General features: G+C 64.5%; 108 protein-coding genes, 1 tRNA gene and 1 pseudogene (2 of these 110 running past the window's edge). 25 read left to right on the forward strand and 85 right to left on the reverse strand.

Annotated features, from left to right (window positions below; all coding sequences use genetic code 11):
• From KW832_RS10705 to KW832_RS10805, 21 genes are all read right to left on the reverse strand, one after another.
• Positions 1-6,310, reverse strand: the 5' portion of a protein-coding gene (locus tag KW832_RS10705; RefSeq protein ID WP_218300375.1) for a GH36-type glycosyl hydrolase domain-containing protein. The gene continues 2,336 nt to the left of window position 1, outside the view; the window shows 6,310 of its 8,646 coding nt (coding positions 1-6,310); its start codon is at positions 6,308-6,310; its stop codon lies off the left edge, out of view.
• 59 nt (positions 6,311-6,369) lie between these two features.
• The gene (locus KW832_RS10710) at positions 6,370-6,612 is read right to left on the reverse strand and encodes a hypothetical protein (RefSeq protein WP_176886181.1); all 243 of its coding nucleotides are present in this window, start codon (positions 6,610-6,612) and stop codon (positions 6,370-6,372) included.
• Between the two features lie 154 nt (positions 6,613-6,766).
• Entirely contained in the window at positions 6,767-7,327 is a 561-nt protein-coding gene (locus KW832_RS10715) for a methylated-DNA--[protein]-cysteine S-methyltransferase (RefSeq protein ID WP_218299887.1), read from the reverse strand.
• Between the two features lie 124 nt (positions 7,328-7,451).
• On the reverse strand, positions 7,452-8,357 hold the full coding sequence (locus KW832_RS10720; protein ID WP_218299888.1) for an SDR family oxidoreductase: 906 nt from the start codon (positions 8,355-8,357) through the stop codon (positions 7,452-7,454).
• 152 nt (positions 8,358-8,509) lie between these two features.
• A complete protein-coding gene (locus KW832_RS10725; RefSeq protein WP_218299889.1) occupies positions 8,510-9,442 on the reverse strand; it encodes a glutathione S-transferase family protein in 933 nt (310 codons plus the stop codon).
• 30 nt (positions 9,443-9,472) lie between these two features.
• Positions 9,473-11,143, reverse strand: coding sequence for an isovaleryl-CoA dehydrogenase (locus tag KW832_RS10730; RefSeq protein WP_218299890.1), 1,671 nt, complete (start codon positions 11,141-11,143; stop codon positions 9,473-9,475).
• Positions 11,144-11,152: 9 nt separating this feature from the next.
• Positions 11,153-11,611, reverse strand: coding sequence for a GNAT family N-acetyltransferase (locus KW832_RS10735; protein ID WP_218299891.1), 459 nt, complete (start codon positions 11,609-11,611; stop codon positions 11,153-11,155).
• A 268-nt stretch (positions 11,612-11,879) separates the two neighbouring features.
• Complete coding sequence (locus tag KW832_RS10740; protein WP_218299892.1) at positions 11,880-12,896, reverse strand: NADP-dependent oxidoreductase; 1,017 nt, start codon at positions 12,894-12,896, stop codon at positions 11,880-11,882.
• 95 nt (positions 12,897-12,991) lie between these two features.
• Positions 12,992-13,423 (reverse strand): PaaI family thioesterase, encoded by a 432-nt coding sequence (locus tag KW832_RS10745; RefSeq protein ID WP_121420368.1) that lies wholly within the window; start codon positions 13,421-13,423, stop codon positions 12,992-12,994.
• Between the two features lie 146 nt (positions 13,424-13,569).
• Positions 13,570-14,361 (reverse strand): SDR family oxidoreductase, encoded by a 792-nt coding sequence (locus KW832_RS10750; RefSeq protein ID WP_055394014.1) that lies wholly within the window; start codon positions 14,359-14,361, stop codon positions 13,570-13,572.
• A gap of 387 nt (positions 14,362-14,748) precedes the next feature.
• Positions 14,749-14,958 carry a hypothetical protein gene (locus tag KW832_RS10755; RefSeq protein ID WP_218299893.1) on the reverse strand — a complete coding sequence of 70 codons (210 nt, stop codon included), beginning with the start codon at positions 14,956-14,958 and terminating at the stop codon, positions 14,749-14,751.
• Positions 14,958-16,811, reverse strand: coding sequence for an acyl-CoA dehydrogenase (locus tag KW832_RS10760; RefSeq protein ID WP_121506150.1), 1,854 nt, complete (start codon positions 16,809-16,811; stop codon positions 14,958-14,960). The genes KW832_RS10755 and KW832_RS10760 overlap by 1 nt, the downstream gene beginning before the upstream one ends.
• A 55-nt stretch (positions 16,812-16,866) precedes the next feature.
• Positions 16,867-17,349 carry a hypothetical protein gene (locus KW832_RS10765; RefSeq protein ID WP_218299894.1) on the reverse strand — a complete coding sequence of 161 codons (483 nt, stop codon included), beginning with the start codon at positions 17,347-17,349 and terminating at the stop codon, positions 16,867-16,869.
• Between the two features lie 354 nt (positions 17,350-17,703).
• Entirely contained in the window at positions 17,704-18,879 is a 1,176-nt protein-coding gene (locus KW832_RS10770; RefSeq protein ID WP_055394022.1) for an acetyl-CoA C-acyltransferase, read from the reverse strand.
• Between the two features lie 40 nt (positions 18,880-18,919).
• Positions 18,920-21,019, reverse strand: coding sequence for a 3-hydroxyacyl-CoA dehydrogenase NAD-binding domain-containing protein (locus tag KW832_RS10775; RefSeq protein WP_055394024.1), 2,100 nt, complete (start codon positions 21,017-21,019; stop codon positions 18,920-18,922).
• A 361-nt stretch (positions 21,020-21,380) separates the two neighbouring features.
• A complete protein-coding gene (locus KW832_RS10780; protein ID WP_218299895.1) occupies positions 21,381-22,076 on the reverse strand; it encodes an ABC transporter ATP-binding protein in 696 nt (231 codons plus the stop codon).
• Between the two features lies 1 nt (position 22,077).
• Entirely contained in the window at positions 22,078-22,872 is a 795-nt protein-coding gene (locus KW832_RS10785) for an ABC transporter ATP-binding protein (protein WP_055394028.1), read from the reverse strand.
• 2 nt (positions 22,873-22,874) lie between these two features.
• Complete coding sequence (locus tag KW832_RS10790; RefSeq protein WP_121420374.1) at positions 22,875-24,203, reverse strand: branched-chain amino acid ABC transporter permease; 1,329 nt, start codon at positions 24,201-24,203, stop codon at positions 22,875-22,877.
• A gap of 4 nt (positions 24,204-24,207) precedes the next feature.
• Positions 24,208-25,161 (reverse strand): branched-chain amino acid ABC transporter permease, encoded by a 954-nt coding sequence (locus tag KW832_RS10795; protein WP_055394032.1) that lies wholly within the window; start codon positions 25,159-25,161, stop codon positions 24,208-24,210.
• Between the two features lie 68 nt (positions 25,162-25,229).
• Positions 25,230-26,462, reverse strand: coding sequence for a branched-chain amino acid ABC transporter substrate-binding protein (locus KW832_RS10800; RefSeq protein ID WP_055394034.1), 1,233 nt, complete (start codon positions 26,460-26,462; stop codon positions 25,230-25,232).
• Between the two features lie 187 nt (positions 26,463-26,649).
• Positions 26,650-28,293, reverse strand: coding sequence for a 3-(methylthio)propionyl-CoA ligase (locus tag KW832_RS10805; RefSeq protein WP_121420375.1), 1,644 nt, complete (start codon positions 28,291-28,293; stop codon positions 26,650-26,652).
• Positions 28,294-28,509: 216 nt separating this feature from the next.
• On the opposite strand from KW832_RS10805, the gene KW832_RS10810 reads away from it, so the two are divergent.
• Positions 28,510-29,196 carry a Crp/Fnr family transcriptional regulator gene (locus KW832_RS10810; RefSeq protein ID WP_055394037.1) on the forward strand — a complete coding sequence of 229 codons (687 nt, stop codon included), beginning with the start codon at positions 28,510-28,512 and terminating at the stop codon, positions 29,194-29,196.
• A 40-nt stretch (positions 29,197-29,236) separates the two neighbouring features.
• On the opposite strand, the gene KW832_RS10815 is transcribed toward KW832_RS10810, so the two are convergent.
• Positions 29,237-30,943, reverse strand: a complete 1,707-nt coding sequence (locus tag KW832_RS10815; RefSeq protein WP_218299896.1) for a carboxylesterase/lipase family protein — start codon at positions 30,941-30,943, stop codon at positions 29,237-29,239.
• A gap of 194 nt (positions 30,944-31,137) precedes the next feature.
• On the opposite strand from KW832_RS10815, the gene KW832_RS10820 reads away from it, so the two are divergent.
• The 6 genes from KW832_RS10820 (at position 31,138) to KW832_RS10845 (ending at position 35,845) form a co-directional block, all read left to right on the forward strand.
• Positions 31,138-32,187 carry an AraC family transcriptional regulator gene (locus KW832_RS10820; RefSeq protein WP_218299897.1) on the forward strand — a complete coding sequence of 350 codons (1,050 nt, stop codon included), beginning with the start codon at positions 31,138-31,140 and terminating at the stop codon, positions 32,185-32,187.
• A gap of 62 nt (positions 32,188-32,249) precedes the next feature.
• On the forward strand, positions 32,250-33,734 hold the full coding sequence (locus KW832_RS10825) for a YdiU family protein (protein ID WP_218299898.1): 1,485 nt from the start codon (positions 32,250-32,252) through the stop codon (positions 33,732-33,734).
• Positions 33,731-34,144, forward strand: a complete 414-nt coding sequence (gene msrB / locus KW832_RS10830; protein WP_010465633.1) for a peptide-methionine (R)-S-oxide reductase MsrB — start codon at positions 33,731-33,733, stop codon at positions 34,142-34,144. The genes KW832_RS10825 and msrB overlap by 4 nt, the downstream gene beginning before the upstream one ends.
• Before the next feature lie 25 nt (positions 34,145-34,169).
• Positions 34,170-34,718: a septation protein A gene (locus KW832_RS10835; protein WP_055394047.1), complete on the forward strand. Its 549-nt coding sequence runs from the start codon at positions 34,170-34,172 to the stop codon at positions 34,716-34,718.
• Between the two features lie 13 nt (positions 34,719-34,731).
• Positions 34,732-34,992 (forward strand): BolA family transcriptional regulator, encoded by a 261-nt coding sequence (locus KW832_RS10840; RefSeq protein WP_055394049.1) that lies wholly within the window; start codon positions 34,732-34,734, stop codon positions 34,990-34,992.
• Between the two features lie 67 nt (positions 34,993-35,059).
• Complete coding sequence (locus KW832_RS10845; protein WP_055394051.1) at positions 35,060-35,845, forward strand: peptidylprolyl isomerase; 786 nt, start codon at positions 35,060-35,062, stop codon at positions 35,843-35,845.
• Positions 35,846-35,995: 150 nt separating this feature from the next.
• Here KW832_RS10845 and KW832_RS10850 read toward each other — a convergent pair whose 3' ends face one another.
• The 4 genes from KW832_RS10850 to KW832_RS10865 form a co-directional block, all read right to left on the reverse strand.
• A complete protein-coding gene (locus tag KW832_RS10850; RefSeq protein WP_218299899.1) occupies positions 35,996-36,790 on the reverse strand; it encodes a DUF1624 domain-containing protein in 795 nt (264 codons plus the stop codon).
• A 171-nt stretch (positions 36,791-36,961) separates the two neighbouring features.
• Positions 36,962-37,038: transfer RNA gene (locus tag KW832_RS10855), tRNA-Pro, on the reverse strand.
• Between the two features lie 206 nt (positions 37,039-37,244).
• Positions 37,245-37,496, reverse strand: a complete 252-nt coding sequence (gene infA / locus KW832_RS10860; protein ID WP_010465645.1) for a translation initiation factor IF-1 — start codon at positions 37,494-37,496, stop codon at positions 37,245-37,247.
• A 226-nt stretch (positions 37,497-37,722) separates the two neighbouring features.
• Positions 37,723-38,748: an HPP family protein gene (locus tag KW832_RS10865; protein ID WP_218300376.1), complete on the reverse strand. Its 1,026-nt coding sequence runs from the start codon at positions 38,746-38,748 to the stop codon at positions 37,723-37,725.
• A 689-nt stretch (positions 38,749-39,437) separates the two neighbouring features.
• Between KW832_RS10865 and KW832_RS10870 the strand changes: the two genes are divergently transcribed.
• The 7 genes from KW832_RS10870 to asd all read left to right on the forward strand — a co-directional run bounded on the left by KW832_RS10870 (position 39,438) and on the right by asd (position 45,774).
• Positions 39,438-40,625 carry an ABC transporter substrate-binding protein gene (locus KW832_RS10870; protein ID WP_055394056.1) on the forward strand — a complete coding sequence of 396 codons (1,188 nt, stop codon included), beginning with the start codon at positions 39,438-39,440 and terminating at the stop codon, positions 40,623-40,625.
• A 155-nt stretch (positions 40,626-40,780) separates the two neighbouring features.
• Positions 40,781-41,422, forward strand: coding sequence for a LysE family translocator (locus KW832_RS10875; RefSeq protein ID WP_121420384.1), 642 nt, complete (start codon positions 40,781-40,783; stop codon positions 41,420-41,422).
• Between the two features lie 21 nt (positions 41,423-41,443).
• Positions 41,444-42,307: a branched-chain amino acid ABC transporter permease gene (locus KW832_RS10880; RefSeq protein WP_055394231.1), complete on the forward strand. Its 864-nt coding sequence runs from the start codon at positions 41,444-41,446 to the stop codon at positions 42,305-42,307.
• Between the two features lie 73 nt (positions 42,308-42,380).
• Positions 42,381-43,379: a branched-chain amino acid ABC transporter permease gene (locus KW832_RS10885; RefSeq protein ID WP_218299900.1), complete on the forward strand. Its 999-nt coding sequence runs from the start codon at positions 42,381-42,383 to the stop codon at positions 43,377-43,379.
• Entirely contained in the window at positions 43,372-44,145 is a 774-nt protein-coding gene (locus KW832_RS10890; protein WP_055394062.1) for an ABC transporter ATP-binding protein, read from the forward strand. The genes KW832_RS10885 and KW832_RS10890 overlap by 8 nt, the downstream gene beginning before the upstream one ends.
• Position 44,146: 1 nt before the next feature.
• Positions 44,147-44,860: an ABC transporter ATP-binding protein gene (locus tag KW832_RS10895; RefSeq protein WP_218299901.1), complete on the forward strand. Its 714-nt coding sequence runs from the start codon at positions 44,147-44,149 to the stop codon at positions 44,858-44,860.
• A 62-nt stretch (positions 44,861-44,922) separates the two neighbouring features.
• A complete protein-coding gene (gene asd / locus KW832_RS10900) occupies positions 44,923-45,774 on the forward strand; it encodes an archaetidylserine decarboxylase (protein ID WP_218299902.1) in 852 nt (283 codons plus the stop codon).
• Positions 45,775-45,834: 60 nt separating this feature from the next.
• Here asd and KW832_RS10905 read toward each other — a convergent pair whose 3' ends face one another.
• From KW832_RS10905 to KW832_RS25655, 30 genes are all read right to left on the reverse strand, one after another.
• Entirely contained in the window at positions 45,835-46,044 is a 210-nt protein-coding gene (locus KW832_RS10905; protein ID WP_055394068.1) for a hypothetical protein, read from the reverse strand.
• Between the two features lie 130 nt (positions 46,045-46,174).
• Positions 46,175-46,993, reverse strand: coding sequence for an N-formylglutamate deformylase (gene hutG / locus KW832_RS10910; RefSeq protein ID WP_218299903.1), 819 nt, complete (start codon positions 46,991-46,993; stop codon positions 46,175-46,177).
• Positions 46,994-47,014: 21 nt separating this feature from the next.
• Positions 47,015-48,397 (reverse strand): formimidoylglutamate deiminase, encoded by a 1,383-nt coding sequence (locus tag KW832_RS10915; protein ID WP_218299904.1) that lies wholly within the window; start codon positions 48,395-48,397, stop codon positions 47,015-47,017.
• 3 nt (positions 48,398-48,400) lie between these two features.
• Positions 48,401-49,240 (reverse strand): alpha/beta fold hydrolase, encoded by an 840-nt coding sequence (locus KW832_RS10920; RefSeq protein WP_218299905.1) that lies wholly within the window; start codon positions 49,238-49,240, stop codon positions 48,401-48,403.
• Entirely contained in the window at positions 49,237-50,520 is a 1,284-nt protein-coding gene (gene hutI, locus KW832_RS10925; protein ID WP_218299906.1) for an imidazolonepropionase, read from the reverse strand. The genes KW832_RS10920 and hutI overlap by 4 nt, the downstream gene beginning before the upstream one ends.
• Positions 50,521-50,609: 89 nt before the next feature.
• Positions 50,610-51,224 (reverse strand): HutD family protein, encoded by a 615-nt coding sequence (locus KW832_RS10930; protein WP_218299907.1) that lies wholly within the window; start codon positions 51,222-51,224, stop codon positions 50,610-50,612.
• A 21-nt stretch (positions 51,225-51,245) separates the two neighbouring features.
• Positions 51,246-52,136 (reverse strand): phytanoyl-CoA dioxygenase family protein, encoded by an 891-nt coding sequence (locus KW832_RS10935; RefSeq protein WP_218299908.1) that lies wholly within the window; start codon positions 52,134-52,136, stop codon positions 51,246-51,248.
• 61 nt (positions 52,137-52,197) lie between these two features.
• Positions 52,198-52,992 carry an amino acid ABC transporter ATP-binding protein gene (locus tag KW832_RS10940; RefSeq protein ID WP_304505076.1) on the reverse strand — a complete coding sequence of 265 codons (795 nt, stop codon included), beginning with the start codon at positions 52,990-52,992 and terminating at the stop codon, positions 52,198-52,200.
• Positions 52,989-53,657 carry an amino acid ABC transporter permease gene (locus KW832_RS10945; protein WP_121506132.1) on the reverse strand — a complete coding sequence of 223 codons (669 nt, stop codon included), beginning with the start codon at positions 53,655-53,657 and terminating at the stop codon, positions 52,989-52,991. Before KW832_RS10945 ends, KW832_RS10940 begins: the two co-directional genes overlap by 4 nt.
• Positions 53,658-53,686: 29 nt before the next feature.
• Entirely contained in the window at positions 53,687-54,436 is a 750-nt protein-coding gene (locus KW832_RS10950; RefSeq protein WP_218299909.1) for a glutamine ABC transporter substrate-binding protein, read from the reverse strand.
• A 31-nt stretch (positions 54,437-54,467) separates the two neighbouring features.
• Positions 54,468-55,214 (reverse strand): IclR family transcriptional regulator, encoded by a 747-nt coding sequence (locus tag KW832_RS10955; RefSeq protein WP_218299910.1) that lies wholly within the window; start codon positions 55,212-55,214, stop codon positions 54,468-54,470.
• Between the two features lie 105 nt (positions 55,215-55,319).
• Complete coding sequence (hutU, locus tag KW832_RS10960) at positions 55,320-57,044, reverse strand: urocanate hydratase (RefSeq protein WP_218299911.1); 1,725 nt, start codon at positions 57,042-57,044, stop codon at positions 55,320-55,322.
• A 38-nt stretch (positions 57,045-57,082) separates the two neighbouring features.
• Positions 57,083-58,624, reverse strand: coding sequence for a histidine ammonia-lyase (gene hutH, locus KW832_RS10965; RefSeq protein WP_218299912.1), 1,542 nt, complete (start codon positions 58,622-58,624; stop codon positions 57,083-57,085).
• Positions 58,625-58,689: 65 nt separating this feature from the next.
• The gene (gene hutC / locus KW832_RS10970) at positions 58,690-59,502 is read right to left on the reverse strand and encodes a histidine utilization repressor (RefSeq protein WP_218299913.1); all 813 of its coding nucleotides are present in this window, start codon (positions 59,500-59,502) and stop codon (positions 58,690-58,692) included.
• A gap of 22 nt (positions 59,503-59,524) precedes the next feature.
• Positions 59,525-60,304, reverse strand: coding sequence for an ABC transporter ATP-binding protein (locus KW832_RS10975; protein ID WP_218299914.1), 780 nt, complete (start codon positions 60,302-60,304; stop codon positions 59,525-59,527).
• Positions 60,301-61,137 (reverse strand): ABC transporter permease, encoded by an 837-nt coding sequence (locus KW832_RS10980; protein WP_121506125.1) that lies wholly within the window; start codon positions 61,135-61,137, stop codon positions 60,301-60,303. The genes KW832_RS10975 and KW832_RS10980 overlap by 4 nt, the downstream gene beginning before the upstream one ends.
• 23 nt (positions 61,138-61,160) lie before the next feature.
• Positions 61,161-62,126, reverse strand: a complete 966-nt coding sequence (locus KW832_RS10985) for an ABC transporter substrate-binding protein (protein WP_121422772.1) — start codon at positions 62,124-62,126, stop codon at positions 61,161-61,163.
• 395 nt (positions 62,127-62,521) lie between these two features.
• The gene (locus KW832_RS10990) at positions 62,522-63,934 is read right to left on the reverse strand and encodes a HAMP domain-containing sensor histidine kinase (RefSeq protein ID WP_121420400.1); all 1,413 of its coding nucleotides are present in this window, start codon (positions 63,932-63,934) and stop codon (positions 62,522-62,524) included.
• Positions 63,931-64,659, reverse strand: coding sequence for a response regulator transcription factor (locus KW832_RS10995; protein WP_218299915.1), 729 nt, complete (start codon positions 64,657-64,659; stop codon positions 63,931-63,933). The genes KW832_RS10990 and KW832_RS10995 overlap by 4 nt, the downstream gene beginning before the upstream one ends.
• A gap of 17 nt (positions 64,660-64,676) precedes the next feature.
• Positions 64,677-65,003, reverse strand: coding sequence for a hypothetical protein (locus KW832_RS11000; protein ID WP_055394234.1), 327 nt, complete (start codon positions 65,001-65,003; stop codon positions 64,677-64,679).
• Between the two features lie 17 nt (positions 65,004-65,020).
• Positions 65,021-65,488: a Spy/CpxP family protein refolding chaperone gene (locus KW832_RS11005; RefSeq protein WP_218299916.1), complete on the reverse strand. Its 468-nt coding sequence runs from the start codon at positions 65,486-65,488 to the stop codon at positions 65,021-65,023.
• 151 nt (positions 65,489-65,639) lie between these two features.
• Positions 65,640-65,915, reverse strand: a complete 276-nt coding sequence (locus KW832_RS11010) for a hypothetical protein (protein WP_218299917.1) — start codon at positions 65,913-65,915, stop codon at positions 65,640-65,642.
• Positions 65,916-65,955: 40 nt separating this feature from the next.
• Positions 65,956-66,159: a hypothetical protein gene (locus KW832_RS11015; RefSeq protein WP_121420405.1), complete on the reverse strand. Its 204-nt coding sequence runs from the start codon at positions 66,157-66,159 to the stop codon at positions 65,956-65,958.
• A 165-nt stretch (positions 66,160-66,324) separates the two neighbouring features.
• On the reverse strand, positions 66,325-66,636 hold the full coding sequence (locus KW832_RS11020; protein ID WP_055394110.1) for a hypothetical protein: 312 nt from the start codon (positions 66,634-66,636) through the stop codon (positions 66,325-66,327).
• A 149-nt stretch (positions 66,637-66,785) separates the two neighbouring features.
• Positions 66,786-67,046 (reverse strand): hypothetical protein, encoded by a 261-nt coding sequence (locus KW832_RS11025; protein WP_121506122.1) that lies wholly within the window; start codon positions 67,044-67,046, stop codon positions 66,786-66,788.
• Positions 67,047-68,105: 1,059 nt separating this feature from the next.
• Positions 68,106-68,459 carry an AlpA family phage regulatory protein gene (locus KW832_RS25910; RefSeq protein ID WP_218299919.1) on the reverse strand — a complete coding sequence of 118 codons (354 nt, stop codon included), beginning with the start codon at positions 68,457-68,459 and terminating at the stop codon, positions 68,106-68,108.
• Between the two features lie 241 nt (positions 68,460-68,700).
• Complete coding sequence (locus tag KW832_RS11035) at positions 68,701-70,041, reverse strand: type II toxin-antitoxin system HipA family toxin (RefSeq protein WP_218299920.1); 1,341 nt, start codon at positions 70,039-70,041, stop codon at positions 68,701-68,703.
• A gap of 1 nt (position 70,042) precedes the next feature.
• Positions 70,043-70,306 (reverse strand): helix-turn-helix domain-containing protein, encoded by a 264-nt coding sequence (locus KW832_RS11040; RefSeq protein ID WP_218299921.1) that lies wholly within the window; start codon positions 70,304-70,306, stop codon positions 70,043-70,045.
• 245 nt (positions 70,307-70,551) lie between these two features.
• A complete protein-coding gene (locus KW832_RS11045; RefSeq protein WP_218299922.1) occupies positions 70,552-72,240 on the reverse strand; it encodes a methyltransferase domain-containing protein in 1,689 nt (562 codons plus the stop codon).
• Positions 72,241-72,414: 174 nt separating this feature from the next.
• Entirely contained in the window at positions 72,415-72,714 is a 300-nt protein-coding gene (locus KW832_RS25655) for a HipA domain-containing protein (protein WP_255577666.1), read from the reverse strand.
• Between KW832_RS25655 and KW832_RS25660 the strand changes: the two genes are divergently transcribed.
• Complete coding sequence (locus tag KW832_RS25660) at positions 72,694-73,476, forward strand: exodeoxyribonuclease VII large subunit (RefSeq protein WP_370628677.1); 783 nt, start codon at positions 72,694-72,696, stop codon at positions 73,474-73,476. The two genes, KW832_RS25655 and KW832_RS25660, sit on opposite strands and share 21 nt — an antisense overlap.
• A 3-nt stretch (positions 73,477-73,479) precedes the next feature.
• Positions 73,480-73,818, forward strand: a complete 339-nt coding sequence (gene xseB, locus KW832_RS11060; protein ID WP_255577667.1) for an exodeoxyribonuclease VII small subunit — start codon at positions 73,480-73,482, stop codon at positions 73,816-73,818.
• Between the two features lie 184 nt (positions 73,819-74,002).
• Here the strand turns inward: xseB and KW832_RS11065 are convergent, their stop codons facing one another.
• On the reverse strand, positions 74,003-74,890 hold the full coding sequence (locus KW832_RS11065; RefSeq protein ID WP_255577668.1) for a LysR substrate-binding domain-containing protein: 888 nt from the start codon (positions 74,888-74,890) through the stop codon (positions 74,003-74,005).
• 169 nt (positions 74,891-75,059) lie between these two features.
• Between KW832_RS11065 and KW832_RS11070 the strand changes: the two genes are divergently transcribed.
• From KW832_RS11070 to KW832_RS11085, 4 genes are all read left to right on the forward strand, one after another.
• Positions 75,060-76,418: an MmgE/PrpD family protein gene (locus KW832_RS11070; RefSeq protein ID WP_255577669.1), complete on the forward strand. Its 1,359-nt coding sequence runs from the start codon at positions 75,060-75,062 to the stop codon at positions 76,416-76,418.
• On the forward strand, positions 76,415-77,491 hold the full coding sequence (locus KW832_RS11075; RefSeq protein ID WP_255577670.1) for a tripartite tricarboxylate transporter substrate binding protein: 1,077 nt from the start codon (positions 76,415-76,417) through the stop codon (positions 77,489-77,491). Before KW832_RS11070 ends, KW832_RS11075 begins: the two co-directional genes overlap by 4 nt.
• Positions 77,492-77,523: 32 nt before the next feature.
• Positions 77,524-79,113, forward strand: a complete 1,590-nt coding sequence (locus KW832_RS11080) for an amidase (protein WP_218299928.1) — start codon at positions 77,524-77,526, stop codon at positions 79,111-79,113.
• Positions 79,114-79,483: 370 nt separating this feature from the next.
• On the forward strand, positions 79,484-80,464 hold the full coding sequence (locus tag KW832_RS11085) for a tripartite tricarboxylate transporter substrate binding protein (RefSeq protein WP_218299929.1): 981 nt from the start codon (positions 79,484-79,486) through the stop codon (positions 80,462-80,464).
• 98 nt (positions 80,465-80,562) lie between these two features.
• Here the strand turns inward: KW832_RS11085 and KW832_RS11090 are convergent, their stop codons facing one another.
• The 12 genes and pseudogenes from KW832_RS11090 to KW832_RS11140 all read right to left on the reverse strand — a co-directional run bounded on the left by KW832_RS11090 (position 80,563) and on the right by KW832_RS11140 (position 94,261).
• Complete coding sequence (locus KW832_RS11090) at positions 80,563-81,636, reverse strand: NAD/NADP-dependent octopine/nopaline dehydrogenase family protein (RefSeq protein ID WP_218299930.1); 1,074 nt, start codon at positions 81,634-81,636, stop codon at positions 80,563-80,565.
• A gap of 130 nt (positions 81,637-81,766) precedes the next feature.
• Positions 81,767-82,912 (reverse strand): FAD-binding oxidoreductase, encoded by a 1,146-nt coding sequence (locus KW832_RS11095; RefSeq protein WP_218299931.1) that lies wholly within the window; start codon positions 82,910-82,912, stop codon positions 81,767-81,769.
• The gene (locus tag KW832_RS11100) at positions 82,909-84,309 is read right to left on the reverse strand and encodes an NAD(P)/FAD-dependent oxidoreductase (RefSeq protein ID WP_218299932.1); all 1,401 of its coding nucleotides are present in this window, start codon (positions 84,307-84,309) and stop codon (positions 82,909-82,911) included. The genes KW832_RS11095 and KW832_RS11100 overlap by 4 nt, the downstream gene beginning before the upstream one ends.
• The gene (locus KW832_RS11105) at positions 84,306-84,668 is read right to left on the reverse strand and encodes a (2Fe-2S)-binding protein (RefSeq protein ID WP_218299933.1); all 363 of its coding nucleotides are present in this window, start codon (positions 84,666-84,668) and stop codon (positions 84,306-84,308) included. Before KW832_RS11105 ends, KW832_RS11100 begins: the two co-directional genes overlap by 4 nt.
• A gap of 293 nt (positions 84,669-84,961) precedes the next feature.
• Positions 84,962-85,873, reverse strand: a complete 912-nt coding sequence (locus KW832_RS11110; RefSeq protein WP_218299934.1) for a LysR family transcriptional regulator — start codon at positions 85,871-85,873, stop codon at positions 84,962-84,964.
• Positions 85,874-86,042: 169 nt separating this feature from the next.
• Entirely contained in the window at positions 86,043-87,110 is a 1,068-nt protein-coding gene (locus KW832_RS11115) for a porin (protein WP_370628679.1), read from the reverse strand.
• A 316-nt stretch (positions 87,111-87,426) separates the two neighbouring features.
• Positions 87,427-88,395, reverse strand: coding sequence for a tripartite tricarboxylate transporter substrate binding protein (locus tag KW832_RS11120; protein ID WP_218299936.1), 969 nt, complete (start codon positions 88,393-88,395; stop codon positions 87,427-87,429).
• 93 nt (positions 88,396-88,488) lie between these two features.
• The gene (locus tag KW832_RS11125) at positions 88,489-90,264 is read right to left on the reverse strand and encodes a hydantoinase B/oxoprolinase family protein (protein ID WP_218299937.1); all 1,776 of its coding nucleotides are present in this window, start codon (positions 90,262-90,264) and stop codon (positions 88,489-88,491) included.
• A gap of 9 nt (positions 90,265-90,273) precedes the next feature.
• A complete protein-coding gene (locus KW832_RS11130; protein ID WP_218299938.1) occupies positions 90,274-92,307 on the reverse strand; it encodes a hydantoinase/oxoprolinase family protein in 2,034 nt (677 codons plus the stop codon).
• Positions 92,308-92,803: 496 nt separating this feature from the next.
• Positions 92,804-93,115, reverse strand: a complete 312-nt coding sequence (locus KW832_RS25665; protein ID WP_370628703.1) for a LysR substrate-binding domain-containing protein — start codon at positions 93,113-93,115, stop codon at positions 92,804-92,806.
• Positions 93,055-93,300 (reverse strand): annotated as a pseudogene (locus tag KW832_RS25670) (LysR substrate-binding domain-containing protein); the annotation flags it as partial. The pseudogene KW832_RS25670 and the gene KW832_RS25665, both read right to left, overlap by 61 nt.
• Before the next feature lie 55 nt (positions 93,301-93,355).
• A complete protein-coding gene (locus KW832_RS11140; RefSeq protein ID WP_238990641.1) occupies positions 93,356-94,261 on the reverse strand; it encodes a LysR family transcriptional regulator in 906 nt (301 codons plus the stop codon).
• A gap of 109 nt (positions 94,262-94,370) precedes the next feature.
• Between KW832_RS11140 and KW832_RS11145 the strand changes: the two genes are divergently transcribed.
• The 5 genes from KW832_RS11145 to KW832_RS11165 all read left to right on the forward strand — a co-directional run bounded on the left by KW832_RS11145 (position 94,371) and on the right by KW832_RS11165 (position 98,926).
• Complete coding sequence (locus KW832_RS11145; protein WP_255577671.1) at positions 94,371-95,537, forward strand: tripartite tricarboxylate transporter substrate binding protein; 1,167 nt, start codon at positions 94,371-94,373, stop codon at positions 95,535-95,537.
• Between the two features lie 63 nt (positions 95,538-95,600).
• Entirely contained in the window at positions 95,601-96,740 is a 1,140-nt protein-coding gene (locus KW832_RS11150) for an NAD(P)/FAD-dependent oxidoreductase (RefSeq protein WP_370628680.1), read from the forward strand.
• Entirely contained in the window at positions 96,724-97,062 is a 339-nt protein-coding gene (locus KW832_RS11155) for a (2Fe-2S)-binding protein (protein ID WP_218299942.1), read from the forward strand. The genes KW832_RS11150 and KW832_RS11155 overlap by 17 nt, the downstream gene beginning before the upstream one ends.
• A complete protein-coding gene (locus KW832_RS11160) occupies positions 97,059-98,483 on the forward strand; it encodes an NAD(P)/FAD-dependent oxidoreductase (RefSeq protein ID WP_255577672.1) in 1,425 nt (474 codons plus the stop codon). The genes KW832_RS11155 and KW832_RS11160 overlap by 4 nt, the downstream gene beginning before the upstream one ends.
• Positions 98,484-98,509: 26 nt before the next feature.
• On the forward strand, positions 98,510-98,926 hold the full coding sequence (locus KW832_RS11165) for a RidA family protein (protein ID WP_218300380.1): 417 nt from the start codon (positions 98,510-98,512) through the stop codon (positions 98,924-98,926).
• 88 nt (positions 98,927-99,014) lie between these two features.
• On the opposite strand, the gene KW832_RS25675 is transcribed toward KW832_RS11165, so the two are convergent.
• The 16 genes from KW832_RS25675 to KW832_RS11245 all read right to left on the reverse strand — a co-directional run.
• On the reverse strand, positions 99,015-99,206 hold the full coding sequence (locus KW832_RS25675) for a hypothetical protein (RefSeq protein ID WP_255577673.1): 192 nt from the start codon (positions 99,204-99,206) through the stop codon (positions 99,015-99,017).
• Between the two features lie 235 nt (positions 99,207-99,441).
• A complete protein-coding gene (locus KW832_RS11175) occupies positions 99,442-99,678 on the reverse strand; it encodes a DUF2274 domain-containing protein (RefSeq protein WP_218299943.1) in 237 nt (78 codons plus the stop codon).
• Positions 99,675-100,937: a TrbI/VirB10 family protein gene (locus KW832_RS11180; protein WP_218299944.1), complete on the reverse strand. Its 1,263-nt coding sequence runs from the start codon at positions 100,935-100,937 to the stop codon at positions 99,675-99,677. Before KW832_RS11180 ends, KW832_RS11175 begins: the two co-directional genes overlap by 4 nt.
• A gap of 1 nt (position 100,938) precedes the next feature.
• On the reverse strand, positions 100,939-101,949 hold the full coding sequence (gene trbG, locus KW832_RS11185) for a P-type conjugative transfer protein TrbG (protein ID WP_218299945.1): 1,011 nt from the start codon (positions 101,947-101,949) through the stop codon (positions 100,939-100,941).
• Entirely contained in the window at positions 101,946-102,653 is a 708-nt protein-coding gene (gene trbF, locus KW832_RS11190) for a conjugal transfer protein TrbF (protein ID WP_218299946.1), read from the reverse strand. The genes trbG and trbF overlap by 4 nt, the downstream gene beginning before the upstream one ends.
• Positions 102,654-102,664: 11 nt before the next feature.
• Complete coding sequence (trbL, locus tag KW832_RS11195) at positions 102,665-104,038, reverse strand: P-type conjugative transfer protein TrbL (RefSeq protein ID WP_218299947.1); 1,374 nt, start codon at positions 104,036-104,038, stop codon at positions 102,665-102,667.
• Positions 104,039-104,043: 5 nt separating this feature from the next.
• The gene (locus tag KW832_RS11200; RefSeq protein WP_218299948.1) at positions 104,044-104,334 is read right to left on the reverse strand and encodes an EexN family lipoprotein; all 291 of its coding nucleotides are present in this window, start codon (positions 104,332-104,334) and stop codon (positions 104,044-104,046) included.
• 12 nt (positions 104,335-104,346) lie between these two features.
• A complete protein-coding gene (gene trbJ / locus KW832_RS11205) occupies positions 104,347-105,078 on the reverse strand; it encodes a P-type conjugative transfer protein TrbJ (RefSeq protein ID WP_218300381.1) in 732 nt (243 codons plus the stop codon).
• Between the two features lie 23 nt (positions 105,079-105,101).
• Complete coding sequence (gene trbE / locus KW832_RS11210; protein WP_218299949.1) at positions 105,102-107,519, reverse strand: conjugal transfer protein TrbE; 2,418 nt, start codon at positions 107,517-107,519, stop codon at positions 105,102-105,104.
• Between the two features lie 22 nt (positions 107,520-107,541).
• The gene (locus KW832_RS11215; protein WP_218299950.1) at positions 107,542-107,820 is read right to left on the reverse strand and encodes a VirB3 family type IV secretion system protein; all 279 of its coding nucleotides are present in this window, start codon (positions 107,818-107,820) and stop codon (positions 107,542-107,544) included.
• A complete protein-coding gene (locus KW832_RS11220; RefSeq protein WP_304505077.1) occupies positions 107,817-108,149 on the reverse strand; it encodes a TrbC/VirB2 family protein in 333 nt (110 codons plus the stop codon). The genes KW832_RS11215 and KW832_RS11220 overlap by 4 nt, the downstream gene beginning before the upstream one ends.
• Positions 108,146-109,195 carry a P-type conjugative transfer ATPase TrbB gene (trbB, locus tag KW832_RS11225; RefSeq protein WP_255577678.1) on the reverse strand — a complete coding sequence of 350 codons (1,050 nt, stop codon included), beginning with the start codon at positions 109,193-109,195 and terminating at the stop codon, positions 108,146-108,148. The genes KW832_RS11220 and trbB overlap by 4 nt, the downstream gene beginning before the upstream one ends.
• The gene (locus KW832_RS11230) at positions 109,179-109,649 is read right to left on the reverse strand and encodes a CopG family transcriptional regulator (protein ID WP_218299951.1); all 471 of its coding nucleotides are present in this window, start codon (positions 109,647-109,649) and stop codon (positions 109,179-109,181) included. The genes trbB and KW832_RS11230 overlap by 17 nt, the downstream gene beginning before the upstream one ends.
• Entirely contained in the window at positions 109,646-111,682 is a 2,037-nt protein-coding gene (locus KW832_RS11235) for a conjugal transfer protein TraG (RefSeq protein ID WP_218299952.1), read from the reverse strand. The genes KW832_RS11230 and KW832_RS11235 overlap by 4 nt, the downstream gene beginning before the upstream one ends.
• 348 nt (positions 111,683-112,030) lie before the next feature.
• The gene (locus KW832_RS11240) at positions 112,031-112,930 is read right to left on the reverse strand and encodes a LysR family transcriptional regulator (RefSeq protein WP_218299953.1); all 900 of its coding nucleotides are present in this window, start codon (positions 112,928-112,930) and stop codon (positions 112,031-112,033) included.
• Positions 112,931-113,093: 163 nt separating this feature from the next.
• Positions 113,094-114,231: the 3' portion of a lipase family protein gene (locus KW832_RS11245; protein WP_218299954.1), read on the reverse strand. The gene runs 116 nt beyond the window's last position; 1,138 of the gene's 1,254 nt are visible here — the last part of the coding sequence; its start codon lies off the right edge, out of view; its stop codon occupies positions 113,094-113,096.

Raw genomic sequence — 114,231 nt, forward strand, 5'->3', positions numbered from 1 at the left:
GCGCCCAGGTGTTGCCCGCGCCAGTTTCCGAAACCATGGCCCCCAGCTGGGCATTGGCCAGCACATTGACCCAAGGTTTGGCAGGCCGCAGCGCGGCCGACACATCAAACCCAAAGGTGCCGGTCACCGGCGCAAAACCGCCCACCGGCGCGGGCACCCGCGTGCTGCCCTGGTGCGTGAGCACTTCGTCCGTGGCGCCGCCGCGCCAGGGGCCGGCCATCGAGACGCCATGTGCCGCCACCCAGGCCTTTACCTGGTGCATGAGCGCATGGCCATCGGCCTGCAGGGTGATGCGGGCCAGGCTCACCAAGGTGCCCAGCTGCGCAGCCGACAGCTCATCGAGCCGTAGCACCCGCAGGCTGGTCACCGCCGGGCCGGTGTGTGTGGCCAGGTCGGCATCGTGGTGCTCGCGCAGCAGCGTCAGCTCCCGCTGCAGGGGCATGTGGTACGAGTGCGATTCACTGCTGAGCACCACCAGGTCGCAGGCCACACCGCCATGCGCCCATTCGCGCAGCGCCTGGGCCAGCGTGCGCAGCAAGCCCATGCCCTGGGGCGATCCGGCCATCACCAGCACGATGGGCCGGTCGCCTGAGAGGCCCAGTTGCCACAGCGTGCGCCGGTCACACACGGGGTGGGCGGCCTGGGCCTCGGTCAGCACGCCCAGGTAGGTGGTGTGGACCTTGGGCAGCGTGAACACCAGTGCCGTGGTCAGTGCCTGCAGCGCGGGGAGGTAGTCGCGGTGCGGGCGGTGCGACGCCCACTGGATGCTGGCCAGCGTGGCCGACATGGCCGAAGCGCGCTCCAGATAGGTGGGCTGGCGGTACTTGTCGATGATGGCCAGCAGCGTGGCCGGGTCTTGCGATGCCGCCGTGGCAAAAGTGACGCAGGCCTGCGCACCGGGCGCAATGCGCAGCATCACGCCCAGCGCCGCCACAGGGTCCAGGCCCGTGTCCAGCGATGCAGGCACTTCAGGCACGCGGCTGAGCAAAGCCAACGGCTGGCCGGGCGTATGGTTGCGCCCCAGCCAGAGCTGCCGGTCGGTCTGGCAACGCAGGCCCAGCACCTGCCCTTGGGTATCTGCGACAAAGTGGGCGGCTTGCAGGGTGGTCTCGGTCTGCAGGCGGGGCGTTCGGATGAACCTCAGCGCCTGCTGTGCGGGCAGCCAGTCGGCCGCGACGAAAAGGTTGGAGAACGCGGGGTGCGCCTCGTCGGCCGCGTGGGTGGCCAGGGTGATGTCCAGGGCCGAAATCAGCTCCAGCTCGATCACCTCATCACCCAGGTTGCTCACCACCACCTTGCGCAGTTCAATGTCGTCTTCCGGGCTCACCCACACGGTGGTGTGCACGCGCAGCCCCGGCCACAGTGCGTCAAAACACACGCGGTCGGTGTGGAAGATGCTGCCATACACCGCACGCGCATCGGGCGCGGGGTGGCTGGTGACGGACGCGGGCACGCTGGAGCCCATCTGCCGCACATACAGAAAGCTGCCATGTGCATCCCGCAGCGCATCGTCGCGCCAGCGGGTGATGCCCGTCTGGTGCCAGCGGCTCCACCCTGCCCCGTTGGCGCGCAGGGTAACGCTGTAGCGCCCGTTGCCCAGCAGGTGTGTGGGCTCCAAGACCTGGGCGCCCGGGGTGACGGGGCGCACATGGTCGGGTGTTTTTTGTTGGCGCGCATGCAGCGGCAGGCGCGGCGGTGTGGCCTGCAAGGTGGGCAGCTCGCGCGGGGCGCGCTCCTGCAGCAGCGGCAGCACGGCTTCGATGCGGGCATGCGCCGTGCCCCAGCGCTGCGCAACGCCACCGAGCAGCACGTTGGCCAGCGCCACGATGGTCATGCCCTGGTGGTGGGCCATGTAGGTGCTGACCAGCGTGAGCCGTTCGCCATGGGTCTGGCGTTCGGGCGTGAAGTCCAGCGCCTCGTAAAAGCCGTAGCGCCCCCGCGCCGACAGTGCGGCCAGCGTGCGGAAGTTGGCGCAAGCTGCACGGGCATCCACCTGGGTGGCCAGCGCCGTGGCATAGGGGGCAATCACCAGCTCGCCCACGGGCGTGCGGCGCAAGGCCAGGCGGGGCACGCCCTGCGGAGCGTACTGGTAGGCCAGCGTGTGGTCGCGCCCGGCGTAGGCGCATTCTGAAATGCCCCAGGGCATGTCTTTGCCCAAGGCCAGCACCAGCGCCATATGCTCACGCAGGGCGGACCGCCCTGCCTCGCCCAGGGCGCTGTGATACGGCTCGTCCATGACCAGCGTAGGCATCAGGTACTCGAACATCGAGCCTGACCACGAGCGCAGCACCGCATGGTGGCCGCTGGCAAAGAACGGCCGCCCCAGGGCCGCCCAGTGCTTGACGGGCAAGTCGCCCTTGGCGACGGCCAGCAGGCTGGTAGTGCGCGACTCGGACGCGAGCAAGTCGTAGAACGAGGTGTCCAGCTGCTGCTCGTCCACCCGGTAGCCAATGTGCAACAGGTGCCGGCGGGGGTGGTACAGAAACCGGAAGTCGGCCTGCCAGGCCAGGGCGTCCAGCGCATCGGCCAAGGCCGTGAGGCGCCGCGTGGCATCGGGCGCGCCGCCACTGTGCGCGGCATGCTGGTCGCGGTCCACCGACTGCAGTGTGGCCAGGTGGTCGGTCAGCAGCCACAGCAGTTCGTCCTGCGCCGTGGGCGGGCTGTGCACGATGGCCGGGTGGCGTGGCTGGGCCATGCTGCGCAGTTCGTCCTGCGCCTGCGCCAGCAGCGCGCGAAACGCCGTGGCCTCCGGCTGGTGCGCCGGGTCCGGCAGACGCATTCCCAGCAGACGGCTCAAGGCGGACGAGGGCTGCATCCCACGCAAGCCCGGGTGGTGGACGCCCAGCCGGGGCTGCAGTCGAGCCAGCGAGGTGCGGATGGCCTGCGCACCCGCCAGCGGTGACAGTGGCTGCGCCGCCAGCGCGCTGCAGGCCTGCGCCACGGCAACCAGGTGCGCGCAGAGATTGCCGCTGTCCACCGTGGACACATAGCGCGGGTGCAGGGGCTGCAGGGTTTCGGTGTCGTACCAGTTCAGGAAGTGGCCCCGGTGCCGCTCCATGGCTTGCAGGGTCACGAGGGTGGCTTCGAGCCGGTCGAGCAGCTCCAGCGTGCCGATCCAGCCGAACTGGCGCGCACAGCTGGCGCTCAGCAGGTACAGCCCGATGTTGGTGGGCGAGGTACGGTGCGCCACCATTTCATACGGGGCGGTCTGGAGGTTGTCGGGCGGCAGATGATGGTTGTGGGCATCCACACAGCGCTCGAACAAACGCCAGGTGTCGCGCGCCACGCCGTGCAGCAGGTCCTGGTCTTGTGCCGACAGTGTTGGGTTGCCCAGGCCAGACGGAACGCGGTTGGCCAGCCACACCAGCAGCGGCGACAGCGCCCACAGCGCCAGCAGCGGCCCCACCAAGGCCCAGGGTGCCTGGGTTCCACCGGCCCACAGCGCCACGCCGCAGCCCAGCGCCAGCAAGGGTGCCGCCTTGTGTCTGCGCAGCGTGGCGCCCAGGCCTGTGATCAGGGTGTTCTGCGCGGCCTCGGCCGTGGTCCACTCCAGCAGATGCCAGCGGCTCACGGCCTGCCGGTGCACGGTGCGTACCACGGCATCGCCCAGCAGCAGCGCCTGCTGCGGCAGCAGGGCCAAGTGCCACACACCACTGGCCAGGGCCCTCAACAGGTCGCCCGATGCTTCGTGCACAAAACGCATGCCGACCAGCCCAAAACGGCTGGGCACCCAGCCCGCCAGTGCCCCCATCAAGGGCGCAGCCACATAGGCCGCTACCACCAGCGCCAGCGTGCTGGCCAAAGGCAGGCCCAGCCCCGCCAGGGCCAGCACCACCAGCACCAGAGATGCGGGCGCCACGAGCGAGCGGCGCAGGTTGTCCAGCAGCTTCCAGCGGTTGATGGGCGAAAGGCCCCAGCGCTGGGCCTGGGCCAGAAAGGGCCATAGCTGCCAGTCGCCCCGCGTCCAGCGGTGCAGGCGGGAGGCTGAGGTATCGCTGTGCTCGGGCTCCGCCTCCACCAGCGTCACATCGCTCACCACGGCGCAGCGTGCCAGCGCGCCTTCCAGCAGGTCGTGGCTCAGCACCTGGTCGGCCGGCAGGCGCCCGCCCAGCCCGGCGTGCACGGTGGCCACATGCAGCAGGCCCTTGCCGGTGAAGCTGCCTTCGGCAAAAAAATCCTGGTAGACGTCGGACGTCATGGCGCTGTACGGGTCCAGCCCTTGCTGGCCCGCAAACAGCCACTGCCACAACGAGGTGGTGGCAGAGGTGGGCAGTGGCGCCAGCACCCGGGGCTGCAGGATGCCGTAGCCCTGCACCACACGCTGGCCTGTGGCATCCAGCCGGGGCTGGTTCTCGGGGTGCTCAGCCACACCCACCAGGCTGCGCAGGCGGCCCGGGGGCAACTGTGTATCGCTGTCGAGCGTGAGCACATAGCGGGTCTGCGGTGCCAGGTGCGAGAGTTCGCCCAGGTCCAGGAAAGCGCCCTGCCCGCCAGTGGCGAGGGCCGCCACCAGCTGTTCGAGCTTGCCGCGCTTGCGCTCCCAGCCGATCCACTGCTGCTGCGTGGGGCTGTAGGTGCGCGTGCGGTGCAGCAGCAAAAACCGCGGGGCACCGCCCGTGGTGGGCGGGTGCCGCGCATTCAACGCCTGCATCAATCCCAGGGCATGGGCCAGCAGCACGCCATCTTCGGGCAGGTCTTGCACATCGGCATCCACACCGTCGGTCAGCAGCGCAAATTGCGCGCAGGGCTCGGGGTTGGCCAGGTAATGCAGGTGCAGGCGGTGCACCAGCCGCTCAATGGTGCCGGTGCTGCTGAGCAGGGCCGGGATCGCCACCAGCACACGGGCCGATGCCGGAATGCCCGCTGGCAGCAGGTAGCGTGGCATGTAGGTGGGCCGCACGGATTCGCCAATGAGCCGGTTGACCACGGCCACCACGATCTCGGACACCGGCAGCAGCAACAAGACGGCGACCAGCGCCAGGCCCGCAAGATGAAAGGCGCCGGTATCGGGCCCCGCCTGCTCCCCCCACAGTGGCGCCATCAGCCAGGCCAGCAGACCCAGCGAGCCCAGCAGCAAGGCGCCCAGGTACAACGGCACACGCGACAGGCCCACCGCAGAACGCCACAGGGCCACCGCGTCGGTGGCATGGCGGCGTGCGCCCAGAGCATGCTCCAGCTGGCTGCGCCCGGCGCCTTGTAGCCAATAGCCTGCCAAGGCTTGCGCAGCTCCCGGATGATCTGGAGGCTCGCCGTCGGCACCCGACATCAGCACCAGCAGCGCCTGCGCCACGGCAGCCTCGCCCTGCCCGCTGCGGGCTGACAGGTTTTCAATGCCGTGCAAGGTGGTGTTGCGGGTGGACTCGTCTTCGGCCGCGAACACGGGCGACTGCAGCATGGCGCGCAGCACCAGACTGGTCTGGCTGATGATGTCGGACCAGTCGGCCGCGCCCACCCGCCGCAGTGCTGTGACGGCATTGCCCATGCTCAGCTGGTCGGCCGCCTGGTTGATCTGCTGCTGGGCCTGCAACGCCACCAGGTCGGGCACAGCGGTCAGCAACCACTGCTGTACGGGCGTTGGCGTGCCTGCAGCGGCATGCCCGCCCACCACGCCGCGCCCCATCATCGACTGCGCCAGATGGGCCAGGAACACCGGTGCCACGCCACGCTGCTCCATGGCGGCGCAGGCGGCATCCAGCGTCAGCACGTTCAGGTCCTCGCTGCGGGCGGCGCACAGGCTGGCCAGCTCCTGCGCGGCCTTGTGGCTGGCCAGGCGCTCGGCCAGGCGGCGCAGGTTCTCCACCAGCACCACACGCAGCGTGGTGGGCAGCGCCCACAGCTCGCCCTGGCTCAGCTCGCGGGTCTCCTGGTAGGCGTTGAGGTAGTGCACCAGCAGCGATTCATCAAACGCGCTGTCGGTGTGGGCCACAAACGACCACGCCACGCCGTACACACGCGGCAAGCCCACTAGCGGGGCGTCTTTGAGCACCGGCAGCGAGCGGTAGTAACGCGGCGGCAGCCCGGCCCGGATCTCCTTGAGCTGGCTTTCGATCAGGTGGAAGTTGTCAAACAGCCATTCAGCGGCGGGGCTGATGGCATGCTCGTCGTGGGGTGCATCGAACAGGTAGCGGTACGCGGCCCGCAGCGCGCGGATGTTGCTCTGCAGGCGTGGGTAAAAGGTGGTGCGGCCAAACGGCGCCTTGCCTGCGTGGTGGGACGCGCCCAGGTGCCGACCATGCTCTTCGAAGCGGGCCACGCCAAACACTTCGGCCCGCAAGGGGTCCAGCACCAGCCCTGCCCGGGCATCGAGCATGCGGTCCAGCGCGGAAGGAACCCAGGGCCATGGTGTGCGTAAGCCCATGCGTGCGCCCCCTATCGCACCAGCGATACGGCCCCCACCAGCAACGTGGCCAAGAGTGCAACGGTAACCACATGTTCTGCGACCAATGCCTGCAGGCCGGCAGCACCAGCTAGAAACTGGTCCAGCGGCCCCCGCAGCGCGCCGCAGTGCGCCAAGTGTTCACCCAGGTGGGAGAGCTCCAGCGGCGACAGGTCTGCCGGCTGCCCGACGCAAGACGTGTCCCACGCAGAGGCAACGAAAGATGGATGGGACATGGGGCAGCTCCTGGTACAAGTGAATGGCGCCACCGCATTGCGGCTGCGCTCTGATCCTCTTGTACAAGGTGCTGGAACGGCGGGTCTGTGCGTTGCCGAACAGACTGGGCACCTACCGTTTTTGGCCTACAGCGGCTCGCCCAAAGCCCTACACCTACCAGTCAAACAGCGACGGCGTTCCACCCGGGCACGCGCCTTCAATCTGCAGCATGCGCAGCTTGGTCAGCGCGCCGCCTCCGGCCGAGAAGCCGCCCGGCCGGTCACCCGCAGCCAGCACCCGGTGGCACGGCACCACGGGCGCAAACGGGTTCAGGCCCAGCGCCTGCCCCACGGCGCGCGACAGGCCCTTGCTGCCGATCTGTTCGGCCACCTCGCCATAGGTGCGCGTGCTGCCCGGCGGGATGGCCCGGGCAATGGCATACACCTGCTGGTGAAACGGCGAAATGCCGGACATGTCGAGCGGCACCTCGCACAGGTCGCGGAGTTGCCCCGCCAGCAGCGCCTGGATGCCTTCGATGGCGCTGCGCACGGTGGTGGGGGGCTCCCCAGACTGCGCGCAGTGTGAATGGCTGCGCAGCAAACGCGCCCGGGTCGCCTCGGCATCCGCCTCGGGCAATTGCACGGCCACGATGCCGCCCGGACCCCAGGCAATGCCGCAGGTGCCGATGGCGGTGTCGAACAGCGCATGGCCGTGGCCAGGGGCGGCATCAGGCACAGTGCGGGTCCATCCTTGCAGGCTTGGTGTTCACTACTCTTTTTATAGCTGCCAGCGCTTACTGGATAAGCGCTAGAGGCCAATTTTTCTCATATTTTCGGCACCAAAGCCTGCGCGTGCGCCATCAATCGGCCCGCAGCGCCGCGCGCAGTTGCGCGCCCAGCTCGGGCTTGGCGGCAAACGGGTCGGTGGGGTTGCGGCCCATCATCACGTCTTCCATGCGCGTCTGCACCGAGGCCAGTGCCTTGGGGTGGCTGTAGATGTAGAACTGGCCTTGGGCCGCTGCGTCGAACACTTTTTGCGCTACCTCGGCGGCAGTCACCTTGCCACTGCCCACAGCCTTGTCGCTCATGGCCTGGCCGATGAGCTGGCTCTTGGTGGGCTTCTCCACCGCCATGTCCTGTGGCCGGTTGCGGTGGCTCTGGCTGATGCCGGTGGGCACAAAGAAGGGGCACAGCACGCTGGCGCCGATCTGGTCGGTGACCAGCGACAGGTCCTGGTACAGCGTCTCCGACAGACTGACCACTGCGTGCTTGCTCACGTTATAGATGCCCATGTTGGGCGCCGCCAGCAGGCCCGCCATGCTGGCGGTGTTGATGATGTGGCCGCGCCAGGCCGGGTCGGCCTTGGCCGCTGCCAGCATCATGGGCGTGAACAGGCGCACACCGTGCACCACGCCCCACAGGTTCACGCCCAGCACCCATTCCCAGTCCTTGACCGAGTTCTCCCACACCAGGCCGCCCGCGCCCACGCCCGCGTTGTTGAACACCAGGTGCGGCGCACCAAAGCGCTGCTGCACATCGGCGGCCAGTTGTTCCATCTGCGCGGCGTTCGATACGTCCACCTTGCGGGCCAGCACCTGTGCGCCTGCGGCCTGCATCTCGGCAACGGCTGCGTCGAGCGCGTCCTGCTGCACATCCACCAGCACCAGGTTCATGCCGAGGCGGGCACCGATGCGCGCGCATTCCAGGCCAAAGCCCGAGCCTGCGCCAGTGAGGACGGCGGTTTTGCCGGAAAAGTTGTCGATCATGGTTTTTGTCTCCTTGAGTCCGTAACAATTTAGAGCGTTGGGTTGAAACTGGCGGGGCCCACGCCGGGGACGCCGAGCAAGGGCCGCCCCGCAGCGAGGGCGTCGTCCCCCTTCCCGGCGAAGCCGAGAGAAGGGGGAAGCGGCGCAGCCGCTCAGGGGGTTGCTCTTAATACATACCCAATGCGCGGGAAGTGCACATGCACCGTGCCCGCGCGCGGGTCCGTACGCCGCAGTGTGTAGCGGGTGCGGGTGGCAGCAATCAGCTCGCCCTCGGTGGGCTCCGTGCCAAAGCTCTCGGCGGAAATCGTGACCTGGCTGCCCAGCGGGATGCCGTGTTCGTCCTGGAACACGTCGTCCATCAGGGGCAAAGGGTCCATGCCCGCAGCTACCGTGACGGCGTCCTGAGCGCTGAACTTTTCCATGCGGCCATGGCCCAGCGCTGCGATGCGGTCCATCCACTCCAGCACGGCGGGGGTGGCGGCAAAGATGTCGGCCATCACCGGCACACACTGGCGCGTGAACCACAGCGGGTGGTAGGCCGCAAAGTCGGCCAAGCAGGGCTCGGCACCGAACAAAAAGTCGTGCTCCTCGGCCATGTGGGCGATGCGGCGCAGGTACGAGCGGTAGGCAGCAGTCGCGTCGGCCGGTCGCAGGCGCTGCATGCCCGCGCTCATCTCGCGGCGGTCTTCGCCAAACACTTGCGCGGCGGCTGGCGGCAAGTTGGCAAACAGCACCGCAGCGCCTTTGGGCTGCAGGTTGTAGGCCATGGCGGCCCAGAACAGCGTGCTATCCGCCCACTGTGCAAACACACGCGCCACGCCCTTGAGGTGCGGCGGGTACAGCACCGGCTCGGGCTGTTCATGCTCCAGCACATCGCAGATGAGGGCCGAATCGCAATAGATGTCGGCACCGATCTGCAAGAACGGCGTCTTGCGGTAACCCCCCGTGAGCGCCACCACATCGGGCTTGGGCATGACGCTGGGGATGATCACGGACTTCCAGGCCAGCTGCTTGAAGCCGAGCACCGCGCGGATCTTTTCGGAGAACGGCGACGAGGGGTAGTGGTGCAGGATGAGGTGGGACATGGGGTTCTCCGCAAAATTCTGTAGGGTGAATCAGGCCGGGAGCGCGCGGGCCAGGATGGCGTCAAGGTTGACACCCGCGCCCAGCGTGCCAAAGCTGTAGCCCCAGTCGCCTGAGAGGCGCGAGTCGCAAAACGCGCGAAAAACGGCACCGGGCGCACTGCGCAGCAGCAGGGCCGCCTGCACGGCCAGCGCCACATCCTGCGCGAGGCGCCGGGCCTCGGCCTCGGTGGTCATGGCGTCCACGCGCAGGGGCAGTGCGCCGGCCAGACGGTCCAGCGCCGGGTGGGCGCCGCGTGCGGGTGCCAGTTCGGCGTCCAGAGCGGCAGCGGTGTCGGCGCGGCGCACGGCGCGCATCAAATCCAGCGCCATGATGTTGCCCGCGCCTTCCCAGATGGAGTTGAGCGGCATCTCGCGGTAGATGCGGGCCATCACGCCTTCGCCGCCCTCTTCCACATAGCCGTTGCCGCCCAGGCATTCCATGGCCTCCTGCGCAAACACGCTGCCGCGCTTGCACACCCAGAACTTGGCCACGGGTGTGAGCAGGCGGGCCATGATGGCCTCGTGCTCGCTCTTGTCTTTGTGGTCAAAGGCGCTCGCAAGCCTTATGGAGAGAGCGGTAGCCGCTTCACTTTCCAGCGCCAGATCGGCGAGCACGTTGCGCATGAGTGGCTGGTCGATGAGCTTCTTGCCAAAGGCCGAGCGCTGGCGCGTGTGGTGCAGAGCGATGCTGAGCGCCTGGCGCATGAGGCCGCTGGTGCCTAAAGCGCAATCGAGCCGCGTCATGGTGCCCATCTCCAGGATCTGCGCCACGCCACGGCCTTCCTCGCCCACGCGCCAGGCCAAGGCGTTGATAAATTCGACCTCGGAGCTGGCATTGGCGTGGTTGCCCAACTTGTCTTTCAGGCGCTGGATGCGGATGGTATTGACCGCACCCCCACCACCATCGGGCAGCACGCGCGGCAAGAAGAAGCAGGTAAGCCCGCCGGGTGCCTGCGCCAGGATCAGGAAGGCGTCGCACATGGGGGCCGAGAAGAACCATTTGTGGCCGGTGATGCGGTAGCGCGCGCCCCAGGCGTCTTCACCATCGTGCACAGCCTGTGTGGTGTTGGCGCGCACGTCCGATCCGCCCTGCTTCTCGGTCATGCCCATGCCCATGGTGAGCGCAGATTTCTGCGAGAACAGCGCGAGGCGCGGGTCGTACTGCGTGCTCGCCAAACCCTTGCTCCAATCCGCCCATACCGCTGAATTGCCTCGCAATGCCGGGGTCACGGCGTAGCTCATCGACACGGGGCACAGCACCGAGGGCTCGGCTTCGGTGAACAGCATGAAGCCTGCGGCCCGCTCGGTATGCGCGTGGCCCGTGTCCTGGCGCGACCACGGCGTGGCGTGCAGGCCGTGGCGCAGCGCAGTGCCGATGAGCGCGTGGTAGCTGGGGTGGAACTCCACCACATCGGTGCGATGGCCGAAGCGGTCGTGGGTGCGCAGTTGGGGTTTGTAGGTGTTGGCGAGCCGAGCATGGGTCTGCATTTCGGCCGATCCCATCTCCGCGCCCAGCGCCGCGAGGCCCGCCAGCGGCAGGCTGGGGGCATGCAGGCGCAGCGCGTCCTGCAAGGGCTGGTTGGCGGTGAAGAGGTTCACATCGGCCCAGGGCGTGCTCTGGTTGAACACCTCATGGGTGGCGGCAGGGCTGGCAGCGGTCATGGCGGCTCCTCAGGCAGTGGGGCTGTCACCCCGTCTCAGCATTTCGATGTGGGGGATATCGTCTTCCAGGTACTCATCGGACACGGCCTCAAAACCCAGGCTGCCGTAGAAGCCCTGCAGATGGGCCTGCGCGCTGATGCGGATGCCCCGCCCCGGCCATGCCTGGCTGCAGCGAGCGATGCCCTCGGCCATCAGCGCCCTGCCCGTGCCGTTGCCCCGCGCTTCCTTGGCGGTGACCACGCGGCCGATGGAGGGCTCGGGGTAGTTCACGCCCGGGTCCACCACGCGCAGGCAGGCCTGCGCCACCCCGGCCTCGTCGTAGCCCAGCAGGTGGTAGGACTGCTTGTCCGCCCCGTCCGGGTCCTGGTAAGGGCCCTGCTCCAGGATGAACACCTTGCAGCGCAGCGCCAGCGCATCGTGCAGGGCGTGCACGCCCAGGTCGTCGAAGCGGGCCCAGGTCCAACGCATTAGAACCTGCTCCCGGCCTTTTCATGGGGTGCGTTGCCCCACAAAGGCAGTGGATGCAAGGCGCCCACCGAAAGCCGCACTGATGTGCGGCGAGGATGGGCAACGCAGCAGACGCTGCCTTTGCGGGGCAACCCGGAGGGCATGGCAGCAAACAGCCACGCTCGTCGTTGCCCACCTTGCCCAGGCCGCCAGCATGGGCTGCGGTGGACGCCTAGATCGTGACTGTTTGCTGTCATGCGCACCCCATGAAAAGGCCGGGAGCAGGTTCTTAGATCAGCTTCACCAGCTGTTTGCCGAAGTTTTTGCCCTTGAGCAAGCCCAGGAAGGCCTCGGGCGCGGCGGCGATGCCCTGCGCAATGGTCTCGCGTGGGCGCAGCTTGCCGGTGCCGACCAGCGTGCCCAGTTCCTTGAGCGCATCAGGCCAGACTTCCATGTGCTCGCTCACAATGAAGCCTTCGACTTTCATGCGGTTGATGAGCATGAGCGCGGGGTTGGCCATGGGCAGCGGCGCGCCGTCGTAGCCAGCGATCATCCCGCACAGGGCAATGCGGCTGAAGGCGTTCATGCGCAGCATGACGGCGTCCATGATCCAGCCGCCCACGTTTTCGAAGTAGCCATCGATGCCGTTGGGGCACGCTTCCTTCAGGGCCTTGGACATGGCCTTCACGTCGCTGTGTTCCTTGTAGTCGATGCAGGCGTCAAAGCCCAGCTCTTCCACTGCGTACTTGCACTTGTCGGCGCCACCGGCAATACCCACCGCACGGCAGCCGCGCGCCTTGGCCAATGCGGCAAACGCGCTGCCCACCGCGCCGGTAGCGGCGCTTACCACCACGGTGTCGCCTTCCTTGGGCGCAATGATCTTGACCAGGCCGTACCAGGCGGTCACGCCAGGCATGCCCACGGCGCCCAGGTAGTGCGACAGCGGCACATGGGTCGTATCGACCTTGCGCAGCGCGCCGGGCTGGTCGGCATTGACCACGCTGTACTCCTGCCAGCCACCCATGCCCACCACCTTGTCGCCCACCGCGTACTTGGGGTGCTTGCTTTCGGCCACTTCGCCCACAGTGCCGCCGATCATGACTTCGCCCAGCGCCTGCGATGCGGCGTAGCTCTTGCTCTCGTTCATGCGGCCGCGCATATAGGGATCCAGGCTCAGAAAGTGGTGGCGTACCAGCACCTCGCCGTCCTTGAGCGCGGGCGTGTCGGTGGCCACCAGCTTGAAGTTGCTGACCACGGCTTCGCCTTGGGGGCGGTTGTCGAGAACGATTTGTTGGTTGCGTGGCATGAGAGGCTCCTTCAGAATGTCTATCACTATGAATTCAATAGCTACTAGCGCTTATGGATAAAGCGCCAGGGGCCAATTTGGCTTAAAAATCTGACTCAATCGGTGGAAATGACCTTGAGGTCATTCACATTGCGCCCATCGACTGGCAGGCGCCGCACGTACTTGAACGTGCCGGTGGCATGGCAACACACCTTGCCCTGCGCGTCATACACCGTGCCTTCGGTAAAAGCCATGGTGGCCGTGCGGTGAATGAGCCGCCCCTTGGCCACCAGCGGCCCGCGTGCGGGCTGCATGAAGCTGGTCTTCATCTCAATGGTGACCACGCCCATGTCGGGCGTCTCGCTGCGCGCCGCCGTGGCCATGGTCACGTCCAGCAGCGTCATCGACGCACCGCCGTGGGTCACGGCAAACGAGTTCAAGTGCTCGGGCTGAGCTTCGTAATGCAGCTCAGACTCGCCGCCTTCCATACGCTGCAGCGTGAAGCCCAGGTGGTGGACAAAGGGAATTTCGACACCGAAACTTTTCAAGGGATTTCCTCAGAACACAAACCTCAAATACTGGCGCGGCCCAGACCAGGGCAGCCGAGCAAGGGCCGCCCCGCAGCGAGGGCTGCGTCCTCCTTCCCGGCGAAACCGAGAGAAGGGGGAAGGAGCGCAGCGCCTCAGGGGGATGCTCACCCGCCGGTGACGATACTCACGCCCCCGTCCACCGCCAGCCATTGGCCGGTGATGTGCTTGCCCGCATCCGACGCGTACAACGCGCACAGGCCCTTCAAATCTTCATCATCGCCGAGACGGCCCAGCGGGGCGTGGGCGGCCAGCGCTTCCTCGCCCATGGCCTTGAGCGTACCCACCGTCATTTTGCTTGGGAAGAAGCCCGGGCAGATGGCGTTGACGCGGATGTTGTACGCGCCCCATTCAGCGGCCAGGGCCCGTGTGAAGTTGATCACCGCGCCCTTGGAGGTGTTGTAAGCAATGGTGTTCATGCCCTTGGGGTTGCCGCCCAAGCCTGCGATGGACGCTACGTTGATGATGCTGCCGCTGCGGCGCGCGATCATGCTGTGTTTGGCGATGTGCTGACTCAGGATGAAGTAACCGCGCACGTTGAGGTTCATCACCTTGTCCCACGCGTCCACGGGGTGGTCTTCGGCAGGGGCCCCCCAGGCTGCGCCTGCGTTGTTGACGAGGATGTCCACATGGCCCAGGCGCTCCAGGGTCTCGTCGGCCAGGCGCCGGATGTCGTCTTCCTTGGCGCAATCAGCGGCGATCCACCGTGCGTCGATACCCGCAGCCTGCAGGTCGGCGGCGGCCTCTTCCAGGTCAGACGCCTTGCGCGAGCTGAGCATGATCTTGGCGCCCGCTTCGCCCAGCGCGTGGGCCAGTTGCAGTCCCAGGCCGCGCGAGCCGCCGGTGACCAGTGCGGTCTTGCCGGTGAGGTCAAACAGTTGTTGGATGGTACGGGTCATGCTGAAAGTCTCCTTCGGTTTTGGATGGATCTGTCGTTGGGTGTTTGCCCCACGCGCCCGAGGATTGTGCGATGCAATGCGGGCGCTTTGTGTCGCGGGGGTGTCGGGCGTTCAGCTAAGAGCCTGTTCAAAATTTTTCTGGAGCCGCACAAGTGCCTTGCCGGGATGGGATGCAAGGCGCGGTGCGCCGCCGATAGCCCGTGCTATCGGCAAGCGCCGCAACGCCGTAGACCGCCCGGCAAGGCACTTGCCCGCAGGGTTGGAGTGAAATCGGGCGATTGGACGCCCCGGCTGCTTGCATGGGCATGAGCCCATGCGGCGCATCCGAAGCATCCACTCCTCCCGATTGCACTCCAATGCGGTCTCCAAAAAGACTTTGAACAGGCTCTAAGGGCCGGGGTCGGTGTGCAACCGGGCCCGCACCGCGATCAGCACCACACCCACCACGGCCAGCACCCCGCCGCCCACGATGAGGCTCCAGCCCAGAGCCTCATCGGTGCGGGCGGTGGCGATGCCCAGTATCAGCGTGAGCAACCCGCCGAAAATCAGCAGCCAGATGAGCTTGTGCAGGCGTTGCAGGGTGAGTTGCGCCGCCATCAAAATGCCTCTTCAGGGAAGGCCGCGCAGGTGGCATCGCGCGTGCTCACCACCTGCAGCCAGGCGCCGATCTTGGGCAGCTCGTAGTGGAAGAAAAAGCGCATGCCGCCCATGCGTCCCACGCTCGCGGGCTGGGCCAGATCGGCATCCCGGGCCAGCGTGGCCAGGGCCACGTCCAGCCAAACCCAGGCGAGCACCGTGTGGCCAAAGGCCTGCATGTAGGGCACGGCATTGGCCAGCGCATCGGCAGGCTGGCCCGTGGCCCAGGCGGCCTTGGTGGCGGCGCCCACGTCCTGCAGCGCCTTGCCCAGCGCATTGGCATGGGCCGCCAGTGCGGGCACCTGGATCGCACGCTCGATGGTGGCGTTGATGCGCCCGGCCAGCAGTTGCAGGCCGCGCCCGCCCTCCATCAGCACCTTGCGGCCCAGCAGGTCCATGGCCTGGATGCCGTGGGTGCCCTCGTGGATCATGTTCAGGCGGTTGTCGCGCCAGTACTGCTCCACCGGGAAGTCGCGGGTGTAGCCATAGCCACCATGGATCTGGATGGCCAATGAGTTGGCCTCCAGGCAGAACTCGCTGGGCCAGCTCTTGGCAATGGGGGTGAGCACCTCCAGCAGCAGGCGGGCTTCGTCGGCCGCCGCCGCGTCGCCCGTGTGCTGCTCGTCCACCAGCTTGGCGCAAAACAGGTTGAGCGCGAGCGCCCCTTCGCCATACGACTTCTGGGCCAGCAGCATGCGCTTGACGTCGGCGTGTTCGATGATGCGCACCTGGGGCTGGGCGGCGTCCTTGACCACGGCAGCGGCGCCATCCTTGGGGCCCTGCACCGGGCGCCCTTGGGGCCGGTTCTTGGCGTAGTCCAGGCTGGCGTAATAGCCCGCCAGCCCCAGCATGGTGGCGGCCATGCCGATGCCGATGCGCGCCTCGTTCATCATGTGGAACATGCAGTGCAGGCCCTTGCCGGGCTGGCCCACCAGGTAGCCCACGGCCCCGGCCTTGCCCTCAACCGGGAACCTGCCTTCACCGAAATTAAGCAGCGTGTTGGTGGTACCGCGCCAGCCCAGCTTGTGGTTGAGGCCCGCCAGCGCCACGTCGTTGCGTACGCCGGTGAGCTTGCCTTCGGTGTCCACCAGCTTCTTGGGCACGATGAACAACGAGATGCCCTTGGTGCCCGGCACCAGCTTGCCGTCCGGCCCCGGGATCTTGGCCAGCACCAGGTGCACGATGTTTTCGGTCAGCTCATGGTCGCCCGAGCTGATCCACATCTTGTTGCCCGTGAGGCGATACCTTGCACCCAATGGGTCGGCCTCGAAGCCATCGCCATCAGGCACTGCGCGCGTGGCCACATCCGACAGCGAGGAGCCCGCCTGCGGCTCGGACAGACACATGGTGCCCGACCAACGCCCGTTGAATTCATTGAGTGCAAACACCTGCTTTTGCGCCTCGGTGCCATGCACCATGAGCAGGTTGGCGTTGCCCGAAGTCAGCAGGTTCGAGCCGATGCTGATGGATGCCACCGCAAAGAAGCTGTTGGCGGCCGCCTCGACGGCATAGGGCAGCTGCATGCCGCCGACCTCGTAGTCCTGCGCAGCCGACAACAGGCCGGATTCTGCGTAGGCCTTGCGCGCCTCGTAGGTCGCCTGGGGCAGGATGACCTTTTCACCGTCGAAGTGTGGCTCCTCGATGTCTACGGTGCGGTTGAAGGGCGCGTACTTCTCGCGAGCGATGCGCTCGCAGGTGTCGAGCACCGCATCGAAGGTTTCGCGCGAGTGGTCTGCAAAACGCGTGCGGGCCGTGAGGGACTGGGCATCGAGCCAGTCATACAGCAGAAAGTCGAGCGTGGAACGCAGGGTCATCAGAAGGTCTCCTTGTGGCTGCGTGCATGCCCGATCTCCAATGGCCTGATAGGGCTCAGCGTGCAGGCAGCACGATGTTCTTGAAACACCAGTAGTCCATGTCCGAATCGGGCTTGGGCTGGCAATTGGCTTCTCCGAGCTGCAGGCGTGTGGCACCTGCAGGCAGTGGCGGGAACGTGATCTTGACGAGCTTGTTGCGGCCGGGCTTGACCACATCCATCTTCACGTTGCAGAAAGACAGGCCTCCAATCGACAGCTGCTGCAGCACAGTGCCGGTGCCCAGGTCCTTGAGCGTGAACGCATCGGGCGAGCCAGTGGGTTGCGCACAGGCCTCGAACGATTCATCGGTGGTGTTCTTGACGGCAAGCGTCACCCGCGTCTGTTTGGCGTCCACCACGATGTCCTGCAAAACCACGTCGGAGTCCGACTCCAGCGGCAGCTGGAGCTTGTAGGTCTGGCTCTGGGCATGGGCAACGCATGCCACGGCAAGGGCCGAGAGGGCGACACAGTGGCGAAAGGAAGGAAGCAGACAACGCATGGGAGGTACCGGGTTCGAGATGGAGAAAGGAGACAGGTTCAGGGCCACAGGCAAGCCGGTGGTCGCGCGGATTCTGCCCGCGCCAACCGCGCTGACGGGCGTATCACGCCCCGGCAAAGCAACAATTTGTAGCCAGCGCCTCTTCACCCCCCTGGACCCTGCTCGGCCCTGGTGTCTTCCTCTCATCCCCTTCTACCGGCAGTTCAGGCATCCATCTGAAATTTGCTGGGCGGAAAGCCAACGCATGTGGTCCGCCCATGGGCCTCACCACCGCTGCTTGCGCCACCCACAAAGGGGCAAGCGCACAGCGAACCCGTGAACGTGTCGCCTGTTGCGCAGCCCCCAAGCCAAGTTTTACAGCACTTCGAAAATGCCCGCAGCGCCCATGCCGCCACCAATGCACATCGTCACGCACACCTTCTTCGCACCACGGCGCTTGCCTTCGATAAGCGCGTGGCCCGTGAGGCGCTGGCCCGACACACCGTAGGGGTGGCCCACGGCAATCGCGCCGCCGTTCACGTTCAGGCGGTCGGCCGGAATGCCCAGCTTGTCGCGGCAGTACAGCACCTGCACGGCAAAGGCTTCGTTCAGCTCCCACAGGTCGATGTCCTGCACGGTGAGGCCCAGCTTTTTCAGCACCTTGGGCACGGCAAACACGGGGCCGATGCCCATTTCGTCGGGCTCGCAGCCTGCCACCGCAAAGCCGAGGAAGCGGCCCAGGGGCTTGAGGCCCTTCTTGCTGGCGTACTCTTCGCTGGTCACCACGCAGGCGCCGGCGCCGTCGGAGAACTGGCTGGCGTTGCCGGCAGAGATCAAACCGCCAGGCAGCGCCGAGCGCAGGCCGCTGATGGCTTCTACCGTCGTGCCTTCGCGTGTGCCTTCATCCTTGCTCACGGTGACCTGCTTGGTGATCAGGCCCAGCGTTTTGTCGGCCACACCGGCGGTCACGGTGATGGGGGCGATTTCTGCGTCGAACAAGCCAGCGGCCTGCGCTGCGCAAGCCTTCTGCTGGCTGGCGGCACCGTATTCGTCCATGGCTTCGCGGCCGATGTTGTAGCGCTTGGCCACTTGCTCGGCGGTCTGCAGCATGCTCCAGTAGATCTCGGGCTTTTGCTTGGCCAAGGCCAGGTCCTGGATCATGTGCAGGTTCATCTCCTGCTGCACGCAGGAGATGCTTTCGACACCACCGGCCACGAACACATCGGCTTCGCCAGCGATGATGCGCTGGGCGGCCATGGCAATGGTCTGCAGGCCCGACGAGCAGAAGCGGTTGACGGTGACACCGGAGGCGGTGATGGGCAGGCCAGCCTTCAGGGCAATCTGGCGCGCGATGTTGCTGCCTGTGGCACCTTCGGGTGTCGCGCAGCCCATGATGACGTCGTCCACGTCAGCGCCGTCGATGCCGGCGCGCAACACGGCGTGCTGCACGGCATGGCCGCCCAGGGTGGCGCCATGCGTCATGTTGAAAGAACCCTTCCAGCTCTTGGCGAGCGGCGTGCGGGCGGTGGAAACAATCACTGCGGAGGTCATGTGAATTCCTTTGATTCTGTAGATGGGTGCACGCGGCTATTTACTGGAAGGCCTTGCCTTCGGCGGCCAGCTTGGCTAGCAGCGGAGCGGGCTTCCAGAACGCTGCGTCATCCAGCGGGTTCTTGGCAAAACGGTCCATGGCCTGCACCACGTTGAACAGACCCACTTCGCTGGCGTAGTGCATGGGGCCGCCACGGTGGATGGGGAAACCGTAGCCGGTCAGGTACACCATATCGATGTCGCCGGACTTGCTGGCGATGCCGTCTTCCAGGATGTGCGCGCCTTCGTTGACCAGGGCGAACACCAGGCGCTGCACGATTTCTTCGTCCGAAATCTTGCGCGGCGTGATGCCCAGCTCCTTGCGGTGGTCTTCGATCATCTTGTTGACCAGGTCGCTCGGGATCGCGTCGCGCTTGCCGGCCTGGTAGTCGTACCAGCCTGCGCCGGTCTTCTGGCCGAAGCGGCCCAGTTCACACAGCTTGTCGGCCGTGCGGCTGTACTTCATGTCGGCACGTTCGACGGAACGGCGCTTGCGGATGGCCCAGCCAATGTCGTTGCCCGCCAGGTCGCCCATGCGGAACGGACCCATGGCAAAGCCAAACTTTTCGATGGCCTTGTCCACCTGCTGGGGCGTGCAGCCTTCGTCCAGCAGGAAGCCAGCCTGGCGGCTGTACTGCTCGATCATGCGGTTGCCGATGAAACCATCGCACACGCCCGAGACCACCGAGGTCTTCTTGATCTTCTTGCCAATCGCCATCACCGTGGCCAGCACGTCTTTGGCGGTCTCCTTGCCACGCACCACTTCCAGCAGCTTCATCACGTTGGCAGGGCTGAAGAAGTGCATGCCCACCACGTCCTGCGGACGCTTGGTAAACGCTGCGATCTTGTCCACGTCGAGCGTGGAGGTGTTGGACGCCAGAATGGCGCCAGGCTTGGCCACAGCGTCGAGCTGCTTGAACACGGCTTCCTTGACGCCCATTTCTTCGAACACGGCTTCGATGATGAGGTCGCAGTCCTTGAGATCGTCGTAGCTCAGCGTGGTACTCAGCAGGGCCATGCGCTGCTCGTACTTGTCCTGCTTGAGCTTGCCCTTCTTGACCTGGGCTTCGTAGTTCTTCTTGATCGTGGCCACGCCGCGGTCCAGGGCTTCCTGCTTCATTTCCAGGATCTTGACGGGGATACCTGCGTTCAGGAAGTTCATGGAAATGCCGCCGCCCATGGTGCCCGCACCAATCACACCCACCAGCTTGATGTCGCGCTTGGGGGTGTCGGATGCGACATCAGGGATCTTGCTCGCCGCACGCTCGGCCATAAACAGGTGGCGCAGTGCGCGCGACTCGGGCGTCCACATCAGGTTGATGAAGATCTCGCGCTCGACCAGCATGCCTTCTGCGAACTTCTTCTTGGTGGCGGCTTCAACCGCGTCCACGCACTTGGCGGGTGCGGGGAAGTTCTTGGCCATGCCCTTGACCATGTTGCGCGCGAACTGGAAGTACGCGTCGCCTTCGGGGTGCTTGCAGGGGAAGTTGCGCACCAAGGGCAGCGGGCGGGCATCCGCCACGCTCTGGGCAAACGCCAGGGCTTCTGCGGCCAGCGATTCGGCCGACGCTGCCATCTTGTCAAACAGCTTCTGGCCGGGCACGGCGCCAATCATTTCACTCTTGACGGGCTCGCCGCTCACGATGAGGTTGAGCGCGGCTTCCACACCAATCACGCGGGGCAGGCGCTGGGTACCGCCTGCGCCAGGGATCAGGCCCAGCTTGACTTCGGGCAGTGCAATCGAGCAGCCAGGCGCTGCGATGCGGTAGTGGCAACCCAGGGCCAGCTCCAGCCCGCCGCCCATGGCCACGCTGTGCATGGCGGCCACGACAGGCTTGGCCGAGTTTTCAATGGCGGCAATCACCGAAAGCAGGTTGGGTTCTTGCAGTGACTTGTCGGTGCCGAACTCCTTGATGTCGGCGCCGCCAGAGAACGCACCACCGGCACCGGTGATCACGATGGACGTGACCGCTGCATCGGCATTGGCACGGCCAAGGCCGTCCACAATGCCCTGGCGGGTCGCCAGACCGAGTCCGTTGACGGGAGGGTTGGCCATGGTGATCACGGCAACGGAGCCGTGGACTTTGTATTCAGCGGTCATGGTGCTGTTGTTCCTTGGAAAGTGAAAAAGAACGATCGTGCGTTTTTATTGTAGAGACTTCAAACCCATTTGGCGTGTCAATTTGTCCCGGGCGGGACAAGGGGGTTGGGGAGAACCCCTCGCCTGATGGTTCCACAGGCAAAAAAAGAGGCGCTACCGTTCAGGGGCGCCTCGTGAAAATCATAGTGGGCGGCTGTAGCTGGGTGTACGCCTTACGAGCAAGCCGCTGAAACTGGCGCGCCCCAAGCCAGTGCAGCCAAGCAAGGGCCGCCCCGCAGCGAGGGCTGCGTCCCCCTTCCCGAGTCGCGCAGCGATTCGAGAGAAGGGGGAAGGCGCGCAGCGCCTCAGGGGGATGGCCCCGCTAAACTTCAAGCCATTCCTTGCGGATGTAGTTGTCGGCTCGCAGGCTGTCCGGTGTGCCCTGGAACACGATCGAGCCATGCCCCATGACCAACGCGCGGTCCGAGATCTTCATGGCGATGGTCAGCTTCTGCTCGATCAGCAGCACCGAGATACCCCGCGCCTTGATGGTCTGCAGGTACTGCCCCACCAGCTCGACAATCTTTGGGGCCAGGCCTTCGGTGGGCTCGTCGATGATGATCAGGTCGGGGTCGCCCATCAGCGTGCGGCATAGCGTAAGCATCTGCTGCTCCCCGCCCGACATCACGCCCGCCTCTGTGTGCTGGCGCTCCTTGAGGCGCGGGAACATCTCGTACATGTCGTCAAACGACCAGCGGCTGCCCTTGCCTTTGCCTTTCTGGCCCAGCAGCAAGTTCTGGTGCACGGTGAGGTTGGGGAACACATCGCGGCTTTCGGGCACGTAGCCCACCCCCAGGTGGGCGATCTCGTAAGCCTTCTTGCCGTTGAGGTCCTGCCCCTTCCAGCTCAGCGTGCCCTCCCAGTCCACCAGGCCCATGATGGCCTTGGCGGTGGTGGAACGGCCCGAGCCGTTACGCCCCAGCAGGGCCACGATTTCACCGGGTTGTACGTCGAAGGTCACGCCATGCAGCACATGGCTCTTGCCGTAATAGGCGTGGAGATTTTCGATTTTCAGCATGTCAATGTCCCGCCCCTTGCTCGTCCGCAACGACAGAGCCCAGATAGGCCTCCTGCACGCGCTGGTTGGCGCGCACCTTGTCGGGCGTGTCATAGGCAATGACCTCGCCATAGACCACCACAGCAATCTTGTCCGCCAGGCCAAAGACCACGCCCATGTCATGCTCCACCGTCAGCAGCGTGCGGCCTTCGGTCACTTCCTTGATGAGGTGGATGAAGCGCGTGGTCTCGGTCTTGCTCATGCCGGCCGTGGGCTCGTCGAGCAGGATCACGTTGGCACCACCCGCGATGGTGATGCCGATCTCCAGGGCGCGCTGCTCGGCATAGGTGAGGTTCATCGCCAGCGTGTCGCGCTTCTTGTCGAGCTTGATCATTTCCATGAGCTGCTTGGCGCGCTCATTGGCATCGTGCAGGTTCGACAGGAAACGCAGGAAGGTGTACTTGTAGCCCATGCTCCAGAGCACACCGCAGCGCAGGTTCTCGAACACCGAGAGCTTGGGAAAGATGTTCGTGATCTGGAAGCTGCGCGACAGCCCCTTGCGGTTGATCTCATACGGCGCCAGCCCGTTGATGCGCTGGCCGTTGAGAATCACATCCCCGCTTGTGGGCGCAAAACGCCCACTGATGAGGTTGAACAGCGTGGACTTGCCCGCGCCATTGGGGCCGATGATGGCCACGCGTTCGCCCGAGGCCACGGACAGGTTCACGCCACGGATAATTTCCGTCTTGCCAAAGCTCTTGCGCAGGTCGCGCAGTTCCAGGGCATAGGTGGTGTTGGTTGGGTTGTCAGCTGCCATGTTTACAGCGCCTCCCCACGCTTGATTTCATGTTCGATCTCTTCCTGGATCGTGCTCCACTGCCGCAGGAACTGGCGGCGGCAGAGTTCAAAAAGTCCAAAGCCCGTGACCATCACAAAAATGGCGCCAAACCAGCTCGTAAAGCCCGCGGCATTGAGCGTGGCCCCCAGGAACGTCAGTTCTGGCCCCAGGGCCGCGTTGAGCTGCAGGTGGTAGGTCATCTCGATCATGCAGGCTGCGCCCATCACCCCCACCAGCGCCGTGCCGCCCAGCGCCAGGTAAGAACTCCAGAGCTGACGCAGCTTGCCGTACTTGGCCAGCCGCAGGTTCATCATGATCAGGCTGGCAATCCCTCCGGGCGCATACATCACCATGAACAGGAACACCAGGCCCAGGTACAACAACCATGCCTTGGACAGTTCGGACAGCAACACCGACGCCAGCACCAACAGCACCGCGCCGATGATGGGGCCGAAGAAGAACGTTGCCCCGCCGAGGAAGGTAAATAGCAGGTAGCCGCCGGAGCGAATCACGCTCAGGCTGTCAGCTCCCGTGATGATCTCGAAGTTGATGGTGGCCAGCCCACCTCCGATGCCAGCAAAAAAGCCCGCGATGATGAACGCGAAGTAGCGCACACGCTGCGTGTTGTAGCCGATGAACTCTACGCGCTCGGGGTTGTCGCGCACAGCGTTCAGGATGCGGCCCAGCGGCGTGCCGGTGAATGCAAACATGGCGGCAGTGCAGACAAAACAGTACGCTGCAATCAGGTAGTACACCTGAATCGCAGGCCCGAAACTGATGCCAAAGAAGGCTTTGCCATACACCCGGTCCGTGGTGATGCCGCCTTCTCCGCCGAAGAACTCGGGGAACATCAGCGCCATGGAAGCCACCAGTTCGCCAATACCCAGCGTGATCATGGCGAAGGTGGTGCCCGACTTCTTGGTAGTGACAAAACCGAGCAGGATGGCAAAAAATGCCCCTGCCAGTCCGCCCACCAGTGGGATGAAAACCAGCGGAATGTGCACAGAGCCCTTGGTCGCCATGTTCATTGCATGAATGGCGATGAACGAACCCAGGCCGGTGTAGACCGCATGGCCAAAGCTCAGCATGCCGCCCTGCCCCAGCAGGATGTTGTAGGACAGGCAGATGATGATCAGGTAGCCGATCTGCGAGAGCATGGTCAGCGCCAGGCTGCTGCGAAACAGCATGGGCGCCACGATGAGCATGACCGCGAACAACGTCCAGATGATGAGGCGCCCGACGTTCCAGGGCTTGAACCGGTAGTGCGACGTGGCGCTGGAAGCGACAGTAGTGGTTGTAGTGGAATTCATGGCATCAGTCCTCCCGCGTGCCCAGCAAGCCCTTGGGGCGGAAGATCAGGATCAGCACGAGGAACAGGTAAGGCAAGATGGGCGCGACCTGGGAAATCGTGAGCTTGAGCAAGGGGTAGCCGAAGGTTTGGTCAGTCACCGCCACGCCCACGGCCTTGAAGACATGGATCAGTGAGTAGTCCAGCGCCACGGCAAAGGTCTGCACCAGACCGATGAGCAGCGATGCCAGGAAGGCCCCTGCCAGCGAGCCCATGCCACCCACCACCACCACAACAAAGATGATGGAACCCACTGAGGCCGCCATCGCAGGCTCGGTGACATAGGTGTTGCCACCGATCACCCCCGCCAGGCCGGCCAGCGCGGCACCACCGCCAAACACCAGCATGAAGACGCGCGGCACGTTGTGGCCCAACGCCTCGACCATCTCGGGGTACTTGAGGGCGGCCTGGATGACGAGACCGATGCGCGTGCGTGTGAGCAGCAGCCACACCGACACCAGCATCAGCAGGGCCACGAGCATCACAAACGAGCGCGACTTGGGAAATTGCGTGCCATAGAGCGAAAACAGCGGACCCTGCAATTGCTCGGGCAGGCCATAAGGCACGGTGGAACGGCCCCAGACCAGTTGCACCACTTCCAGAATGAGGTAGGACAGGCCGAACGTGACCAGCAGTTCGGGCACGTGGCCGAACTTGTGCACCCGGCGCAGGCAATAGCGCTCGAACGCGGCCCCCAGCGCAAACACGACGAGGGGTGCCAGCACCAGCGCTGGCCAGAAGCCCACCACCCCAGAGATGGTGAACGCGAAGTAGGCACCCAGCATGTAGAAGCTGGTGTGTGCAAAGTTGAGTACGCCCATCATGCTGAAGATCAGCGTGAGGCCGGAACTCAGCATGAACAGCAGGAGCCCGTAGCTCACGCCGTTCAGCAAAGAGATCACGAAAAACTCAGGATTCATTGGAATTTTTCACTGCAGGGGTAAAAAAAAGGCCCGAGTGGTCGGGCCTCGAAGCGATTGCACAAGGCTTACGGGCGCTTCATCTGGCACGACGTGGGCGTGCTCGCCACATAGGGCTCGTAGTACTTCACAGGCACAAAGGTGTAACCCGTGTTTTCAGAGTCGATCGGGAACTTGCCGCCAGCCTTCTCCCACTTGGAGATGAACAGGCCCTGCTGCAGTTGGTGATCGGTCTTGCGCATCTCGACTTCGCCATTGAAGCTCTTGAACTTCATGCCCTCGAACGCAGCAGCCACCTTGACCGGATCGGTCGACTTGGCCTTGGTAAAACCTTCGGACAGCATCGTGAACGCGTGGTAAACCGCGCCCGTGTACATGTCGTCGTTGAACTTCTTCTTGTAGTCCACCACGATCTGGTTCAGCGGCCCGGGCAGGTTCATGTGGGCATAGGCCACCATGTAGACGCGCCCTGCTGCGGCCGATCCCATAGCGGTGGGGCTGCCAGTGACCGAGCCGTAGTAGGTGTAGAAGTTGACGTTGTTCAGGCCCGCGTCGTTGGCGGCCTTGATCAGCAGCGCCAGATCAGAACCCCAGTTGCCGGTGATCACGCTGTCGGCGCCCGACTGCTTGATCTTGGCAATGTAGGGAGAGAAATCACGCACCTGAGCCAGCGGGTGCAGATCGTCGCCGACGAACTGCACGTCAGGGCGCTTGCGCTGCATCATTTCCTTGGCGAACTTGGAGACCTGGTGGCCGTGCGAGTAGTTCTGGTTGATCAGGTAGACCTTCTTGACCTCGGGCATGTCCTTCATGTACGTGGTCAGGGCTTCCATCTTCATGGAGGTGTCAGCGTCCAAGCGGAAGTGCCAGTAGCTGCACTTGCTGTTGGTGAGGTCTGGGTCCACGGCAGCGTAGTTCAGGAACAGGACTTCCTTGCCAGGGTTGCGCGCGTTGTGCTTTTCCAGCGCATCCATGATCGCCAGTGCGGGGCCGGAGCCGTTGCCCTGCACCACGTAGCGCGCACCCTGGTCCATGGCCGAGCGCAGGGCGCTGGTGGTTTCCTGGGGACTGAGTTTGTTGTCGATGCCGATGATTTCGAATTTGACGCCTGCAGGGTTCTTCTTGTTGAACTCTTCTGCGATGAACTGGAAGCTCTTGAGCTGGTTCGTTCCCACTGCCGCCATCAGGCCAGACAGGGGGTCGAGCCAGGCGATTTTCACCGTCTCGCCCTTTTGAGCGAAGGCCCCGCCAGCGCTTGCCAAGATTACCGAGGCTGCTACAGCCTTAATAGCGAACTTCATGCTTTTGTCTCCTTGTAAATCGACACAACGCAGCGTACCGCGTTGCAACAAAGCGATGCTCAGGGATTGCCCCTACCAGCGTCGCACACGTGACTGGCGCAGCACTCCCCCGAGCGCGCACCAGCCTGGGGCAATGCAAAAAATGGCGTTCGCAAGCGATGCGCGCATGTGCACTGCCCCACCCTGATCACAGGCCTGGAAGCTTGTAATCCTTGAGCTGCTCACGCAGCTTGGTCTTGAGCATCTTGCCGGTGGCGCCCAATGGAATGGCATCAACGAACACCACGTCATCGGGGATCTGCCACTTGGCCGTCTTGCCTTCGTAGAAGGCCAGCAGCTCTTCGCGCGTCACCTCTGTGCCCGGCCGCTTGACCACGGCCACGATGGGGCGCTCGTCCCACTTGGGGTGGGGCATACCCACACAGGCCGCCATGGCAATTGCGGGGTGGGCCATCGCAATGTTCTCGATGTCGATGGAACTGATCCACTCGCCACCGGACTTGATCACATCCTTGCTGCGGTCGGTGATCTGCATGAAACCGTCGGCGTCGATGGTGGCCACATCGCCCGTGGGGAACCAGCCCCGGCCCTGCGCGTCTTTGACGAGTGGATTGCCGCCCTCGCCCTTGAAATAGCTGCCGACGATCCACGGCCCCTTGACCAGCAAATCCCCGTAGGTCTTGCCATCCCAAGGCAACTCGCTGCCGTCGCCCCCCACGATCTTCATGTCCACACCGTAGATCGCGCGGCCCTGCTTTTGCAGGATCTTCATCTGGTCATCCTTGGACATGGCCAGGTGCTTGTTCTTCAAGGTGCACAGCGTGCCCAGCGGGCTCATCTCGGTCATGCCCCAGGCGTGCAGCACCTCCACGCCGTAGTCTTCCTTGAAGGCATGGATCATGGCGGGCGGGCAGGCCGAGCCACCGATGACAGTGCGGCGCAGCGTGGAGAACTTCAGACCCGCAGGCTTCATGTGGCCCAGCATCATCTGCCATACGGTGGGCACGCCAGCTGCGTAGGTGACCTTCTCGCCTTCGATCAGTTCGTAAATCGACTTGCCATCCATGGCGGGACCAGGGAACACCAGCTTGCAACCCGTGAGTGCCGCCGAGTAAGGAATGCCCCAGGCATTGACGTGGAACATGGGCACCACCGGCAGCACGGAATCGCGTGCGGAAAGGCACATCACATCAGGCAGCGCTGCCGCATAGGCATGCAGCGTGGTCGAACGATGGCTGTACAGCGCGGCCTTGGGGTTGCCCGTGGTGCCGCTCGTGTAGCACATGCTCGACGCGGAGTTCTCGTCAAACTCGGGCCAGGCGTAGTCGGGCGACTGCGCACCGATCCAGGCTTCGTAACTGGTGAGGCCTGGGATGCCTGAATCCGCAGGCAGCTTGTCGGCATCACACAGCGCCACCCACTTCTTCACCGTGGGGCACCTAGCATGCACGGCCTGCACGAGGGGCAGAAAGGTCACATCAAAACACAGCACCTGGTCTTCGGCATGGTTCATGATCCACGCAATCTGGTCGGGGTGCAGGCGAGGGTTCACGGTGTGCAGCACACGGCCCGAGCCGCTCACACCAAAGTACATCTCCATGTGGCGGTAGCCGTTCCAGGCCAGCGTGGCTACGCGGTCGCTGAACTGCAGCTTCATTTCATCCAGCGCATTGGCCAGGCGGCGTGCGCGGACAGCCAGGTCGCGGTAGGTGTAGCGATGGATGTCGCCCTCGACCCGGCGGGACACGATTTCGGCGTCGCCATGGTGGCGCTCGGCGAACTCGATCAGCGACGAAATCAGCAACGGTTGGCTCTGCATCAGGCCCAGCATGTGTGCTCCTTGGATGTTGTAGTGAAGGGAACGATCATCGTAGCGCGGGGGTTCTCATGGTGGTGTCGCCCAGGCAAGCGGCCCCGCCAGACCGGCACCCCCAACAGGGGTTCAGTGTGCGCGTGTCCAGCGTGCCTGCCAACACCTGTCGTCCCGTTGACAAAGGGCAAGGGAATACCCTGAACGTACGGCTCCCGAGCAACGACAATCACGCCCATGCTCAGCTCCGCGCCGTCCGCACAGCGATTCATCGAAGCCCAGCCCTGGTTTGCAGGTGTCCCCGTGGCCCTGCAGGAGAGGCTGCGCGACGAGGTGTCCGTGCAGCACGCCGACAAGGGCACAGTCATGATGCCGGCCGGCAGCGCGGTGCAAGGCTGGCATGCAGTGTTGTCAGGCTTGGTGATGCTGCAAAGCCCCGCCAGCCAGGGCCGCGCCTCTGCGTTCATCGGAGTACCCGATGGCGAGTGGTTTGGCGAAGGCTCAGCCATGAAACCCGAGCCCCGCCGGTACCACGTGGTGGCGTTGCGGCCCACCACGCTGCTGTGCCTGCCTCTGCCACTGTTTGCCACGCTGCGCGAGACCAGCCTGGGCTTCAACCAGTTTCTGGTGCAGCACCTGAACATGCGGCTGGGCCAGGCCATGACGATCATCGAGGCCGGGCGCACGCAATCCCCCGAACACCGCGTGGCGCTGTACCTGAGCCGCCTGTTCTGGCGCAGCACACGGCGGTTGAACCTCACGCAGGAAGAGCTCGGCCAACTGGTGGGCCTGTCACGCCAGACGGTGAACAAGGTACTGCGTGTGCTGGAAGGCCGGGGCATCGTGTCGCTGGACTTCGGCCGTGTGGCTATCGTGGACGACGAGGCGCTGAACGCGTACCTCGCCGCCACTGCGGCACGCTGACGCACCGCAGAGTGCACAAACACGTTCACCCTCATCCCTCTCACTGCACGCTCAGGCGCACGGCCTTCTGGTCGGCGTCGAACATGAGCCGACTGGGCCACGGCGTCCAGTTTTGGTTGACCGTTGCGTTGTTCGGGTTGCCCGTGTGCACAAAGGCCCGCATGGTGTCCATCATCGCGCGCGACAGCGCCAGTCGGCCGGGCTGATTGGCTGTACTGTTGGCTGCTTTGGCAAAGACCGAAGGTCCAAAGTTGCCGAACAGGAACGGCAGGTCAAACGCATGCGCCGCGCCGTACACATCGTTCCAGGGCGCGGGCTGCTGGGCCCAGTTGAACTGGTAGCTCCATACCGTGGATTGCTGACTGCGCAGGGTATTGAGCAGGTTGTCGCGGCTCGGATCGATGAACACACTGCCCAGCAGGCGGGTGCGCGCGTTGTAGCCCGTGCCGGGCGCTGTGACCGGCAGGTAAGAGGCATCCAGGATGTCGCCAGCCGTGAGCGTGGTAGGAGCATCGGGGTTGAAGTTCTGCATCATCACAAAGCGCTCGGCGTCGGAGATCTTCATGCCCGGCTTGCCGCCCAGCAGTGCCAGGAAAGGCGCAAACAGCTTGCCCTCCTCGCCCGTGTAGCCAGACAGCACGGGCACCTTGTGATAGCGGCCAGCGCCCATTTCTGCGATCGGGTCTGTGGGCACCACCACGCCATCAGGGATGGGGCCCGAGCCCGTTAGACCGTTCTTGAGCACCGTCTGCAGCACTACCCGCGCGTCCTTTCCACGCAGGTAGCTGGCTATCTGCGCAGGGGTCCATCCCGCAACGAGCGCCTGTGCATCGGCAAGCGCAGGCGCCAGGCCATCGGCCAGCGCCAGATGCGCCAGCAGCAAGCCCGCCTGCGCGGTGTACCGGGAGGCCGGGTTGAGCGTGGGAATCGAACCGGGCGGCAGGTTCGTCGCCAGCGAAATTCCGCCACTGACCGGTACGAGCTTGTGGAACAACCCAGCGGCCTGGGGCGCGACCAGCAGCGCCAGCGCGTTGATGGCGCCCGCGGACTGCCCCATCAGCGTGACATTGCCCGCATTGCCGCCAAAGCTGGCAATATTGTTCTGGATGAAGCGAAGTGCCTGCACGTTGTCGAGCAGCGCGTAGTTGCCGGTGTAGGGCTGCGTGCCGGTGTGCAGTGGCGGCATCTGGAAGTAGCCCAGAACGTCGAGCCGGTAATTGGCCGTGACCACCACGGCGTTGGCAGACCGTGCCAGCGCAGCGCCGTCGTAGACGGGATCGGCCGTGTAGCCCGAGATGGCACTCCCGCCATGCAGGAACAGCAGCACAGGCAGCTTGTCTTGCGAGGTGGCTGGGCGCCAGATATTGAGGGTCAGGCAGTCCTCGCTGCCTACCGGCGTGCCCAGGGTCTCGCCAATCGTGTTGTCAAACCGGTTGTTGGCACCGGGGCCGTAGATGCGGCCCATTTGCAGGCAGGCACTGCCAAAACGTGTGGCGTCACGCTCTCCGGACCAGGCGGCTGGGGCTGCGGGCGGTTGCCAGCGCAGCTCGCCCACGGGTGGCTTGGCAAAAGGAACACCTTTCCACGCGTAGGTGCCGGTCACCGCACTGTCGTCCACACCGCGCAAGGTGCCGTACACCGTCTCGCGCACCTCGGGCGCAGAGCCGGAACCACCGCCGCAGCCCACCATTGCTGCGGCCGAAAACACCGCTCCCAACCATTGCAAACGCCAGCGCGAATCGACCATGTCTTGTCTCCTTGGGGGTTTTCAGGAATGGGTCGGACCTCTGTCTGCAGTCACACTACGGGCAGGGCACAACCTCGGAGGCGATTGTGGGAACCAGGTGGCGTTTGGCTACTATCGCAACCTTGCCAAAACACTGACTTCAGGCCACCACCGCGCGTAAACCCTGATCCGCCATTTCTTCTATTCGCCACCCCATGACTCCCCGCACAAGCTCTGCCGCCTGGGTGCGCGGCATCACCGACATGATGGCCGCCGAAGGCTTGCCTGCTGCCGAGTTATGCGCCGAAGCGGGCATCGATCTGGCGGCGCTGCAACTGCCACAAACCCGTGTGGACGTGGACAAGATCAGCCGCCTGTGGGAGCTGGCGGTGGCACGTTCGGGCAAGGTGGCGCTGGGGCTGTGCCCGCAGCTCACGGCGCGCTACGGCAATGTGGATGTGGTGGGCTACGCGCTGGCGTCCGGCCCCAACCTGCTGGTGGGTTTTCAGCACCTCACGCGCCATATGGCGGTGATCTCGGACTGCACCACCTTCGCGCTGGATCACGATGCACGCGGCTACTGGATCTCCATCGCGCACATCGGCGCCACCCGCCCCATTCCGCGCCAGCGTGTCGAATACGCCCTGCTCACACTGTTCACGCTGTGCTGCTGGCTCACACGCCGGGAGCTTCGCCCTCTGGCTGTGGAGCTGACCACACCACAACCCGCCGCTACCGGTGAGGCGCCCTACCATGTGGCGTTTGGCATGCTGCCCCGCTTCGGGCAGGCAGCCAACCGGTTTTTGCTGGCCGAGGCCGATCTGCGGGCCGACATCCCCACACACAACCCCAGCCTGTGGGCCCTGCACGAGCGGCTGGTAGAGACCGAACTGGACCACCTGGGCCAGTCTCTGATCAGCACCCGTGTGCGTACCGAGGTAGCCCGCATCCTGCACCGGGGCGAACCCCGCCGCGAGGACGTGGCCGCGCGCCTGCACCTGACGGACCGCACGCTGCAGCGGCGCCTGCAGGCCGAATCCGTCAGTTACCAGCAGTTGCTGGACGACACCCGCTGTGAACTGGCACGCCAGTACCTCAGCGACGAGCGCCGCAGCCTGGCCGAGGTGGCCGACCTGCTGGGCTTTGCCGACCAGAGCAACCTGTTTCGGGCCTGCAAGCGCTGGTTTGGCCTCCCGCCGGGCCAGTACCGCGCGCAGGTGCTGTACCCTGAGGCCGAAGGCCAAGGCTCTACCCAGGCCGCATAGTCCGGGCCGTGGTCCAAGGCCCTGCAAGCGCCGGGGCATCCGGGGTGCGAGACAATCCACCCATGAACCTGCCCGCCGAAAGCGCGACCCCCACCGCCGATATCGGCCTGGCCTGGAAGCACGGATTTGCCGCCCTGGGACCGGACTTTTTCACCGAACTGCGCCCCACTCCGCTACCCGCCCCCCACTGGGTGGGCACCAGCACTGCCGTTGCACAGCTGATCGGCCTGGACGCTGACTGGCTGCAGCGGGACGAAGCCCTGCAAGCCTTCACCGGCAATACGCTGCTTGCAGGCTCTCGGCCCTTGGCCAGCGTCTACAGCGGCCACCAGTTCGGCGTGTGGGCCGGCCAACTGGGTGATGGCCGCGCCATCTTGTTGGGAGAAACTGCGGCGGGCCTCGAAATCCAGCTCAAGGGCGCTGGCCGCACCCCCTACTCCCGCATGGGCGACGGGCGCGCTGTGCTGCGCTCCAGCATCCGTGAATTCCTGTGCAGCGAGGCCATGCATGGCCTGGGCATTCCGACATCGCGCGCACTGTGCATCACCGGTTCGCCCGCACCCGTGCGCCGTGAAGAGGTTGAGACGGCCTCCGTAGTGACGCGGGTGGCCCCCAGCTTTGTGCGTTTTGGCCATTTCGAGCACTTTGCAGCCAACGACCTGCAAGCACAGCTCAAGCCCTTGGCCGACTACGTTATCGACCGCTACTACCCCGAATGCCGGGACACCCGCGACTTCGGTGGCAACGCGTATGCCGCCCTGCTACAGGCCGTGAGCGAACGCACCGCACACCTGATGGCACAGTGGCAGGGAGTGGGCTTTTGCCATGGGGTGATGAACACCGACAACATGAGCATCCTGGGGCTGACCATTGACTACGGTCCTTTCCAGTTTTTGGACGCCTTTGTGCCCGGCCATGTGTGCAACCACAGCGACAACCAGGGCCGCTATGCCTACAACCGCCAGCCCAATGTGGCGTACTGGAACCTGTTCTGCCTGGCGCAGGCTTTGTTGCCGCTGATCGGCGACCAGGAACTGGCGAAGGGGGCCCTGGAGTCCTACAAGACCGTGTTCCCGGAAGCGTTCATGGCCCGCATGCGCGCCAAACTCGGTCTCGCGAGCGCCCGCGAAGGCGATGGCGAGCTGATTGACGGCATCTTGATGCTGCTGGCCCAGAACGGGGTGGACTACACGATCTTCTGGCGCCGCTTGTCGCATGCGGTGCAACAGGACGATTTTGAGCCGGTGCGCGACCTGTTCGCCGACCGTACCGCCTTTGACAACTGGTTGCTATCATATTCAGAGCTATTTGCGCTTGATAATAAAGCGCTAGCGGCCAATTTGATGCTAAAAACCAATCCCAAGTTCGTTTTGCGCAACCACCTGGGCGAGCAGGCCATCCGCGCCGCGAAACTTGGCGACTTCAGCGAACTCCAAACCCTGCTGCGGCTGCTGGAGCACCCCTTCGACGAGCACCCCGGGCACGACGCCTACGCAGCCTTCCCGCCCGACTGGGCCTCTTCCATCGAGATCAGCTGTTCATCATGACCTACCCCGTCCAGAAATCCGATGCCGAATGGCAAGCCATCCTCAAGGACAAGGGCGCGGAGCCCGTCGCCCTGCAGGTGACGCGCCACGCCGCCACCGAGCGCCCTTTTACCGGCAAATACGAAGCCCACTGGGCCGACGGCAGCTACCACTGCATCTGCTGTGGTGCGAAATTGTTCGATTCCGTGACCAAGTTCGACGCCGGCTGTGGCTGGCCCAGCTTCGCAGAAGCGATCCCCGGCGCCATCACCGAGATCGTGGACCGCAGCCATGGCATGGTCCGCACGGAGACCGTGTGTGCACAATGCGGGGCCCACCTGGGCCATGTCTTTGAAGACGGCCCCACCCCCACCGGCCTGCGCTACTGCATGAACTCGGCCTCGCTGGATTTCGAATCCGGCAAGGATTGAGCCCCGAGACCCGCCCCCTGACCCCATGAAAATTCTGATCGACTTCTTCCCCATCCTGCTGTTCTTCGGGGCCTACAAGTTCTATGGCATCTATGTGGGCACTGCAGTGCTGATGGGTGCCACGGTCGCTCAAATGGCGCTGATCTACGCCATCGACCGGCGCCTGCAGACCATGCACAAGGTCACCCTGGTGCTGATCCTGCTGTTCGGCACGCTCACGCTGGTGCTGCAGGACGACCGCTTCATCAAGTGGAAGCCCACGGTGCTCTACGGCGCCATGTCCATCGCCCTCGCGGTGGCGGTGTGGGCCATGAAGAAGAACTTCCTCAAGATGCTGCTGGGCAGCCAGCTGACGCTGCCGGAGAGCGTGTGGCACCGGCTGAACGTCGCCTGGATCGTGTACTGCGCCTTCATGTCGGCCATCAACGCGTATGTCGTCGTCAACTTCAGCACCGAGGCCTGGGTGGATTTCAAGCTCTGGGGCTACGCCTTCCCGCTGGTCTTCCTGGTGGGCCAGGGCATCTATGTGGCGCCCCACATCAAGGGCGACGAAGGCGACGAGCCTGCTGCCTGAAGGACAACCTGCCATGACCTCCCTCGCTCAGCAAATGCACCAGACCCTGGCGGACCGTCTTACACCCACCGCCCTGGAAGTGCTTGATGAAAGTGCCGCCCATGCAGGGCACGCGGGCGCCAACGGCACCGGCTTTGGCACCCATTTTCGGGTGCGCATTTCGTCACCTTTGTTTACAGGCAAGCCCCGCGTCGCGCAGCATCGCCTTGTGTATGATGCGCTGCAAGAATTTATTGACCAAGGCGTTCACGCCCTCGCCATTGAAGTTCTCTGAACCGGCCCCCATATCCTCTGTTGCCGGAACTCAGCTGGCAAACAACCTCTCATTTTTTGGATTCCGCATGAAGAAACAGCTCCTGTCCGGCCTCGTGGCCGCTGCCGTGCTGGGCACGTTGGCCCTGCCCGTTTCCGCCCAGAATGTCGCCATCGTCAATGGCAAGGCCGTGCCAAAAGAGCGCGTTGAAGCCCTCAAGCAGCAGGTGGAACGCTCGGGCCGTCCTGTAACGCCTGACATCGAAGGCCAGATCAAGGAAGAAGTCATCACCCGCGAAATCTTCATGCAGGAAGCGCAAAAGCGCGGCCTGGAAGGCTCGGCAGACTACAAGGCACAAATGGATCTGGCCCGCCAGACCATTCTGATCCGCGAACTGTTCGCCGACTACCAGAAAAAGAACCCTGTGACCGACGCCGAGATCCAGGCTGAGTACGACAAGTTCGTGGCAGCCAACAGCGGCAAGGAATACAAGGCCAGCCACATCTTGGTGGAAAAGGAAGCGGATGCCAAGGCCATCATCGCCTCCATCAAGAAGGGCGCCAAGTTTGAAGACATCGCCAAGAAGCAGTCCAAGGACCCAGGTTCTGGCGCCAAGGGTGGCGACCTGGATTGGGCCAATCCTTCGAGCTACGTGAGCGAATTCACGGAAGCCCTGGTCAAGCTCCAAAAGGGCAAGATGACCGACGCTCCCGTGAAGAGCCAGTTCGGCTGGCACGTTATCCGCCTGGACGACGTGCGCCAGGCAGAACTGCCCAAGCTGGAAGAAGTGAAGCCCCAGGTGGCCCAGCAGCTGCAACAGCAAAAGCTGGCCAAGTTCCAGGAAGACCTGCGCGCCAAGGCCAAGGTCGAGTAACTGGGAAGGCAACTGCGCATCTGCTTTGGCAATGCACTCAAAAAACGCGGCCAGGCCGCGTTTTTTTATGGGAGGGTGGAAAAGCGCCCCACGGTGACCGGAGCGGCAGCGGGGCCTATGGGTGCAGACCCCAGAGCGGTCCCCGGCCCACTAACCCCTCGATATCCAGGCTACCGCCATCAGCAGCCCAATCATGACCGGCTGGTGCACCATGTAGTAGCTCAGGCTCCACCGCCCCAGCACTGCCAGCGGCTGCAAGCCTTGCGGAAGCTGCCACCCCAGCCAGCGGCCCCGACCCGCAGCCATGGCCCATTGGCCGGCAGCCAGGCCCCACCACAACACCCCCAACCACGGCAGCACGGGTACGTAGTCTTCGGTAAAAGGCTTGCGCGACACCAGCCCCAGCCAGTTGAGCGCGCGCCCATTGAACCAGGGCGCAGCGTCAGCCCAGGCACCCGCCAAAAGCTGGTGCGCTACCGATGGCAACGCCACAGCCACCAACCCGGCAAGCCACAACCACCGCCCCCACCCTGCGGTACACCGGGCAATGAGCAGCATTACGGCCATGCCATGCAGCACGCCAAAATGGATGAAGCTGTGGGGAAACATCACGAACGACCCCGCAGACACCAGCAGCGCGCAGCCAGCGATCTGCAACCACCGCCGACCAAACCGAGCCCACCCCTGCCCTTGGTGCAGCGCAATGGCCTGCCCCAGCCCGGCGCAGAACAGGAACAAGCTCACGATCACCGTCCGCTGCGAGGTCCAGAATGGGTCGGCGCGGAAATTCTGCGGCCAGAAGCCCAGATGGCTCAGGTCAAAGCAAAAGTGGAAGACCGTCATCCACACCATTGCCAGGCCGCGCAATGCATCTACGCTGTCATAACGTGGTGACGGCTGGAGCGAGGAGAACGGGGCAAGCGGCAAGGGAAGCGCACGGTTCATGGCAATACCAGCGGAAGGTGTCGATGCGGATACTTGCCCGCCCTAAGGGCCCGATGGTACGCAAATCCAACTCCGTCTTGCCACGCGGGTCGAACCATACATTCCAACAAGCAAAAAGAATGCGGGCAAGAAAAAAGGCCTTGCAGCATGTGCTGCAAGGCCTTCAAACATTGGTCGGAGCGGCGGGATTCGAACTCGCGACCCTCTGCTCCCAAAGCAGATGCGCTACCAGGCTGCGCTACGCTCCGACAGCTCGTATTCTAACCCGGCAATTTCCCTGTTTTTGGTTCAACGCGTGCTTTTTGTTATTTTTTTAAAAGCACGGTGCGAAGACCTGAACCTGGAAAGCACCGCCTCTGGGAGAAACAGTGCGCAGATGAAGGAACACAAGAAACCGTTTGCCCCAAGAGCCGGAACAAGCAAGCGCCAGTCCGTGTCTCCCCGGGGCCGAATATCAACGATTGCCCGAAGGGCCGGGACCGCGACCGGCCAGATGGCGGAACGTGATGCGTCCTTTGGACAAATCGTAGGGCGACATTTCCAGCGACACCTTGTCACCCGCCAGAATGCGGATGTGGTGCTTGCGCATCTTGCCGCCCGTGTAGGCGATCAGTTGGTGACCGTTGTCCAGCGTCACGCGAAAGCGCGAGTCGGGAAGGACTTCCGTCACGGAGCCTTGCATTTCAATGAGTTCTTCTTTGGCCATGTTCTATCTTTTCAAAACAAATATTCTGTGATCGGCACCTGACGCTTGTGCATCCACCACGGCAGCTACGGCGTGGTCGGTGCTCGACACACGGTGCATTGCGGGCGGTGGGAGTCGCTGCACCCGGGGCGCAGATCAGGCAGAGGGCCGGGGGAGACGGCTTCAATGGACAGGCATAAGCACTGTGCAAAGCCTGTCAATTGTACCGCGATGTACCGCGTCTTGACTATGGGGCAGCTTGCTCTTCGGTCGGCGCACGCCCGCGCACCGAGGTGGCACCCGCAGAGCCTCCCTCGTCGCGCCCTTGCACAGCTGCTGCCAACGTCCGCACAAGGTCCGTCTGTGTGATCACCCCTACCAGACGGCCCTCGCTCTCCACAATGGGAATATGGTGGTGCCCGCCCTGGGAAAACAGAGGGACGAGATCCATGGCGTGCTGCCCCACGTGGGCCACCTGGACCGGGTGCGACATGATTTCGCCCACATTCTGGGGCTGCCCCGTACGCCCCATGACCAGCATCCGTAAACGCTGCCCCAAACCTTCATGCATATCCAGGTTGGCCAGCCGCATGAAGTCCGCCACCGTCACGATACCTACCACCAGGCGTTGAGCATCCACCACGGGCAGCGCCTTGATCTGCTGGGCACGCATCAACGCCCAGGCGTCTTTAAGGGAAATCCCCGCCTCCACCGCAAACGGTGGCCTTGACATGATGTCCGAACAGCGAACCTCCCCCAGCGTCCGCTGGAAGGCTGCACGGCCCGCCAAGTGCAACAGCCCTTCCAGATCGGCACGGCTCACGTCCAGCACCTGGTTGTAGTGTGCCAACGCTGCATCCACATCCGAGGCGGTAAAAGCGCCCTGAGCAATATCGGTTCGGGCCGCCATCCGCTGAGGATGGGGGTACCGGCGCCCTGTCAGGCCGTTGTAGACCACGGCCGAGACCAAGAGAACGATCACATTGAACAGGATGGGAAATGCGGCCAGATGCCACCCGTCCCCCGCGGTCAGCACGACATACAGCGCCATTGCTCCGCCCGGTGGATGCAGGCAACGCAGGGGCACCATCAGCGCAATAGCCAACCCCACCGCAACCGCCCCTGCAAGTGCCGGGTCCGGGATGAACGCGGAGCAAACTGCGCCCACCAGCGCAGACAAAGTACTTCCTCCCAGGACCGGCCAGGGCTGGGCCAGTGGACTGGACGGCATGCCAAACACCAGGACCGCACTCGCCCCCAGCGATGCCACCATCCAGGGACCTGCGCTGCTTCCCCCTGCCCACCAGCGGCTGAGCAATCCCGTCAGCAGTACACCGATCACGGCGCCCACAATGAAGCGAAGCCTTTCGCGTCCGTCGATACCTAACGGTGCGGGCCAGAAATGGCGCAACCACCGGGCTAGACGCACCCGCATGGATTGGGAAGTGGACGATGAAGATGGGGCTGATGAAAGGGGCATGAAGCAATCGGAAACATGCGGTTTGCCCGCCTTCCGGCGAGACGGGGCGCAGCCCCTTCAAGAGCAGGCAACACCGGCCTCCAGAGTTACCCATGCCTCCATTTTGCAGGGCATTGAAGCACTCCCATCCAGAGAGCCCCCACACTCGCGGCCAAACAACCCGTCAGGGCTTTCAGAACCGTGCCTATGCTCGAAACTACTGATACCGGAGGCTCAAATAGCTGCCCACAGCAAAAATCACACGATCTATACTGCACAAAAAGCACAAAACTGCACTTTAATTCATGAACTTGGTTCTATGTCCGTCAAGCAGCCCTTGGTAAACCCATCATCGGCGAGCCTCTGCCGCCGGGCCCGGTTGCAGTCCTCGGGCACCTCGCAATGCGGGAGCCCCTTGCCCAACGGTACGGGTAACCCATAGGTATTCACCACCGAATGCTTGCAGTAAATTACTTTAAGCCTAAACAAAGGAGACAAGTCCAATGACCACCCGCCGCCTCGTCATCAGCCGTAGCGCCGCCCTCGTGGGCGCCGCATCTACAGGGCTGTTGCTGCCCTCCATCGTGCGTGCGCAAAGCGGCAAGGTGCGCGTGGGCTTCATGCTGCCCTACACCGGTACCTTTGCACAACTGGGGGTCGCCATCGAAAACGGCGTGCGCCTGGCCATAGACCAGCAGGGTGGCAAGCTCGGCGGTCGCGAGATCGAATGGTTCAAGGTGGACGACGAGTCCGAGCCCAGCAAGGGTGTCGAGAACGCGAGCAAGCTGGTGCAGCGCGACAAGGTGGATGTGCTGATTGGCACCGTGCATTCAGGTGTGCAGATGGGCATTCAGAAGGTGGCGCGCGATACGGGGGTTCTCAACCTGATTCCCAACGCCGGCGTGCATGCCGCCACGCGCGCACTGTGTGCCCCCAACGTTTTCCGTACTTCGTTCAGCAATTCCCAGCCCACGCTGGCCCTGGGCAAAGCCATGGTCGAAAAGGGCCACAAGAAGGCTGTGTGGATCACCTGGAAATACGCGGCAGGGGACGAAGCCTTTGAAGGCTTCAAGCAAAGCTACACTGCAGCCGGCGGCACCATCGTGAAGGAACTGGGTCTGCCCTTCCCCAACGTGGAATTCCAGGCGCTGCTGACCGAAATCGCCGCTCTCAAGCCCGACGCCGTGGCCTGCTTCTTCGCGGGCGGCGGTGCTGCCAAGTTCATCAAGGACTATGCGGCCGCAGGCCTCAAGGACAAGATTCCGCTGTACGGCTCGGGCTTCCTCACCGAAGGCGTGCTGGACGCTGCCGGCCCCGCTGCCGAAGGCATCATCACGACCATGCACTACAGCGACTCGCTGGACACACCGCGCAACAAGCAATTCCGCCTGGAATACGCCAAGGCCTTCCGCAGCCAGCCCGATGTGTACGCGGTACAGGGCTACGACACCGGCCTTCTGCTGGTGCAGGGCGCCAACGCCGTCAAGGGCGACCTGTCCGCCAAGGCTGCCATCATCAAGGCGATGGAAAGCGCCACCATCGACAGCCCGCGCGGCAAGTGGACGATGAGCAAGGCACACAACCCCGTGCAGGACATCTACCTGCGCCGCGTCGAGAACAAGGAAAACAAGGTGATTGGCATTGCCGCCAAGGCCCTGGCCGACAGCGGTGCCGGCTGCCGCATGGGCTGACGCGCTCACCCCACTGCCCGGGGCACGGCGCGTGCTGGACTTCGGGTCCGGTCCGCCCCGCAGCTTTGACACAATGCATTGATGGACTGCCGCCATGGCAGGCCTGTCTGCTGTGCGCCCGGACTTTGCGGCCACCTTGCCTTCCACCCAATCCTATGTCGCTCAGTACCTACCTGCTCTACCTTGCCGCAGTGGCCCTGCTGGTTCTTTCGCCCGGCCCGACGATGCTCATGTGCATGACCAATTCTCTGCAGCACGGCCCGCGCAAGGCCCTCGCCGCTGCTGCAGGCAGCGTGACGGCAGTGCTGGGCACCATGTTGCTTTCAGCCCTGGGCCTTGGCGCATTGCTGGCGGCATCGGAAACCGCCTTCTGGGTGCTCAAGGCTGCCGGCGCGGCGTATCTGATCTGGCTTGGCATCAAGACGTTTCGCAGCCAGACCACGGTGTTCGACGAGATGCCCGCCAACGGCACGCAGACCAAGGCCGTGGTGCCTGCGCGCAAGCTCTACATCCAGGGTCTGATCGTGGGCGGCAGCAACCCTAAGGCCCTGCTGTTCTTCACGGCGTTCTTCCCCCAGTTTCTGGACCCGACCGCCGCATGGGCACCGCAGTTTGCCGTGCTGGCAAGCACCTTTGTGGCTTTTGAATTCACGGTTCTCACGCTGTGTGCACTGGGTGTAGCACGGCTGGCACCCGTTTTGCGCTCTGGCGCACGCATGCGCTGGTTCAACCGCATTTCGGGCGGCCTGTTCACGTTGATGGGCACCCTTTTGCTGGCGACACGCCGCGCTACCTGATCCCCTGTCTGTTTGCCCACCATGGACTTCGCCACTTTCCTGATCCAGTTGCTCAACAGCGTGCAGTACGGGCTGCTGCTGTTCATGCTGGCCGCCGGCCTCACGCTGATTTTCGGAATCATGGGGGTGGTGAATCTGGCGCACGGCAGCTTTTACATGCTGGGGGCATATCTCGGCTATTCGCTGTCGGGCCACTTTGGCAGCCTCACGCTGGCCATCCTGGGGGGCGCCGGGCTGGCCGTGTTGTTTGGCCTGGCGCTGGAGTGGCTGCTGTTTCGCCACTTCTACCACCGCGACCACCTGGACCAGGTGCTGCTGACCTTCGGCCTCATCTACATCTTTGAGGAACTGCGCTCCATCCTCTGGGGGGACGACGTGCACGGCGTCCCGATTCCAGCGATGCTGGACTGGTCCATTCCGCTCACCGACACCCTTTCCTACCCGGTCTACCGGCTGTTCATCTCCGGCGTCTGCATGGCGCTGGCGCTGGGCCTGTACCTGCTGATCTCCAAAACGCGGCTGGGCATGAAGATCCGCGCGGGCGCCTTCAACCGCGACATGGCTGAATCGCTGGGGGTGAACATCAAGCTGATCCACGCCATCGTCTTTGCGCTGGGCGTGGGCCTGGCGGCCGTTGCGGGCATGGTGGCCGCGCCGGTATCCAGCGTTTATCCCAACATGGGCTCGTCCGTTCTCATCATGTGTTTTGTGGTGGTGGTGATCGGCGGCATAGGTTCCGTGCGTGGCGCCCTGATCTCGGCCCTGCTTGTGGGGCTGGTGGACACCTTTGGCAAGGTGTTGCTGCCGTCGATGGCCGGGATGCTGGTCTACATGCTGATGGCGGCCGTGCTGCTGTGGAAACCCGAAGGCCTGTTCAAACAATGATGACCCCGATGCTTGCCACTGTCACTTCGCGCTCTTCCCACGCCATACACGCTTCACAGCCCGGCGCCCCCCTATGAGCACCCCCCGCGCCCATATCGAAGTGTTGCCGCGCAGCGTGCAATTCGCGCTGGCACTGGGGCTGGCTGCGCTGCTGCTGTTCCCGGTCGTCGGCAGTGATTTCTACGTGCAGATGGTCACACGCATGATGATCATGGCCATCTTCGCAATGAGCCTGGATCTGCTGCAGGGCGTGACTGGCCTGGTGTCGCTGGGCCACGCCGCCTACTTTGGGGTGGCGGGCTATGCCCTCGCCTTTCTCACACCCGCCGATACGCCGGTGAGCCTCTGGTGGTCGCTGCCCCTGGCGGTGGCGGGTGCCGGGCTGGTGGCGCTGGTCATCGGCTTCTTTGTGGTCCGCACCCACGGCATCTACTTCATCATGGTCACGATGGCGTTCGCGCAGATGGTGTTCTACCTGTTCTTCGACAACAAGGTGCTGGGCGGCTCGGACGGGCTGTACATCAATTTCCGGCCCGACGCCTCCATCTTTGGCTGGCTGCCTTTTGACCTCGAAGGCCGCAAGACCTTCTACTACTTCACGCTGGCGCTGGTGGTCATCGTCTATGTACTGCTGCGCCGCCTGCTCTGGAGCCCACTGGGCCGCGCACTTTCGGGCATCCGCATCAACGAGCACCGCATGCGCGCCATGGGTTTCGGCACGCGCGGCTACAAACTCACCGCGTTCACCGTGGCGGGTGCGCTGGCAGGCCTGGCGGGCTACCTGTGGGGCGCACAGACGGGCTACGTAAACCCTGAGCTGATGGGCTTTCACATGAGCGCGCACGCCATCATGATGATCATCCTTGGCGGTATGGGCAATTTTGCGGGAGCCATCGTGGGAGCGTTCGCGTTCGAGTACCTGCTGCATGTGTTCAAGGACATCACCAAACACTGGCAACTGCTGATGGGCAGCTTCATCGTGCTGGTGGTGGTGGCAGCACCGCGCGGGTTGCTGGGCATGCTGGGGCAGCGCCGGGCCACCAAGGCGCAGGAGGATCCACACCATGGCTGACGCCCTGCTCTCGGCCCGCCAGCTCACCAAACGCTTCGGAGGCCTGGCCGCTGTCAACGGCGTATCGTTGGACCTGTGGCGTGGTCAGATCCATGCCGTGATCGGCCCCAACGGCGCGGGCAAGTCCACACTGACCAACCTGCTCTCGGGCGACCTTCCGCCGAGCGCGGGCCAAGTGCAACTTGGCAGCACCGATGTGACCGGCTGGGCGCCCGAACGCATCTCGCGCCAGGGCCTGGGGCGCAGCTACCAAAAAACCAACATCTTTTTGCCGCTCACAGTGCATGAAAACGTGCGCCTGGCCGCGCAGTCGCGCGATGCGCAGCAGCCCTGGAACCCGCTGCGCTGGTGGCAGGACACACGTGCAAACACTATCAAAAACAGCGCTACCAACGCACGCCTGGAAAGCGCTATCGAGCTTTCTGGCTTGAAAGACCGGCGCATGGCGATTGCCGGTGCCATGAGCCACGGCGAGCAGCGCCAGCTGGAGATCGCCATGACCCTGGCCACGGAGCCCCAGGTGCTGCTGCTCGACGAGCCCCTGGCGGGCATGGGCGTGGCCGAAGCGGAACGCATGGTCGAGCTGCTGCAGCGCCTCAAGCCCGCCCACGCCATCATGCTGGTGGAGCACGATATGGATGCCGTGTTTGCGCTGGCTGACCGTCTCACGGTGATGGTCAACGGCGAGGTGATTGCGCATGGCACACCGCCCGAGGTGCGCGCCGATGCCACCGTGCAGGCGGCCTACCTCGGAGAGGACCACTGAGATGACCACTCCATGGATCGATGCCAAGGGCATCCACACCTTCTACGGCAGCAGTCACATCCTGCACGGCATTGATTTCACCGTGGGCCAGGGCGAGACCATCGGCCTCATGGGCCGCAACGGCATGGGCAAGAGCACCCTGCTCAAGTCCCTGATGGGCCTGGTCAAGCCCCGCTCTGGCAGCGTGGCCGTGGCGGGCCGCGATATGACGGGCAAGCCACCCTACGAGGTGGCGCGCCTGGGAATCGCTTACGTGCCGGAAGGCCGTGGCATTTTTGGCAACCTGAGCGTGGTCGAGAACCTGCAGATGGCCGCGCGCGCCGGCACACGCGGCCAGCGCGATTGGACCTACGAGCGTGTGCTGGAGACCTTCCCGCGCCTGCAGGAGCGCCTCGGCCACGGCGGCCAGCAGCTCAGCGGTGGCGAGCAGCAGATGCTGACCATTGGCCGCGCGCTGATGACCAACCCCGACGTACTCATCCTCGACGAGGCCACCGAAGGCCTGGCCCCGCTGATCGCCCGCGAGATCTGGCGCATCTGCAGCCTGATCAAGGACAGCGGCATCAGCAGCGTCATCGTGGACAAGAACTGGAAACACGTCACGCAGATCACCGACCGCAACATCATCCTGGTCAAGGGCCAGGTGGTGTTCGAGGGCAGTTCGGACGCACTGCACGCGCAGCCGCAGTTGCTGGACCAGTACCTCGGGGTATGAGCATGCGGTCGATGGCGCCCCGCCGATAGAATCGTTCGCTTTCGTCTTCGAGGGGTTCGCCCGTGTCCGATCGCCTGGCAGTTCTGCCGCAATACCTCCTGCCCAAGCAGGCACTGACCACCCTGGCTGGCAAATTTGCGTCGGCCCAGTTGGGCGGACTGACCACCTCGGTGATCCGCCGCTTTGTGGCCCGCTATAACGTCAACATGGCCGAGGCCGCCAACCCCGACATCACCAGCTACGCATCGTTCAACGACTTCTTCACGCGTGCGTTGAAACCCGGGGCCCGCCCGCTGGCGGCGGCAGACCTGATCTGCCCCGTGGATGGCGCCATCAGCCAGTTTGGCCCCATCGCGAAGGACCAGATTTTCCAGGCCAAGGGGCACACCTACTCCACAACCGCCTTGGTGGGCGGCGATGCGGAAGCAGCAGCCCGTTTTGACAACGGCCACTTCGCCACGCTGTACCTGAGCCCGCGCGACTACCACCGCATCCACATGCCCTGCGCGGGCGAGCTGACGCGCATGGTGCATGTGCCGGGCGATCTGTTTTCGGTGAACCCGACCACGGCACGAGGTGTGCCCGGCCTGTTCGCGCGCAATGAACGCGTGGTGTGCTTTTTTGAGTCGGCCCAGGGGCCCTTTGTGCTGGTGCTGGTGGGCGCCACCATCGTGGGCAGCATGGCCACCGTGTGGCACGGGCAGGTCAACCCGCCACGCACGGGCACGCTGCGGCAGTGGGACTACGCCAAAGGCCAGGTCAGCCTGCAGCAGGGTGAAGAAATGGGCCGCTTCCTGCTCGGCTCCACGGTGGTGATGTTGTTTCCCCGGGGGACATTGCAATTCAACCCGCAGTGGGCTCCGATGCGGGCGATTCAGCTGGGCGAGGCCATGGCACAGCGCGGGGCGGTCTGAGCGACCGCAGCCTTGCGACAGGCAAAGGGTGGTAAGCACCCTGCCCTGTGCACCAGCCCGTCAGATCCGGTCCGGGACACGCGTCAGCTGAAACGCGGTGGGGGCCAGTTGCAGGGTGTCGGGGTGCACCGCAGTGTCATTGCCCACCAAGTAGATCATCAGCGCATTGCGGCGGATGACCACATGGCTGACCGTTTCGCGCTGCTGCTTCCACTGGACGGAAGCGCCAGGCTTGAAATGGGGCATGTAGTAATAGGCGGTTGGATCCATGGGGTGCGGCTCCTTCCGCTTGAGTGGGTCAACAGGGAACCCCCTCAGCGGCCTGGTGCCGACCGCTGAACCATGGTAGCACCGAACCCCCATCAACAGTGAGAGGGTTAGCTCACAAGCTTGAGCAAGCTCAAGCCTTTGATGCTGACGTGGCGAAGGCCAGCGCCGCAGTCAACATGCGCTGCAGATGGGGCTGGACGCGCGCCGCAACCTCCGGCAGATAGTCAAATGGCAAGGCCTCCTGCATGTAGCTGCACTGTGTCATTTCCAGCTGGATGGCATGCACGCCTTGCTCTGGCTGGCCGTAGTGGCGTGTGATGTGACCGCCCTTGAAACGGCCGTTGAGTACGGCGGTGTAGCCAGTGGCTTGTTGTGCAATCGACAGCAGTTCTTGCGCCAGGGCGGGGTTGCAGCTTTCGCCATTGGCCGTGCCCAGGTTCAGGTCGGGCAGCTTGCCCTCAAAAAAGCGTGGCAGTACCGAGCGGATGGAATGCGCATCCCATAGCACCGCCACGCCATGCCGGGCCCTGATGCGGTCCAGCTCGGCACGCAGTTGTGCATGGTATGGCACCCACACCGCATCGCGCCGCGCCGCCACCTCAGCATCATCCGGCACATCCCCTTGGGCGTAGATGGGCGTGTCATCAAAGGTATCGACCGGGCACAGGCAGGTGACGCTCTGGCCGGGGTACAGGCTGGTGCCGTCGGGCGGGCGGTTCAGATCGACCACATACCGCGAATGCGTGGCTACGAGGATGGAAGCCCCCAGGCCTTTGGCAAACGCATACAGTCGCTCCATATGCCAGTCGGTGTCGGGCACCTGGCGGGCCTCGTCGGTAAAGCGCGCCGCCAGCGCCGGGGGCACGTAGGTACCCGCGTGGGGCATGGACACCAGCAGCGGTGCGGTGCCCGGGTAGAGAACAAAAGGTGGTGGAGAGGTATCAGTCATCACAAATCCAAAAGTATGGGTTCAATCTGGCGCGATGGTGGCGGAACGCGCGGTCACAAACGCATGGGCAGCATCACCGTGCAGTGCGTGCCGGCCAGCAGCGATGCGCCGCTGGCCCGCCACCCACACACTGTCAATGGCGGAGGTGCGGTGGCTGCCAAACACATGGGCCGACAGCATGCTGTGCGCGGGCAGATCGCGCAGCGCCACATGCTGCGCATCGAGCGCCACCAGGTCGGCCTGCTGCCCCACTGCGATGCCGCCAATGGCGCGCCCTGCGGCCTGCGACCCGCCAGCAACGGCCTGCAAAGTCATGGCCGTCGCAACCTCGGGCTGCGCTGCATTGGCAAGCACATTGCGCTGGCGCAGCGACAGGCGCTGGCCGTATTCGAGCATCAGCAGTTCCTCGGCCGCGTTCACGCAGGCATGGCTGTCAGAGCCCACGCCCCAACGGCCGCCGTGCTGCAGCCACAGCGGCATGTCGAAGATGCCGTCGCCCAGGTTGGCTTCCGTGGTGGGGCAGATGCCAGCCACGGCACCCGTGCGGGCAGCATCGGCGTATTCCAGCGGCGTCATGTGCGTGGCATGCACCAGGCACCAGCGCTCATTCACCGGCGCGTGCTCCAGCAGCCACTGCACAGGGCGCTGGCCGCTCCAGGCAATGCAGTCATCCACCTCCTGCGTCTGCTCAGCAATGTGGATGTGGATAGGGGCCTCGGGGTTGAGCGCCGTGAGGCCCTGCACCGCAGCGGCCAGGCTGTCGGGCGGCACTGCACGCAGCGAGTGCGGTGCAAGACCCAAAACAGCCCCTTGCGCCTGTGCAGCGGGCGTGAGCCGCTCCAATAATGAGAGCATGTTGTCCGTGCTGCGGATGAACCGGGCCTGGTCTGCACGCGGCGGCTTGGCGCCAAACCCGCTGGTCTGGTACAGCACCGGCAGCAGCGTGATGCCCATGCCCGCGTTGCGCGCTGCGCGCAGCAATGCCTGCGACAGCGTGGCATCGTCGGCATACGGTGTGCCATCCTGGTCGTGGTGCACGTAATGGAACTCGCACACCGACGTGTAGCCAGCCTCCAGCATCTCCACATACAGCCAGGTGGCGATGGCCTCCAGAGACTCCGGCGTGATGCGTGCGGCAAAGCGGTACATCAGGTTGCGCCAGCTCCAGAAGCTGTCCTGGCTTTCCCCCCTGTACTCGGTGAGGCCCGCAAACGCGCGCTGGAAGGCGTGCGAATGCAGATTGGGCATACCAGGCAGCACAGGCCCTGGGGCCACGGGAGTGCCCTGTGGCACAACGGCATCCGGTGCGACGGTGCAAAGGCGCCCAGCCTCATCCCATTGCAGCAGTACATTGCGCGCCCAGCCGGTGGGCAGCAGGGCGTTCGGGACAAACAGCTCATTCATTGATCACGCTCCAGAAGGGTAGGCGCTGCGCCAGAAGGCTTCCAGTGCGTCGCAAAAAGCCTGCGGCGCCTCGTCAGACCACATATGGGTGGCCTGAGGCACCACCAGATGGCGCGCCTGCGGCACGGCACGCGCCGCAGCGCTGGCGACTTCGCCAAAGACGGGGCGTGTGTCACCGCCCTGGGCAATGCACACAGGCAGCGTGATGGCCGCCAGGTCGGTGGCAGACAGCGGCAGCGGCGGCGTCTGCGACATGATGCGCGGCAGCGTGTGCGCGTTGTCCAGTTGCAGGGCGCGCCGCTCTGCAGGCTGGCGGTCAAAGTACCCCGGCGACTGGCCCGAGGCATCCATGAGGATGCGGGTAGCAGCGGCCAGATCGCCCCGCAACACGGCCTCGGCCAGCGGGCCGTACATGAGCTGTGCATCGGCCTGAAAGCGTGCCAGCGCTTCCGGCTCCTGCAGATAGGTCGGAAAGCCTGGCTCGTACACGAACACGCTGCGCAGCCGCGTGGCGTGGTGCCGCGCCATGTACAAAGCGGCATGTGCTGAATACGACCAGGCCACCAGATGCACCGGGCCCTGGCCCCATGCGTCGATGGCACGCACCAGGTCATCCAGATGCGCGGCCAATCCAAAGGGCGGGCCATCGTCGGGCCAAGCCTCCGTACCAAAGTAGCGCAGCGTGACGGCCAGTGTGTTCCAGCGCGCAGCCAGATGGCTCTGGTGGGCCGACCACATCCGCGCATCGGCCAGCGCACCATGCACCAGCAACACAGGCGCCCCCTGCCCTTGCTGGCGCCCGGGCATGGGGCCCAAGCGCAGTTCCGATACAGCCATGCTCATGCCTCACTCCTTGCCCTTGCAATACGCCCTTGCCGCACGATGGTGCAGTCGGGCTTTTGGCCCAACCAGTAGGCCAGCTCGGCCGCCTCGCCCACAGACCACAGCACAAAATTGGCGGGCCTGCCAGAAGCGATGAGGCCGTGAGAATCTTGCAAGCCCAGCGCGCGCGCGGCATGGGTGGTGATACCAGCCAGCGCCTCGGGCACCGTCAGGCGGAACAGCGTGCAGGCCATGTTGGCCATGAGCAGCAAGCTGAGCGCTGGCGATGTGCCCGGGTTGTGGTCGGTGGACACCGCCATGGGCACGCCGGCTTCGCGCAGCTGCGCAATGGGCGGCAGGTGCGTGTCGCGCAGCGTGTAGTAGGCACCGGGCAGCAGCACGGCCACGGTGCCAGCGGCCTTCATGGCGGCGATGCCATCGGCCGACAGGTGCTCGATGTGGTCGCACGACAGTGCACCGTAACGCGCGGCCAGCGCCGCTCCGCCCATGTCCGACAGCTGCTCGGCATGCAGCTTGACGGGAATGCCCAGCTTTTGCGCAGCCTGGAAGACTTGGCTTGTCTCGGCCAGCGTGAAGGCGATGCGTTCGCAGAACACATCCACCGCATCCACCAGGCCCTCGGCGGCCAGCGCGGGCAGCATCTCCTTGCAGACCAGATCGACATAGGCTTGGCTACGGCCTGCGTACTCGGGCGGCAGCGCGTGCGCGCCCAAAAAGGTGGTGCGCACCGTCACGCCAAACGCCTCGCCCAGACGGCGGGCCACGCGCAATTGCTTGCGTTCGTGCTCCAAGGCCAGGCCGTAGCCGGACTTGATCTCGACGGCGCATACGCCTTCGGCCATCAGGGCCTGCAGGCGCGGCGCAGCCTGGTCAAAGAGTTCGTCTTCGGTGGCAACGCGCGTGGCCTTCACCGACGCCACGATGCCCCCACCCGCCTTGGCCACATCTTCATAGGTGGCACCGGCCAGGCGCATGGCGAATTCGTTGGCACGCTGGCCACCATAGACCAGGTGCGTGTGGCAGTCCACCAGCCCGGGGGTGGCGAGCGCGCCCCGCGCATCGTGGCGCGGCAATGCCTGGTAGGCGGCAGGCAACTGCGCCTCGGGCCCCACCCAGGCCATCTGGCCTTGCTGCACCACCACGCAGGCGGGCTGGCCCTCGGGCACGGGCACATCGGCCACCCACAGGCCGGGCGCGGGTTTCAGGTTCTGCCACACGCCATCGGCGTTCTGGCTGGCGGCCCATCCGTTGTGGTGACTGGGGTTATCCTTGTGTTGCATCTGCCTGCCTACCCGTGGGCTCCGTGTTGAATGCTATACAAATAATAGCTACCAGCGCTCATCCATCATGCGGTGGCGGCCATTTTTATTCAAACTTTAGGGGCTGCACCGCGCTGCAAGGCGATCCAGACCAGTGCGGGCGCATCGGCGTCGGCCCCCGCATGCAGCGGATCCAGTTGGCCCGGCGTTGCACCGCCCTCACCCGCCCACCAAAAGCCCTGCCCTGCCGCCAACGCACGCGGCCCGGCGCCCGGCGCCACCCATTGCCAATCGCCCTGCAGCACCAGGCACAGGCCCGCAGGCGTCCTGTCGGGCGACTGCGCATCGCTCACCACCTGCAGCGGGCCCTGCCACAGGCCCCGCCGCTGCATGAGGTTGAAGTCCTTGGACGTGCCGCCCAGCATGGCGCCATCCACTGCGTCGTCACCCGAAAACGCAAACGGCTGCCAGCGCTGCTCCAGCCGGTGCTCCCAGCCAGTGCTGCGCAGGTGCAGGCCATCGCCGCCCAGCAGCATGATCTGCCGGTCGATGGCCGGGAAGACCGAGAACGGACCGGGCCGGTCCACCGTGGCCAGGCTCACGCGCCACTCAAAGCTGTTCATGTCCGCGCCGGGGGGCCAGCAGGCCAGCTCCTGCGTGCTACCGCCGCCGTTCTTCCAGGGCATGCTGGGGGTGGTGGCCAGGTCAAAAAAATGCATTGCCATCGTTGTTGTCGTGTTCATCAATCAGGATGTTGCGGCAGTCTGCCCCGCGCCCGTGACCAGCAGCGGGAACAGCGGATGGTCCATCTCAGCCCCGGCAGGCAGCTCATCGGCCAGGCCCGGGAACTCGGGCGAGGTCTTCCACGGCCGGGGCGCATGGCGCGTGTCGTCGCCCAGGAACCGCACCGAGAACACGCGGCGGCGGTTAGTGCCCTCTACCCCACCGGCGGCATGCAGCGTGAGCATGTGAAAACACACCACGTCACCGGGCTCGATCTCCCAACCCACGATGGGGAATGCAGCACGGTCGGCCTCAACGTTGGGCAGGTCCTGCAGGCTGCCTTCGGGGAACCACTTCGCCTGGTTGTCCATGAAGGTGCGCGGCATGAGCCATGGGCCCTTGTGTGAACCCGCCACAAATTCCAGCGTGGCCGCACGCGACACCGGGTCCACCGGTATCCACATGCTGATGTTCTGCATGCCTTCGATGTTGTAGTACGGCTGGTCTTGGTGCCAGGGCGTGCGCTGGCGCGTGCCCGGCTCCTTCACCAGCACATGGTCGTGGTACAGCCGCACGGTGCGCGACTGCATCAGGCGCTGCGCAACCAGCGCCAGCGGTGTCTCGCGCACAAAGCGGCCAAACTGCGGGATGTCCTGCCAGTTGCAGAAGTCCTCGAAGAAGCGGCCCGGGTCATCCGGCCTGCTGGCCACTTTGGCGCGTGGGCTGGGCGCGGCCAGGTTGGCGTCGATGCCGTCGCGCAGCAAGGCCACTTCATCGGGCGTGAGCAGCTGCTTGATGCACAGCGCGCCATCGCGGTCAAAGCGGGCAATGTCGTCTGCGGTCAGGCGCTCCTGCAAGCGCTGCTGCAAGCGTGCTGGCAAGGGTGTGTCCAAAGCAGATGAAGGCTGGGGCATCGGGGTTGTCTCCTTGATTGTTATTGACCATGGTGCACCACGCCGCTCCCAGCCTCAGGCCTCAGGCGCGCGTGAGCACGGCTTGCAGGAAAGAGCGCGTGCGCTCCTGCGTCGGGTTGGTGAAGATGGTGGCAGGTTCACCGGCCTCGATGATGCCGCCGCCGTCCATCACCACCACCACGTCGCCCACCTCGCGTGCAAAGTCCATTTCGTGCGTGACCACCATCATGGTCATGCCTTCGCTGGCCAGCAGCTTCATGACCTGCAGCACCTCGCCCACCAGCTCGGGGTCCAGCGCTGAGGTGGGCTCGTCGAACAGCATCACGCGCGGCTCCATGGCCAGCGCGCGGGCAATGGCCACACGCTGCTTCTGTCCGCCCGACAGGCTGGCGGGCATGGCCGTGGCTTTGTGCGCCAGGCCCACCTTGGCCAGCAGGGCCTGGGCACGCTCCTCGGCCTCCTTGCGCGACAGGCCGTGCAGCTTGCGTGGGCCCAGCGTCACGTTGTCAAGCACCGACAGATGCGGGAACAGGTTGAACGACTGGAACACCATGCCCACCTCCTCGCGCAGCGCGTTGAGGTCATGGTCGGGCAACATGCGGCCGTCTTGCACCAGTGTGCGGCCACAAATCTCGACCGTGCCGCCTTCGGGCTGCTCCAGGCCGTTGCAGCAGCGCAAAAAAGTGCTCTTGCCCGAGCCGCTGGGCCCGATGACCACCACCACCTGCGACGGCAGCACATCAAAGTCGATGCCATTCAGCACCACGTGGCTGCCAAACGACTTGCGCAGTCCGCGAATGCGCACGATGGGCTCGGCGGACGGGCTTGCTCCGGTCATCACAGAATTTTTCTTCATTGCACCATCCCCCCGGCACGCAGGCGCAGCTCCATGCGGCGCAGCACCAACGAAGTGACACCCGTGAGGATGAAATACACCACCGCAATCGCCAGGTACACCTCCAGCGAGCGGTACGACACACTGATGATCTTCTGCCCTTCGTGCATCAGGTCGTGGATGGTGAGCAGCGACACCAGCGCCGAGTTCTTGATGAGCGCGATGAACTCATTGCCCAGTGGCGGAATCATGCGCACCACGGCCTGTGGCAGCACCACCGTGCGCATGGCCAGGCCCGACGACATGCCGATGGAACGCGCGGCCTCCATCTGCCCCTTGTCGATGGACTGGATGGCGCCGCGCACCACCTCGGACACATAGGCGCCCGAGTAGATGCCCAGGCCGATCACGCCACACACGAAGGCAGGCAGGAGGATGCCAAACTGAGGCAGGCCAAAGAACAGGATGAACAGCTGCACCAGCAGCGGCGTGCCGCGTATCGCGGCCACGTAGGCAGTGCACAGGGCGTAGACCACGCGGCGCTTGGGGTTCAGGCGGCCAATGCCCACCAGCAGGCCCATGGCGCAGCCCAGCAGCAGCGAGGCGGCCGTGATTTCCACAGTGACCAGCGCGCCCGCCAGCAACTGGGGCAACCCGGCCCAGACAGGAGAAAAATCGAGTTCCATGGCTCAGTTCGGCAACGTGTGGCTGCGGTTTACTTGGCAGCGCTGTTGCTGAACCACTTCTTGACGATGGCCGCATAGGTGCCGTCTGCCTTGAGCTTGGTGATGGCACCGTTGACGGCCTTCGTCAGCTCGGGCGTGTCCTTGCGCAGGGCCATGCCGTACTCTTCGGTGGTGAGCTGCTCGTCGAGCACGCGCAGGCCAGGACGGGTGCGCACATACTGGAACGCGGCGGGCTTGCCGGTCACGGCAGCGTCGGCGCGGCCGATGTCCACCAGGTTGAACATCTCCTGGTTCTTCTCGACCTCGACACGCTGCACCTTGGGGAATTTTTCGGTCAGGTACGACACCGACTTGGTGCCCACCTGCACGCTGACCTTCTTGCCATCCAGGTCGGCCAGCTTGTTGATGGTTTTGTTGTCGCCCTTCACCATCACCACCAGGCCGCCGGCGTAGTAGGAGTCGGTGAAGTCCACCACCTTCTTGCGCTCGTCGGTGATGTAGATGGCCGAGACCGCCATGTCAAAACGCTTGGAAATCAGGCCGGGAATCAGGCCCTTGAAGTCGATGTCCACCCACTCGACCTGCTTGCCCATTGTCTTGGCAATGGCCTCCACCAGCTCGATGTCGAAGCCCGTGCGTTTGCCGTTCTCGACAAACTCCATGGGCGGGAACGTGGCATCGGTGCCCACACGCAGGACGTTGTCCTGGGCCTGTGCACCCGTGGTGCAGAAGGCTGCGGCGGCCAGGCTGGCCAGAAGAAGGTTACGGCGAAGGTTCATGGGGAAAGCTCCTGAGGAGGGGTGAGGGAAATCAGGGAGAAGTGAGCTGGCGGGAGATGCGCGCTGCGGCGACGACGGCCATGCCGGTGAGCGCGGCCTCCTGCCCTTGGGCTCGCAATATCGGGGCCATCAGGGTGATGGCCCCTGCAGCCTGCCGGGGAGATCCGAACACGGGCACGCTGACACCCCAGACACCGGCATCCACTTCGCCAGAGCTGACGGCGTAACCCGCCTTGGCAATGCCCTCCAGCTCGGACAGCGCCGCCTGGCGCTCAGCAGTGTCTGCGCCGTAGTGCAGGTCCAGAATGGCATTGCGCGTAGCCGGTGCCACATGGGCAAGCAGACACTTGGCGGAGGCACCCGCGCGCAGCGGCACGCTGCGCCCTTTTTCAAACGAGCAGCGCAGGGCCTGCGTGCTGTCCACCATGTCCAGGCACACCACGCTGTCGTTCACCGCCACCACCAGCCCCACGCTCTCGTGGGACTGCCGGGCCAGGGCCTGCATGTCCGGCCGCGCGTGGTGCACCAGGTGCGACGCCATGTCAAAGCCCAGGGCCAGTTGCAGGCTCAGCGGCCCGGGCGCGTAGTGCCCGCTGTTCTCCAGCACAAAGCCCCACTGCTTGAGCCGCGCCAACTGGCGGTACAGCGTGCTGCGCGCCAGCCCCGTGGCCTCCATCAACTCGGCCGCCGACATGGGCTGCCCATGTTGCGCCAGCACCGCCAGCACGTGCAGAACACGGTCGGCGGCGGCAACGGAGGTGGGTCCACGGGTGGGCATGGACTCAGTATCAAAGGATTGCAGCGGCATTCAAACCCAGCATTCCCAACGACTGGGAATGCAGTTCCCTTTTTTCACATTCCTGTCATTCCCTCCTTCGCCCCTTCACTTCACCATGGGCAGCTTCAGGCCCTGCTTCTTGGCCGTCTCCACCGCCAGTTCGTAGCCAGCATCGGCATGGCGCATCACGCCGCTGCCGCAGTCGTTGACCAGCACGCGCGCCAGGCGCTCGGCTGCCGCATCGGTGCCATCGGCCACGATGACCATGCCCGAGTGCTGTGAGTAGCCCATGCCCACGCCACCGCCGTGGTGCAGGCTGACCCAGGTGGCCCCGCCTGCGGTGTTGAGCAGTGCGTTGAGCAGCGGCCAGTCGCTCACGGCGTCGGTGCCGTCCTTCATGGCTTCGGTCTCGCGGTTGGGGCTGGCCACGCTGCCGGTGTCCAGGTGGTCACGGCCGATGACGATGGGGGCCTTCAGATCGCCGTTCTTCACCATCTCGTTGAAGGCCAGGCCTGCAATGTGGCGCTCGCCCAGGCCCAGCCAGCAGATGCGCGCGGGCAGGCCCTGGAAAGCAATGCGCTCGCCGGCCATATCGAGCCAGCGGTGCACGTGTTTGTTCTCGGGGAACAGCTCCTTGATCTTGGCGTCGGTCTTGCGGATGTCTTCCGGGTCACCCGACAGCGCCACCCAGCGGAACGGGCCCTTGCCTTCGCAGAACAGCGGGCGGATGTACGCGGGCACAAAGCCGGGGAAGTCGAATGCGTCCTTCACGCCTTCGTCCAACGCCACCTGGCGGATGTTGTTGCCGTAGTCCACCACCGGGATGCCCATGTGCTGGAAGTCGAGCATGGCCTGCACGTGCACGGCGCAGGACTTGGCAGCGGCCTTCTTCAGCACCTCGTGCTGCGTCACGTCCTGCTGTGCGGCACGCCACTGGGCCACCGACCAGCCTGCAGGCAGGTAGCCGTTGACGAGGTCATGGGCCGAGGTCTGGTCGGTCACGAGGTCGGGCTTGAGGCCACCGGCCTTCGCGCGGCGCACCAGCTCGGGCAGAATGTCTGCGGCATTGCCCAGCAGCGCAATCGACACGGCCTCTTTGGCTGCGGTGTGCTGCTGGATCAGCTCAAACGCATGGTCGATGTCGCGCGCCTGCTTGTCCACGTAGCGCGTGCGCAAACGGAAGTCGATGCTGCTTTGCTGGCATTCAATGTTGAGCGACACCGCTCCCGCAAACGTGGCCGCGAGCGGCTGTGCACCGCCCATGCCGCCCAGGCCTGCGGTCAGGATCCACTTGCCTTCGAGCGACCCGCCATAGTGCTTGCGGCCCGCCTCGGCAAAGGTTTCGTACGTGCCCTGGACGATGCCCTGCGTGCCGATGTAGATCCAGCTGCCTGCCGTCATCTGGCCGTACATGAACAGGCCCTTCTGGTCCAGCTCGCTGAAGTGTTCCCAGTTGGCCCACTTGGGCACGAGGTTGGAGTTGGCCAGCAGCACGCGCGGTGCATTGGCGTGGGTCTTGAACACGCCCACGGGCTTGCCGGACTGGATGAGCAGGGTCTCGTCGTCGTTCAGGTCCTTGAGCGACGCGAGGATCTGGTCAAAACACTCCCAGTTGCGCGCGGCACGGCCAATGCCGCCGTACACCACCAGGTCTTGCGGGCGCTCGGCCACTTCGGCGTCCAGGTTGTTCTGGATCATGCGATAGGCCGCTTCGGTGAGCCAGCTCTTGCAGGTGAGCTGGCTGCCACGCGGCGCGCGGATCACGCGGCTGGCGTCGTGGCGGGGGTCGGTGTTGGAGGCGGCGGCGATGATGGCGTCGTTGGCATTCATGGTGGGCTCCTGTGAATCAGTGGGTGTGCGTAAAAAAATCAGGCGAAGCTGGGCAGGCATTGCGTGAGCGCGGCAGGCCATGTGGACTGCTGGGCCCATGCGCGCATGGCTTCGATGTCGGTGGCAAGGTAGCGGTCTTGCTCCAGGTAGGCCACGCGCTCGCGGATGGCGGCGAACTGTGCTTCGACGAGCGGAGAGGATTTCAAGCTGCGGTCGAACTCCATGCCCTGCGCAGCGGCCATGGCCTCGATGCCCACCATCACGGCCGCGTTGCGCACCATGTCGCCCAGTCGGCGTGCGCCGTAGGTGGCCATGGAGACATGGTCCTCCTGGTTGGCCGATGTGGGCAGACTGGTCACGCTGCTGGGGTTGGCCAAGCACTGGTTCTCGGCTGCCAGCGCGGCGGCGGTGACCTGGGCGATCATGAAGCCGGAGTTCACGCCACTGTCGCGGATCAGGAAAGCCGGCAGGCCCGAAAGGCCCGGGTCCAGCAGCAGCGACAGACGGCGCTCGGAGATGGCGCCGATCTCGGCCACGGCGAGCGCAATGATGTCGGCCACAAAGGCGACCGGCTCGGCGTGGAAGTTGCCGCCGGAGATCACGTCGCCGTTGTCGAACACCAGGGGGTTGTCCGACGCGGCGTTCGCCTCGATGGTGAGCACGCGCGCGGCGTGGTGCAGGTTGTCCAGGCACGCGCCCATCACCTGCGGCACGCAGCGAATGGAGTACGGGTCTTGCACGCGGCCGCAGTTGGGGTGCGATGGGTCGATGGCGCTGCCGTCGAGCAAGGCGCGCACAGCGGCCGCCACGGCAATCTGCCCGGCCTGGCCGCGCGCTTCGTGGATGCGCGCATCAAAGGGCTTGACCGAACCCTTGATGGCTTCGAGCGACAGGCAGCCCGCGACCAGCGCGGCAGCGAACACGCTCTCCGCGCCAAACAGCCCGGCCAGCGCGAGTGAGGTGGACACCTGCGTGCCGTTGAGCAGCGCCAGCCCTTCCTTGGGACCCAGCACAAACGGCTGCAAACCGATGGAGCGCATGGCCTCCGCCCCCGACACCACCTTGCCATCCACCTTGGCCTGCCCTTCCCCGATTAGCACACAGGCCAAGTGGGCGAGCGGCGCCAGGTCACCCGATGCGCCGACGGAGCCCTTGGCCGGAATAACAGGAAGCACATTGGCGTTGGCCATGGCCAGCAGCGCATCCACGATCTCGGGCCGGATGCCCGAATGGCCACGCGCCAGGCTGATGGCCTTGGTCGCAAGGATGAGGCGCACCACATCGTCCGCAAGCGCATCGCCCGTGCCCACGCTGTGCGACAGCACCAGGTTGCGCTGCAACTCGGCCAGGCGCTCGTGCGCAATCTTGGTGCTGGCGAGCTTGCCAAAGCCGGTGTTGATGCCATAGACCACCTGGTCTTCGTCCACGATACGCTGCACCGTGGCCAGCGACGCCTGCATGAGGGCCCGCGCGGACGGGTCCAGCGACAATTGCACGGGCGCGGCATAGATGCTGCGCAGCGCGGCCAACGACACATGGCCGGGGAGCAGGGTCAGTGAGGAAGTGGTGGCTTTTGTCATGGCGTTGATCCTGTATATACAAGTAGGTACAAGCGAAAAAATCTGGGGCTTTTGACCAACAGCCATCAACCGGCGACGGGGTTGCCGTCGGCTCGGAAGCGGCTGCCCAAACGGTAGCGGGTGGCAGGGTGCAAACACCGCACCACGGTGATGGGCACCCCGCGCGACCAGGTGCGGCGGGTGAGCAGCAGGCAGGGCTCCTGCGGAGACATCTCCAGCAGCGTGGCCTGCTCCGCGGTGGGCATGACGGCATCGACCACATGCTCGATCTGGTCGAAGGGCACGTTGCGCACCAGGTATTCGGAGGGCTGCAGTTGCGTGAAGTCCTGCGCGGCGAACTGAGGCACCTGGCGCGGGTTCACATGGCGGTCTTCGAGCTGCACAGGCAGGCCATCTTCGCGGTGGATGCACAGCGAGTGGAACACCGACTCGCCCGTGCGCAGGTCCAGCGCGGCGGCCACTTCGAGCGTTGCCGAGATGCGCTCTACCGCCAGCACGTCGCAGCGGTAGTCGTGCCCGCGCTGGCGGATCTCGCTCGCGAGGTTGGCGATCTGCAGCAGCGTGGACTGCGGCTTGTCTTCGGCCACAAAGCTGCCCACGCCCGCCACGCGCACGATGCGGCCCTGCTCCACCAGCTCACGCAGCGCGCGGTTCACCGTCATGCGCGAGATGCCGAACTGGGTGACCAGCTCGTTCTCGGACGGCAAGCGGTCGCCCGCGCGCCAGATGCCCTCCTGGATCTTGCGCGAGATGTGGTCCTTGACCTGCTCGTACAGCGCCATGGCCTGCGCGGGCGCAGCCACCGCAGCCACGGCCTTGGCGGGCGTGGCACTGCGGGGTGCAGTGGCGGCGGTGCGGCGGGAAGGACGGGCGCTCATGGTAGGAAGCAGTCAGTCAGGCTCAATGCAGATCCGCTGCCATGGATTCGGCGCGGATCTCCTCCGTCAGGCGCGCCTTGAGGTCCATGAACTCGGGACTGGTCTTGATCGTGTAATGGCGCGGGTGCGGCAAGTCCACCGCCAGCTCGGTCTTGATGCGACCGGGCCGGGCGCTGAACACGGCCACGCGGTTGGCCATGAAGATGGCTTCGTCGATGTCGTGGGTGACAAACAGCACGGTCTTGCGCTCGGCCTCCCAGATGCCCAGCAGCAGCTCTTGCATGAGCACGCGGGTCTGGTTGTCGAGCGCGCCGAAGGGCTCGTCCATCAGCAAAATCTTGGGGTCGTTGGCCAGCGCGCGCGCAATGGCGGTGCGCTGTTGCATGCCACCCGACAGCTGCTTGGGAAAGTGCTGCTCAAAGCCGCGCAGCCCCACCTTGGCGATGAAGTACGCGGCGCGCTCTTTCTGCTGCGCCTCGGGCATACCCCGCTCGCGCAGGCCAAAGCGGATGTTCTGCTCGATGGTGAGCCAGGGGAACAGCGTGTAGCTCTGGAAGACCATGCCGCGCTCGGCGCCGGGGCCTTCGACCGGCGCGCCATCCAGCAGCACGCGGCCGCTGGTGGCGTGGTCCAGCCCTGCCACGATGCGCAGCAGCGTGGATTTGCCGCAGCCCGAGGGGCCGAGGATGGTGACGAAATCGTTGTCCTGCACTTCAAAGTCGACCGGCAGCAGGGCCTGTGTACGCTGGCCCTTGGCGGTCTCGAAGATGCGGGAAACAGCTTGTATGGAAACGCGGCTCATCGCACAAAACTCCAGGCAAACAGACGGTGGTTGAGCGCCTTGAAGGCGAAATCGGACACCAGCCCGATAAGGCCGATGACGATGATGCCGAAGATGATCTGGCCGGTGTTGAGCAGCGACTGGCTGTCGGTGATCATGTGGCCGATGCCGCTCGACGATCCGATCAACTCAGCCACGATCACATACGTCCAGGCCCAGCCCAGCACCAGGCGCAGGGTTTCCGCAATGTCGGGGGCAGCACCGGGGATGAGCACCCGCGTGACGATGCCCTTGTGGCCCGCGCCCAGGGTGTAGGCAGCCTCTACCAGGTCGCGCCGCGCGCCGCCTACGGTCACGGCCACCATCAGCGTGATCTGGAAGACCGAGCCGATGAAGATGACGAGGATCTTCTGAGCCTCGCCAATGCCCGCCCACAGGATCAGCAGCGGGATGAAGGCCGAGGCTGGCAGATAGCGGCAAAACGAAATGAAGGGCTCAAAGAACGCCTCGATGCCCTTGTAAGCACCCATGGCAATGCCCAGCGGCACGGCGATGACTGCGGCCAGGATGAAGCCGCCGAACACACGCCACACCGTCATGCCGATGTCCTTGTGAAAGCCATACTCTGCAAACAGCAGCCAGCCCTCCTTGGCCATGGTGACGGGGCTGGCCAAAAACGTGGGCGACACATAGCCGCCCAGCGTGAAAAACGCCCACACCAGCACAAACAACACAAAAAAACCAAAGCCCAGCAACCAACGGGCGCGGGCACTCACAGGCTCCAGTGGAGCCAGTGAACGCCGCCGCACAGGGGCTTTTGGCGCGGTAACGGACAGGGGTTGCACGGCAGACATGGCGCGTTCTTCTTCCAGTTTTTTTACTTGATGAAGCTCGCGTCGAAGGTGACCGCCAGGTCTTCATTCGCCTTGCGAATGATGCCGGCCTCCAGCAGGATGGCCGTGGCGTCCTTCATAAAAGCCTGCAGTTCGCCCGCAAAGAACTTCTGGTTGGCAGCCTTGTCCTGCCAGCGCAGGAAGGACGACGACTTGGCGAACTGCTCGCCCGTCTGCTTGACCGCAGCGCCCATGATCTCGTTGGACTTGGTCGGGTCGGCCTTGATCATGTCGAGCGCCTGGAAGTACGAGTTGGCGAGCGCCTGCGCGGCCTTGCCGTTGGCCTTGAGCCAGGTGGGGTCGCAGCCCACGGTGTCCATCACCATGGGGTAGTCGAGCGTGGTGGCCAAAATCTTGCCCGAGGCGGGGTTGTCGCGCACGGTGGACAGGTAGGGCTCATACGTCATGGCGGCGTCGTTCTGGCCCGCCACGAAGGCCTGCGCGGCCGCCTGGGGCGACAGCGTGGTGGTCTTCACGTCCTTGAGGCTCATGCCGTTCTTGCTCAGCATCCAGGCCAGGCCGAAGTAAGGCGCGGTGCCGGGCGCATCCACGCCGATGGTCTTGCCTTTGAGATCTGCAAAGCTCTTGATATCGCCACGCACCGCAATGCCGTCGGCGCCGTAGGACTTGTCCATCTGGAAGATCTGCACGATGGGCACGCCGTTGGCGTTCCAGGCCACATGCGTCTCGACCGTAGTGGCAGCGCACTGGATGGACTTGGAGGCCAGGGCCAGGTGGCGGTCCTTCTGCGGGATCATCTTGATCTCCACATCAAGGCCGTTCTTCTTGAAGATGCCGGCCTTGTCGGCGAGGGTGAGCGGCGCAAAGCCCGTCCAGCCGGACATGCCCAGCACAATCTTGGTGTCCTGCGCCTGGGCCGGTGCGGCCAGTGCCATCACGCATGCCGTTGCCGCTGCCAGCGACGTCCATTTCGCAACCGATCGAGTCATCATCTGCTCCTGTGTGAAGAAAGTTCGTTGGCCCACCCAGCCGGGACGCCTGCGTGCCGGTTGCCATGATGACAGCCGGAGCATACCTGTATATACAGGGTAAACGCTAGGCCCTCACCATGTGCGGAGGTAGTGCCAGGGTTGAGCAAGATCGGGGCCAGCTGATCTGGCTTGGCGGCTTGGGTCTCCATGGGCCGGGCAATTTCACTATTAAAATAATAGCTATTAGCGCTTACCCATAAAGCGCTAGCAGCCATTTCAGGCATTATTTTGACACCTACCGCAAAGCACAGGGCTGCCAGGGCGGGTTGGAGCAGCACCCGTTGCGCCATCTCGATGCAGGCCACAAGCGCACCAACCGTGTGCGCCAGATATCGGCGTGGACTGCGCCGCGCTCAGCCTGGCGCGCCAGCAGTTGCCTGTGCCGCACCGTCAGGACACGGCAAGCGCGCCGTGACTCTCAGGCCCGGTTCCGCATTGCGCACCAGCAGGGTGCCGCCGTGGGCCTGCGTGACCAGGCGGCACAGGTACAGCCCCAGCCCTACCCCCCCTGTGGTGCGCTGGCGCGCCGTGTCGGGGCGGTAGAACGCCTGGGCCAGATGCGGCAGATGCGCAGGCGGCACGCCGGGGCCGTGGTCCCGCACTTCGATCTCCACCACGCCTTCGTTCATTCGCAGTTCGATCTGCGGCGGCTGGGCTGCGGGGTCGTTGTGGCGCAGGCTGTTGTCCAGCAGATTGCGCATCAGCAGGCGCACACGGGACCGGTCGAGCATGCAGGTGGGCAAAGTGCCGGGCACAAGCAGCGTGATCGCTGTTGCCCCAGGGTGGCGCACTTCCAGTTCCGCCACCACCTCACGCGCCAGCTCGGCCAGGTCAGTGGGCTCGCGGTGCAGGGCCGCATGACGCCCGGCCAGGCGCTCGCTTTCGAGCAAGTCGGTAATGAGCCGTGCCATTTCACCCAAGTCGCGCATAAGGGCTGCGCGCTGGGCAAGCACATCGGGCGATTCGGGCAACAGCTCGGTGTTCAGGCGCGCCCTCGTGAGCGGGCTGCGCAGCTCGTGGCTCATGGCCAGCAGCAGCGCCCGCTTGGCCTCCAGCATCTGGTGGATGTCTTCGCCCATGGTGTTGATGGTGCCCGCCAGCTGTCCCAGCTCATCGGGCCGGTGCGCGTGGCGCACCGGAATAGGTTCGCCAAAGTCGCCATTGCCAAAGCGCCGCGCACCATGCCGGATGTCGTCCAGGGGCCGCAACAGGTGGCGCACATACACAAATGCCAGCGCTGTGAGCAACAGCAACACCGTGAGCGTGCCCCAGGCGATGCGCGGGCGCTTGTCCCACGACAGCGCGTTCAGCCCGAATTCGATGTGGTGGCCATCTGCCGTGGTGCGCTGCAGTAGGCGGTAGCCGGTGTCATCGCGGCTCCAGTGGTCCTGGCGCTGGACCTTGTCGCTCATCCAGTCCGGGCGCGGCCGATCGGGGTGCGAATCCCAGTGGATCTGCGGCCCGTCGATGCGCAGCGTCACCGGAAGCCGGTCGGCAATGGCCTGTGCCCGCTCGATGCTGGGCGGGCTGCCAATCTCAGCGGTGAGGCGGTCCACATAGTCCATCAGCAGCGGACGTGCGGCCTCCTTCCAGCCCAGGGCAACCACCTTCTGCATGCCACCCATGAAGACCACGGCCACGGTCACGGCCAGTGCCATGAACACCAGCACCAGGCGGATGCGCAGCGAATACCCGACGGCATCGCGCGCACGTCGGTGCCATGGGCAGGCGGGATCGTGCCCGAGCTGTGAATCGGAGGGCTTCATGGCCAGGTCGATGCCGAAGAAGGGGCGCCAGGCGGAGCACTGGCCGCCCTGCGCAGTGCCAGCGAATAGCCCGCGTTGCGCAGCGTCTTGATGCAGTCCAGCGGCTCCAGCTTCTTGCGCAGGCGGCTGACCACAATATCGACCGCGCGCGTATACAGCTCGGCCTCATGCCCGCGCAGCTGGTTGAGGATGTCGTCGCGGCTGAACACCTTGCCAGGCTCCCGGGCCAACAGGTGCAGCAGGTCGAATTCGGTGCCCGTCAGCTCCAACGCCACCCCCTGGCGCAACACGCTGCGGCGGGCTGCATCAATGCTCAGGCCTTCAAACTCCAACGTGGCACCCGAGCCGTTCCCGGGCGCGCTGGCCCGGCGGCGGCGCAGCACGGTCTGCAGTCGAGCCACCAATTCACGCGGCTCAAAAGGCTTGGGCAGGTAGTCATCGGCTCCCAGCTCCAGCCCCACCACCCGGTCCATCACCTCGCCCCGGGCGGTCAGCATCACGATGGGCAGATCGCCCTGCTTGCGAATGGTGCGGCACAGCTCAAACCCGTCCATTTCGGGCAGCATGACATCCAGGATGGCGGCATCAAATCCGCCTGTCGCCAGCTGGGCAAGCCCGTCGCTCGGTTTGAGGGCATGGATCAACTCCAGCTCGAACCGTTGGAAGTAGGTGGCCAGTGGCGGGCCCAGCTGTGCGTCGTCGTCAATAAGCAGGATGCGGTACATGCGCAATTCTCACACCGTCAGGCGTCCGCTCCGTGGGCGGGCCCCCGAGCGCTGTCCACCACACGCAATGCGCGGTGTCGCACGATGAGTTTGCGCAGGCGGCCCTGGGCGCCGGAATGCAGCGTGTCAAAGTGGTCTGCGGCGGCCAGCAGCGCCGGCAGGGTCTGCGCTGCGGCTGCAGGCTGGCGAGCGACCAGGCCCAGCGCATGTTCGCGGTCAAAACGCGGCCCCCAGACCAGCGACATCAACTCGTCGTGGGGGTCGGGCATGCCCGCCAGCAGCGCAGGCCCATGTTTGCGCACGCCCTGTGCCAGGCGGTGGATGGGTTCCAGCGTAGGAGACATGTGAACGCCCCCCGCCATCAGCCGCGCGCCATCCAGCCCTTGCGCCTCTGCATCATCTCGCGCACTTTCTGCTGCTGGTCGGGGTTCAGGCTGTCGTAGAAATCGGCTAGTGCGCTGATGACTTCGGGGCTGTTGGCCTGGACCGCGCGGGTTTTCTCATCCAGCAAGGTCTGCGCCCGCGCGCGGTCAAACTTGGCGCCCGCCACAATCGCTTGCATTTCGGTGCGCGGGTCCGCAGTCTTGCCGATGAAAGCTGCCCGCTGGGCTTCCATCTTGTCGGCCAGCACATTGAGCTTGAGCTTTTGCGCCTCGTTCAGGTCCAGCTTGCTGCTCACGCGCTCCACCACTTTGCCACGCACCTCGGCCATCTTCTCGGGGCTCATCGGGCCGCGGTGATGGTGGCTGCTGGAGCAGGCCGTCAAGCCGCCCACGGCAATGGAGGCGCCGAAGATGCCCATCAGGGTTTTCTTGATCCAGGGTTTCATGGTGCAGTCCTTTCATGGACGGTGTTGAACATGACCCTGATGGTGCCGACAGACCCCGCCGATGGGGTCTCGACGCAGTTTCGATTTATTTCATTTTGTTTCACCCCCGTGCTATGCCACCCACCAGCCTGCAACATAGCTGCGAGTGCACTTAACGGACCACGGCGGAAAGCACAACAAGCCGTTTTGCTAACTCGGCAGCCTCAGTCCGCATCCGGTCGAGTGGTATGGTGCCGACGCTCCAGCCGCCATACCAGATATGGAAGGCAATCACCCCCGCGAAGCCTTGGCCCAAGCCATACGCCTCTATCGCCTCCTTGATGCCGGGGTGCAAGGTCGGAACACCGACCAGAATTTTTCCGTCGAACACCCTTGCCAGATACTGCTGGGCACCTTCCGGGCGGATGTGCAGTGTCAGCACCGACATCGCTTTGCTCCGCAACCACCCATTTGCAGGCGAAAAGTCATCAGCCCATCGCCTGCGGCTCTTGACAGTCCAGATCGGCAAACTGCAACTCCCGCTCCAGGCCGTGACTATCGCTGCGGCCCAGAGGCAGGTTGTCGGTTTGCTGGCGTTGCAAGAGCCTGTCTGCGGGCTGGCCCATCTGCAGAGAGGGAGCCTCTGGGCAAGCTTCCAGGTGGTGAGAAAGCGTGGGATCGTAGGACAACATTTTTACTCCTCAGGCCGCTCCGATGAAGGCCGGCAAAAAGATTGGCACATGCCCATGCACGAGCGCATGTCAGAGCCCAGAGAACACGGATGTGGGACAGCGCATACACGCCAAGTGCGTAATACCAAGAGGCCGGGTTTGCAAGTGCCCTTGTCCGGACGAGGACTACGCCGCCTTTTTCAGCAAAGGAGACTCCCCCATTCCGAGCGCATCGCCTTCACCGGCCAGCAGACCAATGCAGTCCAGTGCTGTCGGGGAATCACACGGCTGTGCATACACACGCAATGCGATGTCCTGCGCTGCCGGGGAAAAGTACAGCCAGAGGTTGTCGTTCGCCTTGTCGTAGCAAGAAAAAAGTGCCCTGCCAGAACCAGGAGGACACATCAAGAACTTCGACATGAACATCTGCTGGATTCGCAAGGCAGGCTCAAAGGCCTCATCGTCGTTGCCAAGCGCCAATTTGTACCAACTGCTCATATGCACCTTTCGTCTGGCCGTGCCAGCAATACAGATGCTTCATCGTATTTTTGGCCTGCGACTATGGCCCTTCTGGTGCAGCGCAACACTCTGTAGGACGATTTCTCCCGGTGCCTAGAGCTTTTCCAGGAATCCCCCCACCAGGGCCCTCAGTCGTAGGAAGACTCCAGATCGCAATGCGATTCCCGGTGGTGTGTCTTGACGCTGGCTCCACAGGCTCGCAGGGTCGCACAACCGAGGCCAGTGACATACAGCACCTGCGCTTTCTGATGGGGTGAATCGACGGGCGGAAGCTGCACCTCCACCATTCCAGCCGCTCGCAGGATGCGCAGCTTGTCGATGTTGACGACATCCGATTCAATCAGGGGAAGCGCGTCGCGCTCCAGCGCCCTCAAGTACTCCATTGGCATGGTGGCCTCCGGCGTGAACGAGCGTGCATTGTGCGGCGTGAGCCCCTGAGGCTCAAGAATTGATACACGAAGCTACAACCTCGCGATCTAATCAAGCTGCGTCGTCCAGTGACAACCTGCGCCGCTTGGCGATACGGTCCGTAGACCCAAAACCCATCTTCACAACGCTGCGATTGCGATGCATGGAACAAGCGGCACTGCAGCCAAGAGCGGCGAACAAAACCTAGCGCAGCGGCCCGGGCTAAGCGTTCCTTCGCAGGCAGTACAAGCCGTACAACAAGACGGGCGGCCGCCAGGGGAGTTTTGTTCGTCGCGCTAAAACCTTCAAACCCTGCTGACACGTCGGAGGCCTGTGTAAACCGGACATATTTCACGATTTACTGACCCGCCCATCGCACACCAATCGGAACCGGACTTAGGATGCACCTACCGTCAAATCTGGCGGTTCGCCCCTCCCCTGTGCGAGTGATGCAATGATTTAGCCCGCCTCGTGCGGGCTATTTTTTTCAAACCTCGCGGCTCTCGCCGCAGGCAAACAGCCCCTGCCGACCAATCTATCGCACCCAATTGCCAATATTTCCCAGGGCATCGACGGTCAGCATACCAACCCCTGGGAGGCAAACAAGGATCTTTCGGTGCAGCAGTTTCTGGAAAGAGTCTTGGAATGCATGGATGCAATAGCCCCCGAAGGAAACGCGGGAACAACTAGGCGCAGTCGGTGATTTTTCAGGTTTGTTCCCCCATCCGTTCCCCGGTTTAGCTGTGGCTACCAGCGAACTACGGCGCATGTCCATGCACCGTAAGTACCTGTTTTACCAATGAAAAGGGCGTTCGCTGGAAATCAGCGAACGCCCTTGGACGTTATGGTGGTGGAGCTGGCGTCAATTGAATGAAATCTGGAAACCCGCATGAAAGCTGGATTTCGCTTTTTTATTTTTTTAGTTGTTCCCCCGGTTGTTCCCCCACCGTGTTCACCATAGCTGCTGCGGGAAAAATTCTCGATAGAGACGGCCTCATGACCGATCAATTGGAGCAGCCCAAGATGCCATCACCACATCGTCAGCGAGCTCTAGGCTGCAAACCATCCACACGCTGCGCTATCCAGTTCCGTACTGCCTTGGCGGACCATGAGGTCGCACGCTGCCCGATCTTGATAGAACCCGGAAACTGCCCTCGCGCCATTTGGTCGTAAAGGGCCGAGCGGCACATCCCCGTCAAGCGCAGCACCTCTGGCAACCGCAACAGGCGGTCTTCGCCGCCTCCATCTTCCAAAGACAGCCGTCGTATCGGCTCACCACTCTCCAGCAGCGACAGCGCCTGCCTCATCAACTGGGCAGCACGGTCAGTGATTTCTCTATCGACAGCTTCCCGTTGGTTGCCACGCTCCTTGTGAGTCTGTGCTGCTGGTCTCATATGACTCCCTTTCCGATCCTGCGACACCTGCCGCCGATTCCGTAGAGTGCCAGGGACATCCGACCCATTCCATCCATGCAGGCGCAGCCCAGCGCACCAGAGCAAATACTCCTATGGCTGTTCATCCGGTGGGATTTCTCCGTGATCCCGAAGCGGGGCAACTCCAACTCCAACACCCAATCGGATGCACGACCTATTGAGACACGACACCCAAGCGCGCTTGCCCCCCCTCTTCTACCGCTTACGGCGGCATCCCACCGAGTGTTCGGGCCGCCTGCTCAAGGCCGCCCAGGATGGCGTCAAGAACGCGCGGTGAGAAGTCCTGTGGCAATTCGGCTTGCACTTCGGCGATGGCCGCTGGAGTCCGGGCAAGGATTTCTTCGATGATCGGCTCGGCGGTCGAGGCATAGCCGACCTTCTGCACGGTGCTATTGAAGTGCCTTCGCTGGATACCTTGCATCTCGTAGTGCCGGTTTTTGCCGAGCAAGGCCATCGCCAACTTGATTTCATGTGGCGACCACTGGTTCGGAGCGTTGCCCAACACCGGATAGACCGACATGACGTCGTACAGCGGGGCCAACTGGAAACGCCCGCGAGGCAGAAGCTGAATACTGAAATTCTTGGCATGACCATCGGGGGCTCGCAGCAACCAGAACAACACCTGAGCCGCCATCAGCGTTTTCATGTCGGCTTCGGCATTCACCGATTGCCGCAGCGTGCCAAACAAGGCCTTGAGCCCAGGGCCGCCGTCGTTCTCATATTTGCGCAATGGCGAGCAGCCCTCGACCTGGCAAAAATCTTCCTGCGGCAGACGCATGAACCACTGCCCATTGGGTGCGATGCGCCTATCGAATCGCTCCACCACCAGCACGCGCTGTCCGCCAAAGGTCGCTATGCGGGCATCGGCCACCTGCAAGCCATAGGCCTTCAGCAGCCGCAAGCACAGCCATTCGTTGTCGACGGACGTGCTGAAATCCGCCTGCCGCCCGCCCATCAGGCCGAGCGGGAGCTTGAAGATGTGGCTCGTCGGCGTGGCACCACGCGGCACGAGCCAATGCCCGCCCCACCACAGGAAGGCCGTCTTCTCCTGCGCACCGGCCAGCGAGATGCGGAAATCGGCATCCGGGTCTCGGCTCGCAGCGAAGGCCTGCGGAGAAACGGTTTCGATCAGGTGCCGCTCGATAGCTTCCTCCGACAGGGGCTCGCCCTCGATTCGATCGAAACCGGTGGGCACCTCGTCTTCATCCAGGATCTGGACGGCGCCCACGCAATCGCGCCCGATGGCCTGCAGCAAATCGAACGGCTCGGTCGAACCCGTCCTGAATCGCTCGGCCACGCGGCGACGGATCGCGTCACTGTCCGGAAGCAGGTTGTCGAAGTAATTGGCGACCTTTTCGCCCTTGGCCGGCAGGTTCTGCAGGTTGAACGGCAGGGACAGGGACAGCGGCCGGCCGATATCAGCCCCCATCCAGTCCGCGTCGTACTGCAGTTCCACCTCGCCGCGAGCGGGAATCGTCCACCGGCCCACGCGGACACCGTTGGTCCAGATAGACAGGCTGCGACTATGCGATCGACGCCCCATCTCACCAATCCGTGGTCGGAGCCGTTGACACTGCCGCGCTACCCCGGGTCCCGACGGCCAGTTCCAGGCCCAGCGCGGCACACCATGCAAGGAGTTGCTCCACGCTCAGTTCGTGGGCGTTGAGTTCCAAATGAGAAACCCGTGACTGGCTCAGGCCGACACGGCTGGCCAACGCCGACTGGGTCAGCCCCTGTGCCTTGCGTGCAGCCTGCAGCATCGACCCCAGTTGGCCGGCAGTGACCAGCGGATGTGATGTCGTCGCCATGGCTGATACCTGAAATTCAGATAAACGGAAAATATCTCAAAAACAGATATAAGTCAAATACCTGAAAATCAACTAACTCTAGTTAGCACAATGTGCTTCGAGGTGCGCTGATGCAACTGCTGGATGCTCACCATTCAATGGCGTCTCTCCATACAAGCCGATGCAAAGATCTATTGTGTTGGCCAGCTGAGCAGTCGGACTTGCGCTTTCTTTCGCGAGGCACCAGTCCAAGCAGCCGAGACAACTCAAATCGACCAACGCTCCACACCCCGCTGCAGCGCTGTCACCTCCACAGCTTCACGGAACCGCCCAAACATCGCATCGGCCCATTGCGGCGAATCGCCGGGCGTCCACCCCAGCAGTTGGCTTGCTTGGCGATCGAACAGGCTCGGCTGAGCCGAGCGCAGGACCACCCAGTCCTCCAGGACTGCAGCACGGCGGTCATTGAGCAGTTGCGCCGACGGCAGTTTGTCGGACTTGTTGGAGTTGACCTGCTGATCGACCCGCAGAAGGTTCCACAAGTCGTTGTTCGCCCACAGTGAGAAAGGGATGGCGTGATCGACTACGAAGTGCTGCTTGAGAGGCCGACCGGACCATGTGCACCGGGTTACGCCTGCGTTTTCATATGCCTGGCGGGCGAGCATGGTCGCACGCTCCGGGTCAGGACGTGCAAGCAATAGCGGAAGCACTGCGCCGGACGTGATTCCTTGCCTGCACCCAAAGCGCTCTGTGAGCGCAGCCCACCTCAGCACGACCGCATCGGAGATCCAGTGCCCGAGCAGGCTGAGTTCCCTCCAGATGTCCGCCGGCATCAGGACAAGACCTGATCGTTTGTCGTATTCGAACACTGTCCCCGACTCCAGGGCTCCACCGGAATACTCGACTGGCCCCAAGCGGATGGTCTCGGCGATCACGCGGAGAACAGATCTGAGCTGGTCTTGTACATCGTTGCTCAGCCGCCCACCGAGCCAATCCAGGTGCCAGGCGCTGAGGCCTCCATGTGCTCCCTGATCACGGTAGGGCTGCATCAAGGCCGTGAGCGCTGCGCGAAATTTGACGGGCTTGGTGCCACCTGCCCCTTCAGACTGCGATTGCGGGATGAACTGCGGCGAAGCGAAGATGGGCCAGTAGTAAATCAGCCACTTCTCTGCAATGCGCAGGAGACGAACGCCCACCTGGCCGTCGGCCAGCCAGACAGCAGTCTTGCTCTCGTGCATGGCGATGTCGGCCAGAGCGCGGAACAAGGCCAGCTTGTAGGTGGCAACCTTCTTGTCTCGATTGAGCACGCCCTCGATCTGGTCGATAGCGCGCAAGGCGCCGTTGGAGCGCAGTTCCAGCAGCAGCGTGTACCAGCTCGTCCCAGCCCGGGCCAGGGCATCGTCGGAATCCCAGCGGCCTATGCATTGAAACCCCAGTCGCGCGAACAGCAGCTGAATCTCGTCAGCGGTGTATCCCTGGAACAGCCGACCACGGGCATCGCGCTTGTCCACCAAGTCGTCGCCCCGGGATAGCGGCAGGGATAGCAGCAGGCGGCCGTGGGGATTGAGCAGCGCGCGGATAGCCAAAGCAGCATCAAACAGCTGATGGTCCGGCACATGCATCAGGACTGCACTACAAAGGACTCCATCGAACTTGCCATCAAAGGGCATGCCCAACTCGGGCAGTGCAGAACTTGCGAGCCGACCTGCAAGTTCTGGGTGGGCAGCCTCGGCCGCCGCGCGCAGGCCGTCCGTGGGTTCCACTCCGTAGGCGTCATAGCCGCTCTTGAGAAGGTGCGCCAGGTCGCGCCCAGACCCGGCCCCGATATCGAGCACCCGGGCACCCGGCAAAAATGCCAATGGGAAATACTTGGCCACAGGGCTGGCCACCGACTCATATCGGCTGGCTATGTCCTGGGCATTGTCCTCGTAGAAGCGGGCCGTCGATGCGTCCATGGCGCAGTTAATCTTATTTATCACCTGGATACTCAAACGAGGGCCCAGAACGTTCCAATCAGCACGAGTTGATGCGCCTCTCAGGTTGCGTGCGCGTACCGGCAAGATACCGGAGACTCTTGAACGAGGCCTATCGATATGCGCACTTGTTGGCGACTTCAACACAATAAATCGTCAACGACGGCTGCAGTTCGTGAAAGCATTCTGCACGTCTTTCAGTCCTTGCGATCCGGGCGCAGGATTCATGTCGTGGACATCGGACAGATGCCAGCCCTTGCCAGGCACGAGGATGAAGCTGTGGTTGCGCAGATGATCATCAGTGGCGGATGACCAGCATGGTACAAACGATGCGAGAACATAGCTCCCGCAGTCATTCATGGTGTTCGCGACGTGGTCGATCAGCACGCAAGCGATCTCCAGATAACTCGCGCCTGTCGATGCATCGTTATTCCCGTGCTCACCGGCATTGGCCATGAACGCGACAACACGCTGCCGGACGAGGTGGCCCACCAGCGCTTCGATACGCCCAGCAAGGTGATCGCGGGCATCGAGCACCAGATTCTGCAGCGCACGCGCGAGGCCCGCATGGCGGCCGAGGCCGTTTTCACGGCGGCTGGCCGCCTCACCCAGCGCGTGCGAGCCGAGGTCGACCGCAGCGAGGCCCAGGTGCGCGCCGATGCCCAGGCCCATCTCGCCCGAGCCAGACATGGCAGAACCCAGGCCATGGGCCAAGTGGAAGTGGCATCCATGCTGCAAGTTCACGAAGCTGCGGCGCGCAGCCTGGCGCGGTGGAACGAGGCCCAGGTTGAGGCCCGGCGGCACTTGGCGGCGGCCCGACAGCAGGTGCCAGCCCTACTGCACGATGTGCGCACCCGGACCCAGGCCAGTGTGGCCGAGGCGCGTGGCGGGTCGGATCTCGCGCTCCACGCCGTGGTGGAGCGCGGCCGCGCCGCGGCCCGAGCGGCCAGCCAGGCCACCGAGGACCGGCTGCAGGGTGTGACAGAGCGCGCCAAGGGCAGCCTCCAGATCGCCCGGGGCCAGTCCGAGGCGCTCATGCGCGAGGTCACCGGCCAAGGGCCGGAGAAGACCCTGGCCCGCGGCTTTGCGATCGTGCGCACGCTTGAGGGGAAGCCCGTGACGGACCAAGCCCAGGCACGCGCCCTCCCCGCCCTTGAGATTCAGTTCCGCGACGGAGTGGTTCCCGCCCGTCCGAACGACAGACACCGGAAGGAATGAGTGATGGATAGTTTTCGTGAAGCCTATGGCGTGCTGCAGCGACATGCCCAAACGCTGCGCAACCAGGACGAGCCCAACATCGATGATCTGCTGACCATCGTCACCGAGTCGGTGAATGCGTACAAGGTCTGCAAGCAGCGTATCGATGCGGTGGAGGCAGCGCTGAAGACGGCGCTGGATGGTGCGGGCGTTAATGAGGCGCCCGACCCGGTACCGACAACTCCGGCGGCGGCCAAGGCACGGACCGGTGCGCGCGCGGCCTCGATCCCTGGCCCGGCTACGCCGCCCGCGCAGCCAGCAGCCCCGGGATTCGAGGACATGGACGACGATATTCCGTTTTGAGGGTCAGGAAGCCAGCAAACGAACAGCTCGGGAAGTTCTTTGCCAGGATTACACAAGGACACCTGCGCGGTGTGATTCGATCCACGGCTTTGCCTGTTTGCCGTGGATTGGATTTCTCTTCGGGCGCGCGAGTGGCGCACTGCCTTCTCAAAAGTCTCGTGGTAAAGCCGTTCGCCTCACTCGCCTATCGAGTGAGCTGCATCTGCCCCACTAGCAGCTCCTGGAACTCGTCGGCAAGTGCCATTGCTACCGCTCCCTCAGGCCGCAGGCACGCGTACTGCGAATGCAGCAGCTCGGTGAGGGGACGTTGCAACAGGCGCATATCGCCATGCGGCGCCGGAGTCCAGGCAGACACCAGGCCGATCCCGGCGCCCTCGGCCGTCAGAGCGCACACCAGGGGCGAGGTTGGCGTCTCGGCCACCACCTGCGGCACGATCCCCTGGCGCGTGAAGGCATCGTCGATCTGGTAGCGCAGGTAGCTTTGCGGCGAGGGCAGCACCAGCCGCTCGCCCGCCAGATCAGCCAGCGCTAGTTCACCGCGCTCTGCCAGCCGGTGGCCCGCAGGCAGCACCGCCACGATGCGCGCTGGCGGCAGCGGCTGCACCACCACGCCGGCGCGCGACATAGGTAGCTCCACCACGCCCAGGTCGAACTGGCGCGTGGCAACCAGCTCGGCAATCTGCGCCGAGGGCAGCGTCTGCACGAACACCCGTACCTGCGGCCGAGTGGCCAGAAAGCGCGCCACCACGGCCGGTACCAGCCACTGCCCCAGCGCGGGCAGGGTGGCCAGGCGCAGCGCGCCAGCCCGGTGGTGGCGGATGTCGTAGGCCACCTGCGCGATGCGGTCGATGCCCACGTACAACTGCTCCACCTCGCGGTACAGGGCCTGTGCCGCCGGGGTGGGCACCAGGCGCCGGCCCTTGCGCTCGAATAGCTCGTAGCCCAGCCGCATCTCTAGCAGGGCGATGGTGCGGCTCACGCCCGGCTGCGTCACGCTGAGCAGACGGGCCGCCCCCACCACGCTGCCCGAAACCATGACAGCGCGGAACGCCTCGATGTGGCGCATGTTCATGTCGATCCTCATCCATACCTCCAAGGCATAAGCAGCACCCTTCTTGTCACTGTACCCGCGTGGCCGGCGCACTTAGCATCAGCACTCGATCCCATGAATGAAGTACCGAGAACCCCACAACCGGGCCCGGCAGCCACCAGCAGATACTATGCCAAAAAGTGATGTATTGATGCCAGAACGCCCCCTGCAGCCAGATGCCCCCGGCCTGGCCCTGCAGCTGGCCCGCCACGCGGTGCAGGTGGATTCCGCCACGCTCAGCTCCGCTACGCGGGCGGCTGTGTGCCGCTGCGTGCTCGACGCCATCGCCAGCGCAGGGGCCGCCCTCGACCAGCCCGGTGTTCAGGCCGCGCAGCAGGCGGCAGCAGTGCTCCACGGCGCAGGCTGCGTGCCCCTGTGGTTCACGGGGCGCACGGCCTCGGTGGGCGGCGCGCTGCTGGCCAATAGCGCGGCCACCGCCGCACTGGACCTGGACGACGGCTACCGCATTGCGCGCGGCCACCCCGGCGCGGCCGTCATCCCCACGGTGCTGGCGCTGGCGCAGGCCCTGCCCCAGGCCACGGCCGGCGACCTCATTGCTGCGGTGGTGGCAGGCTACGAAGTGGGCGTGCGGCTGGCGGCCGCGCGCACCAGCTACGCGCCATCGGGCGCCTGGTCCGGCTTTGCCGTGGCCGCCGCCGCGGGCCGCTTGCTGGGCACCGATGCCTCGACCCTAGCGCAGGCGCTGGCCATCGCGGCGCAGACCGCGCCTGCCCTGCCCGCGCTGGCAGGCCTGGCCGGCTCGGACGTGAAGGAAGGCATCCCCGCCGGCGCGGCCTCGGGCTGGGCGGCGCTGCAGCTGGCGCTGGCGGGCTTCACCGGCCCCACGGCGGTGCTGGACGATGCGCGCCTGTTCAACGCACCGGCGGCCCTGCGCGGCTTGGGCAGCACCCCGCTGATCGAGGGCACCTATTTCAAGCCTTTTGGATGCTGCCGCCACATCCACGCGCCGCTGCAGGCCCTGCTGCAGCTACAGGCGCAGCACGGTTTCAACGCGAGCGATGTGGACGGCATCGAGGTGTACACCTACCAGGCAACCTTCAACCTGTCCAACCGGCAGCGCCCAGACTCGCTGGTGGAAGCGCAGTACAGCGTGCCCTACTGCCTGGCCCTGTGCCTGCTGCACGGTGCCGACGCGCTGGTGCCGTTGCGCGCCGCACACCTGGCCGACGCACAGGTGGGCCGCCTGGCGCAGCGCACCGTGGTGCGCCACGATGCAGCCATCGAGCCGTTGTTTCCGGCACGCTCGCCGGCCCGCGTGGCGGTGGTGCTGGCCGACGGGAGCCGGTTCGAATCCCCGCTGACCGATCCGCGCGGCGACCCAGACAGGCCGCTGTCCACCGCCGAGCTGGAACGCAAACTGCGTGTGGCCACCCGGGCCACACTGCCCCCGGCCCGGCAGCAGGGAGTGATCGACGCAGTGGCCCGCCTACATGCCGGCGATGCGCGCCCGCTGCTCGCGGCACTGATGGCCCCCGCAGGCGCTTCATGACCCATTGCACCCCTTGTCACCACCCCCAGCAGAATTTCCACCAGAACCCCGAGGCCACCACCATGCACCTGAAGATGAAGCCAACCCCCTCCCACCCGGGCCGCCGCGCCCTGCTGCGCGCCACGCTCTGCGCCGCCGTGCTGGCCGCGGGCCCTGCGCTGGCAGAGACCTTTCCGGGCAAACCCATCCGGCTCGTGGTGCCCGCCCCGCCCGGCGGCGGCACAGACGGCATGGCCCGGCTGACGGCCAACGCCCTCACCGAGTCCGCGCGCTGGACCCTGGTGCCCGACAACCTGCCCGGCGCTGGCGGCAACATCGGCTTCGACGCCACCTTCAAGGCGCCCAAGGACGGCTACACCCTGGCCATGGGCGAGTCGAGCAACATGGTCATCAACCAGTACCTGTACGGCCGCATCCCCTTCCAGATCGAGAGGGACATGCAGCCCATCGCCCTGGTGGCCCGGGTGCCCCTGGTGCTCATCGTGTCGGCCAGCGGCCCGCACACCAGCATGGCGGCGCTGGTGCAGGCGGGCAAGAAGGGCTCGCTGTCGTTCGCCTCGTCGGGCAACGGCACGCTGGCGCACCTGGTGGGCGAGTCTTGGAAGCGCAAGGCCGGGCTGGACATGCTGCACGTGCCCTACCGCGGCGCGGCTCCAGCGCTCACCGACCTGATCGGCGGCCAGGTCGACCTGTTCTTCGCCTCCGTGCCGGTGGCACTGCCCATGGTGCAGGGCGGCAAGGTGCGCGCCCTGGCAGTGACGGCGGCCGAGCGCGTACCGCTGCTCAAGGATGTGCCTACCATGGCCGAGGCGGGCTACAGCCAGATGGAAGCAAGCGTGGTCTTCGGCTTGGTCGGGCCGGCTGGCATCCCCGCTCCATTGGTGGCCCGCATCAATGCCGAAACCAACAAGGCCCTGCAGCGCCCCGCCGCAGCGGCGCAGTTGGCAGCCATGGGGGCGGAGCGCATGCCTGCCGGCTGGACGGGCGATGCCGAAGCATTTGCCCGAGTGCTGCGCGAGGAGCGCGCCAAGTGGGCACCTGTTGTCAAGGCCTCGGGCGCAACCGTCGATTGATCCGCAAGTCCATGAAGAACGAGCACACCGCCATGCACACCCTCCCTCCATTCCTCTCATCCCGCCCCGTTCGCAATGCCCTGATGCTGGCCCTGGCCACCGCCCTCCCCGCCTGGGCTTCCGCCGCGATGCCGGCCGAGCGCATCATCGCCATGGGCCTGCCCGAGCTGCGCGCCGCGCTGGACAGCGGCACTCTCACCTCTGCCGAACTCGTGGCCGCCTACCTGCAGCGCATCGAGTCCATCGACCGGCCCGCAGGTGGTACCCGCGCGGTGCTGGCCGTCAACGGCGCGGCGCTGGAGCAGGCCCGCGCGTGGGATGCACAGCAGCGCGCCCGGCAAGGAGCCGCCGCGCGCAATGCACCCCTGGCGGGCATCCCGTTCCTGGCCAAGGACAATTTCGACGCCGTGGGCATGCCCAACACAGGCGGCTCGCTGGCGCTGGCGCAGTCGGTGCCGACCACCAATGCCTTCGTGGTGCAGCGGCTGCTGGACCAGGGCGCTATCCTTCTGGGCAAGACCAATCTGTCGGAGCTGGCCGCGTCCTACGGCTGGTACGGCTACAGCGCAGTGGGCGGTCAGACGCTCAACCCCTTCAACCCTGTTCGCACGGCCGATGGGTCCAGCAGCGGGTCGGCCGCCGCAGTGGCGGCAAGGCTCGCGCCGTTTGCACTGGGCACCGACACCACGGGCTCTATCCGGGCACCGGCCAGCGTCACTGGTACGGTGGGCATGCGCGCCACCATGGGCCTGGTCAGCCGCGCGGGCATCATCCCCATGTCGCTCACGGCCGATGCGGCTGGAGCCATCACGCGCAGCGTGCAGGACCAAGCCATCGTGCTCGACGCCATCCAGGGCGAGGACAAGGGCGATGCCTCCACCAAGGGGATGGTGCGCCCGCAGCAGCCGCTGGCCACGGGCCTGGCTGCGGCCACGCTGGCTGGCAGGCGCATCGCGGTGGTGGAGAACTTCGAAGGCGGCAACCCCGAGGTCGATACCATTCAGCAAAGCGCCGTGGCCGCCATGGAAAAGGCCGGCGCGCAGATCGTTCGCATCCGCCTGCCCAAGGTGTACGAGACGCTGCAACCCGCCGTGCTGGGGCCCATCGGGCTGGCAGAGTTTCGCCCGCAGTTCGAGGCCTACTTGGCTGGCCTGCCCGCAGGCCAGCCGCGCGACCTGCGCGAGTTCATGGTGCGGCTGGAGGCGTTGACCGACAAGGGCAGCCGCGGCATCAACCCCGGGCGCTTCAAGGGTCTGCAGGAAAACCTGGACACCCGCACCACGGACGGGCCCGAATACATCCACCTGCTGAGCGTGGTGGTCCCCACTCTGCGGCGTGAGCTGGGCGAGCTCATGGCCGCCGGCCGATACGACGCGCTGTTCTACCCCACGCTGGCCTGCACCGCCCCGGTGGTGCCGCGGAAGGCAGACCCCAGCTTCGTTTGCAAGGCCTATGCCTATGCTGCCGGCAAGATCTCGCCGACCACGGGTTTTCCGGAGATCACGGTCAACGCCGGCACAGCCGCAGGCAACCTGCCTGTGGGCGTGTCTTTCCTGGGGCGGGCGGGCGACGACGCGAAGGTGTTGGAAATCGCTGCTGCGTTTGAGCGATTGAAGCGGTAGAGCGGGAGACCTCGTGAATTGGCTCGGGGCGACTCACGTAGAGCGATTCAGCTTTTCTGGTCAAGGTCTTCCCTAGTCAGCTCCCAGCCAGACCGACCGGACCTTCGAGCACCTCCCTGTTGGATTCTTAGGCAATGTTTCCTGGCCAAGGGTGGATTGATCCATGGGGAAAAATCTTGGATGCTTGCGGCTGCGGAAATGAGGCTGGGGAGGCATTACTGAGTGTCCCGACCAATATTTTTGTCGTCCCATCAGGGCCCGCCCAATCCCGGCCATCCATGCCATTGCAGGATGGATCCATCCTTGTACAGGCATGGGTCAAATCGTCATCGATTCTTAACATTCGTAGAACCACCCTACGGAGTTTTAGATGTTTTCCCTGCCCCCCATTTACCGTCCCCGCCTGCTCGTGCTTGCGTGCCTTCTTGCGGGCGCCCAGGCCGCAATGGCCGCATATCCGGAAAAACCAATCCGTTTCATTGTTCCGGCCGCTCCCGGCGGAGGCGCCGACACGACAGTACGGATCGTTGCCACGGCGCTTGCCCAACGACTGGGGCAGCCCATCGTCGTTGATAACAAGCCGGGGGCAGCAGGGGCCATCGGCCTCGACGCCATTGCCAAGGCACCGCCCGATGGCTACACCATAGGGACCGCCAATCTGTCCAACTTTACCGTCGCGTCCAACGTCTCCAAGACCCTGCCATACAGCCCCACCCGCGATTTCTCGCCCATTGCCATGCTGATGACACAGCCCTATCTGCTGGGGGTCACGGCGACGTTGCCCATCAAGTCTGTAAAAGAACTAGCGGACTATGGCAAAGCCAATCCCACAGCACTGTTTTACGGCTCATCGGGCAACGGTTCTGCCTTGCATGTTGTGATGGAGTTGTTTCGCACGAGCATGGGCTTTGCCGCTACGCATGTGCCCTACAAAAGCATTGTTGCCGCGCAGACCGACTTGATGGGGGGCAATATCCAGGTAATGGTCGACAACTTCAGCACCATGGCTCCCAATGTCGAGTCAGGCCGTGTCAGGGCGCTAGCGATTACCGGACCGAAGCGCTCGCCTATGTTTCCCAATGTTCCAACACTGGCAGAGGCAGGTGCCCCTGCGGCGGAGGCTGTGACCTGGGCGGGCGTGGTAGGCCCTGCGCGGCTCCCGGCCGACGTGGTCAACCGGCTCAACAAGGAGATCAATGCAGTACTTGCAGATCCGAAGGTACGCAAGCAGTTCGCAGACGTAGCCTCAGACCCCGCTCCCATGACGGTCGCCGAGTTCGCAAAGTACATTCAGGCCCAGGACGCCAAGTGGAGCGCCGTCATTAAGCAGGGCAAGATCACGACGGACTGATCCCGACCTTAAGAGGCAGCTCCTGCGCTGCCCTGCTGCCACACACAGCGCGCAATCTCGGACGGCAGCCACCGCGGCTGCCATCCATCTTCCTAACATCAACAGTAACCATCGCGCGCGAGTCGGCGTAGTGCCTCAACGCCTAACTGCTCGAGATCCAGCCCGACGAGAAGGTTGTTCTCCTGCGTGAAATCGCGCCCGTAGGCAGCGCACAGTAGCGCCACACCGGCCTCGTGCAGGCGTGTCTCGACGCCGGCAGCTCGGCCCAGTCGCACCGTAGGCACTAGGCCAAAAGGCACATCCTCAAGCACATAGCGGCTGTCAGCGGTTGTCGGCCCCATTACACCCAGGCCTTGCCGATGGCGCTCTTGGTTCATCTGTACCACGCTTGCCTGCGGCAACTGGTAGGACTGAGCGATCTGCTCCTGAACCGGCTTGACCTGAACTCCCAATGCCCCAGCGATAGCGAGACGCTCCGCGTCCAGCGACTCGATCAGCCTGCCCACGGCAGGTGTCACGTTCTCGGCCTGGTTCCATGCCTGCGCATGCTCCATGCGCGTCAGGTTGAGCAGCGCGATCGCCAGATGGTTCTGCGGATTCACATTGCCCAGTGAGACAGTGAGCAGGCCGTCGCGCCGCGTAAACCGATCACCGAAAAGCTCGGTGCAGAGTTGGTGACCTGCCTCCCCGCTGCGGGCAGGCAGCGTCGCCATATCAACTTTGCTGCGGATGGTGCCCACATGCACAGCGGTGGAACTGCGCTGCCGTGCGGTGCAGACAGTGCTGGCCAGTGCGATGATGGGGGCACTAATGCCCCGGCCGGCAAGTTGCCGATTCAGGTATAGGGCGCCGAACGACAGATGCGAACTGATGATGAACGGCAGTCCCGGCCGGACGTGAGGTACACATGAGTCGAAGGCGAATCGATGCCCGGTGGCGGGTAGTGCAAACACCACGACCTGAGCCCATGCCATGGCCTGCGCGCATGACGGTGCCACGTGTGGGGCGAAGCTACCGCTGATGGCTCCCGTGGCAGTCAGCGTGCGGCCGCCGCCCAGTTCCTGAGTGCGCTGACCTGAGGGCGACCAGAGCATGGCCTCATGGCCTGCCGCCTCCAGCAGGGCTGCCATGCCGAAGGCGATGGCACCTGCCCCTACGATACTGACTCGCATGGCAATCGTTTCCTTTTCAGGTTATGTAAAAAATCGGTTGAAGGCTGGACGGCATTCAGCGACTGCGGTTACGAAGACCGTCCGCTCGTGAAGCCTGCCGGTGTACTAAAAAAGCAGCGCAGGTCAGTGTTCAGGCCGCAGTAGCCATCAGCCTGCGCGCATCGAGCGCAGCTATGGGGCGCCGTGTGCGACCCTGAGTGATCAGATCGGTCAGCGTGGCACCCACCACGGGCACCAGCTCGAAGCCGTGCCCCGAATAGCCGAATGCATGGAATACCCCTGGAGCATTTACCGCGGGACACACCACCGGCAGCAGGTCCGCTGTCTTCGCCTCCAAGCCCGACCAGACCCGCACCACGCGCACATTGCGCACGATTGGGAACACGTCCGTCGCAGCCCGCGCGCCCTTCGAGAGCACGCCCATCCGCACCGAGGCGGACTCGGCATCCAGGTCCGCGACGCCTTGCAGGCCACCACCGATCACCAACGTGCCTTGGTCGGACTGCTTGAAGGACAGCGAGCGGCCCATGATCGAAACCACCGGTTTGACCAGGGGTGCAAGCCGCTCGGTAACGATCATCATCGACGCCTTGGTCCCAAGGGGAATCTCGTCGCCCACCATGGCAGCGATACGCCCTGCCCAGGCGCCTGCGGCGTTCACGATGAAGGGAACCACGATGGATTCTCCATCCACCTCAACGGCAGATCCTTGCAAAGACAGAGCCCAGTCCTGTCCGCGGCGTTCGATCCCTGCCACTCCGCATCCCTGCCGGATGACGGCGCCCGCCAATTCGGCACTGCGGCGGAAGGCCGCAAGCGTTCGGTGCGGATCTGCCGCACCATCGATGCGTGAAATGGAGGCGCCCAGGCATTGGAGGTTGATGGCGGGTACCAGTTTCCGCAACTCCTGGGCGTCGATGATCTCTTCATGTTGGTAGCCAGCGGCGGCTAGGCTGGCAACGCGCTGCTCCAGTTTGGCCAAGTGCTCGGGGCGGTCAGCGACACAGATCTGGCCGTTGGAATGAAAGCCGCAGTCATCACCAACGAGCGCTGCGATGCGATGCCACATTTCCATGGACTCCAGGGCCAAGTCGAGCTCTCCAACATCCCGGTTGAGCGTGCGCACACCAGCGGCCGTAGCGCCCGACGCATGGCGCCCGACCCAGGACTTTTCCAGCACCACCACACGCTTTCCGGCCCGGCACAGGTGCAAAGCTGCAGACAGGCCGTGCAGGCCGCCACCGATTACAGCCACATCGAAGACGCGCGCGCTCATGGTGCCTCCTGTCCGTTGTCCAGCGATGCCAACTCGCCCAGTGTCAACTGCTTCAACGGCGGACGTATGCGGTGGAACCCAACCTCCTGCACCGTTTTGCCGTGCGCCTGCGCAAGGATGTGGGCCACCGTGTAGCCGCAATGCCGACCCTGGCACGGCCCCATTCCCGCACGCGTCAGCGACTTCGCTTGGTTGGGATCCGGCCGCCCGCCGGCCACTGTTGCTCGGATATCTCCTGCCGTCAGCTCTTCGCAGCGGCAGACGACTGTGTCGTCTGGCGGAGAGAACAGTTCAGCTCGGGGCGGGTACATCGCATCCAGCAGAGGACGCATCGCCATCTCCCGCGCAAGGTGCCTGCGCAGCGGCGTGGCCAGCCGGTTGGCGGCATCCGCATCCAGCCGCCCCATGTTCAGTGCGGCACCGACAGCGGACAGCGTTCCCCGAGTGCATGCCGCGCGGGCACCGCCAATGCCCGCGCCGTCGCCGGCCATGAAGATGCCGGGTTTGCTGGTCATTCCCCATGGGTCCAGCAAAGGCACCAGGCTCTGCTGCGACTCGCTCCACGCATGCTCACACGCAAGCGCGTGCGTCATGTGCACAGAGGGGACCACCCCCTCGTGCACTAGCAACAGTTGCAGATCCACCGCGCCTTCCTTCCCAGAAGCCGTCTTGTAGGAAAGCTGCTCCAACTGCTGCGTGCCACGTGCGCGCAACTGGGTTACGCCCCGCACTATGGGGAACCCTGCCCTGCGGATCTCGTGCATCCAGACCGCGCCCTTTGCCAGGTCCTTCCACGCTGCGAGAGCACCCGCAGCATGGGCGATGCCTCGCCGCCAGGCGCCCGGGGGGGTAGTGTCTAGCCAACCCGCTATGCGCCCACCAGCACGCAGGAGTTGCACCATGTATAGCAACACCAACGGTCCGCTGCCCGCTATCCAGGGTGCCACCTGCGGGATCTCTCGGGCATTTTTCATCAGGATCTGTGCAGCACCAACCGTGAGCACGCCAGGCAAGGTCCAGCCGGGGAACGGCGCGGGCCGCTCCTGCGCGCCAGTTGCCAACAGCACGCTGGCCGCCTGCACGCATTCGGCCTTCTGTGCGTGGCTCATAAAAATCTTCCATCCAGGTTCTATCTGCCAGACCTGCGTTGCGGGTTCGTACAACGCACCGCTGGCACGGAAAGCCCGCGCCAGCGGCAAGCCAGCCGCATACTCCTCTCCCAATAGAGAGGCCATGCCAGACTCTGCGCGCGCTTCTACCGCACGCCAGATCTGCCCGCCCGGGGCGGGCTGCTCATCCACCACTAGCACTTCCAAGCCCAGTTGCCGCGCCTGCACAGCGGCGGACATGCCAGCGGGGCCGGCTCCGATGATCAAGAGATCCACGCTGCGGTTCATCGCGACACCTCGCAACCGGTCGCCATAGCACCGCATGCTGGCACCTCGACGGCCAGTTCGCGGCGGCCGCTCTGACGCTGCACACGCATGCCCTCACCGACCTCCACGAGGCAGGTCTGTGTGGAGGCCACTCCATCCACGATGGCCAGGCATTCAAAGCACACACCCATCAGGCAATAGGGTGCACGCGGGCTGCCGGTAACTGGAGTAGTCCTTGACATCGGGGGATCAAGCCGCAGCAGCACCGAGGCGACCGAGTCACCAGGTTCAGCGGTGATAGCTTGTCCGTCGACAGTCAGGTTCAGCAGATGAGCACGGACCCGGTCATCGGGTAACTTTCGAAACAGGGAGGCAGTCATGGGAGCGGGGCTGCAAGCAGCATTGGTAGACCGCATGCGGCCATGCAGCCGCAAACGAGCGATGAACAGAACTCCGGTACAACGCGGCCACCACTCCAACCGCGCCACGGCTGGGCGCAATAGATCTGCTCGCTGCTGCGAAACTCAGATCCCCCGTGGCGACTGCAGTCCCTGACAGTTGGGCAGCAATGAATGGAGAGACGGACCAGGACCATGTACCGGCATTGATGGATGTCCAGTCATGCTAGGGCGCGACATTGAATTCATCTATCCCACGCAAAGCGTCGACCCATTCACGCAGCGCAAGTGTCGCGGGTCTTTTCGGTGGCTGTGGCCATGTACTGCAGTAGATCTTTGGCCGGTGCGTTGAGCCGCGTGTCCCCCAATGCCATTGCTTGCACGCTGAAGGGCAGGCCGGGTTGCAACGGCAAGGCCGAACCTCCTTTTCTGCGATGCATGGCTCCGGTGAACGGATCAACCACCGAGATGCCCAAACCACGCATCACAAGTTCGCTGGCAGTGAGGGACTGCGACGTCTCTGACAGGATGTCCAATTCCCCTCCCGCTTCCTTGAGCAGGATTTCCAGTCGCTTTTGAATTGCCCCCGTTAAGGCCACGAAGGGACGGCCCATAAGCTGCTGCATATCCACCGGACGATGGCTCTCCGGCCACTCAGCAGGCCCGGCGATGCAGACGCACTCCGCAGTGAACTCCGCCACGTTCTCGACCTCGCCGACAGCCAAACGGTGTGCTCCGAAGCCGATGTCTGCCTGCCGATTGCGCACGCTGCGCACAACCTCGATGGAGGAAACAATGTCCAGACTCACCACGACGTTTGGATGCTGGCGCCGAAGGAACGCGATCGCATCCGGCATGACCGAGTGCCCCAAAGCGGGGATGGCACAGATAGATAGGCGGCCCATGCGCTGCTTACGAAGTTGCTCGGAGAAGCGGGCGATATCCTCTAGCCCCAAAAAGGACTGCTGCACCTTGGCCATGAGTGCTAGCGCCTCCTCCGTTGGCTTGACCGTCCGGCCGTGCTTCGCGAACAGCTGAAATCCCACGACCCGCTGCAGCTCGGATATGGTTCGGCTCACTGCCGACTGGGAGGTACCCAATGCATCGGCTGCGGCGCCGATACCGCCCTTCATAACAGCGGCCCGGAACGCCTCAATCATCTGGTGTGTCAACAACTGCGTCGGCATGGCGCCCTCCTCGATAGCTTGCAGTGTAGGGCTCGCAAGAGGCGGGCCAATGGTCTCATCCCAGGTTCCTCGTAGCTTTACACGAGCGAAAAAAAGGGGCCAGCGCTTGCTTCGCCGGCCCCAAATCACCTTGGAGAGATTCGCGCTGTGGTGGACGATGCCAGAAAGATCAGAATGTGTGGCGCACCCCGAGGTCGAAGCCAGAGGAGGCCTGATTGGCGCCCGTCACTGCGCCATTGAGTGCGGCTGCGGCACCGCCTCGGTTCTTGACGTGACCGTAGGCGCCATATAACGAGGTGCGCTTGGACAGGTAGTGCACATAGCCCAGCGATACCTTGTCGGACTGGGGTGTTCCCGCAGCAGTAGTTTTATATGTGGACCACTGGGCCTTGATTTCACCGGCACCCACCCGGTAGATCCCTCCCAGTTGATAGCCCTTGCCGGTCAGGCCCGCGAGAGTGCCAACCTTCTCGCGGTAGTACCCACCCATGGCGGTGAACGCACCTATGTCGTAGCGGCCGCCCAGATTGGTGGACGTGATGTCACCCGTGGCTGCGGTGGAGGCGTACTGCGTGCGCGTGGTGGAGAAAGCAACGTTCAGGGGCCCTGCCTTGTAGCCCAGACGCAGGCCGCCACCATTGCCGTCCTTTTCGGTGGCCGCTGCATTGCGCAGGTTTTCACCCAGGTAATACTGCACCACGCCGTACACGCCGCCGAGGTTGGAAGGCAGGAAGTACATGATGCCGTTGGACACCCGTGTGGGAATCGGCCCTGTGAGCGCACTGGTGTACGCCTGTGATGCGGCGACACCGCTGTTGCCAAAGGGATCGAACTCAAAGCGGTTGTAGTAAGCCACCGAGTAGTCGCGCCCCAGGCGCAATTCACCCAGGCTGTTGGACAGGCTCACAGTGGAGCGCCTGCTGAAGGTGAGACCGCCGCCCCCAGCGCTACCGCTTGTCTGGTTGTTGGTGCTGGTCGTGCCACCGCTACCGTTGTCGGTGAGCAGACCCGCTTCGAGCCAGAAGCTTGCCGAGAGACCGCCGCCCAAGTCCTCCACGCCGCGAAAGCCCAGGCGCGATCCACCTGTGCCGCCAGAGGCGAGTTGCGAGCGATCAGCCACGCTGCCCGAGCCCACCTGCAGGTAGGTGTCCACGACCCCAAACAGGGTGACTGATGATTGCGCGCTGGCCGCGCCGCAAGCGGTGATCGCAAGGCTACACAAAAGATGTTTGTTCACTGAACTTCTCCGATAAAATTCCCGCTTTGGCGGGTTATTGATTGCTTGCCTTGCTGCCACTTCCAAGTGGCCATGCACCGCGCTCGCTTCGGCTTTTTCAGGCATGGCTGCGCCACCGCTCCACCCGGATCGGGGCAGGCGCAATGAGGGCTTCTGCAGCAACAGGCAAAACCGTCCTCCTCCTGACCGCAAAGGTCTGGATACGAGCTGTCTGGCGTGTGGGGACTTGTGGGGACTTGTGGGGACTATCGAATAGGCAGTCCTTTCATGCAGTGTTGATTTGCACTTTTCACACTACGGCTTTGCGGGCGTCTACCTACTCGACCTTGATGTCAGCATCGACTATCACCTTGCGCCACTTCTGGATGTCGTCGCGCACACGGGCGGTAAACTGAGTTGGGTTGCTGGTCACAATGGAAAACCCTGCCTCCTCAAGTTTCTGGCGCATCTTGGGCTCGTTAAGCACGGTGCGGATGTCGTTACTGATTTTGCTGACGATGGGTGCTGGAGTGCCTGCGGGCGCGAACAAGCCGAACCACACATCCGACTCGTACCCTGGGTAACCTGACTCTGCGATGGTGGGCACCTGCGGTAGCAAGGGGCTGCGCTTGGCGCTGGTTACCCCCAGCACACGCAGCTTGTTGGCCTTCATATAGGGCATCGTGGTCATCACCACGTCGAAGCTTGCCAGCAACTGTCCCGCTACGAGGTCGTTCATCGCTGGCCCCGAGCCTCGGTACGGGATCGCCAGCATCTTCAAGCCGGCTCGGGCCGCGAACAATGCCATTGACATGTGCGGCGTGGTGCCCACGCTGCCGTTGTAGGGGATTTCGCCAGGCCGAGCCTTCGCATACGCCACGAATTCTTGGACCGTATGGACCGGTACAGAAGGATGCACCGACAACAATTGGGGGATGGTGACCATCTCCGAGATCGGCACGAAGTCGCGTTGGACGTTGTAGGGCAGTTTGGGATAGAGCGTCTGCGCCACAGCGTGCGTCGATACGGTGCCCAGCAACAGGGTGTAGCCATCGGGCTTGGACTTGGCGACTGCATCGGCTCCGATGATGCCCGCTGCGCCGGCCCGGTTGTCGACGATCACTGACTGCTTCCAGATATCGCCCAGTCTGTCGGCCAAACTACGGGCCAGCAAGTCCGTAGACCCGCCCGCCGAGAACGGCACAACGATCTTGACCACTTTGTCGGGATAGGCATCCTGGGCTGAGGCTGTTAGCCCGAACAGGGCGACACCGAGGCTGAATACCAAAGCACGGGCTAAAGTCATGGGATCCTTTTTGGAGTTGAAGAGAAAGCAAAGGAAATTGCACGTATTGCTGCGGCAGGCGGGAGAGCGCTCCCGCGCTGGCACTGACCCGGCTCAAGCCGCAGGAGCGGACCGATGCTGTGATAGATCAAGCGCCGCTTGCGTGCGTTCGGCACCGTAGTGATGCTGCGCGGCCTGCACGGACACCAGTCCGTCACGCAGGTCAGCAGCCAGGGCCTCTAGCGCACGCTCCGATGGCGAGCCAAAGCCCGCGCCGCCTGGCGTTTCTATTCGCACGGTCTCGCCGCGAGCAAGCACCAAGCGCGTGACTTTGGAGGACAGGACCTGCTCGCGCTCACCCTCGCCGGCATTGAGTACGATGCGCCCCCTGCCTCCTTCGCCCCCCCCTTCGGCGCCGGCGGCGCCTTGGTGATGACTGTCGGATCGGGCCGAGTACACCGTTCCGTCCTGCAGTGCGCGCACTTCCCGCACGATCCCGAGCCCACCGCGCTGGCGTCCTGAGCCGCCGGAATCGGCAATCAGCCCGTAGTGTTCGACGCGCAGCGGAAACTCGTTTTCCAGCACTTCGGTCGGCAGGTTGCGCGAGTTGGTGATGTGGACGTGAATGCCGTCCATGCCATCGGCGTCATCGCGCGCGCCACCACCGCCACCCAGGGTCTCGCCGAACAGAAAGAGGTTTCCCCTTGCGGGATGCGGCCCCGAGAACGAGATCGATGGCATGGTGTCGCAGCCGGAGGCGATGAGGCGTTCGCGCGGAACCAGAGTGCGGAATGCTCCGATGATGGCTCCGGCTAGCCGCTGGCAGGTAATGGTGCGGGCGCCGCACGCTGCGGGGGAACGCGGATTGACAATGGATCCCTCGGGAGCTCGGATCACGATGGCTTCCGACAACCCACTGTTGGCTAACAACTCCGGATCGAGCATTGTCTTGACGCAGTAGTAAACAGTGGCTCGCAGGGCACTTTCGGCCACGTTCAGTGCCCCGCGCGACTGGACGCCGCTGCCCTCGAAGTCCACCACGAGATTGCTCCCTTCCTTGAAAATGGTAGCGGTCAGCGGCACGCGTGCACCCTCCCCCGTGCCATCGTCATCCATCCACGTGGTGAAGGTATGGCGCCCCGGCGCAAGGGCGGCGATGCGGTGCTCGATACGCCGCGCTGTGTACGTCAGTACGTCGTCGACGGCTTGCCGAAAGGCGGCGGCTCCACCCATGCGCTGAATGAGCGCAATGGCTGCAGCGGCTCCCTTGGCATTGGTCGCAATCTGAACGCGCAGATCGAGCGACCGCTCCTGCGAGAGCCGCGAGTTCAGGGCGATCAGGGCGATGACGTCGTCGTCCACTTGGTGGGCACGGGCCACACGGATGACCGGGATGCGCAGACCTTCTTCGTGAATGCTGGCGGCTCGTGCAGAGATGGAGCCCGGAGTGGCCCCACCTATGTCAGAGTGATGGCCGATGTTGGCCGCAAAGGCGACCAGGTCACCCTCCACAAATACCGGCGTGATGATGGAGATGTCGGGTAGGTGCGTTCCGCCAGCGGCATAGGGGTCGTTACAGACATAGACGTCGCCCTCACGGATATCGCTGGTCTGATAGCGCGCTAGCACACCCTCAACAGCCCCCAGCAGCGAACCCAAGTGCACAGGAATATGGGTGCCCTGGGCCACAAGACGTCCGCGGTGGTCGAACATGCCGACGGAGAAATCCCGCCGCTCTTTGATCTGGGTGGAGAACGACGCCCTCATCATGTTGCTGGCCATGGACTCGGTGATGGCAAGCAGTCGATTGGTGAAGACCTCCACGGCGACAGGGTCGAAGTGGCGTGTGCCTGCGCTTGCAGGGTTGGCATGGATGGTGTCGATACGCATGGATAAATCTCAGCCTTGGATACGGATATTGCCGAAACGGTCGATGGCGGCTTGCTGGCCCGGCAGGACCACCGTGGTGGAGCTCATCTCCTCGATCACCACCGGTCCGGAGAGGTCCATGCCTATAGGCAAGGAATCTCGGCGATACACCCGCGTATCGATCCAGCCATGCCCCGGGCCGAAATAGATGGGGCGCTCGCTCCACTGCAACTCGCCGACCGGTGCCGGCTGCATGCGCACACTGTCCTTGCCAACCAGTCCCACGGCTTGCACGCGGCAGGTCACGATCTCGATCGCGAGACCCGGGTTATCGTGTCCATGCTGGGCTTTGTGGGCGTGGTGGAACGCATGGACAAATCGGGCTTGGTCCTGCGCCTGCACGCCACTCACCACGACCCGGATGTCGTGCGTTTGGCCCCGATATCGGGCGTCGATGTGCATATGGAAACGCCGCTCGGCTTCTGGCACACGCTCCTCGGCCAGCCAGGCCTCGCCTTCAATCAGCATGTCCTTCATGGCTTGGCCGGCGGCCTGCCAGCTGCCATCGTCCAGGGTTGCGAGCTGGGTGCGCACGAAATCACGGCTGATATCGGCCAGAAGGATGCCGCGCGCGCACAGGGTGCCTGGCTCGTGCGGCACCAGCACGCTGGCAATGCCGCACTCCTGCGCCACTTCCGCCGCATGCAGAGGGCCAGCCCCACCGAACGCGAACAGGACGAAGTCGGAAGGATCATGGCCGTGTTCTGTGGAGACCGCCCGTATCGCCCGGCTCATGTTGGCGGTGGCGATGCGCAAGATCCCGTGGGCCGCCTCCTCCACCGACAGCCCCAGCGGACGCGCAATGCGCTCCTCGATCACGGCCACAGCTCTGTTGCGGTCTACGGTCATACGCCCATCCAACAGCGTCGTTGGGTGCAGTCGACCAAGCACGATGTTGGCGTCGGTCAGTGTGGGTTCGGTACCGCCCTTGCAGAATGCGACCGGGCCTGGAACCGCACCTGCGCTTTCAGGACCGACCTTGAGTGCGCCCACGTCGTCAAGCCGGGCAATGCTGCCGCCACCTGCCCCGACCACATGGATGTCGACCATCGGCATCTTCACCGGATAGCCCGCTACCAGGCGGTCAGAGGTAAAACTAGGACGCCCCCCTGTGATGAGCGACACGTCTGTACTGGTGCCTCCAACATCGAAGGTGATGATCTCCGACAGCCCTGCGGTAGCGCCAATGACTGTGGACCCCACCACCCCCGCCGCCGGCCCCGAAAGACAGGTCAGAACGGGAAAGCGTTCGACGGTGGCCATGGGCATCAAGCCACCATTGGAGTGGAAGGTCAGCGGCTCGACTGTCACCCCCACCTCAATCAGCCGCGTGCGCAGCCGCTCCAGATAATGCTGCATGCGCGGGGCCACGTAGGCATTGAGGACGGTGGTCGAGGTGCGCTCGTACTCGCGGAACTCGGGCAGTACCTCGTGCGAGACGCTGACGTGCATGCCGGGAGCCACGCGCTCGATCACACGGCGAGCCTGCTCCTCATGGGCCGGATTGCGGTAGGCGTGCAGAAACGCCACCGCGATCGATTCGACCCCGCTGGCCACCAACTGGTGCACCAGCAGCTCCAGCGCTGCCTCGTTCAACGGCCGCACCACCTGGCCCTCGGCATCCAGGCGCTCGTCAGACTCCAGGCGGCGATGGCGCTGCACCAGCGGCGCAGGCTTTTGCACGCTGTAGTCATACAGGGAAGGTCGAGTCTGGCGCCCAATGGCCAGCACGTCCCGAAATCCCCGTGTGGTGACGAGGCCAGTAGGAACGCCCCGCCGCTCGATCACCATATTGGTCGCCACGGTCGTGCCATGGCCGAAGTAGTCGACCTCAGAAGGCGAGACCGAGAACCGCTCCAGCATCTCACGGGTGCCCTGCGCAATGGCTACCGATGGATCCGCGGGCGATGACGGCACCTTGAAATACGACAAGGCACCAGTGCCCATATCGGCCATCACGAAGTCCGTGAATGTGCCGCCCACATCAATTCCAATTCGAACCATGCTTTTCATTCCCAACGAGTTGAATCTAGGCGGGGTGGCAAAGCTCAGGCTCTGCAATCCCCAGCAGCCAAGCCGGCAACCGACTGCCTCATGACCACCAGCCGATGCACATGCTGGATCGGTTTCCAGGCCGCGCGCATCAACACACTGCGATCAATGCTATGACGCGGTCTACCAAGGAACAATGCACTGGGAGAGCCTGATCCATGCGAAATTGAGATCGGTTGCGATGACTTGCCCGACCGCGCAAAGTCGGAGGCGCACTGTTGCCGGATCTTGTTCACCAGGATGAAGCTGCCTAGCAAACATTGAACAACCGAGGTGATTGACTAAGGCTTTTGTCAACTGCACTTCAAGGTTGAGACAGCCCTCTGCCGGAGTGAGTGTTGCTGCTACTCGTTGTCGCGGGAGAGATGACTTCGACGCATCTCTGCTGAACTCGATCAATGAAGGATCGTAAAAATGGGGCTAGGTGAGTGCCGTTCAATGATGAAAGTCACGGCTGATCGGCAATTCGAATTTCTTCACGCAGATCCTTAGCAAAGGCGTCCGCCAGTTGCATGCGCGGTCCGGAGTCGGGAAAGATCAGCGCATAGCCCGAGGCGAACGGTTCCTTGATCGGCCGCACCATCAGGCTTCCCGCGTAGGGCATAGCCGTGGACCGCCCGACCAGCGGAATGCCCGCACCTGCCGCCACCAGCGCGCAGGCGATGGAGGAACTGGGCGTCTCCAGCACGACGTTGGGCGCTACACCCAGCTTGGCCAGGAGGTCGTCGATCTGGTGACGGACGAAGCTCTGGCGTGCCAGCTCACCATGCGCTCGCCATCCAGGTCCTTCAGCGACACCACCTCCTTGCCCGCCGGGCGGTGATCGGCCGGCATCACGGCTGTGAACTGGACGGGGTCGAGCGGCTCGATGGCGATTGCCGAGCGGAACAGTGGCAGCTCCACGACGCCCACGTCCAGCTGGCGCGTCGACACCCGCTCCGCGAAATTGGGCGATGAAGCGTTCGGTCGACGTCCAGTCCCCCAGAGCCCTCACAAACTGTTAGCGCTTACGGGTCAGCCGGATCTCTTCTTTGAGCTCCTTGGCGAAAGCCTCGGCCAGCAGCATGCGCGCGCCTGGGAAGGGAAAAATCACTGCCGAGCGCGAACTCATCTCCTCTCGCACGGGCCGCACCACCACGTTCGGCCCGGCAAAGGACTCCGCTGCCCAGTGCGACACCAGGGTGATACCGGCACCCGCCGCTGCAAAGCCGCAGGCGATGAGCGAGTGCGGGGTTTCCATCACCACATGGGGCACCACATCGGCTTTGGAGAAGGCGTCGTCGATCTGGTAGCGCAGGAAGCTGTGCTGCGACAGCAGCACCATACGCTCGCCCGCAAGGTCCTTCACCGAGATCTGCTTTTTTGCCGCGAGCCGGTGGCCCGCCGGGATCACGGCCACCGAACGAGCTGGGTCCAGCGGCTCGATGGAGATGGACGGGCGCGCCATGGGCAGCTCGATCAGGCCGACGTCGAACTGGCGCGTGGCTACCAGGTCGGCCACCTGGCGCGAGGGCAGGCTCTGCACGAACACCGAGACATTGGGCCGCGTTGACAGAAAGCGCGCCGTTGCGCGCGGGAGCAGCGATTGCGACAGCGAAGGCAGCGTGGCGATGCGCAGCTCCCCCGCGCGCTGGAATCGGATGTCCTGCGCCACCTGGGCCAGCCGGTCCAGGCTGCCGTAGATGGGTTCGGCCTCACGGTAGAAGGCCTGGCCTTCTGGCGTGGGCACCAGCTTGCGCCCGCGCCGTTCGAACAGCTTATAGCCAATACGTGATTCAAGCAGGCTGATGGCGCGACTCACCACCGGCTGCGTCACGTTCATGTGGCGAGCTGCCGCTACTACCGTCCCGGTGCGCATCACGGAATAGAACGACTCGACCTGGCGCAGATTCAGCGTGGGCTTCATGCATAGCATTTGAGCATAAGGTGAAGCGATATATCGAATTGTTGTTTGCAGTAACGGGGCATACGATTCGCTCCATACCGCCGCAACGCCTCTACAAAGGATGCCTTCCATGCCCACGACTCTCCATATGCCTTCCACGCACACACCGATGTGCAGCACCGTGACCGCCCCATCGCGCCTGCGCCGTGGGCTGGCCTTGGCCGGTCTGGCTCTGTGCGCCATCGGTAGTGCTGCAGGCTCCGCCCCTGCGCACGCCCAGGCCTGGCCCAGCAAGCCCATCCGGCTGGTGGTGGGTTTTCCGCCAGGGGGGTCGTCGGACGCCACGGCCCGCATGCTGGCCACTGCGCTGAGCGCCAAGCTCGGCCAGCAGGTTTTCGTGGAAAACAAGGCCGGGGCCAACAGCATCATCGCCACGCAGTTCGTGCGCAGCCAGCCTGCCGACGGCTACACCCTGCTGTCGGTGTCGTCCTCGTTCGCCATCAACCCGGCGCTGCAAAAGCTCAACTACGACATCTACAAGGATTTCACGCCCGTGGCGCTCCTGGGAATCATCCCACTGTGGATGGTCACGCCCAACGACGTGCCAGTGAAGTCCGTCAAGGACCTGGTGGCCCTGGCCAAGGCACAGCCCGGCAAGCTGCCCTACGCCAGCTACGGCTCGGGCAGCGCGGGGCACCTGGCATCGGAGCTGCTGCTTTCGATGACCGGCACCAACATGATCCATGTGCCCTACAAGGGCACGGGCCCGGGCCTGGTGGACGTGATGGGCGGCCAGGTGACGATGATGATGCCGACCGTGGCCTCGTCCGTCACCCTGGTCAAGGAAGGCAAACTGCGCGCGATCGCCGTGACCAGCGCCAAGCGCGTCTCGGCCGTGCCGGACGTGCCCACCATCGCTGAATCGGGTGTGTCCGGCTTCGAGCTGGTGGCGTGGGAAACGATCCAGGTAGCGGCTGGCACGCCACCTGAGATCGTGAACCGCCTGAACACCACCATCCGCGAGATCATCGCCACGCAGGACTTCCGCGACAAGCTGGTAAAGATCGGCATCGAGCCCGAGCTGAAGATGGCTCCCGCCGACGTGGCGAAGTTCGTGCGCAACGAAGCCGAAAAGTTCGACAAGGTGGTGCGCGAACGCAGTATCAAGGCCGAGTCAACCCAGCGCTCTCAGCCAACAGCGAGCACGTGCCGGCCTGGGATTCCCGGGCCGGGCGCCATTGCTCTCCCCACCTGCTTCATTTCAAGACCATCCCATGACATATCCCAACGCCCCTGAGCGGGCACCATGGGCAACTGCGCCCACCCCCGGGAAGCCCCATCCCCCAGCAGGAGACCCGCAGTGAACAACATCCCCTCCAGCAATGCTCTCCCCGACATCGACACCCTGGTGGTGGGCGGTGGCGTGGTGGGCATGTCCATCGCCTACGGCATGGCACGCGCCGGTGACCGGGTCTGCGTGCTGGACGGCGAAGACGACGCGCTGCGTGCCTCGCGCGGCAACTTCGGACTGGTATGGGTCCAGAACAAGGGCCTGGGCCGCACACCCTACGCGCAATGGACCATGCAGTCGGCCCGCACATGGCAGGCCCTGGCCACCGAACTGCAGGAGCTGACCGGCACGGACGTGGAACTGCAGCAGCCCGGTGGCCTGAGCATGAGCTTCGACGAGAAGACGCTGCAGGCATCAAGCGCCAAGCTCGATGCGCTGGGCCGGGAGCTGGGCATCACCTACCCTTACGAGGTCCTTGACGCCGACCGCCTGCGCCAGATCACCCCAGGGATCGGCCCCGATGTGGTGGGCGCCATTTACTGCCCGCTGGACGGCCACGTGAGCCCGCTGCGCACCCTGCGTGCGCTGGTGCACGCCTACCAGGTGCGCGGCGGCCAGCGCATTGCGGGCGTCACGGTCGACCGCATCGAATACCGCGGCGGCGAATTCCACGTTCATGCCGGCGACCGCAGCTGGACGGCCGGCCGTGTGGTGCTGGCCGCCGGCCTGGCCAACCGAGAACTGGCGCCCCTGGTAGGACTGAACGCGCCGGTGCGCCCGGTGCGCGGCCAGTTGCTGGTGACGGAACGCATGCAGCCATTCCTACACCACCCCTGCCACTTCGTGCGCCAGACGGGCGAAGGCACGGTGCAGATTGGCGATTCGAAGGAAGAGGTGGGCTTGGATGACGGCACAACCGTTCCCGAGATGGCGCGCATCGCTGCGCGCGCAGTGCGGTGCTTTCCCATTCTGGCGAGCGCCAACATCGTGCGCACCTGGGGTGCGCTGCGCGTGATGACTCCGGATGGCTACCCTATCTACCAGGAATCGGCACAGTGCCCCGGCGCCTTCGTCGTCACCTGCCACAGCGGCATCACGCTCGCCCCCGCCCATGCCGGTCCCCTTGTGGACTGGATGCGCACTGGCACCGAACCGGCGGAGATCCGGGGTTTCAAAGCGGAGCGCTTCGACCATGTTCAAGCCCATTGATGCCTTGCCGGCGGCCGAGCAGTCGGCCACCCTGTCCATCGAGGTGGAGGGCCGCATCGTGACGGCCCGCGCCGGCCAGACCCTGGCCACGGCCCTGCTGGGTGCGGGCGTGGTGCCGTTTCGGCGCACCGCCGTTTCGAGCGCTCCACGGGCGCCGCTATGCCTGATGGGCGTGTGCTTCGACTGCCTGGTGGAAGTAGATGGCGCGCAGAACGTGCAGTCATGCATGGTCGAGGTGCGCCAGGGCATGCAGGTGCGCTTGCCCACTGGGGCGCGCCGCGTGAATGCCACGGTCTCGGATACAGCGGGAGGTGCAGCATGAGCACGGCCCCCCAACCGATGCACACGCACGATCTGGCCATCATCGGCGCAGGGCCTGCAGGTATGTCCGCCGCCATCACCGCCCAGGCCCTGGGCCTGTCCACCGTGGTGCTCGACGAGCAGCCGCACGCAGGCGGCCAAATCTATCGCAACGTGACGGTGGCACCGCCCACCGTGGCCGGCTTGCTCGGCCGCGACTACCAGCATGGTGCCAGCTTGGCGCAGCGCTTTGCCGCCTGCGGTGCAGAGATGCACCACAGTGCGCTGGTGTGGGACGTGGCACACGACCTCGCGGTGATGGCCCAGCAGTGGGGCCGTTCGTTCGCGGTTCGCGCGCCCCAACTGCTGGTGGCCAGCGGTGCCATGGAGCGCCCCTCGCCCATGCCGGGCTGGACGCTGCCGGGCGTGCTCAACGCCGGTGCTGCGCAGATCGCGATGAAAACCTCGGCCCAGGTGCCCCAAGGCCGCGTCGTGCTGGTGGGCTGTGGCCCGCTGCTGCTGCTGGTGGCCTGCCAGTTGCTGCAGGCCGGCGCGCAGGTCGCGGCCATCGTGGACACCTCGCCTGCAGCCAACCGCCGCCGCGCCTTGCCCCACCTGGCCGGCGCCCTGGGCGCGCCCGCGCTGCTGGCCAAAGGCCTGCGCATGCTGTGGCGCTTGCGCCGTGCGGGCGTGCCTATGTACGGCAACGCAACCGAGGTTCAGCTGGAAGGGCGCGACAAGGTTGAGGCCGTGTCGTTCACTGCGAAAAACTCGGCCCATCGGCTGCCTGCCGATGTGGTGCTGCTGCACCACGGCGTGGTCCCCAACACCCAGGTCAGCCGCCTGCTGCGCGTGGAGCACAGCTGGAGCGACGCGCAACTGGCTTGGCACTCGCAGGTCGACGCCTGGGGCCAAACCTCCCTGGCAGGCCTGCGCCTGGCCGGGGACGGTGCGGCGATCGCCGGCGCTCTGGCGGCCGAATGCAGCGGCGCCATCGCTGCCATCGGCGCGGCCCTGGCGCTGGGCCGCATCGACGCGGCACGAGCCGACCAACTGGCCGCGCCGTGGCGTGCGCGGCTGGCGGGGCAGACGCGTATCCGCCCCTTCCTCGACGCTCTGTACCGCCCGCCGGAATGGCTGATCGACTGCGCGGATAAGACCATCGTCTGCCGCTGTGAGGAGGTGACGGCCGGCCAGGTGCGCGCCATGGTGCGCCTGGGCTGCGAAGGCCCCAATCAGACCAAGTTCTACAGCCGCTGCGGCATGGGCCCCTGCCAGGGGCGTATGTGCGGCATCACTGTCACGCAGGTGATGGCCCAGGCACTGCAGCGCACGCCCGCCGAGGTGGGCGCCTATCGCATCCGTGCGCCGCTGAAGCCCATCGCTTTGGGCTCGCTGGCCGCCCTGGTCGAGGCACCCGACGCCACCACACCCAAACCTTGACCGATCCATCCTCAGAAACCCACGACATGACCGACTTCACCACCATCCAGCGCACCCACAGCAACGTCCGCCTCAGCAAGATCGTGCGCCACGCCGGCCTGGTCTACCTGTGCGGCCAGACCGCCAAGGGCAGCGCCAGCGCCGACGCCGGCATTGCCGAGCAGACGGCCGAGGTACTGGCCCGCGTTGATGCCCTGCTGGCCGAGGCAGGCAGCGACCGCAGCCGCATCCTCACCGCCACCATCTACCTGCGCGACATCGCCGCCGACTTCGCAGGCATGAACGCCGTGTGGGAGGCATGGCTGGCCGACAAGCAAGCCGATACGCCAGCGCGCACCACGGTGCAGGCCGCCTTGGCCACGACCGGACTTCGCGTGGAGATGTCAGTGGTGGCAGCAGAGAATCAGCAGCGTGCCGACCTGTTGATTCCGCACGCAACGTGAGTCCTTCTCAACAAGCATGGAACCCATGCCACGCTCTCCTGCAACCACTGCCAGCAACCGATCGAAGTCCCTTCGTTCATACAGGAAGTCAACCACCCGCCCACTCCCCCAGGCGCTTGAAGACGCAGTGGCGCTTGTAGCTGTACGTCAGCGTGCGGCTGTAAAGCTGGGTCGTCCCCAGACCCACGGCGTTGTAAGCGGAAGGAGAGAACACCAGGAAATCCTTGTCGCGCATAAAGCCGCTCACCGTCTGCTCATCGGCCGGTGGTAACTGACCCAAGCTGGACTGTTGCGTGCGTGGTACAGGCCTGGGGCCAGCTTCTTCAGCTTTCCGGTAGCCACTAAGTCGCGCAGATGCCAATCCACCGCCGTACACAGGCGTGCGAGATCCTCCCGGCGGTAAACGCACCCAGCTTGAAGCTCGCCCGCGAGGTGCGCAGCAGCGCCTCGCAAATAGGCAGCCGGAGGTTCAACGGCAGCGAGCACGGCAAATTTTTCATTGAAATCTCATGCACTTAGCGCTTTTCGTTAGCTTGCCTCCTCGCGCTCCTGAACCCCCTATCCTGCGCCATGAACGCCTCCAGCATGTACGGAACCAATGCCATGGCATCCACCGCCCCACCATAGGTCTGCCCATGGAGTACCGCATACCGCTCCAACTCCGTCTTGAGACTGGCCGTGCAGGTGAAGGTCAGCTTGACGATTTCAGTCTTGGGTAACGGTCCCAGCCGCAATTTCCTCGTACTGCTCATCGTGCCCCTCTCCTGCTTCCGTCGAAGAACAGCGGCTGGTACGGCCGCATCACCAAATCCTTGCTCACCATCACCCGTATCGGGAATCCCGGCCGAATCGTCAGCGTCGGCTGAATACTCATATTTCGCTTGGTGATTTCCTGCCCCACCTGGTTCACTGCATCCTGCACTCCTTCCCGGGCCGCGATCACGACACGGCTGCCATCCGTTCGACTTTCGGGCGCCGCCAATTCGGCCCCCACGCCCAGCAAGGTGGACAGCGCCGCCCCGGCCAGGATCCGGTCCCAGTGCCAATCAACCCCATCTTCCAGCCCTGCGTACCCGGCCGGATCGATCCCCGGCAGCCGGTCCAGCGCCACCGACGAAGTGTCCGGCAGGATCAACCGCGTCCACACCAGCAGCACCCGCCGCTGCCCGAACGCCACCTGGCTGTCGTAGCGCCCCATAAGCCTCGAACCCTGCGGGATCAGCAGATGCTTGCCCGTGGCCGTGTCATAGACCGCCTCGGTCACATTGGCAATCACCTGCCCCGGAAGATCCGAATTGATCCCCGTCACCAGCGCCGCCGGAATGACCGTCCCCGCCATCACCTGGTAAGGCGAAGCTGGCATCTGCAAGCTACTTGGATTGCGCGTGCCGCCCTCCCCTGCCTTTGCCAAAAACGCCTCTTTCGCATCCTGCCGGTTCTGCACTGCGGTCGGATCTGCCGATGTCGCCTGCGGTGACGCTCCCTCCATCGGATCAAACCCTTGGTTCCCCGAGCCCACCGCCGGGCTGCCCGCTGCAGCATCCGCCCCCGCTGGCTTCGCTCCTCCACCATGCCCACTGCTCCGGAAGAACACCGACGACTTCGCCGCCTCCTCGGCCTGATCCGAATCCACGCCCGGCGCCCGCATCTCCATGGGTTGCTGCGACTTCACGATGGCCGGCCCAAGATCCCCGGGGAGCGGTGGCCCCAGAACCGGCGGCGCTGGCTTGGCCAACCCCGTGTAGTCCTTGGGCAATCGCTCCAGATCCTCGGTGCGCGCGATGCGGTCCACGTTGAATAGTTCGGTCCCCGCACCTCGGTCGCGCCGACTCGGGCTCAAGGACCACAACGTGGCCCCCAGCACCGCAGCACTGATCCCACCTACCAGCACCACCAGCGTGCGCCGGTTGAGCCGCGTCACCGACCGCGGCGAGGCACGCAGCGCCATGGCTTCCGGATCGGCCTTGGGCGTCGCCGCGCACGGGGCCTCCGGCATATCGGTCGTACCCATGTCAGTTCCTCCGCGCCGAGCTCACACCATCTGTGCGCTCGATCCGCACTACCTGGGCCTTGTCTACGCCCAGGCGCAGCTCGGCCGCCCCAAACAACCGGTCCACCACGTAGTACGGCGCCCGGTACCGGTAGTTCACCAGTTGCCCATCCCCCTGCGGCCCGATCACGAACAAGGGCGGCAACTCCCCTTGCGCAATACCCCCGGGGAACTGGATGTAGACCTTCTCCCCATCGTCAAACGCCCGCAGCGGCCTCCACGGCGGCGAATCCCCGCTCACCGCATACCGGAACCGGATCTGCTCCAACGTCATCCCCGTTTCCACCGGGGTACCCGCCTGCGCGTCCCGACCCTGCTTCTGCAGCGCCAGCATCCGGTCCTTCGGGTACTCCCAGGACACGGAAGCCATCCAGGCCTGCGGCGTCGAAGACAATTCCAGCAGGTAGGTCCGGCGGTTGGTGGTGATCACCAGATTGGTCTTCAGGCCCACCCGTGTGGGCTTGACGAGAACATTGACCCGCAGGTCCGTCCCCGATCCGCTGGTCGTGTCCCCCACGATCCAGCGCACCGTATCCCCGGCAGAGACCGTCATCAACTCTTCCCCAGCCTGCAGCACGATCACAGTGACACGGCCAGGGCTCGTGTAGACCTGGTACAGCGCTCCATCGGCATAGGGCCAGACCTGGATTGCATTGACATAGCCCTCGCGCGACGGCGCGATGCGCGCCTCCTCGTTGGCCTTGGACACCCTGGCCTTCTCGTCAGCAGGCTCGGCAGCCAGCTTCCCTTCGGCCTCGCGCCCCACGGGCTTCAACTGCCCCGGCAATGCCAGCGGCTGCGGCACGGCGACCGCCTCGACAGGCCTTGGCACTTCCGGCAGCAGCTGCGCCGCCCTTTCCTGTCTGGGCTCATCGAGCGAAATCTCTGGCGGCTTACTGGGCGACGCGCAGCCTGTCGCCAGGATGGCCAGCAGAACTGCCGGCAGTACGCAAACACGGCTTTGTGCATTCATGGCTTCTTCACTCCTTCGGAGGTTTCGAGTTCACGGGTCCACGACAGTCCGTTGACGTAGATGCCCAAGGGGTTCTTGCGCAGCCGCTCTTCGGTGCGGGGGGTCTGCAGCACGATGGAAAGCACAGCCGTCCAGCGGTCCAGTCCTGCCGCCTCGCCATTCACATAGCGCCGCTCAGTCCAGCGCACTTGGAACGAGGTGTCGCTGGCCCGCACCACGCTGTTGACCTGCACCGCTACCGACTGCTGCCCGATGCGAGAAAACGGATCATTGGTGCGCGCGTAGTCGTTCAAGACCGCAGCTCCCTTGTCCGTGGTGTAGTCATAGGCTTCCAGCCAGCTCTGCCGCACCACGATCGGATCGATGGACAGCGAACGCACGCCACTGATGAACCGCGCCAGGTGAAACGCAATCTGCGCATCCGCTGGCTGGTACGGTGTGGCCGCCTCGCCCACGGCCCGCACCTGCCCCGCCTGGTCCACCTCGATCACATAGGGCGTCACGATGGACTGCGCCGAGCGCCAGACCAGTCCTCCCGCCATCAGCAAGGCCAGCGACAGCGAACCAAAGGCCATCAACCGCCAGTTCTTGGCCTGCACGCGCGCACTGCCGATACGCTCGTCCCAGACCTGCCCTGCAGCCTGGTAGGGGGTGATGGGCTCGGGCGTCTCCGAATACCGCACCCGGGGTCGTTTGAATCGCATGGAGGTTCTCCTCAAGAGTTCGAGTCATCGCGAAGGCTCGGCCCGGAGCCACTGCCCCCGTGGTCGCCCGAGCGCAGCGCATGCGCCGCTGTGGTAGCCGCGTGCGTGGCCTGCTGCCTGCGCCGCATGCGCTGTGCCCAGGCGGGTTCAGTGGCGGGTGGGGACGTACTGGCCTTGAATGCGGTGTCAGCAGCCGCAGTGGAAGTGGGTGCCGCAGCCTCGCGGACAAAGCCTGCGACGCTGTCCTTGACGGCCTTCGCACTGGAGGCAACGCGCTGACCCATGGCAGAGGCTCCAGCCTTTGCGACGCTCCTCACGCCAGCGCCAGCAGCCCGGACGCCAGTGCCGCCCGAAGCCGCGACGCCCGCCTGGTAGCCCGACTTCGCACCGCTGGCCAGGGCACTGGCAGAGCGTGCAGCCGAGGCACCTCCACCAATGGCCGCCTTGGTGGCGCCGGGTGCCATGCGTGCCCCTGCAGCCATGGCCGAGCCTGCGCCTGCCACTGCGGCGCCGCCGGCGACAGCCAGCCCGGTGGCTCCAATGGCCGTACCCACTGCAGCCCCGGCACCCAGCTGCGGGGCCCCTGAGACCAGCCCCGTCGCAATCCCCGGCCCAAAGACCCCCAGCCCCAGCATGGCCAGCGCCGCCAGCATGATCACCAGTGCATGGTCGATGGAAGGCTCTGCTCCGGCCGGTGTCCTGAACTCCGCAAACAGCCCCGAGCCAATCCCCACGATAACGGCCAGCACCAACACCTTGATGCCCGAGGAGATCACGTTGCCCAGCACCTTCTCCGCTAGGAAGGCCGTCTTGTTCCACAGCGCGAACGGCACGAGCACGAAGCCCGCCAGCGTGGTCAGCTTGAACTCGATCAGCGTCACGAAGAGCTGCACCGCCAGCACGAAGAAGCTCACGATCAGGACCAGCCACGCCAAGAACAGCACGGTGATCACGTCCAGGTTCGCGAACACCTCAGGGAACCCCGTCAGCTCGCTGATCTGCGCCATGATCGGCCGGCCCGCATCGATTCCCACCTTGGCCAGTTGCCCCGGCCGCAGAAACTGCGCCTGGGTCATACCGGAACCCGACGCGGTCAGCCCCAGCCCCGCAAACGACTGGAACACGATCCCGGCCAGCCGGTTGAAGTTGCCGATGATGAAAGCAAAAGCTCCCACATAGAGCACCTTCTTGATCAGCCGCGCAATCACATCGTCGCCCTGCCCCGAGGCATGGCCCATGGCCCAGAACAACCCAGCGAGCGTCACGTCGATCACGATCAAAGTGGCGCTCAGAAACCGCACCTCGCCACCGAGAAGCCCAAACCCCGAATCGATGTACCGCGAGAACACGTCGAGGAAGCGGTCGATGACCGCCACGTCGTTCATGGCGCTCAATCCGTGGGGATGTCGCTGGACGCCGCGCTCGCGGGCGACGATGCGGGTGGGCGCGCAGCCGGTATGTGTGCTGTCCCGCCACTCATGAAGCGCTGGCGCGTGGCCTCGGCCACCGCGTTGCACTGCGCATCACCCACCTTGGCGTGGTCTGCCTTGCACTGGGCGCGCAGTTCCCGGAGCCGCTCGGGGTTGGCCACTAGCGACGCGACAGTCTCGATGGCAGGAGTTTTGTCGCAGCCAGCCACCAGCAGCGCGACGGACATGATCAGAAGGTACTTGGACTTCATAGTCATCCCCCCTCATCGACCGTAGAAGCTGACCGAGCCCGCCGTGTACGGCGTTCCCTCCCCCTGAAACCGCCGGCGCACCTCGCGCGCCCGCTCCTGCACCGCCACCTGGCGTGCCTGCTCCAGTGCCACAGCCCGGTCCTGGGTGATCTGCAGCTGTTGCGCCTGCATGGACTGCCGCGACTGCAGGGCCAGCAACTGGTTCGTCGCCTGCATGGCCTGCAGCGCACCCACGGCCGACTGGCTGCGGTTGACCAGGTCCGTGAGCGTGCGCTCGTCGCTCGCGAAGTTCTGCACAGCCTGCGACTGCACCTGGGTGGCGGTTCGCAGCGCCTCCAGCGAGTTCTGCCAGCGCTGACGCGCATCCAGCGCCATCTGGTTGCCCGAGATCGAGGCGGTGTAGGCCTGGGGGTACAGCCGACGGAATTCGCCATCCATCTGCTGCACATTGAAGGCCAGTCCCTGCGCCTGGCGGATCAACTGGTTGGTGGCAGCCAGCGCAGCCCGCAACTCGCCCAGCGCGCTGGAATCCAGCTTGGCTAGGTTCAGCGCATCGTTCTGCAGCTGCCGGATCTGATTGTTGATCTGCTCCAGCGTGCGCGCTGCGGTCAGGATGTTCTGGGAGAAGTTCGAGGGATCGAACACAATGCGGCCCCCAAACATCTGGGCCTGCGCAGGCACCGCCGCGCCGAGGGACAGCGCCGCAATGGCCGCAAGTGCAACACGTCGGGGTTGAAACACCATCTTGAGAGTCATGAATACCTCCTTCAGTGAGTAGAGATCGGTGGGAACGAGGCAATGAGCTCCGCGGCCCATTCCAGCCCGCAATGGCGCAGCCAGGCGGCCGCGAAGTCCTGGCGGGTCGCCGAGGCCACCTCGTCGATGTCCCGCTGGTGCTCCTGAGACGAAGCCCCTGCAAACGCCAGCGCCACGGGCCCCAGCCCCAGGTCAAACACCCGGTTGCCCAGCCGGGACTGGTAGTAGTAGTCGCGCTTGGGCGTGGCCTGCGCGACGATGTCGATCTGCCGCCCGTTGAGACCAAAGCCCTCGTAGATCACCCGGATCTGCGGCTCGGTCGCCTGGGGGTTGGGTAGAAAGATGCGACTCGCGCAGCTCTCCACGATGGCGGGCGCAATGCTGGAACCCTGGATATCCGCCAGCGACTGGGTCGCGAAGATGACCGACACGTTCTTCTTGCGCAGCGTCTTGAGCCACTGGCGAATGCGCGTGGCAAACACCGGGTCGTCCAGGAACAGCCAGGCCTCGTCGAGGATCAACAAGGTCGGTGCTCCATCAAAGCGCTCGTCGAAACGCGCGAACAGATAGGACAGCACGGCCAAGGTCGCTGCCTTGCTGTGCATGAGCTCTTCCATCTCGAAACACTGGACCGACGAGGACCCCAGCCGGTCCACGTCCGCATCGAGCAGCTTGCCGTGGGCACCGCCCAGCACATAGGGCTGCAGCGCCTGACGCAGCGCATTCGACTGCAGCAGCACAGACAGGCCCGTGAGCGTGCGCTGCTCCACCGGCGCGCTGGCCAGGCTGTTGAGGGCGGACCAGACCGCATCCTTCTCGCCGGGCCCCACAACCACACCTTCGTGTATCAACCGGCCTTCGACCCACTCAGAGGCCCATGCGCGGTAGCCCTCCTGGTCGATGCGCGCCAGCGGCTGAAAAGCGATCTCGCCGTCAAGTCCCAGGTCATAGTGCTCACCGCCGAGTCCCAGGACGGTGGCCCACATCGAGCGCCCCATGTCAAAGACCAGGATGCGCGAGTTCGGGTAACGCCGGAATTGCAGCGCCAGGGTGGCGAGCAGCACCGACTTGCCCATGCCAGTGGGTCCGACCACTAGGGTGTGGCCCACGTCGCCAATGTGCGTGACCAGCCGAAACGGCGTGGCGCCGTCCGTGCGCGTGACGATCAGCGGCGGCCCGTCGAGGTGCTTGTTCGTCTCCTGCCCCGCCCATACCGCCGACACCGGCATCATGTGGGCCAGGTTCAAGGTCGAGACGATGGGTTGGCGCACATTGGCATAGGCATTCCCAGGGATGGATGACAGCCATGCTTCGACCGCGTTCAGAGTCTCCGGAATGGTCACGAAGCCCCGGCCCTGGATGGTCCGCTCCACCGCACGCAGCTTCTCATCGGCGGCAGTTGCATCGGCATCGAGCACCGTCACCGTCGCGGTGACATAGCCAAACGCCACCTGGTCGCTGCCCAGCGCCTGCAACGCTGCATCTGCGTCTGCTGCCTTGTTGGACGCATCCGAATCCACCAGCGGGCTCTCCTGCTGGAAGATGGTCTCGCGCAGCAGCGCCACGATGTTCTTGCGCTTGGCAAACCACTGGCGACGCAAGCGGGTCAGTTCCTTCTCCGCTTCGGCTTTGTCCAGGCACAGAAAGCGCGTGCACCAGCGGTAGGCGAAACCCAGCCGGTTCAGGGCGTCCAGCACACCCGGCCACGTCGACGTCGGAAACCCCCGCACCGACAGCGTGCGCAGATGCATCCCTCCCAGCATCGGCGCCAGTCCACCCACCAGCGGCTCATCCGCCAGCAGCGCATCCAAGTGCATCGGTACCTCCGGCACCGCCACCGGATGCCGACGCGTAGACACGCAATCGTGCAGGTAGGTCAGCGTCTGCGCATCGTCCACCCAGCCGATCTCCGGCATCACGCCGTCCAGCAGGTCCAGGAAGCGCACCGATTCGGACACAAAGGCCTCCAGACGCTCGCGCCAGTCCACGCCTTCGGTCTTGCCGTTCTCATAGAGCAGCTTGGCGGCGCGCGCCCTGCCCTCTTCGGGAGGCAGGTAGACCAGCGTGAGGTGGTAGCGGCTCTCGAAGTGGCTCGCGTGCTCTTCAAAAGCAGAACGCCGCTCTTCGTCGACCAGCCAGGACAACGGTTCAGGAAACACAGACCGCGGGTAGTCACCCGCCTCCCGGCGTTCGGCCTCCACGAACAGCGCCCAGCCCGAGCCCAGACGCCGCAGCGCATTGTTCAGGCGCGCCGAGGTGGCGATCAGCTCGCCCTGCGTCGCACTGTCCAGGTCCGGCCCTCTAAACCGCGCCGTGCGCTGGAACGCACCGTCCTTGTTGAGAACGACACCGGGTGCGACCAGCCCGGCCCAGGGCAGCCAGTCGGACAACAGCGCGGGGCGCCGGCGGTATTCGGCAAGATTCAGCATGGGGTGTTCTCCATAGCTGGCCTCAGGCATCCAGAAGCACACGGTGCTTGATGTGCCGCGCAAATACCTGCATGAACTGCGCGTCCATGCGCGCACCCCAGACCGCCAGCGAATGCCCAGCGATCCAGAGCACCAGGCCAGAGATCCAGAGCTGCAGGCCCAAGCCCACCGCGGCGGCCAGCGTGCCGTTGGTGATCGCCACCGTGCGGGGTGCACCGCCCATCAGGATGGGCTCGGTCAGCGACCGGTGCAGCGGCACTTCAAAGCCCGGCATAGAGTCAGCGACGGTGCTGTTGCTCATGCCAGCACCGCCCCGCCAGCGAACGAGAAGAACGACAGAAAGAAGCTGGATGCCGCGAATGCAATAGACAGCCCGAAGACGATCTGCACCAGCTTGCGGAAGCCGCCCGACGTGTCGCCAAACGCCAGCGTCAGCCCCGTAGCAATGATGATGATCACCGCCACGATGCGCGCCACCGGCCCCTGGATGGATTCAAGGATGGACTGCAACGGCGCTTCCCACGGCATGTTGGAGCCCGCGGCGTGCGCGGGAGCGGCAATGGCCAGCAGCAGAGCTGCCACGGCGGCAGCGTGCAAAAGAGGTTTTACGGAAACGCGGGAATGCGTCATGGCTGTTCTCCAGGGGTTGAGGAAGGTGAAGAAGGTGAAGAGGAGACCCAAGGCAGCGGTCCCAGCGTGGTGTCGAGCTGGTAGCCCTGGCTGTCATATCCAACGACGCGGGCGATCTCACGCACCCGCCGGGCACGTCCCCGTCCGGCGATGAAAACGATCACATTCACCGCCTCGGCAATCAGCGCGCGCGGCACGGTGACGGAGACTTCCTGCACCAGTTGCTCCAGACGCGTGAGCGCGCCCAGGGCGGAGCCCGCATGCACGGTGGCGATGCCGCCAGGATGGCCCGTGCCCCAGGCCTTGAGCAGGTCCAGCGCCTCGGCGCCGCGCACCTCTCCAACCACGATGCGATCCGGCCGCAGGCGCAGGGTGGCGCGCACCAGGTCGGCCATAGTGGTCACGCCGGGCTCGGAGCGCATGCCCACGTGATCGTCCGATCGGCACTGCAGCTCCATCGTGTCTTCGAGGATCAGCACCCGGTCCCGGGTCTGGGCGATCTCGTCCAGCAGCGCATTGGCCAGCGTGGTCTTGCCAGTGCTGGTGCCGCCCGCCACCACGATGTTCAGGCGCTCGTGCACGGCGGCACGCAGGAAGGCAGCCTGGGTCTCGGACATCACGCCATCCGCCACATAGTCGGCCAGGGTCAGGATGCGCAGCGCCCGCTTGCGGATAGCGAACGAAGGCGCTCGCACCACGGGCGGCAGCACCCCCAAAAAACGTTCCCCCGTCTCTGGCAGCTCGGCCGAGAGGATGGGCAAGCCTGCATGTACCTCGGCACGCACATGCGCAGCCACCAGCCGGATGATGCGTTCGGCCAAGGGTGCGGGCAGCGCAGCGCCAGCGGGCTCTCGCCCCGAGCCCAGCCGATCCACCCACAAAGAGCCGTCCGGGTTGAGCATGACTTCGACCACCTCCGGGTCTTCGAGGGCTGCAGCGATCTCCGGTCCTAAGGCCGTGCGCAGCATGCGGACGCGCCGGTCCAGAGAAACCGCCGCATTGCTGACGCCCTCGCGGCCCGATTCCTGGTCAGGCCTGCGCGCCATCGGCACTCCCGGTTTCAGGTTCTGGATCCGGGTCCGCGCTACTGCCTGCCGGCTCGATCTCCTCGTGAACCTCCCGCACCAGGCTGCGACCGCGCTGCAGGTGGCGGGCCAGCTGCTCGATAAACTGTGCGAAACGCGCTCGCCCCTGGGCCCGGGCCGCCTCCTGGTGCCCCTCGGGCACCGGGATCGAAACCGTGAGGAAGTAGCGGACGTAGAGCGCCACGGTCTCAATCAGGATGTTCTGGTCGCGCTCCAGGCGATCAAACTGCCGGGAGAGTCGGTCCAGCCGCTTGGCCATCGCCGCTTCGCGCTGGTCGCCGCCATCGGGCGAGAGGAACGAAGAGAGTGCTGCCGCGACTATCGCGGACTTGGATACGCCTTTGTGCACGGCCAATTGGTCCAGCCGCTTGGCGTGCGCAGGCTCGATGAAGATGTTCAGGCGGGCGCGGCTCATAGCGCAATCCCGTCGTCCGGATCCAGCACCGCCAGGCGCGCGGTGCGCATGAGCTGCCGGTCCACGTCCTGGGGCCGCAGTGGCGCATCGTCATCATCGTCCAGCAGCATCAGGTCGCCGGTGGTCGGCTCCTCCTCATCGACATGTGCCACCTCCAGCTCGGGCTTGAGCTGGTGCCCGCCTTCGTCGGCAAAGCCACCCTCCTCGCTCACACTCGACGCGCCAGGCGCCACCAGCGGCGCCAACCCACTCCAATCGTCCGCCCGCGTCGCCGGCCGGTCCGCATAGGTGCCTGCGACCAATACCGGCGCCTTCAACACCCTGCCCGTGAAATTGCGATCCAGGTAATAGCGCAGCTTCTTGGCCTTGATGGGAGGATGGCCGGAGACCATCACCACCTCATCCTCAGGCGGTAGCTGCATAACCTCTCCGGGCGTGAGCAAAGGGCGTGCCGTCTCCTGGCGCGACACCATCAGGTGGCCCAGCCAAGGAGCGAGCCTGTGACCGGCATAGTTGCGCTGGGCGCGCAGTTCGGTCGCGGTACCCAGCGCCTCAGATATCCGCTTGGCCGTGCGCTCATCGTTGGTCGCGAACGCGATGCGCACATGGCAGTTGTCGAGGATCGAGTGGTTGGGTCCGTAGGCCTTGTCGATCTGGTTCAGGGATTGGGCGATCAGGAAGGCTCGCAGGCCGTAACCGGCCATGAAGGCCAGGGCCGATTCGAAGAAGTCGAGGCGCCCGAGGGCTGGAAACTCGTCGAGCATCAACAGCAGCTTGTGCCGGCGCTCGATTCCGTCCGAGCCATCCAGCGACTCGGTGAGGCGGCGGCCGACCTGGTTGAGGATCAGGCGAATCAGTGGCTTGGTGCGGCTGATGTCGGAAGGCGGCACCACGAGGTACAGCGAGACCGGGTGCTCAGCCGAGATCAGGTCGGCAATGCGCCAGTCGCAGCGAGAAGTCACCTCGGCCACTGTGGGGTCGCGGTACAGGCCCAGGAAACTCATGGCGGTGGACAGCACGCCCGAGCGTTCGTTCTCGCTTTTGTTGAGAACTTCGCGGGCGGCAGACGCCACCACGGGGTGAACATCCTCCGCCAGATGACGTGTGGTCATCATCCGGTGCAGCGTCACTTCAAAAGGGCAAGCTGGATCAGACAGAAAGTTGGCCACGCCGCCCAGGGTCTTGTCTTCACCCGCATACAGAACGTGAAGGATGGCTCCAACCAGCAATGCGTGGCTGGTCTTCTCCCAGTGGTTCCGACGCTCCAGGGCCCCTTCAGGGTCTACCAGGATGTCAGCGATGTTCTGCACGTCGCGGACTTCATGGTCACCGCGACGGACTTCGAGCAAAGGGTTGTAGGCAGCCGACTTGGCGTCGGTGGGATTGAAGAGCAGGCAGTGCGAGAAACGCGCGCGCCAGCCCGCGGTGAGATTCCAGTTCTCGCCCTTGATGTCGTGGATCACGGTGGAGCCAGGCCAGGAGAGCAGCGTGGGCACCACTAGCCCAACTCCTTTGCCTGAACGCGTGGGGGCGAAAGCCATCACGTGTTCCGGGCCTTCGTGGCGAAGGTAGGCCCCCTGCTTGCCTACGGTCTTGCCGAGGAAGACTCCAACAGACTTCGTCAGGCCTGCTTTGGAGATCTCCTCCTGCTCCGCCCAGCGGGCTGAGCCATAGGTCGTGACCTGCTTGGCCATGCGTGCGCGCCAGACTGCCATGGCGATGGCTGCGCCGGTAGCGAGCAGGCCGCTGGATGCTGCAATAAAGCCGCCGCGCTCGAAAACATGGGGCGCATAGGCATCGAAAAAGTACCACCACTCGAAAAGCTTCCAAGGCTCATAGATGGGCAAACCGGATACTTCGAACCAGACAGCGCCGAGCCGAGGCTGGTAGCCAAGAGCATGGGCCGTCCACTGAGTGGCCATCCACACGCCACCCACGGCCGCGCCAGACACTACGGTGATCTGTCCGAACAGGATGCCAGTGTGTGCAGACAATGCACCGCGCTTGCCAAACGTCCCATCTCGAGAATTCATGTCTGTCTGTTCCCTACAGGGACACGTCGGCCGTGCCCCTCCTGCGCCAGCGCGCCACCGTGGCACGGACGACACAAGTCTGAACTGGAAGCGCTGCCAAACACACCCATCAGGGCGTGGCCTGGAGTACGCAGGCACCCATGACGATCAAATGGCGATCAAACCAAGCTGTCGGAAATGAATGTCAGAAGTGCAACATGCTGCCGGCGCTCCTCCTCTGACAGCAAAAGTACGTGCCTGCGGCCTGTGTTGCGCTCGAGCATGAAGGCAAGCGACCCTGACGTCCATGGCCGATGGAGTGGCACCCACTCGACACGGACGTCGATGCCGTAACGAACCGTATGAGGCTCAGTACGAAGATCCGCTTAGGTTTTTGGCGTGAGAGATGAAACGCTGCACGGCATCGGGCGTTTCAGCGCGCCGCTTTTTGTGCACCACACAAGTGAAAATTTGCTCGCGTTCTCTCAGCGGAACCGCAACTACATCTGTGCGGTATAGCGTAGTAACGTGGCCAGCATCTGCCAGCCCGACACCCATCCCTGCCGCGATTCGAGTAACGAAGCCTGGCAATCCACCGGCTTCGCTTGCTATCTTTGGCGCAGGGTTGTAACGCTGCACGATTGCCAGCATCTGTTGCAACAGACCCGGTTGTCGGTCAGCCCTGCACGATATCAGTGGAAAAGCCAACAAGTCAGACAATGCGACATTGTCAAGCGATGCCAACTCGTGCCCAACTGGTAACACTGCCATCAACGGATAGCTCCATGCCGAGACTTGCATGATTGCCTCGTCATCAGGCAGGCCGAAGGAAATTCCCGCATCGATCTCTTCACGCTGCAGCGCTGCTGCCAATTCGTCGGCAGTCATCTCCGACAGCTCAAGTGGCGTATCTGGCGCTAGCGCTTGCCAGCTGGAAAGGCAACTGGATAGCCGCGGTTGGGCAATGCCATCCCCTATGCCTATACGCAACGGGATACGGTAGCGAGCATCGGTCGCGCGCACGACGCGCCGCATGCGCTCCATCTGGATGAGCAGATAGTTGGCTTCCCTGAGCAAGCGCGCGCCGGCAGGTGTGAGACGCAGTTTGCGCGGCATACGCAAGAAAAGCGACACCCCCAGCCGATCCTCCAGATCCCGAATGGACCGCGAAAGTGGCGTCTGGTCAATATGGATACGCTCGGCGGCCCGACGAAAACTCAGTTCCTCAGCGACGGCGATGAAGTAGCGCAAGTGTCGTAGTTCGATCATGGTTGCCTCGCCGTTGAACTGTGGATCCGTGCGTGGCGAGGCTTTCGGAAAAAGCAACTAACGAAATTCTGAGGCGTGACGGAGACACAGAGGTAGGTCATTGGATACCCCTCGACAATAGCCTCCCGCAACATGGTGAGAATGCCCGTCTGCCACCGGCGCGCTAGCGCGTGCAATTGCTGGCTGCGGCCTTCCCCTCGAAGCGGGCCTGTGCCCAGGCAGGGAACTGCTTGGCGGCCTCCGGAACGATAGGGCCGTGCTCCAGCCCGGGGAACTCGATGTACTGCGCAGCTGCGCCCGACTTGCACACGGCCGCGTGCTCCCGTAGCGTGAGATGTACTGGCGTCGTGGTGTCGATGGCCCCCTGGTAGATCACGAAGGGCATGGTGCCCTTGGGCGCAAAGTCATCAATGGCCGAGAGGGCGTTCCACCAGGGAGAGCCCTCCGCAACGGCGTTGGGGGCGTAAGGCTGCGGCACGTCCGCGGCGGTGCGCCAGACGTCGTGGCAGCCGTCGGCCATGGCCGGGAACTGCTCCAGTCCGGCCGTGGTCAGCACGTCCCGATATTGCAGGTCCGGGAAGTAGGCTTTCACGCCTGGCAGTGTGGAGATGAGGTAACCGGCCTGCGCCAGGTTGTTGGTGCGCAGCGTGGTCAGCACCAGATCCTTGATGCGCACCGCAGGTGCAATCAGCCCCGCGCCCAGCCCGGTGAAGCCCGGCGCGTAGCTTGCGGCGATGGATTCCGCCCACATGGTGGTCTGCCCGCCTTGGGACCAGCCGTACATCACATACCGCTTCGAGGCATTCGCCGTGGGGAACTTCTGGGCCACACGTAGCATATCCAGCGAGGCCCGCGCATTGGGCTGGCCGGCCATGTAGAACGCCGGTCCTGGCAAGCCCTGCCCAGGGTAGTCGCTCATCACCACCACATAGCCCCGAGCCAGCAGATCGGAGATGGCGGGCACCCGGTGGCGCCCGTCCACCCGTGCCAAGCTGGTCCGGGATGGGGCGCAGGCATCGGCGACGCCAGTGGTCTCATGGTTCCACAGCACCACGTCCCGGGGGGCGCTGCTCGGCGCATCGGGTATGTAGATTTCCCCTGAGACATAGGCCAGCGTGCCCGCCTTGATCTCCGACACGTAGAGCACGTTCCAGCCCTTGGCGCCGACGGGTGCGTCAGCGCGCTCCTGCGCGTAGAGGATGTCGCCCGGCTGCGCCCCTGCATGGGGGCGAGTCGAGACCTCCCAGAAGTTGCTGCCGGCGGGGCCGGTGGTGATCGCCGGCAGGGTGGTCGCCTGGGCG

Source organism: Acidovorax sp. sif0632 (genome assembly GCF_019218805.1).
In the GTDB taxonomy this organism is placed as follows: Bacteria; Pseudomonadota; Gammaproteobacteria; order Burkholderiales; family Burkholderiaceae_C; genus Acidovorax; species Acidovorax facilis.

Coding starts and splice junctions, on each gene's coding strand:
- KW832_RS10710 (WP_176886181.1), bottom strand. CDS start 6,612: ATGTCCCATCCATCTTTCGTTGCCTCTGCGTGGGACACGTCTTGCGTC.
- KW832_RS10720 (WP_218299888.1), bottom strand. CDS start 8,357: ATGATCGACAACTTTTCCGGCAAAACCGCCGTCCTCACTGGCGCAGGC.
- KW832_RS10725 (WP_218299889.1), bottom strand. CDS start 9,442: ATGTCCCACCTCATCCTGCACCACTACCCCTCGTCGCCGTTCTCCGAA.
- KW832_RS10730 (WP_218299890.1), bottom strand. CDS start 11,143: ATGACCGCTGCCAGCCCTGCCGCCACCCATGAGGTGTTCAACCAGAGC.
- KW832_RS10735 (WP_218299891.1), bottom strand. CDS start 11,611: ATGCGTTGGACCTGGGCCCGCTTCGACGACCTGGGCGTGCACGCCCTG.
- KW832_RS10740 (WP_218299892.1), bottom strand. CDS start 12,896: ATGCCACGCAACCAACAAATCGTTCTCGACAACCGCCCCCAAGGCGAA.
- KW832_RS10750 (WP_055394014.1), bottom strand. CDS start 14,361: ATGACCCGTACCATCCAACAACTGTTTGACCTCACCGGCAAGACCGCA.
- KW832_RS10755 (WP_218299893.1), bottom strand. CDS start 14,958: ATGGCGGCGCAACTCACCCTGCAACGCCTGCACAAGCTCATCTGGCTG.
- KW832_RS10760 (WP_121506150.1), bottom strand. CDS start 16,811: ATGACCCTGCGTTCCACGCTCGACTTTCTGCTGTATGACTGGCTCGAT.
- KW832_RS10765 (WP_218299894.1), bottom strand. CDS start 17,349: ATGCGTTGTCTGCTTCCTTCCTTTCGCCACTGTGTCGCCCTCTCGGCC.
- KW832_RS10770 (WP_055394022.1), bottom strand. CDS start 18,879: ATGACCTCCGCAGTGATTGTTTCCACCGCCCGCACGCCGCTCGCCAAG.
- KW832_RS10775 (WP_055394024.1), bottom strand. CDS start 21,019: ATGACCGCTGAATACAAAGTCCACGGCTCCGTTGCCGTGATCACCATG.
- KW832_RS10780 (WP_218299895.1), bottom strand. CDS start 22,076: ATGCTGAAAATCGAAAATCTCCACGCCTATTACGGCAAGAGCCATGTG.
- KW832_RS10785 (WP_055394028.1), bottom strand. CDS start 22,872: ATGGCAGCTGACAACCCAACCAACACCACCTATGCCCTGGAACTGCGC.
- KW832_RS10790 (WP_121420374.1), bottom strand. CDS start 24,203: ATGAATTCCACTACAACCACTACTGTCGCTTCCAGCGCCACGTCGCAC.
- KW832_RS10795 (WP_055394032.1), bottom strand. CDS start 25,161: ATGAATCCTGAGTTTTTCGTGATCTCTTTGCTGAACGGCGTGAGCTAC.
- KW832_RS10800 (WP_055394034.1), bottom strand. CDS start 26,462: ATGAAGTTCGCTATTAAGGCTGTAGCAGCCTCGGTAATCTTGGCAAGC.
- KW832_RS10805 (WP_121420375.1), bottom strand. CDS start 28,293: ATGCTGGGCCTGATGCAGAGCCAACCGTTGCTGATTTCGTCGCTGATC.
- KW832_RS10810 (WP_055394037.1), top strand. CDS start 28,510: ATGCTCAGCTCCGCGCCGTCCGCACAGCGATTCATCGAAGCCCAGCCC.
- KW832_RS10815 (WP_218299896.1), bottom strand. CDS start 30,943: ATGGTCGATTCGCGCTGGCGTTTGCAATGGTTGGGAGCGGTGTTTTCG.
- KW832_RS10820 (WP_218299897.1), top strand. CDS start 31,138: ATGACTCCCCGCACAAGCTCTGCCGCCTGGGTGCGCGGCATCACCGAC.
- KW832_RS10825 (WP_218299898.1), top strand. CDS start 32,250: ATGAACCTGCCCGCCGAAAGCGCGACCCCCACCGCCGATATCGGCCTG.
- msrB (WP_010465633.1), top strand. CDS start 33,731: ATGACCTACCCCGTCCAGAAATCCGATGCCGAATGGCAAGCCATCCTC.
- KW832_RS10835 (WP_055394047.1), top strand. CDS start 34,170: ATGAAAATTCTGATCGACTTCTTCCCCATCCTGCTGTTCTTCGGGGCC.
- KW832_RS10840 (WP_055394049.1), top strand. CDS start 34,732: ATGACCTCCCTCGCTCAGCAAATGCACCAGACCCTGGCGGACCGTCTT.
- KW832_RS10845 (WP_055394051.1), top strand. CDS start 35,060: ATGAAGAAACAGCTCCTGTCCGGCCTCGTGGCCGCTGCCGTGCTGGGC.
- KW832_RS10850 (WP_218299899.1), bottom strand. CDS start 36,790: ATGAACCGTGCGCTTCCCTTGCCGCTTGCCCCGTTCTCCTCGCTCCAG.
- infA (WP_010465645.1), bottom strand. CDS start 37,496: ATGGCCAAAGAAGAACTCATTGAAATGCAAGGCTCCGTGACGGAAGTC.
- KW832_RS10865 (WP_218300376.1), bottom strand. CDS start 38,748: ATGGTGGCATCGCTGGGGGCGAGTGCGGTCCTGGTGTTTGGCATGCCG.
- KW832_RS10870 (WP_055394056.1), top strand. CDS start 39,438: ATGACCACCCGCCGCCTCGTCATCAGCCGTAGCGCCGCCCTCGTGGGC.
- KW832_RS10875 (WP_121420384.1), top strand. CDS start 40,781: ATGTCGCTCAGTACCTACCTGCTCTACCTTGCCGCAGTGGCCCTGCTG.
- KW832_RS10880 (WP_055394231.1), top strand. CDS start 41,444: ATGGACTTCGCCACTTTCCTGATCCAGTTGCTCAACAGCGTGCAGTAC.
- KW832_RS10885 (WP_218299900.1), top strand. CDS start 42,381: ATGAGCACCCCCCGCGCCCATATCGAAGTGTTGCCGCGCAGCGTGCAA.
- KW832_RS10890 (WP_055394062.1), top strand. CDS start 43,372: ATGGCTGACGCCCTGCTCTCGGCCCGCCAGCTCACCAAACGCTTCGGA.
- KW832_RS10895 (WP_218299901.1), top strand. CDS start 44,147: ATGACCACTCCATGGATCGATGCCAAGGGCATCCACACCTTCTACGGC.
- KW832_RS10905 (WP_055394068.1), bottom strand. CDS start 46,044: ATGGATCCAACCGCCTATTACTACATGCCCCATTTCAAGCCTGGCGCT.
- hutG (WP_218299903.1), bottom strand. CDS start 46,993: ATGACTGATACCTCTCCACCACCTTTTGTTCTCTACCCGGGCACCGCA.
- KW832_RS10915 (WP_218299904.1), bottom strand. CDS start 48,397: ATGAATGAGCTGTTTGTCCCGAACGCCCTGCTGCCCACCGGCTGGGCG.
- KW832_RS10920 (WP_218299905.1), bottom strand. CDS start 49,240: ATGAGCATGGCTGTATCGGAACTGCGCTTGGGCCCCATGCCCGGGCGC.
- hutI (WP_218299906.1), bottom strand. CDS start 50,520: ATGCAACACAAGGATAACCCCAGTCACCACAACGGATGGGCCGCCAGC.
- KW832_RS10930 (WP_218299907.1), bottom strand. CDS start 51,224: ATGGCAATGCATTTTTTTGACCTGGCCACCACCCCCAGCATGCCCTGG.
- KW832_RS10935 (WP_218299908.1), bottom strand. CDS start 52,136: ATGCCCCAGCCTTCATCTGCTTTGGACACACCCTTGCCAGCACGCTTG.
- KW832_RS10940 (WP_304505076.1), bottom strand. CDS start 52,992: ATGAAGAAAAATTCTGTGATGACCGGAGCAAGCCCGTCCGCCGAGCCC.
- KW832_RS10945 (WP_121506132.1), bottom strand. CDS start 53,657: ATGGAACTCGATTTTTCTCCTGTCTGGGCCGGGTTGCCCCAGTTGCTG.
- KW832_RS10950 (WP_218299909.1), bottom strand. CDS start 54,436: ATGAACCTTCGCCGTAACCTTCTTCTGGCCAGCCTGGCCGCCGCAGCC.
- KW832_RS10955 (WP_218299910.1), bottom strand. CDS start 55,214: ATGCCCACCCGTGGACCCACCTCCGTTGCCGCCGCCGACCGTGTTCTG.
- hutU (WP_218299911.1), bottom strand. CDS start 57,044: ATGAATGCCAACGACGCCATCATCGCCGCCGCCTCCAACACCGACCCC.
- hutH (WP_218299912.1), bottom strand. CDS start 58,624: ATGACAAAAGCCACCACTTCCTCACTGACCCTGCTCCCCGGCCATGTG.
- hutC (WP_218299913.1), bottom strand. CDS start 59,502: ATGAGCGCCCGTCCTTCCCGCCGCACCGCCGCCACTGCACCCCGCAGT.
- KW832_RS10975 (WP_218299914.1), bottom strand. CDS start 60,304: ATGAGCCGCGTTTCCATACAAGCTGTTTCCCGCATCTTCGAGACCGCC.
- KW832_RS10980 (WP_121506125.1), bottom strand. CDS start 61,137: ATGTCTGCCGTGCAACCCCTGTCCGTTACCGCGCCAAAAGCCCCTGTG.
- KW832_RS10985 (WP_121422772.1), bottom strand. CDS start 62,126: ATGACTCGATCGGTTGCGAAATGGACGTCGCTGGCAGCGGCAACGGCA.
- KW832_RS10990 (WP_121420400.1), bottom strand. CDS start 63,934: ATGAAGCCCTCCGATTCACAGCTCGGGCACGATCCCGCCTGCCCATGG.
- KW832_RS10995 (WP_218299915.1), bottom strand. CDS start 64,659: ATGTACCGCATCCTGCTTATTGACGACGACGCACAGCTGGGCCCGCCA.
- KW832_RS11000 (WP_055394234.1), bottom strand. CDS start 65,003: ATGTCTCCTACGCTGGAACCCATCCACCGCCTGGCACAGGGCGTGCGC.
- KW832_RS11005 (WP_218299916.1), bottom strand. CDS start 65,488: ATGAAACCCTGGATCAAGAAAACCCTGATGGGCATCTTCGGCGCCTCC.
- KW832_RS11010 (WP_218299917.1), bottom strand. CDS start 65,915: ATGTCGGTGCTGACACTGCACATCCGCCCGGAAGGTGCCCAGCAGTAT.
- KW832_RS11015 (WP_121420405.1), bottom strand. CDS start 66,159: ATGTTGTCCTACGATCCCACGCTTTCTCACCACCTGGAAGCTTGCCCA.
- KW832_RS11020 (WP_055394110.1), bottom strand. CDS start 66,636: ATGAGCAGTTGGTACAAATTGGCGCTTGGCAACGACGATGAGGCCTTT.
- KW832_RS11025 (WP_121506122.1), bottom strand. CDS start 67,046: ATGCCAATGGAGTACTTGAGGGCGCTGGAGCGCGACGCGCTTCCCCTG.
- KW832_RS25910 (WP_218299919.1), bottom strand. CDS start 68,459: ATGAGACCAGCAGCACAGACTCACAAGGAGCGTGGCAACCAACGGGAA.
- KW832_RS11035 (WP_218299920.1), bottom strand. CDS start 70,041: ATGGGGCGTCGATCGCATAGTCGCAGCCTGTCTATCTGGACCAACGGT.
- KW832_RS11040 (WP_218299921.1), bottom strand. CDS start 70,306: ATGGCGACGACATCACATCCGCTGGTCACTGCCGGCCAACTGGGGTCG.
- KW832_RS11045 (WP_218299922.1), bottom strand. CDS start 72,240: ATGGACGCATCGACGGCCCGCTTCTACGAGGACAATGCCCAGGACATA.
- KW832_RS25655 (WP_255577666.1), bottom strand. CDS start 72,714: ATGGCCAATGCCGGTGAGCACGGGAATAACGATGCATCGACAGGCGCG.
- xseB (WP_255577667.1), top strand. CDS start 73,480: ATGGATAGTTTTCGTGAAGCCTATGGCGTGCTGCAGCGACATGCCCAA.
- KW832_RS11065 (WP_255577668.1), bottom strand. CDS start 74,890: ATGAACATGCGCCACATCGAGGCGTTCCGCGCTGTCATGGTTTCGGGC.
- KW832_RS11070 (WP_255577669.1), top strand. CDS start 75,060: ATGCCAGAACGCCCCCTGCAGCCAGATGCCCCCGGCCTGGCCCTGCAG.
- KW832_RS11075 (WP_255577670.1), top strand. CDS start 76,415: ATGACCCATTGCACCCCTTGTCACCACCCCCAGCAGAATTTCCACCAG.
- KW832_RS11080 (WP_218299928.1), top strand. CDS start 77,524: ATGCACACCCTCCCTCCATTCCTCTCATCCCGCCCCGTTCGCAATGCC.
- KW832_RS11085 (WP_218299929.1), top strand. CDS start 79,484: ATGTTTTCCCTGCCCCCCATTTACCGTCCCCGCCTGCTCGTGCTTGCG.
- KW832_RS11090 (WP_218299930.1), bottom strand. CDS start 81,636: ATGCGAGTCAGTATCGTAGGGGCAGGTGCCATCGCCTTCGGCATGGCA.
- KW832_RS11095 (WP_218299931.1), bottom strand. CDS start 82,912: ATGAGCGCGCGCGTCTTCGATGTGGCTGTAATCGGTGGCGGCCTGCAC.
- KW832_RS11100 (WP_218299932.1), bottom strand. CDS start 84,309: ATGAACCGCAGCGTGGATCTCTTGATCATCGGAGCCGGCCCCGCTGGC.
- KW832_RS11105 (WP_218299933.1), bottom strand. CDS start 84,668: ATGACTGCCTCCCTGTTTCGAAAGTTACCCGATGACCGGGTCCGTGCT.
- KW832_RS11110 (WP_218299934.1), bottom strand. CDS start 85,873: ATGCCGACGCAGTTGTTGACACACCAGATGATTGAGGCGTTCCGGGCC.
- KW832_RS11120 (WP_218299936.1), bottom strand. CDS start 88,395: ATGACTTTAGCCCGTGCTTTGGTATTCAGCCTCGGTGTCGCCCTGTTC.
- KW832_RS11125 (WP_218299937.1), bottom strand. CDS start 90,264: ATGCGTATCGACACCATCCATGCCAACCCTGCAAGCGCAGGCACACGC.
- KW832_RS11130 (WP_218299938.1), bottom strand. CDS start 92,307: ATGGTTCGAATTGGAATTGATGTGGGCGGCACATTCACGGACTTCGTG.
- KW832_RS11140 (WP_238990641.1), bottom strand. CDS start 94,261: ATGAAGCCCACGCTGAATCTGCGCCAGGTCGAGTCGTTCTATTCCGTG.
- KW832_RS11145 (WP_255577671.1), top strand. CDS start 94,371: ATGCCCACGACTCTCCATATGCCTTCCACGCACACACCGATGTGCAGC.
- KW832_RS11155 (WP_218299942.1), top strand. CDS start 96,724: ATGTTCAAGCCCATTGATGCCTTGCCGGCGGCCGAGCAGTCGGCCACC.
- KW832_RS11160 (WP_255577672.1), top strand. CDS start 97,059: ATGAGCACGGCCCCCCAACCGATGCACACGCACGATCTGGCCATCATC.
- KW832_RS11165 (WP_218300380.1), top strand. CDS start 98,510: ATGACCGACTTCACCACCATCCAGCGCACCCACAGCAACGTCCGCCTC.
- KW832_RS11175 (WP_218299943.1), bottom strand. CDS start 99,678: ATGAGCAGTACGAGGAAATTGCGGCTGGGACCGTTACCCAAGACTGAA.
- KW832_RS11180 (WP_218299944.1), bottom strand. CDS start 100,937: ATGGGTACGACCGATATGCCGGAGGCCCCGTGCGCGGCGACGCCCAAG.
- trbG (WP_218299945.1), bottom strand. CDS start 101,949: ATGAATGCACAAAGCCGTGTTTGCGTACTGCCGGCAGTTCTGCTGGCC.
- trbF (WP_218299946.1), bottom strand. CDS start 102,653: ATGCGATTCAAACGACCCCGGGTGCGGTATTCGGAGACGCCCGAGCCC.
- trbL (WP_218299947.1), bottom strand. CDS start 104,038: ATGAACGACGTGGCGGTCATCGACCGCTTCCTCGACGTGTTCTCGCGG.
- KW832_RS11200 (WP_218299948.1), bottom strand. CDS start 104,334: ATGAAGTCCAAGTACCTTCTGATCATGTCCGTCGCGCTGCTGGTGGCT.
- trbJ (WP_218300381.1), bottom strand. CDS start 105,078: ATGGTGTTTCAACCCCGACGTGTTGCACTTGCGGCCATTGCGGCGCTG.
- trbE (WP_218299949.1), bottom strand. CDS start 107,519: ATGCTGAATCTTGCCGAATACCGCCGGCGCCCCGCGCTGTTGTCCGAC.
- KW832_RS11215 (WP_218299950.1), bottom strand. CDS start 107,820: ATGAGCAACAGCACCGTCGCTGACTCTATGCCGGGCTTTGAAGTGCCG.
- KW832_RS11220 (WP_304505077.1), bottom strand. CDS start 108,149: ATGACGCATTCCCGCGTTTCCGTAAAACCTCTTTTGCACGCTGCCGCC.
- trbB (WP_255577678.1), bottom strand. CDS start 109,195: ATGGCGCGCAGGCCTGACCAGGAATCGGGCCGCGAGGGCGTCAGCAAT.
- KW832_RS11230 (WP_218299951.1), bottom strand. CDS start 109,649: ATGAGCCGCGCCCGCCTGAACATCTTCATCGAGCCTGCGCACGCCAAG.
- KW832_RS11235 (WP_218299952.1), bottom strand. CDS start 111,682: ATGAATTCTCGAGATGGGACGTTTGGCAAGCGCGGTGCATTGTCTGCA.
- KW832_RS11240 (WP_218299953.1), bottom strand. CDS start 112,930: ATGATCGAACTACGACACTTGCGCTACTTCATCGCCGTCGCTGAGGAA.